The organism is Flavobacterium microcysteis (assembly GCF_006385255.1).
GTDB classification, from domain to species: domain Bacteria; phylum Bacteroidota; class Bacteroidia; order Flavobacteriales; family Flavobacteriaceae; genus Flavobacterium; species Flavobacterium microcysteis.
The window spans coordinates 115343-230685 of the sequence record NZ_VFJE01000052.1 but is presented as its reverse complement, the minus strand read 5'-3'; the positions used below and the strand labels follow the sequence as shown (position 1 = coordinate 230685).

The window sequence follows — 115343 nt, the reverse complement described above, 5'->3', positions numbered from 1 at the left end:
ATGATGTGGTTTCTCAGGATTTTATTTCAGATTCTCGTACATCAATCGTAGATGCTAAAGCGGGTATCGGTTTAAACTCGACTTTCTTTAAGCTTGTTTCCTGGTATGATAACGAATACGGATATTCAAGCAAACTAATTGATTTATCTGTACATATCGCAAAATTGTAATTAATAATTGAATGGTCCCGTCATTACCTGTGACGGGACTTTTTTATTTTCCAGAAATAATCAATACATATTTCCAAACCATTTTTTCCTTACTTTAGTTTTTTAAAATCTTTCCTGGCTAAATTCCAAGATAGGTTTGTTATAAAACAAAGAGGATCAAGAAGCTGTTTTTTTACGGCTTCGGCAGTAATTATGAAACAAACTAACAAACCATAAATGAAATTATTAGTAGATAGTGGGTCAACAAAAGCAGATTGGATTGCATTAGATGATAATGGCAATAAGTTGTTTACCACGCAATCTTTGGGGCTAAATCCTGAAGTCTTAGATAAAAACGGAGTTATTCAGCGTCTGGAAGACCGTTTCGATATCTATCATAACCGTAAGGAAGTAACGCATCTTTTTTTCTATGGAGCCGGATGCGGTACAGACCGTATGAAAAATTCACTTTCTGAAACGTTCAGGGAGTTTTTCCCTAATGCAGAAGTATCTGTTAAGGAAGATACCTATGCGGCGGCTTATGCAACAAACCCAACAAATGAAAAGGCAATCATATCTATTTTAGGAACCGGTTCCAACTGCAGCTATTTTGACGGAGTAGAATTACATCAAAAAATACAATCACTAGGTTATATTGCCATGGATGATTGCAGTGGTAACCGTTTTGGGAGGGATTTAATCCGTGCTTATTATTTTAATAAGATGCCTAAACATTTGGCTTCTCTTTTTGAAAAGGAATATGACCTGGATCCTGATACAATCAAAAACCATTTATACAAGCAGGCCAATCCAAATGCATACCTGGCAACGTTTGCTAAATTCCTTATCCAACATAAGGATGACGAATTTATTCAAAAGCTAGTGTTCGAAGCCATGCAGGTTTTTGTTGATAATTACATCACTCAATTTGAAGATTGTAGAGAAGTACCAGTTCATTTTGTAGGTTCGATCGCTTTTTATCTGAAAGACGAATTAAAGCAAGTACTTGATAAAAACGGACTGAAACTGGGCAATGTTTTAAGAAGACCGATTGACGGACTGATAGAATACCACATGGTTAACTAAATAATACAAACAAAAAAGCCGACTTAAATGAGTCGGCTTTTTTGTTGTTATAAAAAATGGAAGTAATCTTTATAATCCACAAATCAGTGGCAAAAATTATTTCATAGCAATCATAGAAATTTCAACATTCACGCCTTTAGGCAATCCAGCTACTTGAACTGTTTCTCTTGCCGGAGCAGTTTTTTCATTAAAATAACTTCCGTATACGGTATTTATTCTTGCGAAATTGCCCATGTCCATAATAAAAATGGATGTTTTTATTACATTTTCAAAAGTCATTCCGGCTTCTTCCAAAACAGCTTTCATATTTTCCATTACTTGTTTGGTTTCGGTTTCAATATCATCTAAAACCAATTCGCCAGTTTGTGGATTGATAGCAATCTGTCCTGAAGTGAACAGCGTATTGCCAAATGCAACCGCCTGATTATACGGTCCTATTGGAGCCGGAGCTTTTTCTGTAAATATTATTTTTTTCATACTGAATTTGATTAACGTAGTCTTCTGTCTGGTTGTTTTCTCTTATCCCACTTAATATCACTCAATACTGAAGATTTGATTCCGATAAAGAATCCCCAGGAAGTGTAATCTCCAATAGGAATCCAGTTAAAATCCATTCTCCAGCTTAACAAGTCTCTTTCAAAACGAAATTGAGTAAAGGTAACACCCTTTTGAACAAAATCATAACCGGTTGATACACCTACTTTCCATCGGGGTGTCAAATCGACATTTCCGGAAACCATCAGGGAATTGTTGGTTATTTCATTCTGTCGGGAGGAATTATTGTAGGTCACGGAATAGGCTAGGTTCAAGTTCCAAGGAAGCAGGGCATGATAGAATTTTGTCTTTTTTTCTGCTTTTTCCGTATCGTCGTCATTAAATTGGCTTTGCCTGTTGTCTCCTAAATCTCTTGCAGTTCCAAATAGGTCATCTTCACGACCTCCGTTTCGTAATCCTTGATTTTTCAAAGCGTCAGATCGGTCATTTTCGTTCGTTCCGTCAGAACTAGAGAATGAATAGTTAACGGTAATATTGGCACTTGACAGACGAAGTAGGCTTCCTCCGTTGTCAATATTGAACTTGTCTATTCTTCTATTAGCGTTGTCCAATGCGTAAGGATCAAGAGTAGCAGCGAAGTTAATGTTCATTTTTTCCTTAAAAAGAGCAGTACCTCCACTCACCCGCAAAGGAGCTAATTTAAGGGAATCAGCAGTCATGTCATATGAAGTCGAAAAGTTCAGGTTATTTAACAGCATGATTTTTTTAGCCTCCGTTTTGGTACTGTCTTTATCTGTTACTTTTGCTTCAAATGTGTTGCTTAAGTTGAATCCGATATTGTTAGAAATATTTTTTCCAGGCACTCCATAAAACCCTCCTTCAAAGCGGGTATATTCTTTTAGCATAGTGCCGCTTCCGTCCGGATCGTAGGTGTCATAATATTTAGCAAAGCTTGGAGTATAACCATATGAAATTGAGGGTCTCATGACGTGGCGTATAGCTTGTATTTTTTTATCTTCTCCAAAATTAAACGTACCATAAACGGTTGTACCTATACTGGTAGAGAAACTATAAGTTCTGAATGCATCAAACCCTCGAATATCTAGGTTGTCAACTTTTTGGGTTACCGGATTGTATCGTTTTTGAATCGTTTTCATATACCAGACCTCATTATAGTTTCCGCCGGCAGTCACACTAAAATGCTTGAAGATTTTAAAGTTTGTGCTGAGAGGAATTGTATGCTGGAAACCTACACGCGCATCTCTGAACATCTGAGGCTTGAAAAATAAAGAATCTTTGGTAGTGATCTGGTTTTGAGCGTTCAGATTATACTGGAAGTTGATGTTTTTTATAAACCCTTTTTTGGTTTCATCTTGAGAAGCAAAAGGGAAAATTCGATCTACGCTACCTTGAAATGTTGGCAGGGTCATGTTAATGGTTTCAGTCTGCGTGTTTTGGGAATGCGTAGCCGTGATGGACATATTCACCTGCGGAACCGAATTAAAAGTTTTGGAATACGAAACAGATGAACTTAACGTATTATTTAATGCAGAACCTACGTTAGCTTGGTTCATAGATCGTTGGTAATATTTACTACTACCTAAGTTTACTGAAGCAGAAAATCTGGAATCAGGACTAGCTTTAGGATCTTGTGTATGTGTCCATTGGATATTATACTGAGTGGTTTTGGTATAATCGGGAAAACCACGTTCGCTTTGGATCTGATTTTCAAAACGAACATTCACATTGCCTCGAAATTTGTATCGTTTTATATAACTTGATTCAAAACGCATGGCATAACTTCCGTTGGTATAATAATCACCCAAAATAGCGAGATCATAATTGTCAGAAAGAGCGAGATAAAGACCTCCGTTTTGTAATGCAAAACCCTGTCTGTTTGTATTGTTAGGCGAGGGAAGGATTAAACCTGAGGTTCCTTTATTTGACATAGGGAAAAAAGCAAAAGGAATCCCTAAAGGAGTAGGGACATCAGCAATAACCATGTTGGTGAGCCCTACAACAACCTTTTTTCCAGGTACAAGCTTTAATTTACGAGCCAGAAAGTAATATTCCGGATCATCAATGTTTTTTGAAGTAGTTATTCTTGCATTCTTAATGAAATAAACAGAATCATTTTCTTTTTTTGTAATCTCTCCCTTAATATTTAACTCTCCTTGAGTAGATCGGGAGTTCCATACCAAAGCTTTTTTAGTAACCGTATTAAAACGGATAGAATCGGGTTCGATAACGTTGTCTCCTTGCTTAAAAACAGGTCGTTGGGTGTAATTTCCAAGCGAGTCCTTAATTCTTCCGGCATAAACTTCGTTCTTATCGTAATCCATAACAATAATTCCTGCTGTAAGCTCAAAATCTTGATAATACAGCTCTGCTTTGTTGTAAAGAGTAAGCTGCTTTTTCTTCTGATCCATTTTTTCATAGTCAACAGCCTTACGTTTTATTCTGCTTTCCAGAAATGTTTTTTTAGGTTTAAGGCTATCCTGAGCAGTAGAATCAACAGGTTTTACGAGGCCTTTCAAACTTATTGAGGCAGAATCTTTTTTTGTATTTGGCTCTTTTTCAGCAGCTATTGAGGTGGATTTGGTTTTTCCTTCTTGAGAATAAGTTTCCGCAGTTCCTAATGTTAGGAAAATTGCTGATAAAACGATATGAAATAAGTTTGTGCGCAAAGGTTTAAATACTATTTTTGTAAAAATATGGCTTAATTTTTGACGTGCCAAACTTACATATATTTTTCCATCAAAAATAAGGAAATATCAAAATTATAGCCATAGCAATTTTATTAAAATTAACTTTAGCAACATATGTACATCCATAAGAAATTTAAATATTCGTTCGCCATATTAGCCTGTATTGTATCTTTTGCTGCTTTTGGACAATCAGGGGATAAATTTAAAGTTGTTCTTGATGCCGGACACGGTTCAAAAGATTTTGGAGCTGTAAAGAATAGTTTTGTTGAGAAAAACATTGCACTTGCGGTAGCTTTAAAAGTTGGAAGATTGGTAGACAAGCAGCCTAATGTGGATGTTGTATACACAAGAAGTACGGATGTATTCATTGAACTCGTTGAACGTGCCAACATTGCCAACAGGGCTAATGCTGATTTGTTTGTTTCTATTCACTGTAACTCCAATCCAAATTCTGAAGCTTTCGGAACAGAGACTTATGTAATGGGTCTTACTAAGGTAAAATCGAACCTTGAAGTAGCAAAGAATGAAAACCAGGTAATTACGCTTGAAGCAGATTATAAGGTAAAATATGCGGGCTACGATCCAAAATCGCCAGAGTCTTTGATAGGTATTACATTAATACAGGAAGAACATCTGGACCAGAGTATTGCTGTAGCAAGTAAAATCCAGGATAATTTCACGCAACAATTAAACCGTAAGAGTAGAGGAGTGAAGCAGGCACCATTTATGGTATTGCACAAAACGTCTATGCCTAGCGTTTTGATTGAAATGGGATTTTTGTCTAATAAAACAGAAGGAAACTATCTTAATTCTGAAGAAGGCCAAAACGAAATTGCAAAAGCCATAGCCGATGCCATTATGAGTTATAAGAAAGAATACTACGGAGGTACATCAATAGAAAACAAGATTGATAAAGATGCACTAAAAGTAGAAATGCCGAGAGAAGCTGTTTCGACTGCAAAGAAAGACAGTGCTAAAGCTCCGGTTACTAAAGCTCCTGAACCTAAGAAGCCAGAAGTAAAAACTGCTGAGACAAAAGCTGAAACGAAAAATGAAACGAAAACAGATTCAAAAGGAGTAGTGTTTAAAGTACAGATTTCAGCAAGCGGAACTAAACTGGACCTTGTTCCAAGCAATTTTAAAGGTTTGAATACTATTTCGATGATTTCTGAAGGGAATCTTTATAAATATATGTATGGTGAAACCAGCGATTATGAAAAAGCCAAAGAACTGGTACAAGAAGCCAAATCAAAAGGATTTACTACTTCCTACCTCATAGCCTTTAAAAATGGCAAAAAAATCAGTATCCAAGAAGCATTAAAATAGCTTGTTGGAGAAGCGTTTGAAATTATTTAATTAAATTTGTTTAAAAACACCGAAGCTTTGAAAATATCAAGAGAAGTCAAAACCGCTATTTTAGTAATTTCCTCTATATTATTGTTTATTTGGGGATATAGTTTTTTAAAAGGAAGAGATCTTTTTAACGATTATAAAACATTTTATGCCGTATATGACGAAGTAGAAGGACTGGCTCCTTCAGCACCCATAACTATAAACGGTCTTGCTGTTGGTAAAGTGAATAGCATTACCTTAAATGGAAACGGAAAATTATTAGTGGAACTTCAGGTAAAAACCGATTTCCCTATATCCAAATCAAGTGTTGCTAAAATTTACGAACCAAGCTTTATTGGAGGTAAAAGCATTGCTATTATTCCAAATTTCAAAGATCCGGTAGAAGCTGAGAATGGGCAGGTTCTATTAACAGATATAAAACCGGGTATGCTTTCATCTTTAGGCGATAAACTTTCGCCTTTACAACAAAAAGTTGAAAAGACAGTAGTTTCAGCAGACAGCTTATTAGTAAATATCAATAATATTTTTGATAAAAAAACACAAGAGAACCTAAAGGCTTCGATTGCTGAATTGGCGGCAACGATGAAAGAATTTAGTCAGGCTGCTAAAGGAGTTAATTCATTAATTGCAGACAATAAGTCGAAAATTGATAACACCTTCGCAAATCTGGACCATACATCTACAAATTTCTCAAAGCTTTCTGATTCGATAGCACAGGCTAATTTAGGACAGGCGGTGAAGAAATTGGAAAAATCGCTTGCTAATGTAGACAACATCATCAACGATGTACAGGCTGGAAAAGGTTCTTTAGGAAAACTGCTTAAAGACGAAGGTATGTACAGAAATTTGGAAGGTGCATCACTTGAGTTAAAGCAATTGCTTGCTGACCTGAAAAACAATCCGAAGCGTTATGTACACTTCTCTGTTTTCGGAAAAAAAGGAACACCCTATGTAGAGCCTAAAACCGAAACAAAAAAGGTAAAAGATACTATTAAAAACTAGGAAAGCGGATGAGCTATATCGATAATATATTATTTGCGGTTTTACTGGCTGTTGGTTTTGGATATTTTATATCAAACGTTAAAAAACTCATCCGTAACATCAAGCTTGGGCAAGATGTGGATCGTTCTGACAATAAGAAAGAACGATGGGCGAATATGGCCCGGATAGCTTTAGGCCAATCCAAAATGGTCAGACGACCAATTGCTGGAATACTTCACATAATAGTCTATGTTGGATTTGTTATCATCAATATAGAGCTTTTAGAAATTATCATTGATGGTCTTTTCGGTACGCATAGAGTTTTTGCTTTTATGGGTACGGCTTACAATATATTAATCGGATCTTTTGAGATATTAGCCTTTTTGGTTCTCGTTGCCGTAATTACTTTTTTGGTAAGAAGAAACATTATCAAGCTAAAGCGATTTATCCACAGTGATTTGAAAGGCTGGCCAAAAAGTGATGCCAATTATATCCTTTATTTTGAAATTGTCATGATGTCTCTTTTCTTGCTGATGAATGCTTCTGATCTTGCATTACAGCATAGAGGAGCACCTCATTTTATCGAGGCAGGATCATTTCCAATAAGCCAGTTTATAACTCCGATGTTTAGTGGTGTAGGCACAGACACGCTTATTATTTTAGAAAGAGTTTTCTGGTGGATGCATATTATAGGGATTTTAACCTTCATGAACTATCTTTATTATTCGAAACACTTACACATCCTTTTGGCTTTCCCAAATACTTATTTTGCAGACCTGAATCCTCTTGGGAAATTCAATAACCTGGAATCAGTAACCAAAGAAGTCAAGTTAATGATGGACCCAAATGCTGATCCGTTTGCCGCTCCGCCGGCTGATGCTGACGCAGCTCCGGCAAAATTTGGAGCAAGTGATGTTCAGGATTTAAACTGGGTACAGTTGCTAAACGCATATACTTGTACAGAGTGTGGGCGTTGTACCTCTTCTTGTCCGGCGAACCTGACAGGGAAAAAACTATCGCCTAGAAAAATCATGATGGATACACGTGATAGGGCAGAAGAAGTAGGAAGAAACATTGATGCCAATAAAGGTGTTTTTGTACCAGACAATAAAACATTGCTTAACGATTATATTACTGCCGAAGAACTTTGGGCATGTACAAGCTGTAATGCTTGCGTTGAAGAATGTCCGGTAAATATCAGTCCGCTTTCTATTATTATGGATATGAGACGCTACCTTGTAATGGAACAAAGTGCGGCTCCAATGTCATTGAATGCTATGATGACCAATGTTGAAAACAATGGAGCTCCATGGCAGTACAGCCAACAGGATAGGCTGAACTGGAAAAATGAAAATTAGTAAAAGTCAGTTGTTTAAATAGATTCCATCAACTAATTAGTTTGCAATGAAGACAGAAGATATCGATAAAAATCTAGTATCAGCTACCCAAAACGGAGAGCAGATCAGTCCGATATTGCCAGAAGGAATTAAAAATTACCTTATTGATATCGACGGAACTATATGTGATGATATTCCGAACGAACAGCCAGAAAGAATGCTGACTGCAGCGGTATATCCAGATGCGCTTGCAACGTTGAATCGATGGTATGATGAAGGACATGTGATTTTCTTTTTCACATCAAGAACAGAAGCCCATCGTGAAATCACGGAACAATGGTTAAAAATGCACGGATTCAAATACCATGGAATGGTTATGGGGAAACCGAGAGGCGGTAATTACCACTGGATTGATAACCATTTGGTAAAAGCAACCCGCTACAGAGGAAAATTTACAGACCTTGTAGAGAAAGAAGTGACCATACAGGTTTTTGATGACGGAAAACACGAATAAAAAAGGGTAATTAATAGATACCCGAAAAGAAACTATACAAAATATGTCAGAAGTTTTATCAGTGCCAACAATGGCCGAAATGTTAGCTCAAGGAAAACAGCCGGAAGTACTCTTTTGGGTAGGTTGTGCCGGAAGTTTTGATGATAGGGCAAAAAAAATAACCAAAGCCTTTGTTAGGATATTAAACAGGGCTGACGTTTCGTTTGCAGTACTTGGTACAGAAGAAAGTTGTACAGGAGATCCTGCTAAAAGAGCTGGAAACGAATTTTTGTTCCAGATGCAGGCCATGATGAATATTGAAGTGCTGAATGCCTACGAAGCAAAAAAGATAGTAACTGCTTGTCCGCATTGTTTCAATACATTAAAAAATGAATACCCTGAGTTAGGAGGAACTTATGAGGTTGTGCATCATACACAATTTCTAAAATCTCTTTTAGACGAAGGAAGGCTGACTATTGAAGGCGGCCAGTTCAAAGGAAAAAGAATTACATTCCATGACCCTTGTTATCTTGGAAGAGCCAATAAAATTTATGAAGCTCCTAGAGAACTGATCCAAAAACTTGATGTTGAACTTGTCGAAATGAAACGTTCAAAAGCAAATGGATTATGCTGTGGTGCTGGTGGTGCTCAAATGTTTAAAGATGCAGAACCAGGAAACAAAGAAGTAAATATTGAGCGTACGGATGATGCTCTTGAAACTGCTCCTCAGATTATTGCTGCTGGTTGTCCGTTTTGTAACACCATGCTTACAGATGGTGTAAAACACAAAGAAAAAGAGGCAGAAATAAAAGTAATGGATGTTGCAGAATTGATAGCGAATGCTAAAGATTTGTAAGAAGCCGTAATCTAAAGAAACAACTTTCCCCCATGAAAAAATTACTATTTGTATTTGTACTGTCATTATTTTGCTTAAATGCTAAAAGCCAGGATATTCTTGATGTATTAACAAAAGAAGTCTGCTCCTGTGTTAATGAAAAAAAGGAAGCACTAAAAAGTTCAGCAGCAGAACAAATGCAGATGCAATTAGGATTGTGTATTGTTTCAAGCTATTCAAACCATGAAAAAGAAGTAACTGCCAAATATGGCGATATTATGGAAACTGAAGGAGCTATGGAAAAATTAGGTAGTGATGTAGGAATGAAAATGGTGGGTATTTGTCCAGATTTATTGATGATGTTTGCTGATATGGATGCTGCCGAAGCAGAAGCGGAAGAAAGTCCAGTTCTTACGATGGAAGGAAAGATAGTAGAAATAAAATCAGAACAGTTCCTTACTGTTATTGTCAAAGATAATTCAGGTAGAAATCACACTCTTTTGCTATTGACATTCTTTGAAGACTCGAATCTCTTGATAGAGAATAAACTCAAGAAAAACGACAAAGTTTCCGTTCAATATTGGGAACAAGAATTTTATGATCCAAAAGCCAAGGATTTCAGATATTATAAAGGAATCCAAGGCATAAAAAAAATATAATAATTATGTATATTCCTTTTGAAAATATGCCAGATGAATCAAAAATCTGGATATACCAATCCAATAGAAAATTCTCAGATGATGAAATGGCTGAAATCGAATCAGACCTTAAAGCATTTGTTGAAAATTGGGCAGCCCATGGGACAGGTCTTGAAGCATCTTATTTGTTACAATATAATAGATTTATCATTTTAGCTGTAAACCAGGAAGTACAATCGGCAACAGGTTGTTCTATAGATAGTTCAGTACAATTTATACAACAACTAGAGCAAAAATACGATGTAGATTTGCTAGATAAGATGAATGTTACCTTCAAACTTGGGGAACATATTGCCCACAAACCATTGGTCGAATTTAAGAAAATGGCCAAAGAAAAAGCCGTTTCGGCAAACACAATCGTTTTCAATAATCTCGTTAACACTATAGGAGAATGGCATGAATATTGGGAAGTTCCAGCAAAAGAAAGCTGGCATAGCCGTTTTTTCTAAAACCAAATTTTTTTTGAATGAGATATTTTGTTGTAGCGCTACTGTTCATCAGTCAGATTGCCTTTTCGCAGCTTCGTGAACCTAAATTAACTTTAGATAGAACCAAAGAAACAATCTGGGTTGACAGCATCTATAATAAAATGACGATGCAGGAAAGAATAGGGCAGCTTTTTATGGTTGCGGCCTATTCGAATAAAGATAGCGTTCACTTTAATGCTATTGATAAACTTATCAGAGACCAATATATTGGAGGAGTAATTTTCTTTCAGGGCGGACCAGTACGTCAGGCTAGGCTAACCAATCGTTTCCAATCTAAATCTAAAGTTCCGCTTTTTGTGGGTATTGACGCAGAATGGGGATTGGCTATGCGTTTGGATTCAGTCATCCGTTATCCTTGGAACATGACACTTGGAGCCATCCAGGACATGAAATTGATTGAAAAAGTTGGTGAAAAATACGGACAGCAGAGCAGAAGAATGGGCATACAGTTCAATTTTGCTCCTGTTTTAGATATCAATACCAATCCTAAAAACCCAATTATTGGCAATCGTTCGTTTGGTGAAGATAAAATTAACGTAACCGAAAGAGCGCTCGCCTTGATGAAAGGTATTCAAAATCAAGGTGTTTTCGCAACCGGAAAACATTTCCCGGGACATGGTGATACAGAAACCGATTCGCACCATACGCTGCCAATGTTGAATTTTACAAGACAGCGAATTAACGATATTGAATTTTATCCTTACAAAAAATTGTTCCGTGAAGGTCTTGCCAGCGTTATGGTGGCCCACTTGAACGTTCCAAGCCTAGAGCCAAGAGAAAACTATCCTACATCGCTTTCTTATAATGTAGTGACAAATATCTTGCAGAACGAGCTTCATTTTAAAGGACTTATTTTTACGGATGCGCTGAATATGAAAGGTGCGACTAATTTTAAACAGCCGGGCGATATTGATTTGGAAGCTTTTAAAGCGGGGAACGATATCTTGCTTTTTGCTGAAAATGTTCCTTTGGCTTTAGAGAAAATTTGCGTTGCCATTCAGGATACTGTCATTTCCGAAAAAAGACTGGAACAATCTGTAAAGAAAATATTGAGATATAAATACCTGGCCGGACTGAATAATTACAAACCGGTAGATATTCCGTATTTGTATGATGATTTGAATAATTCTGATGCACAAGCTTTACAATATCAATTGTATGAAAATGCGGTAACGGTTTTAAAAAATGAAAACGAAATCTTGCCGATCAAAGATGTCGCTAATGAAAAGATAGCCTATGTAAAGCTAGGTGATGATACCAATACTTCTTTTTTGAATACATTACGACAGTATACAGAGGTCACAGAAGTTCCTAATGATAGTATACATCTGATGGTTGAAGATTTAAAAAAATACACTACTGTAATCATTGGATATCATAAAGCCGACGGAGCCTGGAAAAAGCATGATTTTACGGTAGATGAATTGGTCAAAATTCAAGAAATAGCCAAAAACAACAAGGTAATCCTTGATATTTTTACAAAACCATATTCTCTGATTCCGATAAATTCTTTCAGTGATATTGAAGGATTGGTGGTTTCGTATCAGAATAGCGATGTAGCGCAAAACGTTTCGGGTCAGCTTATTTTTGGAGCAATCGAATCTAAAGGAAAGCTTCCGGTTTCAATCGGAACGGCCTTTAAGGTAAATGACGGGCTAAAGACAAAAAAACTCAACCGTCTTGGATTTACGGCTGCAGAAAATGTTGGGATGAGTTCTAAAACACTGGCAAGAATTGATCTTATTGCAAATAATGCTATCGAAAGACAAATGACGCCTGGAATACAGGTGCTTGTTGCAAGAAAAGGAAAAGTTGTATACCAGAAATCTTACGGTTATCACGATTATAAAAATGAAATTAAGGTCAAGAACTCGGATATATATGATGTAGCTTCTCTGACAAAAATAGTTTCTACTTTGCCTGATGTAATGCAGCTTTACGACCAGAAAAAATTTACTCTTGATACCAAACTTGGGACTATGCTTCCGGTTTTTGAAAATACAGACAAAAAGAACATCTCGTTTAAAGAATTGCTATCGCATTATGCCCGACTTCAGGCATGGATTCCTTTTTATCAGGCTACGCTAAATGCAGATAAAAAGCCTAGCGATAAATATTATAAAAACACATTGACTCCGGAATTTTCGATGCAGGTAGCAGAGAATTTATTCCTGAGAAATGATTATGAGGATACTATCATCAAGAAAATAGCGGAAAGCAAGCTGTTACCAAAAAAGGAATACAAATACAGCGACTTTACCTTTATAATCTTGAAAGAATATCTTGAAAAAGAAACAGGAAAAAAACTAGATGTTTTATCTGAAGAGAATTTTTATAAGAAACTTGGAGCGAATAGCACGACTTACAATCCGTTGAGAAAATTTGACATGAGTGTCATTCCACCAACAGAAGAAGATAAATATTTCAGATACCAAACCATTCAGGGGTATGTACATGATATGGCAGCAGCTATGCAGGACGGAGTAGGAGGTCACGCTGGAGTTTTTTCGAATACAATAGATTTGGCTAAAATTATGCAGATGTATCTTCAAAAAGGAAACTATGGCGGAGTGCAGTTTTTTAGCCCTGCTACTTTTGATGCTTTTAATACTTGCTATTTTTGTAAAGAAGGAAATAGAAGAGCTTTAGGTTTTGACAAGCCACAATTGCCAGGAACATCAGGTCCAACATGTGGCTGTACTTCAAAATCGAGTTTTGGGCATACCGGATTTACCGGAACAATGGCTTGGGCTGATCCGGAAGAAGAACTTATTTATATCTTCCTTTCTAACAGAACCTACCCGGATTCAAATGCGCCAAATACCTTATCGAAAGAGAATGTCCGTGAGAATATCCAGAAAGTAATTTACGATGCAATAGAAAAGTAGGAGTTTAACCAAACCAAAGAATATCATGCAGTCAACAGCAAAAAATCCGCAAGAATATTTAGACAGCCTTCCTGAAGAAAGAAAAGAAGCTGTCAATAAATTAAGGAATGTTATTCTGGAAAAACTTCCAAAAGGCTTTGAAGAGAACATAAACTATGGAATGCTTTGCTACTGCGTACCCTTTTCATTATACCCAGACGGATATCATTGTAATCCTGAAATCCCTTTGCCATTTCTAAGTCTGGCATCACAGAAAAATTTTATAGCCTTATATCATATGGGAATTTATGCTGACCCAAAATTGCTAGATTGGTTTGTAAACGAATATCCAAAACATTCTAAACTAAAGCTTGATATGGGAAAAAGCTGTATTCGCTTTAAAAAAATGGATCAGATTCCCTATGAATTAATAGCAGAACTGCTTGGCAAAATCTCACCTGAAAAATGGATTGAGATGTACGAAACAGAGTTTAGGAAGCAAAACACAAAATAATAAAAAGCCAATCTTATTTTAAAGATTGGCTTTTTTTATTAAAACTAAAACTAACCTCGCTTTTAAAATAATATTCTTCCTATTATTTTATCGGCTCGATCTACATTACTTTAATGAGATACAAAAGGTTCAGTGAGGTTGCGTGTCATTTTACCAAAAAGATACATTTAACTTATTTTTTATGATAAATCTAAGTTGGATTTTTATGAAAACTATCTGGTTATTCTAAAGACTGTACAAGCGTTAATTTTAATGAAAATTCAGTTTTGCCTTACTTTTTTGAGTATTTTCGTTACTCATTTTAGGAGTAATTATGAAAATTGCAATTGTTTGTTACCCAACCTTTGGAGGTAGCGGCGTAGTCGCCACAGAATTAGGTCTTGAACTAGCCAGAAGAGGACACGAAATACATTTCATCACCTATAGCCAGCCTGTGAGATTGGCACTTTTGAATCCAAATATCCACTATCACGAAGTCAACGTTCCGGAATATCCGTTATTTCATTTCCAACCGTATGAATTGGCTCTTTCCAGTAAGCTGGTTGATATGGTCAAGCTGCACAAAATTGAACTGCTTCATGTTCATTATGCTATTCCACATGCTTATGCAGGATATATGGCAAAGCAGATGTTGAAACACGAAGGCATTAAAATTCCAATGGTGACAACACTTCACGGCACCGATATTACATTAGTGGGAAGCCATCCTTTTTACAAGCCTGCCGTAACATTCAGTATTAATAAATCGGATATAGTCACCTCGGTTTCACAAAGTCTGAAGGATGAAACCTATAAGCTTTTTGATATTAAAAAAGACATAGAAGTAATTCCAAATTTTATAGAGATTAACAAGCCAAGACTGGATGAGAATGCACCATGTCAAAGAGCTTTGATGGCTTCTAAAGAAGAACGGATCATAACCCATATCAGTAACTTCAGGGCTATCAAAAGAATTCCTGATGTTGTAAAAGTCTTTAATAAGATTCAAAAAGAAATACCGGCTAAGCTGATGATGGTGGGTGAAGGACCGGAAAAAGAAAAAGCAGAAATTCTGTGTGAAGAACTTGGAATCAGCGATAAGGTGATTTTCTTTGGTAACAGTAATGACATCGATAAAATATTATGTTATACAGACTTATTTCTGCTTCCGTCAGAAACAGAAAGTTTTGGTCTGGCAGCTTTAGAAGCCATGGCTTGTGGAGTTCCTGTAATTTCAAGTAATTCTGGCGGACTACCTGAAGTTAATTTTAGTGGGATTTCGGGATACTTAAGCGATGTAGGCGATGTTGACGATATGGCAAAAAATGCATTATCAATTTTGGCAGATGATGAAGAATTGAGTAAATTTAAACAAAATGCCCTGAATGTGGCAAAACAGTTTGATATCCTAAACATCATGCCTTTGTATGAAGCCATTTATGAAAAGGCATTAAAAAACAAGTAATTATGAAAAAACTAATCTTGATGCCGTTTGTTTTTATGCTGTTTTGTTGCAGCAGTACGAAAAAAGCAGCCGATCAAAAACCTGCAGACGTGAAAAAACAACAACAAACTGCCTTGTATCAGATTTTAAGTGAATCTGCTTATCAAGGAAAAGAGACAAAGTCGTATGAAGTTATAAAAGACAAAGCCTCTTTAGAAAAATTATATGAGGCAATAAATGACACTCAAGTACCTAAAATTGATTTTTCCAAAGAAAAAGTAGTCGCATTATTTATGGGACAAAGAAATACGGGTGGTCATGCGATTAAAGTCAAAAACGTAACAGAAAAAGGAGGGAAGATTTATGTTGATGTTGAGGAAACCAGTCCTGGTTCTGGCGATATAGTAACTATGGCTTTGACAAATCCTTTTACCATAGTCAAAATCAATTCAACCAAAGAAATCCTATTCCAATAAAAAAAACATCCCGAATATTCGGGATGTTTCTTTTATAGCTATATCTGTTTTTAGAAAGTATAACGGATACCTAATGCGATGTCTGGTCCAAAACTATCGTCTCTAAAATCATCATGGTTGAAATACAACTCAGGTCTGAAGTCTAAAGACAGCATCAAAGGAATATCAAATTTATATTCGATACCTATATCACCGGCAACAAAGAAAAATGTACCGCTGTCATCGGCTCCTCTGTAGTCATAGCTCCAAGTACCAAGACCACCACCAACACCGGCGTACCAGTTAAAGCCACCTTCAATGTTCCATACCCATTGGTATAAACCAGTCAATTTGATTGCGTCAACGTGGTTGCTGTCTCTCCAACCCAAATCTACTTCCAGACGGTTGTTACTCGACAGACCTCTTTGATAGGAAATCTCACCACCAAAACCATCATTGTCACCAAGACGTAATCCCAACGCATTTTTTGAGATTTCTTGGGCTTGCATACTAAATGCCATCCCTGCCAGCATAAAAGCCGATAAAAACAATTTTTTCATAAAAATTTAATTTAGAGTTTTATACAAGGTAGCAATAATATTGCCAAAAAATGTTAAATTCAGAATAATATAACACAAAAAAGAGTACAATTTATATAAATTGTTGATAATCAAATAAAAAATAGGCTCTATTTTTCGCTTCTATTTCGAGAGAAAGAAGCTTGTCATCAATTTTTCACTCAATTTTGTTTCCATTTCGAGGTAATCTTCTTCAATAATTTCCTCATTTTCGGAATGGCGGTATAATTTCCAACGCTTTTTATTGTATTCTAAAGCGGTCAGGTTTTCAACCCAATCGCCTGAATTAAGATATACAGTCTTTCCTTTTTTATTTGTCTGGTTTAATATCTTAGGTTCGTGAATATGGCCACAAACAACATAACTGTATTTGTTTTCAATAGCAAGATCAATGGCTGCCGTTTCAAAATCCGATATGAATTTGATAGCAGATTTAACGCCCGACTTTATTTTTTTTGAGAAGGAATAAGGCTCTTTGCCCATTTTTGTTAAGCACCAATTGATAAAACGATTCAGCAATATCAGATAATCATAGCCAATACCGCCAAGTTTGGCAATCCATTTTGCATGATGAACAGAAGAATCAAAAACATCACCATGAAAAAACCAGGCCTTTTCGCCATCTAAATCTAAAACAAGCTTATCGATGATAGAAAAATTACCAACTTTTGAATCGCTGAATTTACGTAGCATCTCGTCATGATTTCCTGTAATGTAATAAACCTGAGTGCCTTTTGAAGTGAAGTCTAAAATTTTCCGAATGACTTTTAAATGGGATTTTGGGAAGTACGATTTTCGGAACTGCCAGATATCGATAATGTCTCCGTTTAAGATTAAAATTTTAGGTTTAATGGAGCAAAGATAATTGTGAAGCTCTTTAGCGTGGCAACCAAAGGTTCCCAGATGAACATCTGAGATTACTACTAAATCAACAACTCTTTTTTTCAATTTATTGTGCTTTAAAAGTTTAACAAATAAATAAAAGATACCGGACATAATACTTATGATAATGTTAACATATGGTGATGATATAATTAAGTCCAAATCTTGCGCATAATCCCTACATTTGCTTTAAAATGAAATAAAATGGCAGGAAATAGTATTGGAAATTTGTTTAAGCTTACAACATTTGGAGAGTCACATGGTGAAGCTTTGGGTGGAATAATTGACGGTTGTCCACCGGGAATTGCTTTGGATTTTGAGGCGATTAGCTTTGAAATGTCACGAAGAAAACCGGGTCAGTCGGCTATAGTAACACAGCGAAAGGAAGAAGATGAAGTGCAATTTTTGTCTGGAATTTTTGAAGGAAAGACGACAGGTACGCCTATAGGGTTTATTATACCCAATACCAATCAGAAATCGGATGACTATTCTCATATTAAAGACAGTTACAGGCCCAGCCATGCCGATTATGTATATGAGCAAAAATATGGAATCAGAGATTATAGAGGTGGAGGCAGAAGTTCAGCAAGGGAAACAGCTAGTAGAGTAGCGGCAGGAGCCATTGCAAAACAGGTTATTTCAACAATAAAAATCAATGCATTTGTTTCTTCTGTAGGTGATATCTTTATTGATAAGCCTTATCAAGCATTGGATTTTTCTAAAACAGAAAGCAATCCGGTACGTTGTCCTGATGAAGCTACGGCAAAAAAGATGGAAGATTATATCAAAGAAATACGAAAACAAGGCGATACGGTTGGCGGAACCATAACCTGTGTAATTCAAAATGTTCCGATTGGTTTGGGTGAGCCGGTTTTTGATAAACTTCATGCAGAATTAGGTAAAGCCATGCTGTCGATAAATGCAGTAAAAGGTTTTGAATACGGTAGTGGTTTTTGCGGTGCAAAAATGAAAGGAAGCGAACATAACGACCTGTACAACCCGGATGGTACTACAAAATCTAATCTTTCTGGTGGTATACAAGGCGGAATTAGCAATGGAATGGATATTTATTTCAGAGTTGCCTTTAAGCCTGTGGCTACTATAATGCAAAAACAAGAAACTTTGGATGTAGAAGGCAATATTGTAGAAATGCAGGGAAGAGGAAGACATGATCCTTGTGTTGTTCCAAGAGCTGTGCCTATAGTAGAAGCGATGGCGGCGCTGGTTTTAGCAGATTATTATTTATTATTTAAAAAAATATAACTTTAATAATTTTTGACATACAATTTTAACAATAAAAATTCTATTCTTTTAATTTTTTATAGTTATTTTCGTTAGAAAATCATTTAAATTAAAAAACATGAAGAAAATTTTACTTTTTGTGGGCTTAATTATAAGTTCATTTAATGCAAATGCTCAATTAACTTGTGCGACTGCAACGCCTATTACGACGAATGGTACTCTTACTGTTAGTTCAATTACCGGAACTTATGGTACGGGGTGTTGGGCTCCTGGAACTGCTCCAAAATCAAATTGGTATTCTTATACTGCTACTGCTAATGGAGAAGTAACTATATCTTCGGATTTGGCAGCGAATGTTGGACCAACTTATAGCGACGATACAAGACTTTCTATTTTTACAGGTACTTGTGCTGCTTTAGTGTGTTATGATGGTAATGATGATGTTAGTGGTACTAACTTTTTATCAGCTTTAACTTTCCCTGTACAATCTGGTACAACCTATTATATTGCTTGGGATAATAGATGGTCTGCGAAAGGATTTCAATTTACTTTCGCTTTTAATGCTGTGCCATGTGTGAGACCTTCACTACTTACTATTAATGATGCTACAAACGTAACCACGAATAGTGCTAGTTTGAGCTGGACTGCTGCATTAGGAAATCCATCAAGTTATGATGTTGATTATGGAGCAGTTGGTCATACAGCTGGTAGTGGTACTATTGTTAATACTACAACAACTTCAGTTAACCTACAGTCTTTGCCAGTTTCAGCAGATTTATCATTTTTCTTAAGAAGTAATTGTGGTGGAACTCAAAGTGCATGGGTAGGGCCTTTTAATTTATATTTGGCCAAAACTATGCCTTATTCGAATAATTTTGACGATACTGCAGATCCAACTGACGGTTTTGATTTAGGAGGATGGAGTTTGAGTACTAGTGCAGCTAATGCTGCATATGCAAATACAGCACCTGGTTTTGCTTTTAGTAATACAAGTACTACGGCTGCTGCAAATTCATTTATGTTTTTCAGACCTTTATCTTTATCAGCTAACGAACAAGTTACAATAAATTTCCAAACAAGATTTTTAGGTGCTGCAACTGATATAGCATCATTGAATGTTACAGTTGGTAATACTCCATTGGCAGCTTCACAAACAACCGTTATCCAGTCATTTCCTTCAATTCCGGGAGGTGTTACTACATATACTGCAAGGACAGCAACCTGGACGGCTCCATCAGCGGGGGTTTACTATTTTGCATTGAATAATGTTTCTGCAATAGCTGCTGGTTCATTTAGTTTAATTGTGGATACTATAGTTACTACCTCTGTTTTAAGTACAGATGAATTCTCAGCTTCTAAATTATCGGTATATCCAAACCCATCAAATGGTATGGTAAACATTTCTAGCGATTCAAATGCTTTATTAAATAGCCTTACTATTACAGATTTGAATGGACGTACAGTTAAAACTGCTAAATTGAATGGTGATTCTTCTGCTCAAGTTAGCATTTCTGAATTGTCTGCTGGAGTTTATATGATGAACATCAACTCTGACCAAGGATCAGTAACCAAAAAGATTATAAAAAACTAAAATTTAGTTAACTTTTTATTAAAGCCATTAATTTTAACTTAATGGCTTTTTTTATTTGTGGACAAAAACCTACATTTGCCGCAACTAAAAACTTTTATTATGAAAAAACAATTACTTTTTGCAGGACTTTTATTTGGTTCTGTTCTTACTGCAAATGCACAGTTATTGCAATCTGAAAATTTTAACTCTTTGACTGTTGGGAATGTTGGAACTGATTTGACAGGTGTAACACCAGGTCAAGGAGGATTACTTACTTTTAGTAATGAGGGAGGAACAAATGGTGCAGTTTCAAATTATCAAATTGTTGCTGATGATGCTGCTCATGGAAATGTACTTCAAATTATTGGGTCAAATGCAGCAACTGGTAACCGATTTGTTTGGAAAAACGGATTGGATGCATCTTGGACTGCAAGAACTGCTGGCAACAATGTTATTGAATTAGAATTTTCTTTCTTTACTGGTGCAGCAACTACTAGTAAATCAGTATTAAGACCAATGATTATTACTGCTGCAGGACTACCTATTGGAGGATTTAACTTTAACATGGGTACTAAAAGACTTGATGGTTTTGCTTATGGTGATTTTAACAATACAGGAACTCCAGGTAACTATACAATCAGTTTAGTTGACGGAGGTTTAACTGTAGCAGCTAACACATGGGTTAAAGTAGGCTTTGCTTACGATACAACAACAGGTGTATTTACATGGTTAAGTGATGATCTTCAAATTGGAGGAACTATTGATGGTGAGCCTGGATATGTACCAGCTGAATTTGATGTAGTCCTTATTGCTGGAACATCAAATACTGTAGCTTCAACTGTTAGATTTGATGGTTTTACAGTAAAAGCTACTCCTCAAGAAAATTTATTGTCTACAGGTAATATTCAAGTAAACAAATTCTCTGTTTATCCTAACCCATCTAATGGTTTAGTTACTATTTCTAACGATTTGAATTCTGCTTTGACTTCAGTAAGTTTTGCTGATTTGAACGGACGTACTGTTAAAACTGTAGAATTGAACGGAGATGCTTCTGCTCAAGTTAACATTTCTGAATTAGCAGCTGGTGTTTACATGATGAATATCAGTTCTGATAGAGGAACAATAACTAAAAAGATTGTTAAGAACTAATCATCTATTTTAGATAAAATAGAAAGCCAAACTTTTAAGTTTGGCTTTTTTTATTATAAGAATTTTGCTTTTAATTCGGGAGTAGGAATCATACAGGCATCTTTTTTCCCATACCATTTGTATCGGTTACGGGCAATATAATCGTATACAGTATTGGTTAAAAAATTAGGAAGTATAGAAAACCAACTGATAGCTGTATATATGCCTCCCAATTCTTTGGCTATTTTTAAAGCAGCCTGAGCTTTGTAGTAATAAGCCTTGCCTGGTTCATACAAGAGAATTGAATCTATCTTCGTGGTATCAATACCAATATGGTTTATTATCTCCAGACCAATTTCTGATTGCAATGCTACAAACCGAAAAATATCTTTTTTATCATGCTTGATGATAAATTGTATAGAAGAATCGCAAAGATTGCAGACTCCGTCAAATAAAATTATTTTTTTATCTTGGGGTAAATTAATCATATCTATTATTATTTTTTTGCTTCTACCAGCTCTAAAGTTTCCAATTCCACTTTTGAAGTAAAGATGCCATAATTAACCGTGACTTTGTTTTTTTCAATCTTGTCAATTGTTCCTACGGCTTTTCCATCGATTAGCCTAACACGATCACCAAGTTTTAAAACAGGCTTCGGTTTATTTGCTTCTTGCTTAATAGCTTTGATTTTCTTTTCTTTTTTCTCTTCCCGGATTTCTTCAACTTTGGCCGTAACTTCCTTGATTACTTCTTTCTGGACAATTTCTTTGGCTTTCTTTTCTTTGGCGGTTAATTTTTTTCGCTTTGAATTTTCAATTTCGATCATTTTTAGGAATTCACCAATAAGATCTTTTTTATTCTTGTTATTGAAATATTTTTCAGAAATGTCATCCAACTTTTGTCCCATATAAATCAAACGCTGATTCGCATCATATAATTCCTGATAACGCTCTAGTTTGTCTTGAATTTTGGAATTGATAGATTCCATTTTTTTACTTTCTTCCCGGGCTTTGCTTTCTTCTTCTTTTAAATTCTGTGAAGTCTTTTCCAGCTTTGAACGCTCTTTTTGTAATGTTGCAATGGTTTTATCAAAACGTACTTTTCCTCCTTCTATTTTTTTCTTGGCACGATTAATCAGTCCGAAAGGAATACCGTTCTTTTGAGCGACTTCAAAAGTAAAAGAACTTCCTGCTTGTCCCAAGACTAGTTTGTACATAGGTTCTAATGACTTTTCGTCAAATAGCATGTTTGCATTAGAGGCATAAGGCAGTTCGTTTGCCAACATTTTCAAGTTGGAGTAGTGTGTGGTAATGATTCCAAATGCTTCCCTATGGTAAAACTCTTCCAGAAAGGTTTCGGCCAAAGCACCTCCCAATTCAGGATCAGTACCCGTACCAAATTCATCAATAAGAAACAGCGTTTTGGCATTGCACTTTTTGAGAAAATAGTTCATGTTTTTTAAACGGTAACTATAGGTACTCAGGTGGTTTTCAATAGACTGATTGTCTCCAATGTCTGTCAGGATACGATCAAATAAGAAGGTTTCACTTCGTTCGTGCACAGGAATGAGCATCCCGCTTTGTAACATCAATTGTAGCAATCCTACTGTTTTAAGAGAAATTGTTTTTCCTCCTGCATTTGGTCCAGAAATCACAATAATCCTGCTTTCATTGGTCAGTTCAATAGTCTGAGGGAAAGTAGGCTCATTTTTTTTCTTATTGTTGAGATAAAGAATAGGATGGTAGGCTTCCCTGAAATACATTCTTTTTTCTTCAGTGATAGCAGGCAAGATACCGTTAATTTTATTGGCATATTTTGCTTTTCCGGCAATCACATCAATATCACTCAGGAACTCCTGATATGTTTTCAGCAGTTCCAAAAACGGGCGTATATCGTTTGTTAACTGCTTTAAAATTCGTGTAATTTCTTCCTTTTCTTCATATTCCAGATTACTCAGTTCTCTTGAAAAACGTAAAGTAGCTTCTGGTTCAATATAGGTAATACTTCCTGTTTTTGAATTTCCTAAAATCGTTCCTTTTACTTTGCGTCTGTACATGGCCAGAACTGCCAGTACACGGCGGTTTTCTACAATACTTTCCTTGATATCGTCCAGATAGCCAAGTCCGTTGTATTGGCTCAATGCCATGCCGAAGCTCTGGTTGATTTTGCCACGAACCATATTCATATTTCTGCGGATATCGACAAGGACAGGAGAAGCATTGTCTTTTATTTCGCCGTATTTGTCTACGATTTCATCTATTTTCTGGGCGATGTATTTGGTGTATTCTACTGTAGTGGACTTTTCACTTAATTTCGGATAATAGTCATTAAACTTTTTAAGGAAAAGCAATAACACATTTACCGTGTCTGAAATAGCAGCAATCTTTCTAAAGCTGCCTACTTCAAGAAAACTGTCCTCTATAGCAAGAAATTTTATTTCATTGCTAATAGTTTCGAATCCATGATTTGGAATCGCATTGTTATTAGTGAAAGAAGAAACATATTCAGATGTCTGCAGCAAAGCATCCATCAGTTCCTTTTTATGTTTGAAAGGCGTAATCTGAAGTGCTTTTTCCTTTCCGATTTCTGTGTTACAGATTTCTGAAATGGCTTGCAGTACGGTATTAAATTCTAAATCTTGTAATGTCTTATCTGTAATACTGGTCATTTTATTTTAAAGCGATTTTTATATACAAAAATACAAAAAACTAAGCTGCTGAGTTTGTCAAGTTTTTTGCTTAAATGAATTATTTTTTTAGTTTGTTTTCGATTAAACTTTCCGAAATTTGTATTTGGAAAAGGTACTGAGGCATAGAGGTGCTAAGGTGCTAGGTAAAAAGGAACTAAGGAACTAAGGCGCTAAGGTAAAAAGGTACTAAGGTAAAAAGTAGGAAGCTAGAAGCTTTCTCGTATAAACAAATTATTTTTATCGCAAACTACCAACTAAACACTATCCACTAAACACTATCCACTAAACACTATCCACTAAACACTATCCACTAAAAACTATCAACTATCTCACATGCAAGTAAAAATACATCCTTCTTGGAAAGCCGTTTTGTCAGAAGAATTTGAAAAGCCTTATTTTAATCATCTGATTGATTTTGTAAAATCAGAATACACTCACTATACATGTTATCCAAAAGGAAGCCAGATTTTTTCTGCTTTTGATCATTGCCATTTTAACGATGTAAAGGTTGTCATTATCGGACAGGATCCTTATCACGGGCCAAATCAGGCAAACGGATTGTGTTTTTCTGTTAATGACGGAATTCCTTTTCCTCCTTCCTTGAATAATATTTTTAGAGAAATCGAAACCGACCTAAGTAAACCTCTACCCAAAACCGGAAATTTGGAACGTTGGGCAGACCAAGGTGTTTTACTTTTAAATGCTACGCTAACCGTTCGAAAAGGAGAGGCGGGAAGTCACCAGAAAAAAGGCTGGGAGACTTTTACAGATGCCGTTATCCAAAAAGTTTCAAGCGAGAGGGAGCAAGTAGTTTTTTTGCTTTGGGGTGGTTTTGCACAAAACAAAAGAGCACTGATTGATACCTCCAAGCATTTGATTCTTACATCAGGTCATCCTTCGCCATTAAGTGCTAATAGAGGACTTTGGTTTGGAAATAAGCATTTTAGCAAAACAAACGAATACCTTAAATCTTTAGGCAGACAAGAGATAGATTGGTAATATTCTTTCTATTGTACTGTAAAATTGTAATATCCTGCCGTCAGATTGTTTGCTGTTGTCTGTATCGTAAGAAAAGTATTTTTGGAGTTGCTGTTGTTCGATGATAATTCGAGTTGCGATACTTCTGCAAGTCCAAAAATAAGTCTGTATTCGCCAGCTTCAGATAACGGTATTCCAGCTCTGAATTTGTAATTTTGAGAAATTGGCTCATAAATGCTTTCGGCAATCACAAAGAAATCTGAAACTGCGTCGCCTTGATCTTTGATTACGGTTCTAATGTCAATTGGTGTCCAAATAGCTCCGGTCTTTTTTTCCAATCCGTAAGCAAAACTAAACGAAGCTCCTCCGGTTGTCTTGAAAATATCTAACGGAGTTGTCTGGTTTGGTTCGGGCTGGTATCTTGAAAAATTGGTATTTACCCAAAGGACATCGCCTATAGCATAACTGTTTTGGTGTTCAATTGTTATCAGGTTCGGAATAGAAGTATTCTTCGAATTGTATAATTCATCATCATCACCGCAGGCTGTAAAAGCTGCTATTCCGATTATTGCTAAAAATAATATCTTTATCGTTTTCATAGTAATTTTATTAGAATCTATAGCCAAAATTTAATCCCACACGAGGAACGACCTCCGGGCTTTTGTCAGTATTGAAAAGATTTTTTCCCATTCCTAGGAACAATTCAATGCCAAATTTTTCCTGAATATATAGTTTATATCCTAAAGCACCGCCAATAGCTACATCAGTATAATTGTCTTTGAAAGTGCCGTAATAGCCATTTCCGGATTCGTCAACAAAACGCTGCAATTCTCTGTATTTCCCACCGTTTGCAGAAACAAATACTTCTGCAAAATAGAAGCTTTTTTGGCTATGAGATAAGGAATAGCGCACAAAAGGATTGACTTCGTATTTTGGAAGCGTACGGTCATAACCTTTGTCAAAATCTTCTTTAGCATCTTTGCTATCCTGAATACTACCACTAATACCTACGGAAAAATTCTCGTTTAGGAAACGTTCATAGCTGACATGGACTTTTGAAAATGCTATAACGGAAAGTACATCGAATTTTACTTCATTTTGTTTTCTTGCAAAGATATTGGCACTTTCCTGTGCATTTGAGAACTGGAAAGCAAGCAGTGCTGCGAAAAGCCATTTTTTCATAGTTGTCTTTTTGTAAACTGATGTAAATATAGAAAAAAGATTGGCAGATAATAGAGAATAGTTGATAGAGGATAGTGGGTAGTTGATAGTGGGTAGTAGATAGTGGGTTGTTGATAGATTATAGTTGGTGGGCAAATTAGATAAACAGATGTCATAAATCATAAATCACAAATCCAAAATCAGATGATAGAGAATAGACAGACATCTAAAATCAAAAATCTGAAATCAAAAATCAAAGAATGCTAATTCAATGTTAGGGCACCGAGGATTTCTTCAGACATGAAAGGACCACCTGGGTAAGTAGCGGTATAATCCAGGTTGAGCCAGATCTGGCCGCGTTCGTCAATGTGGTAATGGAGTTCTTTGCCTTTACTTTCTTGCTTGAATAATACTTCCTTGATAAGGTAGTTGATAGCCTCAAGATCGGCTTTTTTATTTCCGATAAGTACTTCTGGATAAATATGCCCTCCGGTATGGATAAGCCTTGGTGTTCCTCCAACAGCTCGTACGCAGGCAGCCATAAGGATGGCATGATCATCACAATCACCAGAAAAATGGATTAGTGATTCGGTAGCTCGGGCAATGTATTCCTTTCCTTTTGGATCGCTTACATAGTTCCAGCGACGCTGTATTTCCTTAAATACTGCAAAACTTTGTATTTGTCGGCGGTATTCGCTGTATCCTTTGACATTCCTAAAATATTTGGTTGTAGCAAGCAGGGCAAAATTCCGAACTTTTGGATTGTCATATTCAATGGCATTTAGGATTTTTGACTTGTTAGGGAATGGTAAAAGCTTTGAAATGATGATGTCCTGTGGATTAGGGTCTTCAGACATACTGTAGACCATCGAGCGATAATCTTCGAAAACGCTATTAAAGCCATAATTGCCAAAAAGGCTACCATAAATCAATGCAATCAGATACAAGGCGATGCAAAGAATGATGATGGTTTTCATTAGCCTCAATGTCAATTGGATAAGAACAACTACAAGTATAAAAAGAAGAATCCTGTCGATATGGAAATACCAATTAGGGTCAATGATATTCTGGTGGATAATGATAAATACAGGAATAGCAATCAGTATGTTCAGTACGAAAATAATGATGTTATCCCAAGGTTTTTTGACCTGGAGTTTCTCTTTGATTTTTTTGAAGTCTATGTTACCTTGTTTCTCCATATCAACCCAAAGGCCGGCTCAATCGTATTAGATTTGCACTATATCTGCAAAAGTACCTTTTTTATCAATAATAGAAAGTTCTAACAGTTGATTTTGAACATTGTTTAACGTTTTGTTATCCAGTGATTTTTGCGACCATTCTGTTAAAGAAAGCCATTCCTGAATGTCCTCAATTTTTTGATTGTAACGGGACGATAGTGTTTTGTCAATACTAGGAATTTCCTTGAATTCCTCGGTTGTTTGATTGATGATGTCCAGTATGGTTTTGATAATTTCCGGCTGTGTTTCCAGAATTTCATTTCGCACAGCAATTACAAAACAGGGCCAAGGAGTAGGGCAGTCACCAATTCTTCTAAATATTCCTTTATCGACTAAAGGTTTGGTCATAAAACGTTCCCACATAAAATAGTCTGCCGTTCCGGCTGTTAAGGCTTCAACTGCGCCCTCTATGGTATTTATGATTTCAAACTGTAAATTTTCTGTTTTCCAACCCTGATTGTGTGCGTTGACATAAGCCATAAGCTGGGAACCAGAACCAATTCTGCTGATGGCTGCTTTAGTTCCTTGCAGGTCGGAAAGTGTTTTGTATTTTGAAGCAGCGCCAACATGAATCCCCCAAATAAGCGGCGACTGCACGTAAACTTGCACAATTTTACTTGGATTTCCGGAAACAATATCTTTAATGATGCCTTCGGTCAAGATTACAGCTATATCTGTCTCGCCATTGCGAAGCATTTGGCATAGCTTGCCTGTTCCTTCCGGAACATCTGTCCATTGCAGGTCAATGTTCTGTGCTTCAAATTCTTCATTTTCTATGCAAAGATGCCAAGGCAGGTTAAAATGTTCTGGCACTCCGGCTATTTTTATCGTTTTCATGATGAATAACGGTTTTGTATTTGTTTGATATGATGCTCTAAATGGGCAACATAATCGCTCATTAAGAATCTAAGGTTAATTATGGATTTGTCATTCAGCTCAATTTCATAATGCAAAGCTTCACTGTTGACCGATTTAAAAATTCTCAGTATTTGCTTGTTCAGCGAAAACCAGAGTTGGATTAATTCCTTACTGCCAGTTGACTGATACTGGTTTATAGCTACTAAATCTTCCTGGTTGTATGTTCTATATTGGTAAGGTTTTGGAGCATAATGTATTTCCGTAAACCGTACCAGATTGTGAATTGCTGAGTCAATCAAATGGCCTAGTATTTCTTTTTTAGACCATTTGTTGTCTGGTTTGAAATCTAAAACCTCTTCATTTGTTGTATTAAAATAATCGAGATTTTCGACCAGTAGCTCTTCAAATTTAAGAATCACTTCTTGCAGCATCAGGAATTATTTTGCCAATTTATCTAATGTATATGCAATTAATTCGTCTACAGCTTTGTATGGGTCTTCACTAAAAGTACCACTTGCACGGTTAGCGATAATAGCATTTAGCGATAAAGCATTGTGTCCAAGCAATGCAGACAGTCCGTAAATAGCAGCCGTTTCCATTTCAAGGTTGGTAATTCTGTTGTCGTTAAAATTGAAATTGTCCATTTTTGCATTTAATTCCGGGTCCTGGATTTCAAGACGCAAAACACGGCCTTGTGGTCCGTAAAAACCGCCTGCCGTTGCTGTGATTCCTTTAAAGATTTTGTCACTTTCGATCAGTTTTTCCAGTTTTTCACTGCAACGTACTACATAAGGTTTTCCTTTTCTGATATCCCAATTTGTATGATGAAGGAATGCTTCGCCCAAAGCTTCGTCAATAATCGGATCAATTTTATAAGAACGGAGCATGTTGTCTAATCCCAATCCGAATTTAGACATAACAAAGCTGTCCACCGGAATATCTTTCTGTAAAGAACCCGATGTTCCAATTCGTATGATGTTTAGGGAAGTCAATTCTTCTTTTGGTTGGCGTGTTTCCAAATTGATGTTGACAAGCGCATCCAGTTCGTTAACTACAATATCAATGTTGTCTGGGCCAATTCCTGTTGACATTACCGTAATTCTTTTTCCTTTAAAGATTCCGGTTTGTGTTTTAAATTCTCTTTTTTGAGTTGAAAATTCAATAGAGTCAAAAAACTGAGTGATTTTTTCAACTCTATTCTGGTCGCCTACGAATAGGATATCGTTTGCAATATGTTCTGGTTTTAAATTCAGGTGATAGACGCTGCCATCAGGGTTTAATATTAATTCTGAAGATTGTATCATTTTTTTGAGTTTCTAAGTTTTTATAAAGGCTAAGCCTCTTGGTGAAAAAGCCAGTTATTAAATTATTTTATTTGTGAGAGTGGGGTTATCCGCCAACACGTTTTACCTTAAAGCCTTTTTCTTTAAGGATTGTCATTATCTTGTCACGATAGTCACCTTGTATGATAATTGAATCGTCTTTAAAGGTGCCACCTACGCTTAATTTTGTTTTTAGTTCTTTAGCCAGAATCTTGAAATCGTCATCAGATCCGGTATAGCCTTCTATAATGGTGGTTGGTTTTCCTTTTCGTTTCTCGAACTTACAAATCATTGGTTCGGTTTGGACCCAGAGTTCTTTTGGTTCGGTTTGAGTTTCTTCGATTTCTTCAGACGGTTCGTGGTCTGGGAAAAGCTTTTTTAATTGGTCATGTAAATCCATAACTGTTTAATTGGATTTTTATTAAGCGCAGTGTCGTTTACTGCTTCTTATATTCTACAAAATCAAAAAGACATCAAGCATAACTCAATGTCTTTCTAATAAAGTATAAATGTAAAACTTATTTTTTGATTAATCCCAAATCAACTAAACGTTCGTGCAGGAATTCTCCAGCTGAAATGTCTTCGTATAATTTTGGATTTTCTTCATCGATACAGTTTTCAAGGCAGTCCAGACGCATGTCGCTTACCGGGTGCATGAAGAATGGAATGGAATAACGAGAAGTTCCCCACAATTCTCTTGGTGGGTTTACCACTTGGTGAATAGTAGATTTAAGTTTGTTATTGGTATGTCTTGAAAGCATATCGCCTACATTGATTACCAATTCGTCTGGTTCCGCAATAGCATCAATCCAGTCACCATTATGGTTCTGTACCTGAAGTCCACGGCCTTGAGCTCCCATCAATAAGGTAATGAGGTTGATATCGCCATGTGCTGCAGCACGGATAGCGTTTTCCGGCTCTTGTGTAATTGGCGGATAGTGGATAGGACGTAATATGGAGTTTCCTTCTTCGGCATATTTGTCGAAATAGAATTCATCCAAACCTAAATGCAATGCCAATGCTCTCAATACATAAATTCCTGTTTTTTCGAGCATTTGGTAGGCATCTTTTCCTACTATATTAAAACGAGGTAATTCTTTTACCTCAACGTTGTCAGGATATTCTTTAGCCCATCTTGAGTCATTGTCTACATACTGGCCAAAATGCCAAAATTCTTTCAAATCTCCCTCTTTTTTGCCTTTAGCGTGTTCTTTTCCAAAGGAAACATAACCACGCTGTCCACCAATACCAGGAATTTCATAACTGCTTTTGGTTTCTAATGGTAAAGAGAAGAAGTTTCTGATTTCGCCATACAGCTCATCTACCAGTTTGTCATCTAAAAAATGACCTTTTAATGCTACGAAGCCTATGTCTTCGAAAGCTTTTCCGATTTCATTTACAAATTTTTGTTTACGTTTCGGGTCGTCCGAAAGGAAATCACGCAAGTCAACACTAGGAATATTTTGCATACTCTTTAAAAATATATGTTAATAACTTTGCTAGGCGTCAAGCCTTGTTATCACAAATGTATAGATTATTTTGAGAATTTAATTTCAAAAGTTATTAACAATAGAAAATTCTGTAACATTAAGAGTTTATGCTGTTATTTTTTTATACTTTTGGGCGAGCTAAAAAATTGCGCAAACCTTTTCGTAACTATTATGAATTTCGACAGAAAAAACCTAACCAACGAACAATTATTAGATTTATATAAAAGAATTTTAAAGCCCCGATTGATTGAAGAGAAGATGCTGATTCTTATCCGTCAAGGAAAAGTTTCCAAATGGTTTTCCGGAATCGGGCAGGAGGCAATAGCCTGCGGTGTTACTGCTGTTTTGGATAAGGATGAATATATCCTTCCGATGCACAGAAACCTTGGCGTTTTTACAGGAAGAGATATTCCGCTTTACCGATTATTTTCACAATGGCAGGGAAAGGCTAACGGATTTACTAAAGGTCGTGACCGTTCGTTCCACTTCGGAACCCAGGAATATAAAATTATAGGAATGATTTCGCATTTGGGTCCTCAGATGGGAATTGCAGATGGAATCGCCTTGGCCAACAAGCTAAAAAAGAACGGAAAAGTTACGGCTGTGTTTACCGGTGAAGGTGCAACCAGTGAAGGAGATTTCCACGAAGCCTTGAATATTGCTTCGGTTTGGGAATTGCCAGTGATGTTTGTGATTGAAAATAACGGTTATGGACTTTCCACACCTACCAATGAGCAATACCGTTGTGAGAATCTTGCCGATAGAGGTATAGGTTACGGAATGGAGGCACATATTATTGACGGGAACAATATATTGGAAGTTTTTACCAAGCTATCAGAATTAAAAGCTTCGATGATAGAAAACCCAAGACCGGTTTTGTTGGAGTTTAAGACCTTCAGAATGCGTGGCCACGAAGAGGCTAGTGGTACCAAATATGTTCCTCAGGACTTAATGGACTTGTGGGCTATCAAAGATCCGGTAGATAATTACAGAAAATATCTTTCGGAATTGGGAGTGCTTACGCAGGAACAAGATGATGAAATTCGTTCTGAAATCAAAAAAGAAATCGACGAAAACTGGGCTATGGTACAAGCCGAACCTGAACTCGTAGCTACTTATGAAGAAGAATTAAATGATGTTTATAAACCTTATGAATTTGAGGAAGTTACTCCTTCAGATAAAAAGATAAATATTCGTCTTATTGATGCCATTTCTAATAGTTTGAAAGAGTCAATGGAGCGTCATGAGAACCTGGTTATCATGGGACAGGATATTGCAGAATATGGAGGTGCATTTAAGATTACTGATGGTTTTGTAGCACAGTTTGGAAAAGAAAGAATTATCAATACACCTATATGCGAAAGTGCCGTGGTTTCAGCCGGAATGGGACTTTCAATCAACGGACATAAAGCTATTGTAGAAATGCAGTTTGCAGATTTCGTTTCGACAGGTTTTAATCCAATTGTGAACCTTTTGGCTAAATCGCATTACCGTTGGCTGGAAAATGCAGATGTAGTTGTAAGAATGCCTTGTGGTGGTGGGACACAGGCAGGACCTTTCCACTCACAGACTAATGAGGCATGGTTTACAAAAACACCAGGTTTGAAAGTGGTGTATCCGGCTTTCCCATATGATGCTAAAGGACTTTTGAATACTTCTATTAACGATCCGAACCCGGTATTGTTTTTTGAACATAAATTACTGTACAGAAGCATCTACCAGGATGTTCCAAAAGATTACTACACACTTCCACTAGGAAAAGCTTCTTTGTTGAAAGAAGGTAAAGATGTAACAATTATTGCTTTTGGAGCTGCTGTACATTGGGCGTTAGAAACTTTGGCTAAGAACCCGGAAATTTCTGCGGATCTATTAGATTTAAGAACATTGCAGCCGTTAGATACTGAAGCGATTTATGCTTCTGTAAAAAAGACAGGAAAAGCAATTATTCTTCAGGAAGATACGATGTTTGGTGGTGTAGCCAGTGATATTTCTGCCATGATTATGGAAGAGTGTTTTGAATATCTTGACGGGCCGGTAAAACGCGTATCGAGCTTAGATTCGCCAATTCCATTTACAAAAGCACTGGAAGATCAATTCCTGGCGAAAGGACGATTTGAGGAAGCTTTAAAAGAGTTGATGGCTTACTAAATTATAAAATAATACAAAAAAGGTGTAGAGAAATCTACACCTTTTTTATTTATGATTACATAAGTAATACAACTTAATTTGATATAGAAACTAACTGATAACAGCATTTTTCATTACCATTGATTCCATCCAATTTTATGAAAGTTGCTGCCTGACCATTCGACAACGTTAGCGTACTTCTTCCGTTCAAAACAAAATTTTTACCTGTCATTTCATTAACCGTGCTCATTTCATTAAATGTCACACTTCCTTGATCTGCTCTGATAAAAATGGTTTCTCCAGCTATTATAGTTGAATTAATTCTGTTTATTATATTATTAGTACTTCCTACTGGAACTTTGACAAAAACTAATTTTTTTCCCGAAGTCACAATACCTGTAGTTGATCCTGTTGCTACAAGAATGTTTTCAATAGAAACATTTTGGACAATTCCAATTGTCTCGCTCAAGCGAATATCTTGAAATGAATTGTTTTTAGCATTTATTACGTTATTGTTGCCAATACCAGTAATAAACCTTTCGTTGTGTGCTGATGGATTGTCCTTTTCAGAAACGGTTACATAATTGTTTTCTACGGTCACAGATGAATCTAATACAGATATACAACGGCCAGTTCCAGGAGGCACAAAAGATATAGGCCTTGAGCCTTGTCCGGCAGCATTGGCAAATCGACAGTTGCTAATATTTATTCCGGAGCTATTGGTAATATCAATACTTATATCGATATCTTCAAACCAACAGGTGTCAAAAGTAATATTTTGAACGTTTTTTATCTTATAGCCATATCTCACATGTCCCCCGGTAGCACAATTTATGAATGAGAACTCACATGGATTTACATAATCCGTTTTGCTTTCTATCAAAACATTTACTCCATCCAGGCCAGGATCAGTATCATTATAAACATAAGGCGCTTCAAAAATACAATTGATGAACGTACTCGTATTTAATTGTCCGGTTATTTTAAGACAGTTATAATCGACGTGTTTTCGGGTTATCCATACGTTTTCAAAATTTATGTATTGATTGGGTAAGAAGTAATCTGTGATTGATCCAGGAGGAATAGTTTCGCCACCTTCTAGATGAATACCATGTCCTTTGCAATTATTCATTCTTATATTTTTGAAACTACAAGTCCAAGCCCCACCTTCTTTGGGATCTTTAATTCCTTTAAGGTGTATTCCGCCGGTACCTACCACATCTTTTAAATCAAATACGAAATTCTCCATTTCCGTATTTACAATCGGTCCTACGGCCAGTTTAAATATATAATCATAATGGGGAGCTGTTTCAAGTACTACAAACATACTTCCCTTACCGCCCAGCAATTTTATGCCGGATTTGAGCTCTATAGGCTTATCAATAAAATAAGTCCCGTTTGGAAAAAGCAGAGTCATTTCTCCTGATCTTTTGTTATACCAAAAATTCTCGTTGACATAATTGATTGCCGCCTGTATTTTATCTGAATTGGAAAAACCAACTGGTGTGTTGGCAGGATATTCATCCTTAATAACCCCAAAGAATAAGATATTCAGATGCCCTGAATATTGTCTGAACCATCTGCCGTTTGCAGGTGACGTCGCAACACTGGATTTAATAATCGTACCATCATTTGGTGTTTGTACCGTGTCTTGAGGAGCACTGCCTTTACCACTTGTTTTATAAATAAAAATGCCCTCACCTCCATCGCCTTCATTATAATAACCTTTAACATATACTACGGTGTTATCATAAATGTTACCAGGTTGAAAAATGTCATGGATTTTCAAATCCTTAATAGTGTTCAAAGTTTCAATCATAGTTTTTTAAGTTTTAAGATAATTTAAGAAGTTTATTTTTAAGCAAATTATTATTTCGGCAGACGGTTTTTAATCATCTGTATTTGTCCCATATGATTGGCTTGGTGTTCCATAACATGAAACCAGGCAAAATAATTATTCATGGATTTTTCTTTGGTTACGGCATTAAACCATTTATCGTCTTTAGTCTTTAGCAGACGTAGAGTTTCATTACGTACCTCATCCCAAATTTTTAGGTAGTATTCGATGGGTTGGCCTACCAAGGCTTTTCTGGCAGGATCTCCTAGTTCAAGAGCTAAATCCCATTTTGCTTTTTCTTCTTCGTTGAATTCTCTGTTTTCAAAAGTAAAGACCTGATAGAATTTTTCTGTTGTAGCCAAATGATAAATCATGGCACCAATTCTATTGGCGTCTTCAACCAAAAGATAATCGGTCTGTTCCTTGGTCAGATCCTTAATGCTCATGGTAATACGGTTTTTTAAATTTTCAAGCATAAATACTGTCGTCCCGATTTCTTGGGAATAGCCTTTTTCAGGCTTGACAATATACTGCGCCTGCATAGCAGATCCTATGAGTAGGATAACGGCAATGTACTTAAGTAAGATTCTGTTTTTCATAGCTTTATCAATTTGATTTAATTTTAAAGATAAAACAATTTATAAAAAAACAGCTGTTAAAATTATGTTATAAGAAATGTTTAAGTTTATTATTTCAGCTTTATCCCAACACCAATTCCCACATTCCATTTTCCATCAGCAGTTGCTGTTTTTGCATTGTAGTATAGGGGAATCTGGAAAGCTAATTTCTTATAGCTGTAAGTAAGTCCCATTCCTAGAGTTGGCATTACAAAAGAGTTTTTTACTTCCGATTTGTCTTCCTTAAATCGCAAGGAGGGAAGCATACCTAGCAATAGTTTCGATTTTCCGGATGTAAGGCTAACGTTTGGTCCGGTAAAATTTAAAAAACCTCCTTTGTCAACATAGCCTGCTACAGCAGTTCCTTCAAAAAAGGCAAACGAAATTTTAGATTCTTTAGTTGCAGTGGTAGTTTCAATCGTTTGTGCTATGGAGGCAGTAGTGATAAAGGAGGTAAGGAGAAAGAGTCCGATAGTAGTTTTTTTCATATATTATTTTTCAAGTGGCAAATGTAAATGCCTTGATAGTAGTATATATGATGATGAAAGAAACGAGCAAGAATTTGTAATAACAGGCAGAAAAATTGAATTGAACAGCAAGCTGTATATAAAAAAGCCCGTCTATAATTCTGTAGACGGGCTTGTAGGGTTTATTCTTTTTTGAATTCGATTTCTCTGCCAGATTGCTTTAATATCATTCCTTTGGTTTCGGGTTTGAAAGTCAGTTGTATACCAGCCTTGTCAAAAGTGAAAATGTTATTGTCTATGGCTTCTAAAGGAAGAGGAGATTGGCCCGTGGCTTGTGCACTTATCGTGTTTTCTTGTCTCGTGATGGTTATCTTGAAGGGCATGCCTTCTGCAGCATAGGTTCCAGTAAGAGCTTCTAATTCTTCAGGTTTAATATTGATAGCCTTAAACTCAGGAATTTCATAAGCTTGACCCAAAGCAGCCTTTACGACGATATCGGTTATTAGGTCGAGTTTATAATTGGTAGCATTTGAGGTAATTGCATAACTTATCTTGTCGTTTTCAAAATTAGTGAACATGGATTTATAGCCGTCAATTGCGCCGTCATGTCCAATGCCTGGATGATTTTCGAACGAATAATCAAATAGGCCTAAACCATAATTATTCTTTAAGGTTTTCATTTTTGAAATACTTTCCTTGCTAATGATTTTTCCGTTGAATAAGGCATCGCTAAATTTGACCAAATCGGCCGGATTACTTTGAATTGCACCTGCTCCCATAGGAACTGAAGCATGCGTATTGGCATGAGGATTCCAGCCATTGGAAAAAGTATAGGATACAGCTTCATGATTTGTAACGCTTTGTGAATGCCCGAAATAGGTATTCTTTAATTGCAGCGGTTTGATGATGTTGGCCGTAAGGATTTCAGAATATTTTTTCTTATAGATATGTTCCAGTATATAGGAAAGCAATACATAATTTGAATTGCTGTAAGCCGATTTTGTATTGGGTTCAAAATCGGTTCCTGTTTTGGTAATAATTTCCACTATTTCTTTTTCAGATTTAGGCTGTGCATGCCAGCTAAGGTAATCTGCATTGTCTGTAAGACTTCCGATACCGCTACTGTGATTCAATAAATTTTCAACGGTTATTTTTTTAGCATTAGGCAGCTCTGGAAAGAATTTGTCTATTGTGGTATTCAGGTTTACTTTTTTTTGCTCAACAGCCTTGAGTACCAAAACAGCAGTAAATGTCTTGGATATAGAACCTATGCTGTAAATAGTATTGTTGTCTGCTTTGATTTTATTTTCAATATTTTGGAAGCCTACAGTTTTGGTATAAATTATCTCGTTGTTTTTTGAAATGGCAACACTTCCCATAAACTTATTATGGTTTTCTAAGGTTTCCAGATAATGATCTAGTTTTTTGCTATCAAAAGATTGGGAGAAAGTTGTAGTAGCGATGCACAATGAGAGACAACTGGCAATTAGTTTAAATTTCATGTTTATTTATTTTTTAATCGTTTAGAAAGTTTTAGAAGAAATGTTATAATGACAAAAAGAATAAAAGCGGATACAGTCATTACTGGGATAAACCAATTGCCTAATTGTTCGTATTGCTGATAATTGATAGAAGAACTGCTTATTTTTCCTAATACGAAAATATCATTGTTGCGATAGAAGAAGCCAACGTTTTCCGGATCGAAGATTTTTGCGAAAATCAAAAACACGAATGAAAATAAGGATAAGTATAAAAGCAAGAATATGATGTAGGATATTCCATTCGTAATATTCAATAATAACGCTTTTATTATTTTTAACGGATTAAAAGTTCTGGTAGCTTCTTCCAGTTTTTTTTCTGCGACTAATTCTTTTAAGAAAATTTCAGGGCGGCCCAGTTTGTCAAAAATATCAAGCAGACTTTCTACTTCATTGCTCTTTGACAGCGAAAAAGCTTCATAAATATGGCTGTTTATTTCCAGCAAAGTTTCGTGTTGGTTTTCTTTACTAAGATCTTTTACGGCATGCTTTACTCTGCCAATGTAATCTTTATATAATCTTTTTGCGTTAGTATCGGTAAATGTAATTTCTTGAAATTTCATGGCTAAATAGAATTGATGGTTTGGTTTAAATTATCCCAATAGGCTTTCATCTGCGCTATTGTAGATTTGCCTTCTTTTGTAATCTTGTAGTATTTTCTGGGAATGCCCGATTGCTGTTCCACCCAATTATGTTCCACCAGATTTTCATTCTTTAGCCTGATCAGCAAAGGGTATAAAGTTCCTTCGGCAATGTCAATGTCTGTAATCCTTTTAATTTCACTAATCAGGTCATATCCGTAATATTCTTTATCCTTATTCAGAATATTTAGCACAATAAAAGAAAGCGTTCCTTTCTTCAATTGCGATATCCATTTGTTTTTATATTCTACGTTCATGAGGCAAATATAACAAAATACATAGTATAACAATGTATGTATTTGTTTTTTATTTCGTGTTCAAAAAAGAAATCGAAACTATTTGATGCCACGGGGCAATTGGGGAACAGTGTGAAAAAAATCTACACTTTTTGGTTGTTTACGAAATGTTAAAACTCCCTGATAATAGGGGGTTCTTGAAATGGCATAGCGCTTGCTTACCGTGATGTTGTGAGTTCTTTCTTATAATTTTCTACGGTTTTCCACACAGGATAATCTTACAAATAAGAAGGGAATCTTACACCACCACCATTACTAAACTCAATTTTACGACAATGAAAAGTGAAACAATTACTTCTAAAGAATTTTATTCTTCTCAAAAAGATACCTGTGAAGATGAACAAAGCTTGACAAGTTTTATCTTTCAGGTGAATAGCCTGATACTCGAAAAAATGCTGTTTTTTCGATCTCCAAAAAAGGCAAACCTAATGATATTGTCAGGTACTTTCCTGCTAATGATTATAGGTGCTTACTTAGCTTATGAGTTTCAGCCAGAGTTTTATCAGTTTAATGTTGATAGATTAAATTCGGCTATAGGTTTTCCATTCCTGATACTTGCAAGTGCTTTACTGCTATTTAAAGCCGGTTTTATGCTATATAGTATTTACCTGTATTTTCGATACAAACCAGTAAAATCGGTTTCAGATGAATTATTGCCTACCTGTACGGTAATTGTACCGGCTTATAATGAAGGTAAGCTAGTTTGGGATACTTTGCTCAGTATAGCTGAAAGTGATTATCCACAGGAGAAATTACAGCTATTGGCCATTGACGATGGAAGCCAGGATGATACCTGGTATTGGATGCAGCAAGCAAAAAAACGTTTAGGCGATCGTTTATCGATTTACCAACAGCCAAAAAACCAAGGAAAACGTCACGCACTTTACCGTGGGTTTAATATGGGAACAGGAGAGATATTTGTTACTATAGACAGTGATTCTATCGTAAAAACCGATACTTTGAGAAACCTTGTGAGTCCTTTTGTAACAGATGAAAGTTGCGGAGCTGTTGCAGGAAATGTAAGAGTATTGAATAATGAAAAAGCAATACTTCCTAAAATGCTGAATGTAAGTTTTGTGATGAGTTTTGAATTTATCCGTTCTGCAGAGAGCAAAGTTGGTACGGTATTGTGTACTCCAGGAGCATTAGCTGCATACCGTAGACAAGCTGTATTTGCATGCTTGCCGGAATGGATCAACCAGACTTTTATGGGACAGGCATCCGATATAGGAGAAGACAGAGCCATGACAAATATGATTCTTAAACAAGGCTATCATGTGCTGTTTCAAAGAAATGCTTATGTGCTTACGAATGTTCCTGAAAAATACAATGGATTATCCAAAATGTTTATCCGTTGGGGCAGAAGCAATGTGAGAGAAAACCTGATGATGTCGAAATTTGTTTTCAAAAATTTCAGGAAAGAATCTAAAGTAGGTGCTAGACTGATGTTTTTGAATCAGTTTCTGACTCTTGCCATGGCCTATCCATTCTTATTATTTATGCTGTATTTTATATTAATACATCCGGTACTGTTTTTCAGTTCTACGCTTTTAGGAATATTAATATTTTCAAGTTTCCCGGTATTCTTTTATGCAAAGCGTCATAATTTTTCAGAATCGTTATGGGCGTATTCGTATAGTATCTTATATACTTTCGGTTTATTCTGGATTACGCCGTATGCTATTGTTACTGCGGGAAAAAGAGGATGGCTTACGCGATAATTACTCTAAAAATAAAATAGTAACAGCTGCTTGAAAAAGCGGCTGTTTTTTTTTAATAATATAATCTAAAATCGAGCAACTTACATGCTGCATAATATTTTTCATGCAATAGCTCGACAATTTCAATAACATTGTCTTCATCCTGACAAAAGCTAAAGAAGGCATTGTCCAATGGATTACTGTTTGCTTTACTTGAGCGTACTCCATAACCCGAAACGGCTCTGGCTCTGGTGACATCTAAAAAATATTGGGCTTCTTCTCCATCAAGATCTAAAGACTTTGTATTGGCAAAATGTAAAATCTTTCCTTTCATTTTTCCCTCAAAAAGTTCTGCAATCTCTTCAAGGCTATAATAATAGTTATTTAAGCATATCGTATTTCTTTCTCCAGGCACGACCAGATAGATAATTTCATAATTTTTGAAATTATGATCTTCATACAGCAAAGCATTAAGACTTTCTTCTAATCCTTCTATCGTATCACAGGTTTTGTATATACTGTCAATACCGGTTTGAAGTGCCAGTTTTTCCAAGCTTCTAAAAGTTTCGGTCGTTTCTTCTGTATCAATATCGGGAACTGCTTCGAGACAGAAGATAAATTTGTCATTATCCATAAAGTAGACGTCATAAAAAACAAAGGTAGCTTTTTATTTGAAGTGCATTATTGAGGCTTTTTATCTGTTGTTTATCTTTTAGTTATAATAAATAAGCCATTAGATATTTTCAACTATTACATCCTTTGTCCTTTTCAAATCCCTCTTATAATAAATATCTAAAAGGATGAATAGAGAAATTACCAGGTTACCCAATATATAGAATGTTAAGGGTTGGTCCAATGAAAATATTTTTAGAAAAAGACAAACAAGCCAGACAATAAAAATATAAGCATTAAAGATGCCGGTAAAAATGTAAAAGAAATTGGTTCTTACTTTGTTTTTTCGCTCTTTTTTGAAATATAAAATTCTCAGGAGAATCAAACTCACACCAAGTATAAGGCAAGAGAAAATACTATATACATAGAATAGGAACAGCCCTAGTAAATCTTTGTCTGAAAAATAATCAAAAAAGCCATATAATGTCCATATGTTTATTAGGATAAAAGACAGGGTAGTGAACTTATAATGCTGCTTATCTTTAACGTTTTCCATATACTATAATTTTGTTTGATAACTTCTTCTATATCGATATAAGGAATAACTTCATGGAAGAAGGTAAATTTTATTATCCGTTAATAGATATAGGAAAAAACAAAAGTAGCTTTTTTATTTAAAGCGTATTATTCAATATTTTTCTGCATAAAAATGTCAACCAAATACTATATAATCATCCCTGTCCATGGGAACTATTTTTCATTCACAATCTAATAGAATTGAATATCTTTACAATACAACCAGAAAAAAAGTAGCTGATAAAACTTCAACATACAATAGCAAGTATAGACAGAGATTCCGATACAAACGCAAAACAATATTATTCTTTCCAATACAAATCAATAATGAAAAGTTACTATCCAATAATTTTATTATTCATTCCGTATTATATGATGTCTCAGGATAGAGCTATACGAGCCGTCGATTCTTGTAAAACTATATCAGACAATAAGGTTCTTGTGTTTAACAAAGAAAACTCGGATTTTAGTTTAAAATTTAATGATGAAACAAGCTATATTACAATCTTTTTTGGGAAAGATGATAATGACGTTCAATTTAAACGAATAAGATTATCTGAATTAAATCCTGCTGATTTAAAAGATAAAGAATATGCTCTGGCACATAATTTTATTTATGATATAGTTTATAAAGGCTACTCTATTCACCGTACTTCCCTAGGATGTGATAGTGAAATTTCTGATGAGCTTGAGTATTATATAGACATAATGAAAGATTTAAAAAAGGGCAAATTGATTAGTCCGATAACTGCTATTGAAATTGCAAAAAAAAATGGTTTTGATAGGGTTCTTTCATGCGAGCTGGAAGACGATCCAAGATGGAAGGGCCCCGGTTTTTATGAAGAAAATGAAAAAAAATGGAAAGTAACCTGGACCTTAAAAACAAAAAGCAAATTAGATGTTGGTCTGGATGTAATTAAACTAAATGCAAAAAATGGAAAGGTTCTAGATAAGTATATAGAATTTCCTATTGATTAAAGACAATTCAAAAGGCATTAAATCTTTCTTCTCATAAACATTTTCTTATCTTTAAGCCTTAATTTATTCCCTATATGAAAAAAACATTCCTTTCGTTACTTGTTTTGGCTTCGCTTTATTCTTGTAATAAGACTGTCAAGACTGACGCAGTTTCAGAAGAGTTTTCGGATATTCATTTTGAAAACTATAAAGAACATTTTGTTGATGAATTATGGAAACTCAATCCAGGTTGGGCTTCAAGTCAAGGTTACCACAAATACGATAGCGTTTTGGTGATTCCTGATGATGCTTATGAGCAAAAACAGTTGCAGTTTTCCTCTGTCCAGCTCGATTCCTTAAAAAAATATTCTTTAGAAAATCTGTCGGATAATAACAAGACGGATTATCAGATGATTAAAAACCTTCTGGAATCTATTACTTTTAATATCAAGGAAGTAAAATCAGACGAATGGGATCCTTCTGGTTATAATGTGAGTAGTTCTTTTGCAGAAATGCTAAATGGGAATTATGACTCGCTTGAAGTACGCTTAAAAAATATCAGCCTGAAAATGGATAATATTCCGGCTTATTATGAAGCGGCCAAAAAGAATATCAAAAACCCTACAGTTGAACATACACAACTGGCAATTGCACAGAATTTAGGCGGTATTTCTGTTTTTGAAACCGATCTTATGGCAGCTGTAGAAAAAAGTAAATTAAGCAAAGAAGAAAAAGAAGCTATTCTTGGCAAGGCAAAAACATCTGTAAAAGCGATTCAGGACTATGCGGCCTGGTTGCAAAAATTAGATAATAAAACGCCTCGCTCTTTCCGACTTGGAAAAGAACTATATGCTAAGAAATTTGACTTTGATATTCAGTCGGGCTACAATGCCGAGCAGATTTATCAGAAAGCAATAAGCCAAAAAAAAGAATTGCATGACAAGATGTTTGTGTTGGCCGACAAACTTTGGAGCAAATATTTAGGCAATGCGCCTAAACCAGCCGATAAGTTGACACTAATCAAGCAGGTAATCGACAAAATTTCATTACAGCATACAACACCTGACAAATTCCAGTCTGAAATTGAAAAACAGATTCCGGAATTGACAGCCTATGTCAAAGCAAAAGACCTTATTTATATTGATCCATCAAAACCGTTGGTTGTGCGAAAAGAACCAGATTATATGGCGGGTGTAGCCGGAGCTTCAATTTCAGCACCGGGTCCTTATGACAAAAACGGCAATACTTATTATAACGTAGGAAGCCTTTCTGGATGGTCTGCAGCCGATGCGGAAAGCTATCTGAGAGAATACAATAATTATATTTTGCAGATATTAAACATCCACGAAGCCATTCCGGGACATTATACCCAATTGGTTTACAGCAACCAATCGCCAAGTATTATCAAGGCTATTTTAGGAAATGGCGCAATGATCGAAGGTTGGGCTGTGTACACAGAAAGAATGATGTTGGAAAGCGGCTATAAGAATTCTGATGAAATGTGGCTGATGTATTATAAATGGAATCTGAGAACAATCTGTAATACTATTTTGGACAATAGCGTACACACCCGAAATATGTCAAAAGAAGAAGGTATTAACCTATTGACCAAAGAAGCATTCCAGCAGGATGCAGAAGCAGAAGGGAAGTGGAAACGCGTAACATTATCACAAGTACAACTTTGTTCTTATTTTACAGGCTATACAGAAATCTATGATTTTAGAGAGCAGTTGAAAAAACAGCAAGGTAAGAGTTTTAACCTGAAACATTTTCATGAAAAATTCTTAAGTTATGGTAGCGCTCCTGTCAAATACATCAAGGAATTGATGCAGAATGAAAAAATGTAATTAAAAGCATTATAAAAGAAAAAGGACAGCTATTATTGCTGTCCTTTTTTTATTATTCAAAACTCACGCCTTGTTTTTTAAATCCTTCATAAAGCATAATTCTGGCTTCACTCACAGCTGCTTCAGTTCTGTGAATATTACACCAAAACTGAATTTTTAGCTGGTATTTCGTATCAGAAATAAAGCTGTAGAAAAGCTGAGGCTCTTTTTCAGAATAAATCGTTGGAATCTTGCTGATACAGCTAACAATAGTTTCCTTAATCTGCTCCTGTGAAATCTCTCCTTGTAGCGTAAAGTTTAGGTCAACCAGTTTGGAATTGTTGGTATACGTCCAGTTTACGATATTTTGTGACAGTATATTCCCATTTGGGACAATAACTTCGGCACCATTTGAAGTATCGATTTTAGTAGTTCTTAAACCGATGGTTTTTACTCTTCCGGATTGGGAACCAACATCAATTACATCGCCAATCTGAATCGGCTTGTCAAAAATCAGGATAACACCCGAAACAAAATTGTTTACAATATTCTGTAATCCTAAACCGACTCCAACACCTAACGCTCCTAAAACAATAGTAATTTTATCCAAAGGAATTCCGGCGGCAGAAATAGCCAGCAAATACCCTAAAATAAGCAAGAGAAGTCGGGTGATCAATAATTTGGAATGCTGTTTTTTGTTGATGCTTTCTTCATCTTCATCATCAATTTCTCCAAAGAAGTAAGCCACATATTTTTGGATGATATGGGCAATCCATACGATTAAAAGGAACAATAAAATATTACCAACGGTAAATGAGAAGTTACCGATTTTATTTTTTGTGGTTAGTAAAGCATTAATCGAATCATAAAATACGCTCGAAAGATTCAGATTGGATGCAATGACAATTACCCACAAATAAATAATAAGAAGCATGAACGGCTTTTTAAGGTTTTTTTCAAGATTTCTAAAATCAAAAATCTTCGAAATGCCTCTGCGAATTCGTATCGTATAAATTTGTAACGTAATTATTTCCAGTATAATTTTTAGGAATACAGAAAGAGCAATAACCTGTGTCAGTGCTATAACGGCAGCGAGGCTTAAGGTATGTGCTAAGGAAACACGCCCAAATACGTTAAAGATTACAGCTAGCACATTCAAAACAAGGAATAAGGTTTTTGCATATTTCAAAAGACCTTTGATATACATTTCTTCCTGTATTGTTTTCAGATAAGCAAGACCAAATCGGATACTCGCCAGGTTGACTAAAATAAAGATACAGCGTTGGAATTGACTCACTTCTACAAAAAGATCCATAAAACTGAATAAGACAAAAATGGCGACCAGAAGCAGCCAATTTCGGAAAGCTTTTGGCGTCCATCTTTTTCTGAACAATATAGTTAGCGCAACGAGAAGTATCAGGTGCGTAAATTCAATAAAAAGGGCAGGAGCATACAGATTTATAGCAATAACAATATTAAGAATCAGTACAATAACCGGCAATATGGCGCCTTGATTCAGATAGCGGAATTGGAAAATTTCTAAAGATTCTATCTGATGGGCTTTTCTTAAATATTTCAGGTTAAAACTGATCCACCAGAATAACAGTCCGCCAAGCAACAGCAGCAGGAAAGTACTGCCAAAGCTGTATCCGAAATAATAAGCCGACGCTTTTTGTTCTGCATTAAATTTTTCCTGGAAATAAGCCTGTATTTGTTGCTCGCTTTTAGTACTGCTGTCCCACAAATGCGGGTGCTCGTTTCCTAAAAGTGAAACTCCCGACTTATTGAGGCGTTCGTTGACAAGAATAAGGTCTTTAGAAACCAGCATCCTTTTTTCAACGATTACTTTTTTCCAGTTATTAAGTGAGTCGATATTGGCTTTTAAAAGACTGTCTGTTGTAATCCATTTTGTTTTTAATTCTTTTAGCTGAGGACGAAATTCTTTGATGAGAAGACTGTCTTTGATAAGTTTTCTAAAAACAGTGTCGTTTATGATTGCTTTGTTGCCTTTTCGGATTTTGACAATCCTTTCATCGTTTTCGTTTAGCTTTTTCCAGTAGATTTCAAATTTTTGCTGCAACTCCAGTAAAACTTTACGGTACATCTGCTGATTGCGGACATTGCCGTTGTTTTTTGCACCAAGATTGGCATCGATGAGTTTTAAGGCATCTTTTGTCTGTTGCATTTCACCAAGAAGGAAGAGTACTCCAGCATCGAGTGCACCTTTGCCTTTGGCATTGTCAAGCATTTCTCCGGCTCTTTCGATAGACACCAGATAATCACTCGCTGCCAACTCATCATCAGCAAAGACTGAAGATTTGCCTTTGTTTTCTACTGCAGGTTTTTCAGTTGCTTTTTTTTCTTTTTCCTGTGCTGTAGCAGTTATTCCTAGCATAAGGAATAAAGCGAGCAGGAGTTGTAGCGTAGGGCTATGTGGAAAGGACCTAAAAAAAGTTTTCTTTTTCATTCTAAAAGGGAACTAGTGATTGATTTTGATTGATGTGAGTGATTTGGCTTATTCTAATATTTCACGGATTTGTTCCTCTAGATCGGCAAGATTTTCAAATTTTTTAAATTCGAGCTCTTTCCCTAATTCTTCGAGTTCTGCTGTGATTTCTAACAACAATTCCAAAGCATCCGATTCGTTGCCTTGTTTGTTTTCGTCAAAATCAGTGCCTGTCAAAAGCCCTTCATTATACATTCCAACGCACCATTCTTCAATGAAATCGGATAGCTTTATTTCGGCAGGACTATATGATTTCCATTTGTCTTTGGCGCAGGCAGCAGCTCCATTTTGGTCAGACCAGAAGCACATTACCGGCATGGGTTTACCGTTTTCATTCTCATAATTGGTAGAGTCGAGTGTAGCAAAACCAACGTTATTTTCAAGTCCAAATACCTTTTCTGTTTGGCAGATTTTTTTGATAAAATTTTCATGGCGCTGTTGCAGCTGCAATATATCCTGAATCATAGTGTGATATTTAATAAGCGTAAATGTAGCAATTTTGCAGGGTTCTAAAACTTGTTATCTCCATCTAAAAGATTTCCAATACCGCCTAAAATGCTTCCTTCGTCTCTACTTTTTCCGCCGCCTTGAGGCGCTGCAGCCCAAACTCTTCCAGCTAATCTGCTGAAAGGAAGTGATTGAATATAGACAATTCCAGGTCCGGTTAAGGTTGCGTAGAAAAGTCCTTCGCCTCCAAAAATAGTATTCTTGATTCCGCCAACAAATTGAATGTCATAGTCTACATTTTGGGTAAATCCAACAATACAGCCGGTATCTACTTTAAGTATTTCGCCGGCCGCCAATTCCTTTCGAGCCAATGTTCCTCCTGCATGAACGAAAGCCATTCCGTCGCCTTCCAGTTTTTGCATGATAAAACCTTCACCGCCAAACAATCCACGTCCCAATTTTCGAGAAAATTCAATACCAAGAGTAACTCCTTTTGCAGCACAGAGGAAAGCATCTTTCTGGCAGATAAAACGCCCGCCATATTCTGTCAGGTCAATAGGTACAATTTTACCCGGATAGGGCGAAGCAAAGCTTATTTTGCGCTTTCCGTGATATTGGTTCAGAAATACGGTCATAAAAAGGCTTTCTCCAGTAAGAAGTCTTTTCCCGGCAGAAAACAGCTTGCCCATAACGCCTTGGGTTTGATTAGAACCGTCGCCAAAAATAGTATCCATGGCAATGCCGTTATCCATCATCATAAAGCTTCCTGCTTCTGCGACTACTGCTTCTTGTGGATCCAGTTCGATTTCCACATATTGCATTTCTTCGCCATAAATCTGATAGTCAATTTCGTGTGATGTCATTTTATATAGTTTTTTGATTTGATAGTTATTGGTAGAATTTGTCGTAAAAATGTTACAATTGATTCGCCGATAATTAAAGGTATAAAAAAAGGAGCAAAATCAATTGGCTCCTTTTTTAAACTATAAGATTATTTAATGCTGATAGCAAAACCGCCGCCTGGTGCGATTGCTTGTTTCAGCTTTGTTTTTGAAGTTACCTTAACGGTTCGTATCGTGTAACTTTGAGGATTTTTGTCATAACTAGCATCTTTTCCATCAGCATAAATAGTAGCCGTATAGGTTTTTCCTTTTGGAAGATAATCAAAAGTAACCTCAGCAGTTCTAGGATTTTCATCTGAAATACCGCCTACAAACCACTCATTTTTGCCTTTTGCCTTACGGGCAATTGTAATATAATCACCTGGTTCAGCTTCTAATACGTAAGTATCATCCCAATCTACCGCTACATCTTTGATGAATTGGAAAGCATCAAGGAACTTGTTATAGGTTTCCGGAAGATCGGCAGCCATCTGCAACGGACTGTATAAGGTTACATATAAAGCCAATTGTTTTGTTAGTGTTGTATGTACAAAAGAATTATTCTCAGGATTATAAGCACTGATTTTAGTTTGGAAAATTCCCGGAGTATAATCCATCGGGCCGCCCATTAATCGTGTAAATGGCAGGATAGTAGTATGGTCAGCATTGTTTCCTCCAAATGATTCATATTCAGTTCCTCTTGCAGATTCATTACCAATTAGGTTTGGATACGTTCTGCTTAATCCTGTTGGGCGTACTGCTTCGTGTGCATTGACCATAATTTTATATTCGGCAGCTTTCTTGATAGCATACAGATAATGGTCAATTATCGTTTGGCTGTAATGGAATTCACCTCTCGGTATGATATCGCCAACATAACCACTTTTGACAGAGTTATAATCATTATCAACCATAAACTGATAGGCTTTGTCCATATGACGCTCATAATTTGTCACAGAACCTGATGTTTCGTGGTGCATCATCATCTTAACACCTTTAGATGCTGCATAACGATGAAGTTCTTTTACATCAAAATCTGGATAAGGCGTTACAAAATCAAAAACATAATCTTTGGATTTGCCAAACCAGTCTTCCCAACCTTCGTTCCAGCCTTCTACAAGCACGGCATCAAAGCCATGTTTGGAAGCAAAATCAATATATTCTTTTACATGAGCTGTGTTTGCAGCGTGTTTTCCATTAGGTTTGGTTTTGGAATAATCGGTTACGCCTAACTGTACGCTTTCTAAATCGGTGTATGCCCATGAGCTTTTTCCAGTAATCATTTCCCACCAAACACCTACATATTTCACAGGCTTGATCCAGGAAACATCTTTGTATTGTGTTGGTTCGTTCAGGTTCAGGATTAGCTTAGAAGCCAAAATGTCGGTGGCTTTGTCGCTTACAACAATAGTTCTCCATGGTGACTGTGTTGGAGCCTGTAGATAACCTTTGTCGCCAATAGCATCCGGAGTCAACCATGATTCTAATATCATATTGCTGTCATCAAGATTCAATGACATGCAGGAATAATTAACCAAAGAAGCTTCATGAATATTGATATACAATCCATCTTTGCTTTTCATCATCAATGGCGTCTGCAATCCGGTAGGAGAGAAGGTTGTTTGTGAAGCATTTGGAGTAACAGCTGCTTTCATCTTTCCCCTCACTTCGGAAAGATTTGAAGTTACCGTACTATATTCCTGAGTGTCATAGTCACCAGGAAGCCAAAAAGCTTTGTGATCTCCAGCCAATGCAAATTGGGTTTTCTCTTCTTTGATCACAAAATGGTTAAAGTTTTTCTGTTCCGGAAATTCATATCGGAATCCGAGCCCGTCATTAAACAAACGAAAACGGATTTTAATATACCTACCGTTTGCAGCTTTTTGGCTTAATGTAACCAAAAGCTCATTATAGTGATTGCGAATGTTTTTTTGTTCTCCGAGTACCGGACTCCAGGTTTCGTCAAAAGTATTCTTTTCGGTTTTGTCAATCTGGAAGCCATCCAGAAACGAAGTGCCGTTTTTTAGTTCAAGGCCTAGTTTGCTGGTTTTGATAACCGCTTTTTTCTTGTAAGTAAGTTCGTAAGTAGGTTCTCCTTTAGAAGAAAGTCCAAATTTTAATTCAAGATTTTGGTCGGGAGACGTAATCTGTTGGGCGTTTATGACAGCATATGCCATAATGAAAAAGGCAGACAATAGTCTTTTCATAAGATTTTCGTTTATTAATAATAGTAAATTCTCAAGTCTCTAAAAACGTTCTTCAAAACTTCCTCACTAAGTATATGATAAACTGAGAGCCTATAGGGATAGTATGTTCTTGCCAAAAATACTATAATTTCAAATAAATTAGACCTTAATAGTGCTGAGTAGCTTATTTTTATCAATCTTGTCTTAAAAGCCGTGAAAAAATAAGCAAAAAGCATTTTTCTAAAATTGTTTTAACAAATACTTAGTGAAGAACTCAAAATAAATCTATAATTTTGAACTTACTTTTTCTGTAGATTAATGAGAAAATTCTATTTTATGCTATTAGTGATGCTTGGGATCTTTATGATGCCCGAATCTGCATTGGCCTGTAGCAAGACTTCTCAGAAAAAAAACTGCACTAAAGAAATCACTTCCCATAAAAAACATAAGGATACTTGTTGCGATAATAAAGACAACTCCCATAATTGTAAAGGAAAGTGTAAACACGCTTCATGTATATGTCCGGTTTCGTGTGTGAGTTCTGCTGCTATCTTTATGCATGCAGAATTTAATAATGACCCTTTTGTTCCGGCAGAAAAAAGATTGGAATTTTACCATACAGAAGCAGGCTTTGCTTCCGGTTTTCATTCCATCTGGCAACCTCCTAAGATAGGCTAAGATTATTTTGTGACAGCCATAAGTCTGTCTAATTGAGAATATTTAGTTTATAGTATATCTAAAAAAACATTTACCATGAAATCATTATCTAAAATAATGGCAACACTTGCCATGCTATTTATATTTACTGCCTGCGAGGCACAAATCAAAAACGAGAAAAAAGAAAACGTAAAAATCTACGGCAATTGCGATATGTGCAAAAGCACTATTGAAAAAGCAGGAAATATCAAGAAGATAGCCAAAGTCGAATGGAATAAAGACACTAAAATGGCTTCTATTGCCTACGATCAGAAAGCGACTAATCTGGACGAAATTTTAAAACGCATTGCTCTTGCTGGATATGACAGCGATACATTCCGTGCACCGGATGATGCTTATGCCAAACTACCGGAATGCTGCCAATATGATCGTGCCGTAAAAACGACTGCCAAAACAGAAATGGCACATACCGGACACTCAGGTCATACTGCAGCTGCAACAAGACAACAAGAGCAAAACCAACTTAAAGCCGTTTTTGACAATTATTTTGACGTAAAAGATGCCTTGGTAAAAACCGAGGGAAAGCTAGCGTCTGATAAAGCAAAAGGTTTAGTGAAAGCTATTAATGCTGTGAAAATGAATGAGCTGAAAATGGAGGAGCATAATGTCTGGATGAAAGTATTGAACGAACTGAAGGAAGATGCGGAACATGTTTCAGAAACTACCGATGCAGAACACCAAAGAGATCACTTTATAACCTTATCAAAAAGTATTTACGAATTACTTAAAGTTTCAAAATACGAAGTTCCTGTCTATTATCAATTCTGTCCTATGGCGAATGATGGCAAAGGAGCAAATTGGCTGAGTAAGGAAAATGCAGTTAAGAATCCTTATTATGGTTCGCAGATGCTGACTTGTGGAAAGACAGTTGAAACGATAAAGTAAAAAGGGACATAATGGATATAAAGAATTATAATCCTGCCAAATTTCTGCTGCTGTTAGTTATGCTGACAGCTGGCAGTGTGCAGGCACAAAAAGTAGTGCGTTACGACCTATATGTAAAAGACACACTTGTAAACTACGCCGGTAAAGAAAAGAGAGCTATAGCTGTAAACGGGCAGATTCCAATGCCAACTCTTACATTTACTGAAGGCGATATAGCTGAAATTGTAGTACATAATCAGTTAAAAGAAAGTACTTCGCTCCATTGGCATGGCGTGTTTTTGCCAAACAAGGAAGACGGAGTACCTTTTCTGACGCAAGAGCCAATTGCGCCTGGTGCTGTATATACGTATCGCTTTCCGATAATACAGAATGGTACGCACTGGTATCATTCCCATTCGGGTTTGCAGGAACAGATTGGAATGTATGGCAATTTTGTAATGAAGAAACGTGAAGATGATAAAACATTTCGAAAAGGCATCGATGACCTTCCAACCGTTCCGATTGTTTTAAGTGAATGGACGAATCTCAATCCGGATAATGTAGACAGAATGCTTCATAATGCGAACGATTGGGCCGCTATAAAAAAAGGAGCGACACAATCTTATGTTGAAGCCATACGTGAAGGTCATTTCAAAACCAAAATCAAAAACGAATGGAAGCGTATGCTTGCCATGGATGTGAGCGATGTTTACTATGATAAGATATTAATCAACGGCGCCAATTCTACTGATTTAAAAAGCGTTGATGGAAAACAGCTAAAAGCCGGTGATAAAGTAAGGCTGCGTATTTCAAACGGTGGTGCGTCGTCCTATTTTTGGCTTCGTTATGCCGGAGGCAAGATAACGGTAGTGGCCAGTGATGGTAACGATGTAGAGCCTGTAGAAGTTGATAGGTTGATAATCGCCGTATCAGAAACGTATGATGTGGTTGTTACTATACCGGAGGAAGGACTTTCGTATGAGTTTTTAGCAACCACAGAAGACAGGACGCAGTCTGCAAGTTATTTTATTGGGAATGGTGTCAAACAGCTTATTTCTCCACTTCCCCGATTAAAGTATTTTGAAGGAATGAAGATGATGAACGATATGATGAAAATGGATGGTAACCTGGATGATATGGGAATGAGTATGAGCCTAAATCAAATGGATATGAATGTGGTCATGTACCCAGAAATTACAGGCGATGCCAAACAAAAGGATACGAAGCAAAAAACAGATCATAGTCAGCATGGAATGAATATGGGAGAAGATCCGAATCGTTATAATGCAAATGCTTTAGGCGATATAGTGACTCTAAATTACGCCATGTTGAAATCGCCTCACAATACAGTTCTTCCAAAAGAAGCTCCGGTAAAGGAGTTGAAATTTACACTAACTGGGAATATGAACCGATACGTTTGGAGTATGGACAATAAAGTTCTTTCGGAAACCGACAAGATTCCTGTAAAGAAAGGAGAAGTATTGCGTATCACGATCTACAATAATTCGATGATGCGCCATCCAATGCACTTGCATGGTTTTGATTTCAGGATAATTAATGGTAAAGGAGAAAACGCACCACTCAAGAATGTAATGGATGTGATGCCAATGGAAACCAATACTATTGAATTCCTGGCAAATGAAGAAGGCGATTGGTTTTTTCATTGTCATATTTTATACCATATGATGGCCGGAATGAATCGTGTTTTTGCCGTTGGTGACTATGATAATCCTTTACTTCCGAATAAAGAAAAAGCCTATAAAATGTTACAGGAAGAAAGCAATATGCCGCATTTTATGGCGCAAAATGATTTTGCAACCAATGGTAATGATGGAGAGGCCATGTTTCAGAATGCAAGATGGTCACTAGGAACAGAATGGCGATTAGGTTACAATGACATGCATGGTTATGAAGTAGAAACTCATTTGGGACGATATATTGGAAAAATGCAATGGTTAATGCCTTTTATTGGTTTTGACTGGCGTTATAGAAGGATGGGAGAGGATGAACATGAAAAGAACATATTCGGGCAAAAAAATAAAAAGGACAGTCGAAGTGCTGTGAGTTTAGGATTTATGTATACGTTGCCAATGCTGGTTAACTTCCAGGCCGAGGTATATCATGATGGTATTGCTCGTTTGCAATTAATGCGAGAAGACATTCCAATTTCAAAAAGATTACGTGCCGGTTTTATGGCTAATACGGATTTGGAATATATGGTAGACCTGAGATATGTGCTAAATAAAAATATGGGTATCCGTACGCATTATGATAGCGATATGGGTTTTGGTGTAGGTTTTGTGCTTAATTACTAATAAGCGCTAAAATAAAAGGCCTCCAATTTTGGAGGCCTTTTATTTTTTATATTCTTCTTATTTTTTCTTAAGTACGAATGCTTCTTCAATTTTCTTGCGGTCTTTTTCGCTGAGTTTTGATGTTTTTTTCAGCTTATCAGTAAATTCTGCTACTTCTTCAACTGTAGCCGGACAGCCTAGGTTTTCACCTTTAGCGTTAAATGAATCTGCAAGCAAATTGCCATTGGCATCATAAATCTGCCAAAAAGGAATACCGCTGTTATCCGCTTTGTATTTCTTTAGGATATCATCAGCACCCGGGTTTTCAAGGTTTTTATTGGCTTTGCTTTCCTGTACGACTAAAAATGTCGTCACATAATTTTTATCAAAAAAAGGCTTGACCGATTCCGTTTCCATATTGCTTTCCATCTTCTTACACCATTTGCACCAAGAAGCATGATACATTACGAAAACATTTTTCTTTTCTTTTTTTGCTTGGGTAAAAGCTTTTTCCAGGATTTTATCAGCGCTTTCTTGTGCCGATGTTTGGGTTATGGCACCAATAAAAAGCAGGCAGAGTAAAAGTGATCTTAATTTCATTGCTTTAAAAGTTATTTTTGAGAGTTAGTGAAATAATTTATAACAATAAATGTATATAACAAACTTAACAATTCGCTTTTATATTTCCTTGCATTATCAACAATAAATAAATTGAATGAATTAGCTGAACAAAAAGTTAAAAACCGTGCGAGCAAGTTAGGGATGCCTAACTTTGTATTTTATACAACCTAAAACAAACATACCGAAATGGAACAATTACAAGGAAGAAAAGCATTGATAACAGGAGGAAGCCGTGGTTTAGGAAAAGCTACAGCATTGGCTTTAGCGGCTGAAGGTGTTGACATTGCTATTACGGGAAGAAACGAACAAACTTTGCTGGAAACTATAGCAGAATTGCAGGCTTATGGCGTAAAAGCAATCTATTCTGTTTTTGATGTAGCCGATCTTGAAGCTGCAAAAAAGGGAATTGCTTACATCCACGAAGCGTTTGGAGTAATCGATATACTTATCAACAACGCAGGAACTGCTTCTTTTGGAAGTTTTTTAGAGATGGAACCATCAAGATGGCAGGAAATCCTGAACGTAAATGTTATGGGAATCTATAATGTGACACACGAGGTGCTTCCTGGAATGATTGCTAGAAATACGGGTGATATTATTAATGTTTCTTCTACTGCCGGACTTCGCGGTAATGCCAATACAACGGCCTATACGGCATCAAAATTTGCTGTAGCCGGGTTTTCGGAAGCATTGATGATGGAAGTGAGAAAGCACAATATCAGGGTTTCAGCTTTGATGCCTAGTACGATAGCTTCAGAAATGTCACTTTCTTTGAATATCACAGATGGCAATCCAGAAAAAGTATTGCAACCGGAAGATTTTGCGGAATTGGTTGTTGCCCAGTTAAAATTGAATAGAAGAGCGTTGCTTAAATCGGCATCGCTTTGGTCTACAAATCCTTAAAAAAATAAAATCCCCTCAATTGAGGGGATTTGTTATTTCTAAAGATAGCCTAACAGCCAATAGATTATAAAAAATAGAATGATGGTTCCGAGGCATCCGCCTCCAAGCTTCTTGGCTCCCCATCCTGCTAGCAGTGTTTTAAAGAATCCGTTCATAGCTTTTGGTTTAAGGTTTGCTTAAAGTTAGCTATTTCTTTTCGGGTTTGCTTCTATTTTAAGACAGAATTATTAATATTTACCGCTAAGCAATTCACCTCCAATCGGCACTTTTGTGTCCAATCCTAGTTTTTTCATCATTTCATAAGTGGTGCAGATGGCAGCTGATGTAACTGGAATTCCTATTTCTTTCTCAAGCAGGTCTACAGCTTCCAGGGATGGCATTTGTACGCAGGCAGAAGCAACGAAAACATCAACATCTTTTAGGTTTAGCCGTTTGTAAATCTCCAAAAGATTCATCGGATCTTGTGCCGCTACTTCCAGATTGTCTGGTATTTCCAAAGCTACAAAATCAACGACTTCAAATCCCTGATGCTCGATATAATCCACAACCAACTGTGTCAACGGTTTCATATAAGGCGTAATGACAGCTACTTTTTTTGCTCCCAAAACTTTCAGTCCGTTGATTAATGCGCCGGCACTAGTCACGATTGGAGTAGGGAAACCATTGTTGACAGTTTCTTCATGTAGATTTGTTTCCGAAACGCAGTGATAGCCGCGTCCCATACTCATAATAGCGACAAGACAAGCATAGCCCATCACATCTACTTGAGCATCTGAAAGTTCCTGGGCACATTTCAGGCTCATGGCATCCATAGCTTCTAATTCTTCTTTGGTTACCTTTTTCATCCGCATTCTGCTGGAATGGAAGGTAAATCTTTCCGGTGCGATAGTTTCTCTGGAACGGAACAAAGCCGGTATCTCAGTTTCCATAGTTGTGTTGGAAGAAGGAACTATCTGGCCTATTTTATATTTTTTCATAGTAGTATGTATGATGTCTAAAGTTGTAAAGTATTAAGTCTAAAATCGTAAAATCAAAAAATCTAAAATCAGAAATCCAAAATCTAATCGATTTTCTTAATCGTATTAACTAACGTTCCAATTCCTTCAACGGTAGCTTCAACGACATCGCCGTCCCACATCCATTCTTGTGGATTTCTTCCTGCACCAACGCCTGCTGGTGTTCCTGTAGCGATAATATCGCCAGCTTCAAGCGTGAATACTGTACTTAAGTCATTAATCAGATCTGGAATTCTGAAAAGCATATATTTTGTATTTGAATTTTGCTTTTCAATACCATTGACAGTCAGTGATAAATTAAGATTATGCGGGTCTTCGATTTCGTCTTTGGTAACCAGAATTGGTCCCATTGGAGCAAAAGTATCTTGTCCTTTAGAAACAATCCATTGTCCTGCACGGCGGCAATCTCTAGCACTGATATCATTGATAACCGTATAGCCAAAAACATAATCCATCGCATTTTCTTTGGCAATGTATTTTCCTTTTTTACTGATGATTACTGCTAATTCAACTTCCCAATCCAGTTGTTGTGTCAGTTTTGTATTGTGAAGGATAGCTTCGTTTGTACCAATAACAGCTGTTGGTGGTTTAGAGAAGATAACCGGTTGTTGAGGCAAATCTTTTGATGTATCTAATGTTCTGGCCGATTCTGCTACGTGCTCCGTGTAATTTAGCCCGATACCGATAATGTTTTTTCTAGGTTTTGTAATCGGTGCCAAAAGCTTTACTTCGTTTAAAGGAAGCGAAGCTGAAGCGATGGCATTTTCAGAAGAGGTCTTTACTATTTCAGCAATTCTGCTGACTTCTTCCAGTCCAAGATCAATAAGTTCCAGCATGGTTTTTGGAAATTCTTCATTGTGCTTGTGCGAAAACGCTTCAAGGTCAAGAACGGTATCATTGTTGAAAATTCCAAGCTTTGGTTCTGAGTTTTTATGCGTGAAAGTAACTAATTTCATTTTATTGTATTGCTATGGTTTTTATGGTTGTATTTTCTTTTCTCTTTTATACCTTTTAATTTTCTACTACCTGAAATCCACCGTTTTCTTCGTAGGCTCTTTCTTGGTATAATCCTAAAGATTCAATAACAGGAAGGTCATTAAAAGAGAATAGGCAGGCGTCTTCAGTTTCTGAAAGATTCACGTGTTCGTGTACGGCCCAGGAAGGAACGCAAAAAATATCTCTTTCTTTCCAGTCATAACGTTTTCCGTTAATTACAGAATAACCTTTACCTTTCGCACATTGATAGACAAATGAACCTGTGTGTTGGTGTGCTTTTGTATGCTCGCCAGCTCTTAGCAACTGCATGGATGCTCCCATAGTCTGCATGACATGGCCACCGGTTACCGGATTGGAATAATGCATCAATATGCCATCATAAGGAGAGCCATAGTTTACTTGAGCAGCTTCTAATAGTGAAGGGTAAACATTCTTCCAGGAATATTTGAATAGAGGAGAATAAGGTTTATCCCAAATTTTATCAGCAGGCAATAATCCTGATCCTCCATAAGTTAATGGTGAGAAATTAACCGGATACTTTAAATCCTGTTTTCCATCATAAACGGCATAATCGTTAGCTTCTAAAGCATTTACCAAAGGAATATCCAGACCGTCCTGCCAGATACAGGTTTTTCCGTCTGCTGCAACGCCATGCTCATGCCAGGTGCTGTTTGGGGTAATAACAAAATCATTGACTTCAAACGTAATCTTATTACCATCGACTACTGTATAACCGCCTTGTCCTTCCATGATGAAACGAAGTGCAGATGCTTTATGACGATGGGCTGATGTGCTTTCTCCCGGACGGGTAACCTGTATGCCGGTATACAACCAGCCTACGGCAGCGCTTACATCTTTTCGTTTGTCGTTTACCAGATAAACCACGCGACGTCCTGCTTGTTCAGGAGTTACTAATTCGGATGATTTGAGTACCAATTCTCTTAGGTTCTCATATTTCCAAAGCATAGGAACGGAAGAAGTACGTGGCTCCCAAGGTTCAATATCATTTGCTACGGTCCATAAGGCGCCGGCTCCAAGTGTTTCTAGTTCTTTATAGTAGGCCTCAAGTTCGGGAGTATCTTTAACTCGAGCTCTTCCAATTACGTCGTCGTTGAATTTTGATTCCATATTTGTTTGTTTTTTTCTTCTTTTTCTTTCCTATACCCTGGCAGGGTTCAAAACCCTGCCAGGGTATAGGAAAGAAAAGTTTTTATTCTATTATCAAATCATCAATATCAAAAAAATCCTGATTTTGATTATGATACGCTATAAAATTATCTAAATTATAAAAGACATCAATAACTTCTTTTCTTTTTATTTTGGTTGGCTTCTCAGAAATAATACTTCCGTACGAAGACCATGGATAATCGTTTATATTTTCGCAAAAACCATGATGTACAGGGTTATTGTGAATGTAATAGACCAGTTTCTGAAAATAATCGTCTGATGTTATCAATTTTCTGTGAAACGGTTTTTCAAACAAGCTTCCCGTTCTTTTGAAACGTTTGTTTATAGCTTGCGTATAAGCATTGAACAGATGTGAAAACTGTTTTGGAGTACTTATTACGCTTGGCTTTTCAACTGTCGAATATTTTAGTTTACTGCTGTCAATCTCATTTTGTGGCTTTACGTATATCAATAAATGGAAATGGTTTTTTAGTAGACACCAAGTATAGGTTTCGACCACCGGTTCCATGTATTTTTCATAAAGTCTTAAAAAATGATAATAGCAATCGGTATCGTAAAACAAATCGATACCATTATTTCCACGATTAAAAACGTGATAGAACCTTTCTGGTTCTAATAGCTGTATTTTCATGTTGTATGGCGTTTATTTTTTATTTTCGTCTTACCCTGCCAGGGTTTTAAACCCTGGCAGGGTTATATTTTATTTTTTAGAAAACTCTTCATGGTTATCTATAAAGGTAATCTTTCTTGTTGGTGCAACATTTACTCTAAGGTCAAAAATATCGAAACGGTTGTAATGACCTAATATGTCGTGCATCTGTTTTGGCTGGATGCATTTTGATAGGTCAATATCAGCATAAACAATTCCTTCTTCATCAATTAATGGTTCTCCAACTACAGCGCCGTTAGGACCTATTATTCCAGAGAAAGCAGAGTTTTTCCTTGTTAGTAATTCCTGAACATTTGGCACATCTTCTTTCAAAGCATCCATAATTTCTTGAGAAATTGTAGAACAGGAAACAATCGTAAACAGTTTTCCTTCAAAAGAGTGGGCAGCAGCGCGTATTTTTATTGCTTCAGCCATATTATAATCGGGTGGTGCTACCGGTAGGGAAATATAATTAGCGACATGGATTAATTCTCCTTGCGAAAGCAAGGTAAATCGAGCCAAAGTATTTGTGTTTTCTCCACAGGCTAATGTCCCAATTGGACCTATTTCAGTAGGATATACTTTTAAGGAAGAACCGTCGCCGCTTGTCCATGTAAGTTTTTCAGCCCAGGTAGGCACCAATTTCCGGTGTCTTCCAATAAGTACTCCGTTATTATCTATAATCAGGTTTGTATTATAAATTTCTCCGTAGCTATTTCCTCTTTCGTTGATTCCTATAACAACATGCACATTGTGTTCTTTGGCAGCCTGACACAGTTGTTGTACTTCAGGGCCATCTGTTGTTATGGAACATTTGTATAAAACTTCATACCATTTACTGCCCTGTACGGGTGTCATAATCCAGTTCCAATACGGATAGCCCGCAATAAAAACTTCCGGAAAAGCAACAAGAGAGGCTCCGTTTCTCGCAGCTTCTTTGATGAATGCTACAGCTTTATCTGTCGTGGCTTGTGCATTTAGGAATACAGGAGCGGTTTGTACTGCAGCAGCTTTAAATTTTGGAAATTCCATTTTATTGATGAATTTATGATTTATGATTTTTGGCTCTTGTTTGTCTAAATTCTTTGATTTTAGATTTATGATTTTTGTTTATCTAAGATGTCTATTCCCTATCAACTATTCCTTAAATAAAAAGGGTGTTATTTTCTGTTTCATATCTTCACTAAAAGGCTCGGATTTGATACTTTCCCGATTTTTGCTGATAGCTACATTCACAAGCGTAACTTCGCCTTCAAGACAGGTTTTCCCTTGCTCGTCTTCGAAACGGAAACCGCAAACCATTGAAGCGCTCCCCAGATTTGTTACCCATAGATGTTTGGTTAGGATTTCTCCTAATCGGGCAGCTTTCTTAAACTGTACTTTTAAATCGACCGTCGGGATACCGTTAGTTTCATGAATGGTGACAAACGGACGCTCCAAGGCTTCTTCAAACCAATCTTCCACTAAAGCGTTTAGCATTTCAAGAAAACGAGGATAAAAAACAATTCCGGCGTAATCAACGTGTTGGAAACGTATTTTTTCTTCTTTAATAAAGTGATTGCTCATATTTTTTATGGCTTTATAATATTTAAAAACTTGCAGCAGTAGCTTTTCTCCAAAAAGAAATGAAGTTTTCTGGAACAGTATTTTCATTCAGCAGACTACCGTTTTCAAGTTCTGGATAGGTTTCAGCAAAGGTTTGGATTTTGGTTCTGTCAACTCTCATACTAACCACATGTCGGTCAACTTCATCCGGATGGCAGATTCCGGCAGAAGCCATAAGTTCCATAGCACTTTTGACTGTTTCATGTTGAAAACGAGCCACTCGGACACTCTTTTCTTCCGGTACCAATCCTTTAACCAATCTAGGATCTTGTGTAGCGACTCCAGTAGGACAAGTATTAGCATGACATTCCAAAGCCTGAATACAACCTAAAGCGAACATCATTCCTCTGGCTGAATTACAAAGATCAGCACCAGTAGCTAATGTCTTAATGATATCAAAACCTGTAATGATCTTGCCACTGCAGATAATTTTGATCTGGTCTTTGACGCCAAAGCCAACAAGGCAATCGTATACAAAGGCCAACGCATCTCTTAATGGCATACCCACGTGATCAGAGTATTCCTGTGGAGCTGCACCAGTACCACCTTCGCCACCGTCGACAGTAATAAAATCAAAATACGTTTTTGTTTCTACCATGGCTTTGCAAATGGAAATAAATTCTGATTTGTTTCCAATACAGATTTTCATACCTATAGGCTTACCGCCAGAGCCTTTTCGCAATAGCTTGATAAAATCCATCAATTCCAATGGAGTTGAAAAAGCAGAGTGGGTAGGCGGGGAAAGAATATCTTTTCCTTTACTTACCAAACGTATAGCTGCAATTTCATCGGTTACTTTTTCTTTTGGTAATATTCCTCCATGTCCCGGTTTAGCACCTTGTGAGAATTTAATCTCAATCATTTTTACATTATCAAGAACAGCTCTTTTTGCATATTGTTCATAAGAGAAATTACCATTTTCGTCACGACAGCTAAAATAACCTGTACCAATATTCCAAACTACATCGCCGCCTTCTAAATGGTAAGGCGAAAGGCCACCTTCACCTGTATTATGATAAAATCCACCTTGTTTAGCACCTGAATTAAGTGCCTGTATCGCATTACGGCTTAGGGAACCAAAACTCATGGCACTGATATTATATAAGCTGGCATCGTATGGCTTTTCACATTGGGAAGATCCAATTTTAATTTTTGGATTGCTATCGACCTTTGAGAACGGAATAGCTTTGATACTATGGTTAATCCATTGGTAGCCTATTTCGTAAATGTCTAATTGGGTACCAAACGGGTTAGAATCGGTCTCTTTTTTGCTTCGTTGGTAAACGAGGCTTCTCTCCAAACGGTTGAAAGGCTTTCCGTCAAGATCTTTCTCAATAAAGTACTGGCGTACGCCTGGACCTAGAGATTCCAAAAGGTAACGCATTCTTCCAACAAGAGGGAAGTTTCGTCGGATTGTTTTCTTGGACTGGAACATATCATACAATCCCATGATTATCAAAGGGATGAATATTAGCAATAGGAAGCTGGATTTCCAGTTGATATAGCTCATTATACCGATAATGGCCAATACCGTGATGCTTAATACTACAAATACTTTTCTCATTAGTTTGCTTGTTTTTTAAAAGAAATTATCAAGGATAATATTAGTGAATTTTACTCAATTTCCCTTGCCAAAAGCCTTTAATTTATATCGCTGTATTTTTCCTGTTTCCGTCTTTGGAAGCTGTTCCATAAAACGAATTTCTCTTGGATATTTATAAGGTGCTGCATTTTCTTTAAACCAGTCCTGTAAGGTCTTTATATATTCATCACAAGCTTTGGATTTATCAGCCAGAACTATATAAGCGCATACCAACATACCTCGATTTTCATCGGGAAGTCCTACTACAGCACATTCTGATATATCATTGTGTTTGAGTAATACGCTTTCAACTTCTATGGCTGCAATGTTGTAACCGGAAGAAATAATCATATCGTCACCACGGGCTACAAACCAATAATAACCGTCTTCATCCTTACGGAAGATGTCACCGGTAAGATTCCATCCATCTTGTACATATTCTTTTTGCTTGTCGGTTCGATTCAGGTATTTGCAACCGGTAATCCCTCTTACGGCTAACCTGCCAGGTTCATTAGCTCCTAATTCGTTGCCTTTACGGTCTACAATTCGGGCTTCATAACCTCGTATTGGCAGGCCTGTAGCACCTTTTTTCATGTTTTCTTCGTTAGAAGATATGAAAATGTGTAGCATTTCTGTTGCTCCAATACCGTCTATGATTTTTAAACCAGTGGCTTCATACCAGTCTTCCCAGACTTTTTCAGGTAAGGTTTCACCAGCAGAAACGCATTTACGCAGTGACGAAATATCATAATCCGCTACTTTGGTAGTTAATACTCTCCAGGCTGTTGGAGCAGTGAATACGATTGAAACTTTATGGTTTTGAATGGCTTCCAGTAATAGTTCAGGACTCGGTTTTTCAATAAGGAATGTTGATGCTCCGAAGTAAAACGGAAAGAGGACAAGTCCACCCAAACCAAAAGTAAAACCTAATGGTGGACTGCCAGTAAAAATATCTTCAGGAACGGGCTGTAAGGAATATTTAGGAAAAGCTTCGCAAATAAGAAGTATATCTTTGTGATAATGCGAGGTCATTTTTGGATTTCCGGTAGTACCCGATGTAAAACCAATAAGGGAAACCGAATCTGCTTTTGTTGGGAAGTTCTGGAATTCCTTAGGTTTGTTGTGCATTAGCGTTTCAAGCTTTGATACGCCTTGTTCTGTGCCGTCAAACGTAATAACTTGCTTAAGAAAAGGTGATTTTACAGAAGCTAATGCTTCTTCCAGACGATAATCGCAAAAAGCATGTGATATTTCAGCACTGTCAATCATGACTTCAAGTTCTTTTTCGCGCAGTAAAGGCATAGTTGCTACTACAATACCGCCTGCCTTGAGCACGGCAAACCAGCAAGCCACAAACATTGGATTGTTAGCAGCACGTATCAGTACACGATTGCCAGAAACCAAGTCTAAATCTTCAACTAATACATGGGCAATTTGATTGGCCTTTTCATATAAATCCTGATAGGTCCAGTTTTTTTCAAAAGTACGCATGGCAATATGATGCCCACGCCCTTCCTTAATATGAGAATCCAATAGTTTTTCTACGCAGTTAAGATCCTCTGGAAGCTGAAAATCCGGATGGTCATATATATACTCCGGTTGTAGCTTTTGAGAAGGCAGGTGCTTTAGTGCGAAATTATCTTGGTACATTTTAATTACGAATTTTAAATTACGAATTAGGAATTCGTAGTGTTGTTTTTGTTGGGTTGTGTGTTATTTCGTATTGTTTTTTGTATGGATCCAATTATTTTTAATAACTCTTCTGCATCTTTAAGCAGGCTTTCGTGTTGTATGGCAGTTAGGTAACCTGTATCTTTTAAAAGTCTAATCCAATAATGGGATTCTCGAGCTTCTTTATAAGCTATTGAAAGCTTAGCGAAGAAATCTTTTTGAGATTGACCTCCTAAGGCTTCTTCAATATTGGCTCCAATTGAGGTACCACACCTTAGGAGTTGTTTGCTTACTACATATTCTTTCTTTTCTTGACCTAAAAATTGATAGGTCTTAACAATCCTGACGGCAAAGGCATAACTTTTAGTTTGTATGATGTTTTCAGTTTTCATGGCGGATACTATTTAGGTTTATAATTATAAATTACGAATTAGGAATTAGGAGTGAGTGAAAATTTGAAATTCGTAATTCCTAATTCTTAATTTTGTGATTTTCTGGCTTTAACGCTTTCTTCATTCCTTCTGCGGCTTTTCTTTCGCTTAATTTATAAGGATAAAGATGTGAAATTCCAGCTTCATAGGCATTCGGAATGTCTTGTGCAGGATACTGTTCATAAGCTTGAGCATTCCTTACAAAGCCTGGGTCAAGTAATAACGGCCTGCCCAAAGCTACCAAATCAGCTCTTCTGTTGAGTATGATTGTATTAATCTGGTCGATATCTTGTATGGCTCCGGTGGTAATGACCGGTACTCCTATAGAATTTCGTATAGCATCCGAAAACGGAGTCTGGTACATTCTTCCGTAAGCAGGTTTCTGATAATTTACAGTATATCCTGAGGATACGTCGATACAATCGGCTCCGGCCTGTTGGAATGCTTTTGCTATTTCTAATACATCTTCTTGAGTAATACCGTTTTCTGCCCAGTCGCTTGCTGAAATCCTTACAGAAATAGGACGGTCTGTATCAAAACTTTCTCGTACGGCACGGAATACTTCCAGAGGAAATTTGAGTCTGTTAGTCACACTTCCTCCGTATTCATCTTTACGGTTATTAGTTAGAGGTGATAAGAATGACGCTAGTAAATAACCATGATTAGCCTGAAGTTCAATCATGTCGAATCCGGCCTGTTCTGCATTTTTCGCTGCATGGCGAAACTGCGTGATAACATTTTCCATGTCTTGCCTATCCATTTCTTTTGGAGCCGGCATTTTATCGTTATAAGATATTGGAGAAGGAGCAAGGAGTTTCCATGGAGATTCAATCGATACATCATGACCTTCCCAAGGGCGTTTTACAGCACCTCTTCTGCCCGAATGCCCAAGTTGTATTCCTATTTTACCTTTACTGTTTTGATGAACAAAATCAGTTATTTTTTTCCAGTTATCTATTTGTTTTTGAGAACTTATAAGTGGGCAACCTAAAGTAATTTTTCCTTCTTCACTTACTGCAACAGATTCCGTAAGTATAAGTCCTACACCGCCTATGGCACGGCTTCCATAATGTACCAGATGCCAGTCGGAGACTAATCCGCCTTGGGCTGCATATTGTTCCATTGGTGCCATCACAATCCTATTTTGCACGTGCATTTGGCGAAGTTGATAAGGTGTGAAGGCAGGAGGTGTCTTACTTTCTGAATTATTTATCGACTTATTAAAATCTTTAAGGACAGCATCTGTAAAAGAGGCATCCCTAATAGCAAGATTTTCTAAGGTAACCTTTTTAGAACGTGTCATAACACCAAAGGCAAACGGCAGAAAATCCTGCTGAATATGCCTGTCCATGTCTTCAAACCATTCCAAAGATACTTTGGCTGCGTGCTGTATCATTTCTACCCGTTTACGACGGCTTTGTTCGTAAGCGTGAAAAGCCTGTCGAATGTCGTTTGGATGAGCGGTAATAGCATCGGCCAGTGCAATAGCACATTCCATGGCGAGTTTGGTTCCCGAACCTATGGAGTAGTGGGCTGTAGCTTTTGCATCACCCAGAAGTACGACATTATCTTTATGCCAGGCAGTATTTGTGATAACCGGAAAATTTCTCCAGTGTGATCGGTTCGAAATCAGTCCATGTCCGTCTAATTCTTCTTTAAAAAACTCAGATAGCTTTTGTATAGTGCCTGTTTCATCTTCAGTTACAAAACCTGCTTTTTCCCATGTTTCTGGTGAAGTTTCAAATATCCAGGTACTTTTTCCTTCTTCGTATTGGTACGTATGGGCGACAATAGGGCCATAAGGTGTATTTCTGAAAAAATAAGTAAAAGCATCTAATGGACGGGTAGAGCCCATCCATACGAACTTGTTTTTTTGCAATACAGAAGTTGTCCCGAAATCAGTAGTTTGTTTATCTCGAAACAGACTATTGATACCATCGCTGGCTACAATTACATCAGAATCTTTGAATTGTGTAAGGTTATCTACTGCGTGCTCAAAATGCAAAACAACACCTTCTTCCTGGCATCTTTGCTGAAGGAGTTGCAGTAATGTTTTTCGGGAACAGCCGCAGAACCCGTTTCCTGTGATGCGAACTTTTTGACCGTCGCGTGCAATATCGAGGTCATCCCAATAGGCAAAACGGCTTCGGATCAGTTCATAAGATTTTGGATCCCTTGAAAGAAATTCGCTCAATGTCTCGTCTGAAAAGACCACACCAAATCCAAAAGCATCATCAGCTTTGTTACGTTCATAAACGTCAATCTGGAACTCTGGATTGGCCTTTTTGGCAAGTATAGAAAAATAGAGTCCTCCGGGACCACCGCCAATTACGGATATTTTCATTTTGTATATTTTTTAAACCACAACCCTGGCAGGGTTCAAAACCCTGCCAGGGTAGGCTTCGTTTTATTATTGTCTTTTTATTACAAATATTTCTCCTAATTTGGAATAGTTTGATCCGGCAAGTCTTGCAACGGGTTTGTATGCTTCCATATTGATTTTATGGTCATCAAGCAGTACTTTTTCATCAAAATGAAACATCACGACTCTGCCAATAACAACAGTAGCTCCACCATATTTATGTCCTTCAAGAGAATAATGATGAACTAGTTCGCATTCAAAAGAGATAGGACTTTCCTTAACCCTTGGCGGACTTACTTTGACGCAAGGAACGGGAGTAAGGCCGGCAAGTTCAAACTCATCTATATCAGCATGTACTGTTTGCGCTGTAGTATTCATGGCTTCAACAATATCTTCAGTGACCAGGTTTACAACAAATTGTCCGGTAGCTAATGTATTGGCAAGAGTATCTTTTTTCTGCTGATTAGAGTGAGCAGTTGCAAACATAACATGGGGTGGATCATCACCTACAACATTAAAAAATGAGAATGGGGCAAGGTTATGAATTCCGTTTTCACTAATGGTGGATATCCATCCTATAGGCCTTGGAATAACAGCTCCGCTGATGAGTTTGTAGATGGCTTTTTGATCGAGTTCGTCAGGATTGAATTCCATTTTATTTGTGTTTGTACAAATTAAAGGAAATTTTTAGAATTATTTTTTAGGGTATGTATTTTTAAGAGGGTAAAATTAGGAATAGTGTAAAAATGAAGATGTTGGATTTATAAAAAATAAATTTAAGGTTTCTTTAGTCCTTGTTAAACACTTACAGGTAAAGTCATCTGAAAAATATTCTTTTTTTTTCTTTTACAAGAATAAATAAAAAGCTAAAAAAAAGCCGTCTCAATTATTGAGACGGCTTTTTTTTATTGTATTCCAAACATCATTACTAACTTATCGTCTTTATAAAAGTTAAGGGTCTGTTCAGCAACATCAAAACGTAATGTTGCCTCAGAAAGATGGTTTCGCATTTTTGTTTCAGTACTGGCAGCATCCTTATCTATGCAAGCCATTTTTGTACCAGCTAAAGGGGAGAAAGTAATTTGATCAGCAGTAGCAGTATAAGAACCAAAGAAGTTATTGCAACCGCTATTTCCGGATACTTTTTTGTTTTTTATGTCAAATTGCAAACTTGCTTTACCATAGTCCTTACCTACGTGATCCATTTGTATCAATTTCCATTTTTTACCGTCAATAAATGTCCACAGTTCATTTTCTGTAGGAATGGCAAAGGTTAAGATTACTTTTTTTGTTTTTGGATCTTTAAAATGAACAGTATTCTTTTCTGCATGAATTTCGAAATTTTTCTTTTCAATTGTAGTTTTAAACTCTTGTTCTAATTGCATGCTTTCTGGGTCGCAGGCCATCAGCGTACCCATCAATAGGTTTATTTGAATCTGGTTACCGTTCAATTGGTAGCCAGCGTTAAAACGATTACAGCCGCTTTTTCCATAAATGCTATTTTTGGTATTGTCTATAGTCAAATAGATCTTACCGTTGCTACTATTTTTGCCGTTCATTTGAGATAAAACCATTTTTTTATTCAAATAACTGGCATCTATTGTCTTGACTTGTTTTTTGGAAACTAATTTTTTTAAACGGTAGGTGTAGGCTGAAGCATCAGCAGGTATATTGCCTTCTCTTTTGGTTTTGACTACTTTTAATTTGTATTCATATCCAGGTTGGTAATTAAAACCTTCTATAGTACTGTAAAAGTTGCTCCATTGTTTAGCATTGCCTTCTTTTACTTGCATACAATCCATTGGAGCTACACCTACACATGGAACAGTGTTCTCTTTTACTTTCATGGTAATGGTTTTTTGTGCGAAGGTCAAAGTACTTGCACCTAAAAATAATAGTATAAACTGTAGTTTCATTTTTTTACTTTTTATTAGATTATTAATTTGTTATTGTCTGCAGGCATAAATCGAGCCAATGTTTTGATATAGGTAAGTAATCTGAGTTAATATTGTACTAAAAATAACGTATATAAGCTAGAGCAAACAAAAAGAAAGCTATAAAGATATTGCCCTCAGTTAGTTAAAGAAAAAGCAGTTTTCGCAGTTATTAGAATTATACAAAAAAATAATGAATGTTGTCCGGGCGTTAGTGGGAGTGTTATTTTTGCCTGATCAACATATAGCGCCTTAAAAAGCTTTTTAGTGTTTATGCCCGTTTGGGTACATAGATTTTAAGCTAGAAATAGAATCACCACAACGATGTCTCGTTTTTAGCATTAAAATCATTCATGTAGCAAATGTAACAAATAAATTTTATTTTTAGAAAAAGTTAAAATATAAAATTCAATTAATGTTAAAAATAATAGATTAATTGATTATATTAATAATTAAACTGCATATTCTTTCTCATTCTTAACTCTTTCTAACTATAAAAAAAGCAGCTTTTTTATAAGCCTACTTCAATAATCATTATTTTTACTCATCTAAAAGCCTTAAAAATGCCTGCTGCGGAATTGCAAAAATTTATCGTCGTACTATTATATGGCAGCTTGGTTCTGCAGTCGTTTATTGTGTTAGTCAATCCGATGAACGTAAACAAAAGAGCCAACCTGTTTTTTGGGCTATTTTTATTTCTTTGGTCAAGCTTCTGGCTTTTTGATGTTACAGCTTTGTGTGGTTTGCAAGTTGGAACTGTTTTGACTGAGGTTGTTTCTTTTCTACAAATATTTACGCCTCTATTTCTATATTTTAGCGTAGTTTTTTTTATCAATCCAAATTACGTTTTCAAAAAGGCCGACTTGGCTTGCCTGATTTTACCGGTCATCTATATTGCCTTGATGTTTGATCCGCCGCATGGTATAGTCTATAGTATGATTCCTATTTCACATAATCTGCCTTACATTGCTATTGTCTATTTTAAAATACGGCGTCACCAAAAGAGAATAGAAACGATTTCTTCTAATACAGAAAACATCAGTCTGCAATGGCTAATTAAAGTAACTTCTTTATTGTTTGTGACCATTATTATTACGGAAGCGTATGAACTGTATAATATCTTTATTGAAAAACGGCACGAACATATGGTAATGGACTTGTTGTTTTTGGTAATTGTATACTTAACATCTTATTATTCGCTACGACAGAAAGAAATTTATCCGTTAGATGAAGCTCAACGGAAAGAGCTCTTGGAAATAGAAACAAAGGATGCAGAGTCTGAAGGAAAGAAAAAATTACTTTCTGACACTGAATTAGAAAGCCTGAAGCAAAAACTGACATTTTTGATGGAAACGGAAAAACCTTATCTGGACGGTGAACTTAACCTAATCAAACTTGCAGGACTAATGGATATGAGTGCACACCAACTATCATATCTAATTAATCAGGGATTTGATGAAAATTTCTTTCAGTTTGTAAATGGGTATAGGGTAAGGCAGGCTCAAAAGCTACTGTCGGAAAAGAAGAGCCGATTTTCCTTGCTGGGTATTGCTTATGAATCAGGATTTAATTCCAAGACTTCTTTTAATACTATCTTTAAAAAGATGACACAACAAACGCCTTCTGAATTTAGAAAAGGCCTGAAGTAGTTTTTAGTTGATAGTTGATAGTTGATAGTCTATAGTTGATAGTCTATAGTCTATAGTTGAAAAGTCTTAAAGCTTTCTAATGAACTTATCGTATTATTTATTACCTTAAAATCTTTTCCATTGCTTTTCCTTTGGCCAATTCATCTACTAGCTTGTCCATGTAGCGAATCTGTTGCATAAGCTTGTCCTCAATATCTTCAATACGATAACCGCAGATGACTCCTGTGATTTTAGAAACATTGGGATTGATTTGAGGCGCTTCAGCAAAAAATGTTTCCAAATCTGTTTTCTGGTCAATTACTTGCTGCAAGCTTTTTTTGTCATATCCAGTCAGCCAAAAAATAACGGTATCCAATTCTTCTTTGGTACGTCCTTTTTTTTCTACTTTATGGATGTAGTGCGGATAAACACTAGCAAAAGACATCTTAAATACTCGGACATTATTCATTATTGAGGCTATTTGTTAGTTAGTTGCAAATTACAAAATACAGACAATATAAAAAAACCGACTTATTTATGAGGCGTTAATTTAGTATCTTGCATAAAAAGAAGTGACGCAGCAAATGGTAAAAAAATACGCCATATTCTTTATTATTTTTTATACGTTTTTCTGTCAGGCACAGATAGCAGATACGCTTCCTGTTCAAAAGCCTCAGAAGAGTATAGAAAAATATGACGACTATATTAAGCTGCGACTTGGACTTAGCAACAGCTTTAATTCCTTCCGTATTAAAGATAAAACAAGTCGGTTGGATTTTACTTTGTCTCCAAATCAGAGGCTACGATCAACACTAACGCTGATTTATAAATTCATTGAAGTAGATTTGGGATATACTCCTGAATTTCTCCGTTTTAATAAGGATGATGCTATCAAAGGCCATACGAAGTTTTATAATTTAGGAACAAGACTCTACTTTGGCCAATGGATGCAAGAACTACAATATGCCAAAACTAAAGGCTTTTATATAGATAAAAATGATGTTGGATTGGAAAATAACATTCTGTTTCCTCATTTTCAGGTGCAAAAAATAGGAGGGAGTACTTCATATGTCTTTAATCCGGATTTTTCATTCCGGGCCATTTTCCTGCAAAGTGAATGGCAGCAAAAAAGTGCCGGCAGTTTTGTGCCTAGCATTAGTTATTATTTTACGCAGATTAAAAACAACAATCCAAGCAAAGACCATGTTTTTGATATCGCTATAGGACCGGGATATTATTACAATTGGATCATACACAATAAATTTCTTATATCGGCTGGAACATATAGTGGTTTGGGATTCAACAGTACGAAAACCATTTACAGTGATGGTACTCCACATGAAATTTCAGAAAGTTTATCTTTTCAGGCGCAATTCCGGCTAACAGCAGGCTATAACTCAGAACGCTTTTTTGCCGGAGCAGCCACAAGTCTGAACTCATTTTCCTATAGTTCCGAAAGCCTAATTCATGTAGAAGATCAGCAGCAATTCCTGGAATTTTATATAGGATATCGTTTTAAGGCTCCAAAACGTATTAGCAGTTTATTTGAGAAGAAATAAACAGATTTCGCAATCTAAATGACTGCTTATTGTGTAAATTGTTAAAAAATCTTTATGTTAACTTTTTAAAATATGTTTTTTTATGATTTTTTAAGATATATTTACACTGCGCAAATATACCCCCCATGAAAAAGTTATATTATGCCTTCCTGGTGTTCTGCTTATGGCAGGGCATGTATGGTCAAGGGCTTTATATACCCGATGCTAATTTTAAAGCAAAATTGCTGGCAGCTGATGCCAGTAATGAGATTGCCAAAAACAGGCAAGGGGAATATATTCGTATTGATAGTAATAGGAATGGTGAGATTGAAGTTACTGAAGCTATGGTTGTCAATTATCTGAATGTGTCTTCTGCTGCTATTTCAGACCTTAGAGGTATTGAATATTTTGATGCAATTACTACTTTAATCTGTAATAATAATCAGTTAGTTTCTATTCCAACATCAGATTTGCCCTTGTTAACTTTTTTACAATGTGCAGATAATAAAATTGTTTCGTTAGATCTGACTCCATGTCCAAAACTGTATAGCCTTTCCTGTGCCAATAATAGATTGGAGAATTTGGTATTGAATAATCCAAGTCTAAACTTTATTGACTGCCAGCATAATAATCTGGTTTCATTAAACGTGAACAATTCTCTTAATTTGGAATATCTTTATTGTTCTTATAATTCGATTGCTACTCTAGCGCTTTCAGAATGCTTGCGTCTCCGCGATTTGGAATGTTCCTTTAACCAGTTAACCGTTCTTGATCTAACCAGGCAGACTAGACTTCGTGATCTGCAATGCAATAATAACCAATTGGGATTACTACAATTGGCTGGAAATTTTATCAAAAAACTATATTGTAATAACAATCAACTGAGACAACTAAATCTGTCAACTCAGATAGCTTTAGAAGAACTCAATTGTTCTAATAATATACTAACATCTTTGAATCTTACAGGGTTAAATAGGCTGAAACGAGTATTAATGCAGAATAATCAAGTAGCTTCGCTTAATGACCTGGTTGACTATCCGGAATTGGTAAGCATGATTGCAGACAATAACAAGCTATCATCGTTAACGGTTTCTTGTCCGTCTATAGCAGAGTTAAGTATTGCATACAATCAGCTGGAAAGTCTCAGGATTTATGGTTGCCGAGAGCTCAGTATCAGAGGCCTTAACTTTAGGAACAATCCTTTGACTTTGTTAGATGTGCGTGGTTTTGAAAGACTCACATCTTTATCATGTAATAATTATGGGCTAACAAGTGCCTTAACAGTAATAGCTGATGAAGGACTGCAATCGCTTAGCTTTAATGGCAACAGATTGCAATCTTTGGATATTTCCCAATGCCCGGGTGTCGAAATACTGAGTTTTGAATCAAATCCGTTGCTAACTTCACTTTTTGTGAAAAACGGTAAAGACAATACAGTCTCCTTAGAACAATCCTTGGTAAACACACCGTATCTCCGTTATATTTGTGCCGATGAAGATGAAATTAATACAATAAAAACACAGCTTGCTGTAAGGTCTGGATTTGAATGTGAAGTCAATTCATACTGTTCTTTTACGCCAGGCGGTCGTTTTAACATCGTGAAAAGTAATACTACTTTTGATTTTAATAGAAATGGTTGTGATTCAGAGGATATTGCCGCTTCTTTTGCCGGTTATAAAGTAATCCAAGGAGAAACAGAAACAATATACTTTTCAGATAAAAGCGGGCAATATAACCTGCCTTTGCTGGACGGAAATACTACCATTATTCCATTATTGGCTAATCCTAATTATTTTGAGGTTTCGCCTCCCAGCGTTACTTATACTTCTTCTGAGCAACAAGAACCTTTTGAACAGCTTTTTTGTCTGAAACACAAAGGAGAATATGCTGATTTGGAAATTTCCATATTGCCTTTGGGAGATGCCGTGCCCGGGTATACTAGTAACTATGCTATTTCGTATAGAAATAAAGGAACCAACATACAGTCTGGTACTATTGAGTTACAGTTTAATACCGCAGTATATCCAGAATCGTTTTCACTTTCAGAAGCATCACAAGATCCGGAACGTTTATCATGGTCATTTTCAAACTTAAAACCTTTTGAATCACGTACTATTCCTTTGCGTTTTAGATTGAATTCTCCTGCTGACAGTCCGGCACTCAATAGCGGTGATATTCTTAATTATAAGGCTACTATAACTTCTTCTACTTCATTAGATACTGCGCCGGAAGACAACTTGGCTATATTGCGTCAGACCGTTGTCAATTCTTTTGATCCAAACGATAAAACCTGCCTGCAAGGACTTTCAGTTTCTACTTCCTACATAGGGCAATACATACATTATATTATCCGATTTGAGAATACTGGTAATTTTGTTGCAAAAAATATCGTGGTAAAAGATCTTATCGATGTGGATCGTTTTGATATGACAAGTCTTTCGCCTATAGAAAGCAGCCATACTTTTATTACCAAAGTAGACGATAACAATACGATTGAATTTGTTTTTAAAGACATCGACCTTCCTTTTTATGATCATATTAATGATGGGTATATTGCTTTTAAAATCAAAACGAAGTCATCATTGGCAGCGGGAGACAGTTTTAGCAACGGTGCCAGTATTTATTTTGATTTTAACCTTCCGGTCATGACGGAAAGAGTAGTAACCACAATTGATTCACTTGGTGACAAAGATCATGAGTTTTCAAGCCGTTTTACAATTTCTCCAAATCCGGCAAAAGACATCTTAACCATTACCAATAAAGATGAATTGCAAATGAAATCTGTTGCCATATATAACATGATGGGGCAGCCTGTAATGATGATTTCTAACAATAGCGACAGCTCCAATGCATTTGATATATCAGATTTGGCTTCAGGAAACTACATTGTCAAAATTTATTCAGATGAAGGAATTGCAACCCGCAAGTTTATAAAATACTAGACAAAATAAAATAAGGGTAAAATTGTATATTTGTAGAGAATGGCATAGTCTTTCGCTATATATAGTACAAAATAATGAAAAAGTACCCAGTGTTTCTTCTCGCTGCATTATTAGCAGTTGCTTCTTGTAAAACAACCCATACTGTTGCCATAAACCCATCAGGCATTGAAGTTCAAGGCCATCGTGGAGATAGAGGTCATTTTCCAGAAAACAGTCTTGAAGCTTTTCGTAGTGCCGTAGACAAAGGTGCCGATGTGATTGAATTGGATGTGGTTATTTCCGGAGATCAAAAAGTAGTGGTTTCACATGAGCCTTTTATGTCGTCTGAATACGTATCGTTTCCAAATGGCCAGCCCGTTACCCGTGAAAAGGAAAAATCATATAACTTATATCATATGACATACGACAGCATTCGGAAGTTTGATATTGGTTCAAAAGGAAATGCACATTTTCCTGAGCAGCAAAAATTCAAGGCTTATAAGCCGTTATTTACAGAATTGATTGACGATATCGAAGCATATACTGCTAAACACAGACCCAACAAACCAATACGTTATAATATAGAAATTAAGTCAGGAGCAGAACAATATGGCAAATCTCAGCCACAACCAGATGTATTTGTTACGATGGTTATGGAAATCGTAAAAAAGAAAGGAATTCAGAATAGAAGCAATATCCAATCTTTTGATCCAACAATACTAAATGTATTACATAAAAAATATCCGGATATAACAATTGCTTTTTTAGCAGGAGATAGCGGACTTGCGAAAAATTTAGCGAAGCTAGACTTTAAGCCTCAAATTTACAGCCCACATTACGGACAAGTCAATCAAGCTTTGATAGATTCAATTCGAAAAATGAACCTGCGTCTAATTCCATGGACCGTAAATGACGAAAAAGATATCGACAAAATGATCGAATTGAAAGTAGATGGTATCATTACTGATTATCCTGAAAGAGTATTAAAAAAACTTTAAATAAATACATTCAAATGTTTAATTATTAAGTATTTATGTTTTATAGTAAATGGTAAACTCTCGTTTTGATTAACTATTTGAAACTTCACACGAGAATATATTTTTGCATTTAATCCTTTGCGGCTCTGTGTCTTTGAGTGAAAACAATCACTTATAAAGACACAATACAGAACATTATTTTTGGCTAATTTTTGATTCAATAAAGAAAAGCGTTTATTTTTATAGCTAAATTAGAGGCTCATAAACTACCAAGATGTATAAAATACTATCGCTCGATGGAGGCGGAAGCTGGTCCTTATTGCAATTGCTTACCTTAAAAGACAGATATCCCGATAAGACAGGCCATGCAATTCTCAAAGAATTTGATATGGTCATTGCTAATTCTGGCGGCAGCATTATCTTAGCGGCTTTGGTAGAGGATTGGCCTTTAGACAAAGCCATTGCGCTATTCAAGGAACAAAAAATCAGAGAAAAAATTTTTAGCAAGAACTCATTTTGGGAACGTTTTTTTCCGGTTGATTATATCAAGAGCATAGGACCTAAATACAGTTCCAAAAGAAAAGGAAAAGCTTTTCAGAAGTTGTTTGTAGAATCGGCTAAAAGACAAATGAACGAGCTTCCTGATTTCATTGGAAAACCGGACTTAAAACTGATTGTATGTACCTATGATGCCTTGAATAACAGGGCAAAATTCTTCCGGTCGTATGGCAGCGGACCATATTATGATTCAGTAAAGCTCACACAAGCCATTCATGGATCTTCAAACGCTCCGATACAATATTTTGATTTTCCTGCCCGTTTTAAAGCTAAGAATTCAGGAGTGTTTTTTGAATTATGGGATGGAGCCTTGGGAGGATTTAACAATCCAATTGCTGCCGGAGTCATTGAAGCCATAAAATCCGGAGTACCAAAAGATTCCATCACTTTAGTTTCTTTGGGAACTTCTAATAAATCAATGTCAAATGATGATAAAAAGAAGTTTTACGATATCAAACAGATAACTATAGAACAACGTTTTAAAAAATATAAGTTCTGGTTATGGAAGCCGCAATTGCAGTTTTTTAAAATGGCAATTGTAAATCAGGCAAAAACCATATTATATGAACCGCCAGATTGGTCGAACTATGTGGCGTTGATGTTTCTATTTGGTGAAGAATATAAAAATGGTCTGGATCCGACTCAATTGAAACGGTTTGTAAGGCTTTCGCCTATGATTCATACGGATAAAAATACGCTTCCGGAAGTTGAAGAACTGCTGAATACGCTATATCGTATGGATATGAACCTGACTAAAGACGAAGAAATTCAAAAATTGGAAGAATGTTATGCTAACTGGAAAGAAGGAAAAATACCCAACCAACCTATAGAATATTCCATTACCAGAGATAATGAGTTACTGCCTAGCTTTGGACACGTAAAATATAATGACGGCATAAGCGATTGGAAATCGTAAACATAATGCATAACAACCTAAAAGCCCTAATTATCCATGATGTATATTGACCGATTAATTGTAATTTTCTTATTAGGAGGTTTTGCCTTATTAACCATGCTGGTGCTTTTCAATCCGTTAAAGGTCAATAAGAAAGCAAATATATGGTTGGGATTGTTTTTATTTTTATGGGGTACTTTTTGGGTTGATGAAGCTTTGGATATTCTTGGAATACAAACCGTTAGCCGGTCATTTTCATTCGTTTTGAGTTTCCTGCAATTTTTTACTCCGCTCACATTTTATTATAGTGTTGTTTATTTTACAAATCCAACATTCTCATTTTCTCTTAAAGAAGCAAAACATCTGCCGTTAGCATTCTTGTTTTTAGTTTTATTGTCGTTGTCGTTCTTTTATGACAAGGTTGATAAAAATAGCCTTACTACATGGCTTACAGTAATTATGCTTATACAGAGTTTATTTTATGCACTTTATTCCTGTGAGATGATCAACCGTCATCAGAAAAAAATTCAGCAGTTTTCTTCAGATACTTATCCGATAAGTCTAAATTGGCTTAAATATATTGCTTACACAATACTGGGTTCCGGAATTATAATCACGATATATAATATCATATTTACTGCAGAAAGGCCAAGTACCTATATGAATTTCGCTTTCCTGATAGCGATTTATTTTATTGCCTATTATTCGTTAAAACAAGAAGAAGTTTATCCTACAGAACCTCAACAAGCAGAAAGTGTTTTTTCGCTAGACGAAGAAAATAAAACCAGTGAACCTCAAAAATTCAGATTGCTTAGTGAAGAAGAAACAGAACTTATAAAGCAAAAATTATTGGTAATTATGGAATCTGAAGCTCCATATCTTGACGGGGATTTAAATTTGATAAAATTGGCAAAACTGATGGGAGTGACCCCACACCAGCTTTCCTATGTTATCAACACAGGATTTAATGAAAATTTCTTTCAGTTTATCAATAAGTATAGAATTGAAAAAGCAAAACAATTGTTGGGTGATAGTAAAAACAATAACCTCTCTATTTTAGGAATTGCTTTTGAGTCGGGATTTAATTCCAAGACATCTTTTAATATCACTTTTAAAAAATTTACTGATCTTACACCTTCAGAATTTAAAAAAAAGAGTTCCAATTTATAAAATGGAACTTTTCGTTTTTTAAGTGCTTATTTTAGAGTGATTTACAAGATGTAAGTTCTATGTAAAAAAGGAGTTCGCTTCTATAAATCCAAACATTTTAGCAGTAGCCAGAGTATACTTTTGACAAAAAAAGATAATCATGCTACTAAAGAATAATGAAACAACTGCACATGGTAATGAAACAGAATATGCTGTCGTTACCGGAGCCAGCCAGGGTTTGGGAAGGGCTTTTGCTTATGAACTGGCTAAAAATAATATTCCACTTATTTTGATGAGTCTCCCGGGACAAGAACTTTCCGAACTGTCATCCGAAATTTCAGAACAATATGGCGTACCCGTTTTTTGTTATGAAACGGACCTGTCTGTCAAAGAAAACGTACTGGATTTTGCTGCTTGGGTTAATGCAAACTTTTCTGTGTTTATGCTAATCAATAATGCCGGAACTGGCGGTAGCAGGAGATTTGATGAAGCCTCGGCTGAATATATCAGCAAAATTATACAGGTAAATGTAATGGCCACTTCACTATTAACGCATCAATTGCTTCCAAATTTGAAAAAAGTAGAGAAGGCTTATATACTGAATGTATCGAGTATGGCGGCATTTTGCCCTATTGGCTACAAAACGGTCTATCCTGCTTCTAAAGCCTTCGTGCATTCTTTTTCCAGAGGATTATGCGAAGAACTAAAAAGCACCAATGTCTTTGTCAGCGTTGTGAATCCGGGTGCGATGAAAACAAGTCCTGAGATTACCCGACGAATTGAAAAACAAGGCTTCTTAGGAAAACTGACGCTTCTTAATCCGGATGCTGTGGCAAAATACTGTATCCAGCAACTCCTAAAACGAGATACGGTAATCATGGTCAATAGAATAAGCTGGCTCATGCTTATTATTCTTCCAATCTGGATAAAATTACCGCTATTGACACGGTCGATAAAAAGAGAATTAAGTGTAGAAGTATGAAAACAGTTTTTGTTACGGGTGCCAATGGTTTGTTAGGAACAAACTTAGTACATGAAATGCTTTCTCATGGTTGGCTGGTTAAGGCATTAGTCCGAAATCCGGATAACTATAAAGGAGAACAGCATCCGTATTTGGAATTGATAAAAGGAAATTTGTTTGATGACTTAACTCCTTACATGAAAGGGTGTGGTGTGGTTATCCACATCGCGGCTGAAACCAGGCAGGATTTATTACACTATTCCGATTATCAAAAAACAAATTGTGAGGCTACGGTAAGTTTGTTTCAGTCTGCGCTTGAATCAGGGTCAGTCAAGAAATTTGTTTTTGTAAGTTCAGCAAATACAGTAGGGCATAGTGACTTCTTCGAATTGGGTTCTGAAGATAAAGCCGTACGTTTTCCGTTTAACGAATCGTATTATGCCAAAAGCAAACTGGAGGCAGAGAATTTCCTTTTACAGAACAAAGAAAATATGGACATAATTATTGTAAACCCAACCTTTATGCTTGGCGCTTATGATACGAAACCCAGTTCCGGTAAAATAATCTTGATGGGATGGAAGAAGCACATCCTGTTTTATCCGCCGGGAGGTAAAAACTTTGTTGATGTCAAAGATGTTTCAAGAGGAATTATTGCCTGTATTGAAAAAGGAAAAAACGGAGAAAAGTACCTGTTAGCCAATAACAATTTGACCTATAAAGCTTTTTTTGAATTGCTTAGCGAATATTCTAATCAACAGCCAATTATGATACCGCTACCTAAATGGCTACTTCATATGCTTGGATATGGAGGTAACTGCGCAAGATTCTTCGGATTGCAAACAAGTATGAGCCTGACTAATATGCGTATTCTGTGTCAGGATAATTTCTTTACCAATAAGAAATCGGTGAAAGAACTGGGAATCCAATATCGACCTATTGATAATGCTGTGCAGGATGCTGTGTCTTATTTTAAGTCGGAGAATGTTTTAAAATAAGTATTTTAAAAAGGGATATCAGTAAGGTTACGTGTTTACATTTCTCTTTTTTTGCTTAGCTTTTTTCTTTCAATCTTTTCGGTATATTTGTAAAAATAGGTAATAAAAGTTTTTACCTATATTGTTGCAATGACACCAAAATGGCCTGGATATATTTTTTAATTGTGTTATTCTTATTTTTCCTCTGGAGTAAACATTCTGGGAAAAAAATTAATACATGGAGAGAAAATAGCAAAATGGAATTTGTAGAAGAAGTTCGTAATAATTGGAAGGAAATAAAAATCAAATCTATTGACTGTGTTATTATAAATTTTGACACAAAAGTAGATCGGAATTCATCAGGCTATTTATTGTCAAATGAAGATGAAAATGAAAATTTTTTGGAATGGATATCTAAAGATTCACAAAGAGAGGATTTAGTTGATTTACATAGAACTAAGATATTATGTAAATACAGAGAGGGTGAAAAAATCACAAAAGAATTTTCAACTACTGTTGATATGGATAAAACTGTAGTGGAATTTAAATTAAGATTGCGAGACTATATAAGCGTATATGTACCTAATGATTCTGATGAAGAAAATTATTTTATTGATTTAGAGTTTTTGAATGAAGAGATTGATTTTACAAAATTTAAGTAAAAGGGTATATAAATTTGACAAAACAGCTGCTTTTAAGCTTTATTCTTTGCTTACTATTTCTGTTTTTCTAATCTATTATTGGTTAACTTTTTTTATAATTTTTTCTATTCTTAAGTAATCTTCCATATTGGGATAGGAGAGCGTTTTAATAAAAAAACTATCATCACAAATTTCGAATTCTAATTCCTTTTCATCTTTAAAAAAGTTTAGAAGTTTAATTATGTAGCGAATGTTATTTGATTTTCTTATTGTAAAACTCTCGTAATTATCAAGTTTAATTTCATCGTCATTTCTGAATAGATCAATTAAGGTTTCAAAACTTGTTTTTTCTCTAAAATAATAATGACCCGATAGTTGTTCATCTTTTATCCAAAACATAATTTGTGATTCGTGATAACCCAACTCATGTCTACTTGTGTTTATTTCAACTGCGGGAAAAAACACGAAACAATTTCCTTTATCATTTAAAAAGGAACTTGAATACGACCAATCATCATATTTAGATAAGATTTCCGTTTTTTCAAGCAGTTCCAATTGCTTATTTGTTAGCTTTTTATATGTAAATCCATTTTTTTTGATATAGTTTTTAAGTTCTTCAGCTTCTTTTTCGGGGCCATGGTAAAATTGTTCTATCTCATCAGAATCTTTTATTCTATCTAAATTATTATGTGGAATCCAATGCCCGGACTCAGCCTGTTCTAAAGTTATTTTTGTTCCTGTTTCAGGATCATAAATAAATTCATCTGCTAAACTTTCTTTTAACCTCTTTATTTCTTCAGTTTCGCTTTTACTTTCAAAAGTCATTATTTTCCAGAAGAAAAATACAATAACGATTCCAACAATTATAACTACTGTATCACTCATGTTGATTAAATGTTTGCCGGCGTCCTCAGCATATTATCGTGCTGACACCATCTTACTTATTTGATTATTCCAATTTCAGAATAAATATAAAAGGAATGGTTTTACCGTGGTTAAATATTTATAATTTTAACAAATATGCATTATGGGCAGACAATACTTAATAGTTTTTCTCTTAGCAAACAATTATTAAAAAATTTACTTTTTTAATTACACGTGCATACTTAGAAAAAACTTTTCACTTCTAAATATCATTTGATTCAAATCGTTTTCGCAATATGTTTTTATTTAAAAAAAACTCATATTCAATGGTTTATAAATAATATTGCTACACGTGTATATATGCGTTTATCGTTTTTATTTTTTGTCCGTCCTGTTTTTTTTCTTTGTAAGGTAACAGTCATTCATATATTATTTCGCCTATAAAACGATATTGGAACTTAAAGCTGTTGCTACCTGCTAGAAAATTGAGTGTACAACTGCAGAAATGTTCCAAATTATGGATAAGCCAATAAACTTAAGGTCTTTTGGGCAACTACTATTTAAATTCCTGTCCCCCAGTTTTTATTTTTTAGTACACCACTTATCTATACTTACCCCATCAGCCTTATCATCTTGTTTGTTTGAGAATGTTCTTTCATAATTTGAAAGCAAACCATCTTATTTATAATTGTTGTTTAGGGCATCATCAGTATAGAATTAACAAATCGAACAAACTTAACCTTAAAATAAATCAGAGATGAACAACAAATTTCTAACCTTATTATTTGTTATGGGAGCTTGTGGCGCTTATGGACAGGTTGGGATTGGAACAGAAATGCCTAATGGTTCTACCCAGTTGGAGGTCGTTGCTAATAACAAAGGTATTTTAACCTCGCAAGTACCTCTTACGAGTGCAACAGCTCTTACTTCCAATGTTACATCCGATTATTACGTGCATTATAATCAGTTACAGGAAAACAATAGAAATCTCGAACAATCGCAGAAAGTATCACAACGGGCTATCATGATATTGATCTTCTTTTTAGTAACCTGTGGTATTCTGCTATTGCTATTACTTCGTGCTTATAATAAAATCAGAAATGATTATAAAAAGAAGGCAGCATTATATGAGGTCATTGAAAATAAAAACATTTCCTTATCCAAAGCTGATGCAGTTAAATCAAACCTGGTTTCTATACTGGCGCATGATTTCCGTTCACCTCTTATTTCAACGCTTTATATGATGCGTTTGCTGGAACGAAATACGGAACTACTTACTCAATCCGAAAAAGAATCTTTTTATATGGCCATAAGCAACGATATTTCAGTAACGTTGGAAAATTTTGATGCTACTCTGCAATGGATCAAACGCCAGCTTGGAGAATTCAAAATCAATATGGAAACCGTAAATATCCGTTCGCTACTTGACGAAGCTATTAGCGGCTACAATGTGCAGCTCAATGAAAAAGGTATTACGGTTATTAATAATATACCCAATGGAATTTTAGCTACATCTGATAGGGAAATGCTGCAATTCGTAAACAGAAACCTATTGTCGAATGCATTAAAATTTTCTCCAAAAGGGAAAACTATTGCTATAGATGCCTTCAAAACCGGGAACGAAATTATAATTTCTGTAAAAGATGAAGGACCAGGACTATCAGATAATCAAATTAAAAAACTGTTTTCTATAAGCAATAAGGCGGGTTCAACACATCAAGGCGCAGGTATCGCACTTTCGTTTAGTAAAGATTTTATAGTAAAACTTGGTGGACGGATTTGGGCTGAAAACCGCAATACAGGCGGTACTATTTTCAGTTATGGTGTTCCATCCGGATCAATTGATAGGGAAAGAACGCCTTCAAAGATTGTGGCTTAATCACTAGCAATAAGAACAACAATAAGTCTAAACAACTTTATCTACTTCCTGTTCGTAAATTATATTGATGTCGTTTTTTAAATGATCGATGAAATAGGAGGGAGATATGCCTGTTTCTTTTTTAAATATAGTTGTAAATACTTCTCTTGAGGAAAAACCGCATAACTCTGCAAGATAACTTATTTTATACTCCCTGTGTTTGGGTTCTTCATAAAGCAATTCTACAATATAGTTTATCCTTAAGCCATTGATGTAGTTGTTAAATGATTTTCCTTTATATTTTTTTATAACTTCAGAAAGATATCGTGTGTTGGTATTCAAGTGATTAGCTAACCAAGTAAGGCTAACTTCCTTTTTAATGACATTTTTAGATCTTTCAAACTTCTCCAGTTTTAAGAGTAGGGCATCAGCAGTTTCCTCTGTAATAGTAAATGGCTTATCTGATGAAGTCTTACTATAATTTTCTTCTTCAATAAGGGCTTCCGGCCTTTTTTCAGCCTTTAGTTTTTCAATTAGGTTTTCATAGTTTTTGTGTAAAATCCTGTTCTTTCTTTTCCAGAATAGAATTACAGCTAAAGCTATAACCACAATAATGCCTCCGGCAATTATTGCTATCGTAGTAGTATGTTTCTTTTTCTCCTGCGAAACGATTTGATTTACAGGCGCATCAATGCTTGTTTTTTCAGCTTCGCTAATACTATCAATCAGTTTTTCATGTAATGCTGTATATTTTGAAAGAAGTGTCTTATCACCTTTTTCTAAATAAGCTGCCGACAATAGTTCATAAGCGTCCACCCTATCATAAGGCGAATTTACTTTTCTTTCTAATTCTAGGACATTAGTCGCATATTCTATTGTTTTATCAGGATCACCATTATTATTATAAAAGTTGCTTAAATAAACCAATAATAACATTTTGCTTTGGAGGGGAATCTTATACTTTTCGTTTTTGTGTATTTCTAGGGCATCCAGAAAATACTTTTCTGCAAGATCCATTCTTGGCCCGTCAGGATAAAACATATATAGCCGTCCAAGACTTCCGTTTGCGTTAGCAATGATATCATATTTAGCATCTAATGTAACATCGGGGTTATTGTCCTGTATTTTTTTCGCTTCTTCTAAACTTTTTTCATAATAATATAAAATGCTATCCTGAGATTTGTTTGTCCGCTGAAAATAGAGGGTCATGTTTTCATAAACGAAAGCTGTTCTGTGATGACGAAGGTTTTTTTCAGGTATTTTTTTTGCATACTTTAAAGAAGTTTGAAATTCTTTATAGCTTTTTTCGCTTATTCCCAATCGCCCATGCGAGAAAGCTCTAAGCCTATACAGATCTGAAAGTAATGTGTAATTTTCAGCCTCTAATGCCAGCGGCTCTATTTTGTAACCAATCTCAATTACTTTATCATAATCACCTCTGCCTACATGAAAAAAGCTTAATGCCACTTCACTCGCTACAATTCCTTCTTTGTATCCGATACGTTTAGAAGCTTCTTTTGCCTCAGACAAGAGCTTAAAGCCTTTTACGGTATCACTAGTGAATTTTAAATAGTGTTTGCCATCCTGTAATAATTTGTCTATATCCTTTTTATTTGATTGGGCGCTGAGTGTAGTAATAAACAAGCAGAGAAGGAGTAAAGCTGAAAATATTCTTTTCATAATTTTTTAATTAGGCTACTACAAATTTAATTGTTTTGTAGTATACGCCTTACCCCGAGGGCTATTTTTATCATTTATTCAAAAGGAACCCATTTAAAACCTTAGTTTTATAATTTATAATTTAATTGTTTTAAAATCAGTGATTTATTTGTTGTTTTTAGTGTGATATATTCCGAAATGATTACATACATGCATTTACTTGCGTAGTTTTTTGGCTTAAAATTGCATCAGATTTCATGCATTATTTTTTAATCACAAATTACTATGGTTTTAGAAAGCATTTCAGGTTTTTATTCCAAATTAATAGAAGTTGGAACTGAAAAGTATTCACACAAAATGGAAGTGGAACACATTAAGCTATGGAATAAAAGTTTTCTTTCGCTTTCACTTTTATTTTTTGCTATTGCTGTATCTGATTTTATTTATATAGCATCATTAATCTCATATTGCTTCTTTTTGCTGTCAATTCTTTTCTTTTATGTCGTATACACCGATTTAAAATTTAATGCCCTTGCACAAACTTTTGCCTATCTATTATTAGTTTTTATCTTCTTTTATATATCTTCTCATACAGGGTTAGCATCAGGAATTCATCTCTATTACATTCCCCTGATTCTGTCTTTGCCTTATTTTTTAAAAGTCAGTAGAAATAAAAAGGCAATCGCATTAATATGCTTTTTTCTTTTTTTTATAGTGTTTTTAGATGTTAAAACAAATTCTTTTGAACATCCGAAGAAGGACATGATTTTTCTAGAATCATTACTAGGGTCAATTGGACTTGTCTTTTGGTTTATCTATTTTATAATAAGGAAACAGGCTATATCGATTAAATTCTATAAAAAGAAGGTTGAAATGTGGGTGAGGGAAGCAGAGATTGATATGGATAAATTAAAGGAAGTTATTGACATGGCTGTACAGAACAATAGTCATTTTTTTCCAAAATTTAAAAAACTGTACCCTTATTTTTGCGAAAGATTGGTTGAGATACAACCTAATGTAGTGGCAAGCGAACAGGAGTTTTGCGCCTATATAAAATTAGGTTTCACAACAAAGGAAATAGCTAAGTTTACCAATTCCAGTATTAGAAGCATAGAAGGTAAAAAATATAGAATTAGAAGAAAGTATAATATTGGAGAAAAGGTTGATATTTATATATGGGCTGCTAATTTATAAAGAGTTGGGTATTTTAAATATGCATAGTATAGTAAAAATTAATTTTAGAAACGTAATTGAAATTTTTTCTTTTTATTCTAATATTTCAATCTTTATCCTATACTCATCCATGTTTTTAATGTACTGAAAATCAATATCCATAATCACATTTCCCTGATAAGTATATTCTTCGTATTTGATTTCATCATCTTGAAAACTTTGATTATCATAAGAGAAGGCTTTTTTTACATTACTTTTTAAATTTCTGAATGTATTTTCTGCTATAGATGAATCTTTAAAGAAAATTTCAGCTACAAAACTAATTTTTTCCCCTCTTTGTAAAAAGTAAAAATCCTCATTTCGATTTGATATGAAATTACAAGAGTATTTAGCTCCATATACACGAAGATTTTTCTTTTTTGATGCCATACTAACTCCGATACCTTTTTTTAAAAAAATAAATTTTCCCCTTCTATTTTTAATAAATTTTAAAATATCCATAAGATCATCTATTGAATCTTCATTCCATTTGCTAAAGTCAGCGGAAAAACGTTGAATATTCTCAATTTCAAGTAAACCTAATCCATTATGAGGAAAACTGCTGTATAATGAGAGTTCATCTCCAGGGATATTTAAGCTAGGCATGTATTTGTCGTCCGCAAACCAAGTGAGTCTTCCACTAATATTGAGTGTATCTTTTGGATTAATCCAATTTTCAAACTGTTTTCCACTAACAGGCTGTATAGCTATTATATTTTTAGGATCATCTCTAAGAACAAACTCAACTAGATATTTTCCAGAAAAAATTACTGGCGTATCATTGGAATTGTATATTGAAAATGAAACGTCTACAATTGGATTTTCACTGCTTTCGTCCCATTCAAATTTCCTATTATATATCATTAAATTGGAAACATATTTATTATTAGCATTTATAATATGGTAGGTTTCTTTACGAGCCCAGAGCAATATATTACTTTTATAAATGTCTTTATCTGAGATATTATAGCCCATTGCAGTGGATACACTTGTGAAAATTTCACGTTGCTGTTCTACATGTTCTTTAGGTAGGGCGCTGTACAATTCAGGGTCCGCTAAAATTCTTTGTGTATAATCAATCATTCCAGCAATTTTCCCATTTCGAAAAGCAGTCATTCGTTGAATATTTGTTGGATGACTGGTAATTACAACATTTGCACTATCCATGAGAAGAATTTGCTGATATGCATCGTTCATAATTTCTATAGACCCCTTGTTATATTGTTCGAAATTAAAATTATTGTCAGCCTCATATCTTTTCTTGATGTCATAATGGGTTACCAATGAAAATAAGGTGCCAGCAATTACATCTGCAAAGCATTCGAAATAAATTTGAAGCTCACCTTTTGGCGCTTCAAAAACTATTTTGTCAAACATGGAGTGTTGTAATACATGCCCAATTTCATGTCCTAAGACGAAACGTGCAAAAATCTGCTTAAATAATTCACCTTTATCTTTAGTATAGGGTTCAATCTGATTTAAATTTATCACAAGATTGTCTTTGGAAAGATGTGACTGTTCAGAAACTGAGTATAATAATGGTGGAATTTTAATTTTAAAGTCTTTGGTGACATAAAGGAAATTTTCATATTCTCGATCAAATATACCCTTAAGTGTCAAATTTTGATTTTGCGCTAGAGAGGCAAAACTGAAAAGAAAAAGTATTATACTATATGTATAATTTTTATTTTGCATTTGACTTGATTTTATAAGTGGAGAGCAAAACTGTTTTAATGAAGGAAGTCGTAATTATAATATAAAGGCTAATGAAGCCGTAGTTTTGTATTGCAAGATCTTTTTGATACCACCTATTTACGGGGCTACAATCGGCACCTTTTAAAAAATTCTCATAATTATTTTCTTTTTGCCAGCCTTTCCAATCAATTTTAAATTCGGGTCTAACCTCTGCGTAAGAAATGATTACTCTGTTATTATAGCATGATATGCTATATTTATAATACATAATTTCGTAAGCTATGAGTGCAAGTATAAATATTGATCCAGGAATTAATATTTTTTTTGCAGGTATATTTTCAGTTGATACATTTCTTTGAAAATAGATTACTAAGACACCGGTAATGAAGATAACGACATTTCGCCAATTTATTCCCTCATTTTCATCACTACTAATAACAGGAGGTCTTGCGATGAATGAAGTGATTGTTGTAATAATGACCAGCCCTAAACCAAAAATAGTATTAATATGTTTTTGCATAATTTATTATTTTTTAAAGTAAATTTCTAGTAAGGGTGATGGTTTTACCATGTCATAATAAGTATTGTCAGAAAAATAAATTTCATTTGTACTAACATCTTTTAACCAAAATGTAATTAGTCCAGGCATCACTACTTCAATTGTATATGGGTTAGCAAATGTATTGGATATAAAACCATCTTTTTTCACTAGATCTTTAACTGACCGGCCTGTATAGGAACACCAATGGAGGCGGTAATTACCCGATAAATTATGATTAGTACTCATGAGAGCTTTGATCTTAATTCTCTGTGTCTTACCGAAGACAAAATTTGGTGATAAGTGGTCAGAAATCTTATTAGCTGAAAATTTAAGCTGCAGATCTTTATTTGTAATACGGCTTATGTCTAAAAGACTTTGACTATCAGCTTCCGATAAATTGTTATTTATCGTTGTGAAATAATTTGCAATCAGCTTGAGTTGCACAGTATCTTTTAAAGTTTTGCTTACATTGATAAGAGTTTCTAATTTACTCTGTAAACTGTCAATACTTGTGTTATTATTAATTGATTTATTATTATAAAAATCTTGCAGTCCTCTAAGTTGCTCGAGTGCTTCCTTTCTGTACTTTGTAGTTTGGTCTTTTGTTTGAGCATTGATTTCGATTACTGGTATTAAAACCAAATAAACAATGATAAATATTTTTTTTGTCATATTCCTACTGAATTAGTTTCATGAAAATATTTGATAAGATTGTAGATGAATTATAACATTTAAGAATGTGTTTTCAAAAAGATTGGCTTTTTCATAGGTTTTAAATTTTTACTAAGCTAGGAAAAATATTTTTACTTTAATATAACTTATTGAAAACTATACTCTTGATTTGTAACAGCATATTTTTTACAGGAGTTTTTTTCAGACGGAAAAAGCGACTATACTTTATTTAAGCTCAAAAGAATAAGAAAATACCGTGTCTATTTGGTACAAGAGAGCCAAAATTACCCAAATACGGATATTTTTGTCTTTAAGTACCTTTATTGGTTGACCATTCTGTTAAACAGAAACGACTGTGTTAAGGTATGGCTAAAATCGGTTAAGGTCTAGTGTAAAATGGCTAACTTTAATATGCAGTTGGCGTTAAGCCCAACAAAAATGCTGTATAACTGAATAACTTCAAACCTTAAAATTTACATTATGAAAAAGGCAAGCATTCTAATTTGCACGATTTGTATCGCCTTATTAGGCACAAAAAGCCAGGCACAGGAATTTTATGTCCGAGGTGGCTTAGGCTTCGTTACGGAATCCGGAAAAACAGAATTTAACAATGCCGACCCGAATGGGCTGACACGGATCCAACAATCTACAGACATTACTGTAAATCCCGATGGAAGTATGCGGGTAAAATCTCTAAATGGAACTTTAGGTGGCGGATTTAAAGGAAATATTACAGCTGGATATATGTTTAATAATTACATAGGAGCTGAAGTTGGTTTCAATTACTTTTCGGGATATGACAAAACCATAGGAAAACTAACCAGCCCGCAGATACAGTCTGAAGAAGTAGCCTATCTGAGAGGATTGGACATCATTCCTGCTATTTATATCACTCCAGGTTTAAGCAAATTGAATCCTTATGCAAGAATTGGAGCGATTATACCAACAGCTGGAAAGCTTTTTATTGAAACAACAGCCAATCAAACCAACGGTGGCGGTCAAGGAACCGACATTCATGTTGATGCTAAATCAGAAGTAGAATCAAAATTCAGTATTGGTTTTGTTGGTGCATTAGGTGTTACGTATCCGGTAGCGCCAAAACTGCAAATTTTTGGAGAAGTAGAATTTAAAAATTTGAGTATCAAGAGCAAATCAGCAGAAATAACAGAATATAGAACTACGGCTGTTACTAATGGAAATGCTGTATTAGTTCCAGGCCAGCAATTAGCGGATCTTCCTGTTAATGAGAAAAAATTTGTTTTTTCTGACACATTTACGCAAGGAGCGCCAGATCCGAACTCTCCTAGAAGAATACCAACGCAGTATGTAAATGCCAGCGGTATAGGAGTGAATGTAGGTATACGTTATAGTTTTGGAAAATGAAAAAGCTAGCCGCATATTGTATCTTTCTGCTCTTTGCAGGAATACAAACAGGACAGGCCCAATCTGTTACAGGGAAATGGAAAACCTTTGATGATGAAACCGGTGATGCCAAGTCTATTGTCGAAATCTATGAGAAAAACGGCAAGATTTACGGCAAGATTATAGAAATCCTTGAAAAGGGAAAAGAAGACAAAACCTGTGATAAATGCAAAGGCAGTAAAAAAGACAAACCTGTAAAAGGAATGGTTATTATTGAAGGACTCTCTAAAGATGGAGACACATGGGAGGACGGTACTATTTTAGACCCTAGAAATGGGAATGAATACAAATGTCGTATCAATCTCGAAAATAGTGATAAACTCAAAGTACGTGGTTATTTAGGTATTTCTTTATTAGGAAGGACACAATATTGGACCCGCATTTAAAAACAAAAAGCTCCCAATCCGGGAGCTTTTTTATGCGTTCTTTTTCCTTTTTCTTTTTCTCAAAATAGGAGAGGAAGGATATTTTCTTTTTGGTGTCAGGTTGTTAAAAATCAAAGCTACAATTAAAAGAATAAGTGCACCACTCAATACCGGAAAGATAACATATCCATATCCCAGTTCTTTTATCTGTGGTCCGCCGGTAACAGCAATTAAAGCCGTAGCTCCACCTGGTGGATGTAAGGTTTTTGTTATCTGCATCAATACGATAGATAAGGATACGGCTAAAGGTGCGGCAATCCATAAAACATCAGGAACCAGCTTTTGGGCCGTAACACCCACAAGGGCAGAAACAACATGTCCGCCAATCAAATTGCGGGGTTGCGCCAAAGGACTATGAATTACGCCATATACCAACACACAAGAAGCTCCAAAGGAACCTATCAGAAATATAAAATCATTTTCGTTGAACGATCCATATTGTAAATAGGCGATAAGTCCCATTCCGACAAATGATCCGATAAATGCCCAAAAATGTTCCCTAAAATCAACCAGCGTTTCTTTATAAAGGACATATCTGGTTTTGCGATAGGTTCGTTTGATTTTTTTTATAGGCATTAGGCGGTTGTTTTGGCAGTGTAGGTATATACCGTATAAGGGCAAAGCTTTTGGGCTACGTATTTAGAAACTAAAGAAACAACCAATATAGGCCAGAATAAAACATAACTACCTACGAGTCCACAGACTAAAAACAAGGCGGTAAAAGGTGCGCTAATACTAGCACTAAGCATGGCAGCCATTCCTATAACCATAAAATTGAGCGGAATTACTCCTGCATCAAAAAAACGGTTGGATAAAAAAGCTAACAAAAGACCAAGAAGTGCTCCAATAAAAATACTAGGAGCAAAAACACCACCATCGCCTCCCGAAGAAAGCGTAACTGAAGTAAGGATTGGTTTTAAAAGTATACAGGCTGCTAAAGTTAAAAGCACAGAAATAGCAGGAGTTGTACCGGAAGTTGCTATGTTTTCTTTTACAGCATGATAGCCGTCCCCAAACAATTGAGGAAAAAGAAACAACCCGATTCCAACAATCAATGCTCCAAATACAACTCTATAATACGGCGTCTTTATTTTTAAAAACCAAGATTTGATTTGCAATACGCATTTTGTAAGATAAACGGAATTCATACCTGCAAGTATCCCTAATAAAATGAAATAAGGAATAGCATGGTAATGCCAAGTGGAAAGGCCAATGGCAAAAAGAGGCTTTTCATCCATAAAAAACAAAAAGACTCCTGCTACACCAGTAGCGATGATTGTTGCAAATAAGAACGATTTGGATGCTTTTTTTGAAATGACTTCATAAGCAAACAATAGACCGGCTATTGGACTGGCAAATAAGGCAGCAACGCCAGCTGAAACTCCGGCACAAATCAGCTCTGTCTTATATTTTTTCAAAAAACTTTCTTTAGAATGCGCTATTGAACCTACTGCCGCAGAAGCCACCACGGTAGAAACTTCAATTCCTGTAGAACCTCCAAAAACCACTGTAATCAGTCCGTTGATAAAATGTGATGGGATTTTATAAGCAGGAAGGCTTTTGCCGGGTTTGGTACTTTCAAAGACTTCTTTGATTCCTTTGTTTTCCTTATTCTTAAAAAGATATAGCCTTAAAAAATAAATTACTGAAAGTCCTAAAAACGGAAGTATTAAAAGCAGGAAATTATACTTTTCAGCCCTACCGAAAAATACTCCTTCATAATGTTCAGTTATATGTTTTAGCGAAATGGCCAGAAGTGAGGCCAAAAAACCAACCAACACTGCTGCAAGAGCAAGCTTAAGCCACATTAGCCCAAGCAGTTTTTTACGAGTTTGCATCTTATTTTCAGGATTTATGCAAAGATAGCTCATCTATAGGTTTTCTACCTTATAATTTAACGTTTTAAATAGGGCTCCGGTTCATAAAATCTGAGAAAAATAATGCTTACAAGTGCCCATTTACGGCAATGTTTAGTATATTTACGGTCATTCAATCCATCTATAATTTAATACGATTATGAGTTATTATCAAGTCAAGAATCTGGAACAATACTTTAAGCATTATAACAAATCCATACGCGAACCGAGGAAATTTTGGGACAAAATTGCTGATGAGAATTTTACTTGGTACCAGAAGTGGGACAAGGTTGTAGAATTTGACATGCAGGAGGCTGACGTTAAGTGGTTCTTAAATGCTAAAGTCAATATTACTAAAAACTGTATTGACAGGCACTTGGCAAAAAGAGGAAATAAAACGGCTATTATTTTTGAGCCGAACGATCCGAAAGAAGAAGCCCAACACATTACTTATAATGAGCTATACGATAGGGTAGCAAAAATGGCCAATGTTCTTAGAGAACAAGGAATAAAAAAAGGGGATAGGGTTTGTATTTACCTTCCTATGATTCCGGAATTGGCAGTTTCTGTCTTGGCTTGTGCCCGAATAGGAGCCGTTCACTCTGTTATTTTTGCTGGATTTTCTGCTTCGGCAGTAACCACAAGAGTCAATGATTCGCAGTGTAAAATGGTGATCACATCCGATGGAGCCTACAGAGGAAACAAATCAATCGACCTTAAAGGTATTATTGATGAGGCTTTGGAAAAATGTCCTACGGTAGAAAAAGTTCTTGTTGCCAAAAGAACCAATGCGGAAATCAATATGAAAACAGGCCGCGATTTATGGTTGCAGCCTTTATTGGAAGCAGCGGTTCCTAATAATGTAGCTGAAATTATGGATGCGGAAGATCCGTTGTTTATTCTTTATACTTCGGGTTCTACAGGAAAACCAAAAGGGATGTTACACACTACTGCGGGTTATATGGTTTTTGCAGCCTATACGTTCAAAAACATATTCAATTACGAAGAAAACGATATTTACTGGTGTACTGCTGATATTGGTTGGATTACCGGGCACTCTTATATTTTATACGGTCCGCTATTGAATGGTGCGACAACCGTAATTTTTGAAGGTGTTCCGTCTTATCCTGATTTCGGAAGATTCTGGGAAGTAATCGACAAACATAAAGTAACTCAGTTTTATACGGCTCCAACTGCCATTCGTTCTTTAGCTAAAGAAAATAGCGAATGGGTTGAGAAACACGACCTCTCAACCTTAAAAGTAATTGGTTCTGTAGGAGAACCGATTAACGAAGAAGCATGGCACTGGTATAATAACCATGTGGGTAAAAAAAGATGCCCAATTGTAGATACCTGGTGGCAGACAGAAACCGGAGGAATTATGATTTCACCACTGCCTTTTATAACACCAACAAAACCTACCTATGCTACATTTCCTTTACCGGGAATCCAGGCGGTTTTAATGGACGAAAAACGTAATGAAATTGAAGACAACCAGATTGTAGGAAGTCTTTGTATCAAATTCCCTTGGCCTGGAATGGCACGAACCATTTGGGGCGACCACCAACGATTTAAAGAAACCTATTTTACAGCCTTTCCGGGTAAATACTTTACAGGAGACGGTGCATTACGTGATGAAGTAGGCTATTACAGAATTACAGGCCGTGTTGATGATGTGGTCATTGTTTCTGGTCACAACTTAGGAACGGCTCCTATTGAAGATGCGATCAACGAACATCCGGCAGTAGCTGAATCAGCCATTGTTGGTTTCCCTCATGACATTAAAGGAAATGCCCTTTACGGATTTATTATCTTGAAAGAATATGGTGAATCCAGAGACAGAGCCAATTTGGCAAACGAAATCAACCAGCACATTTCTGGCCATATTGGACCAATTGCAAAACTGGACAAAATTCAGTTTGTTTCCGGACTGCCAAAAACACGTTCCGGTAAAATTATGAGAAGAATTCTGAGAAAAATTGCAGAAGGTGATTTCTCAAATTTCGGAGATACGACAACGTTACTTAACCCTGAAATTGTAGAGGAAATCAAGAACGGTAGAATCTAAATTTATTTAAATTGAATTATATAAAAACAGCTTCAAGACAAGTGCTTGAAGCTGTTTCTTTTTTAGTTTTTGAGATCCAATGTTCTTACATCTCCATTAGGTGTTATGATATGGTATAATTTCTTGGTTTCTTCTTTTGGTTTCTTCTTTGTTTTGTACGTTATAGTAAACTCCATCACATATTGGATGCCCACCACCGGAGAGTCAGGATTCATAATCTTGTCAAAAGAATCGATATCAATACCCTCATAATAAAAAGTCTTGTCTTTTCGCTGTTCTTTTCGAATCATTACTTTGTTAGTATTGTAGTACTCGTTATAGTAACTGATATCTGAACTCTCAGCAGCAGTATAGTTTTTATATTGTTTTCCTGGTTGTATACTATAGAAATTTACAGACAATTGTGGAAATTCTTCAAAATCCCTTTTTCCCAATTTGTCATAAACCTTGCTTCTGGATTTTAAAACTTCATTGGCTTCTGAAAGCATTTCATCATAGATTTTTTCGGTATCGGTTTTTTTGTAATCCACTTTGATGATGTTATAGATTTCATATTCCGATGCCATATCAATTAACCTATCAAACAGGCTGGCATCTTTTAGTTTGATAATGATATTCTTTTTTATTTCAAATCCCTTTTCCACTTGACTGATATTGATTTGGCTTGATGTAGTAGACGATTTATAATCGTAAATCTTAGTTTGAGAAATAAAATCTACAAACATTTCTTCTTCCTTGATTCCCATTTTTTTTAAAGCACTTTTAAAACCATCCAGACGTTTGTTGATTTTGGCATTGCAATCTTTTACAGACAGCGCTTCATCATTAAGACCTAAAGTAACCATATAAGAATCGGGTTTTACATTGTTTAGGATAGCAATGCGATAGGTAATGCCATCATCATTATAACTGACTTTCTCGGCATTTTGAAATCCACCTGTATTTTTATAGTTATACGGATTCTGGTTAGTATACACCTGATTAGCGCCATGCTGTGCATAAGTCATTCCAAAAAATAAAATACCTGCAATTGTGATTTTTAATTTCATCTTGATTTCTGTTTTAGATTAATGATGCAAGATTAGGTTGCTATTCAAAATTGGGTACAGTAAAACCACTTTCCTTTGGCTGTAACCTTTTTACAGTAGTTTTACAGCAGATTTACACTAGATTTTTATACCTTTCCAGCTACTTTTGAATTCATTTTATTGATGACTGAATTAGACTTTTTCCAACTTTTGAAACAAGAAGTGCTTTTGGCCTACCAGAAGCAGTATCCTTATTTTAAAGGAAACTGGAAAAGTTTTTCTTCTCAAGACATTCAGAATCTAATCGAATTGGTTGAAGAAAAAACCAGGCAGAGTATTAGCGAAAAATGGATTTACACGCATCTTAAAGCCGAAATCAATTCCAAGCTGCCAAGAAAAGACATGCTTGACATTTTAAGCCAATTTTCAGGGTTTTCCGGTTGGGATGAATTTGTCTTTACCAATAAGGAAATAACTGTAGGGAAGAAAGAAAGCCAATCAAAAAAAAGAAAAAAGTATTTTATTGGCGTTGGCCTTTTAGTTGTTTTAATTGTTACGATTGTGTTTTTAGCTTATCCAGAAAAAAAACCGATACAGAAATTGCAGCTGAAAAATGAATTTACGAACGAAACCATACAAGCAAAAGAAGTAAAAGCCTATACAATTGAAGACAATAAAAAAGTGGAGATTCCTATCCGAAATTCTGAAATAGAAGTCGCGGTAAAAGACGAAAACACAAAGATTGTCATCCAAAGTCCTTATTATAAAAAACAGGAAGTAAAAGTAAATAAGGCTTCAGATAAGACTGAAATTTTATTACAGCCGGATGATTATGCGATGATGCTTAAAGCTTTTATGAAATCCGACATTAAAGATTGGGAAACTAGAAAAATACAGCTTAATAAAATTTTATCGGATAATCTGGAAGTTATTGTCATGCTAAAAAACGATTTGGGAGCCGAATATTTCAACAAAAATGAATTTTCTGAAAAACTGGTTATTCCTACCGAATCCGTTAAGAGAATGCAGATTCTGGAGATTAAAAATGACAATGAAGGAAAAATTGAATTTATTAGAATCAAACAATAATGAAGTATTTTACATTCATACTATTCCTTTTTTATAACTGTGCTTTTGCACAGCAAGCCAACAATGCCGCTATAGAGAACAGTATAAAAGCTAACTTTTCTATAAAGGTTTTAGAGGCTTATGAAGAAAATTCCTTTTCAAAAGTGGAAGATTTTTATGAGCTTTTGGAAATGTATTCGGATAAAAATGCTTCAAATACACTTCAAAAACAACTTGAAGAAAGGATTGATGCCTTGTATAAAGAAAACATTTTAGTTTCCGATTTTTTTACTTCTGACAAGATATCAGTAAACAAATTGCTTGATAAAATAGCTTCTAAAGGATTGAAATTTGAAGTAAAGAATATCCAGAAAGTAAAAACATTTGGCAATTATTGGACAACATCTTATATACTGACCATTCAAAGAGAGGCAGAAACCCTGCAAAAAAACATATCTCAAAGAATTTATTTCTACCCGGAAGAAAAAACGTTTGGAAACAAAAAGAAAGAAGTCTGGAGTCTTTTTTTAGGTGAGATAGAATAATGAACTAATAAGAAATTAGTTTCCTGAAATTACTTTCTGCCTATGCAGGTTTCCCCATTTTTCCATTGCAATTAATACTTCTCCCAAGGTTTCGCTATACTCTGTCAGTGCATATTGTACCGTGATGGGTTTCGTATTACAAACCTCTCTGCTTACAAGTCCATTCATTTCCAGTTCTTGAAGTTCCTTTGACAGAATGCGGGGCGAAATTCCTGCTTCTCTTGACAATTCATTAAATCCTCTTTTTCCATTTCTTAAAATAGAAAGAAGGACCAACTTCCATTTCCCACCTACAACATCTAATGTGTCTCGGATGGCTAGTTTGGCCTTAGAGCATCTGTCTTCTGTATGCATTTCCATTATACTATTCTTTTTGTAACTACTATTCTTTTTGTAACAGATAACAAATGTATAGTATTTCTTTTAAAATTTGTACCAACAATTAAAAATAGAAATAAGATGAAATTATTAAGATTAATAACCAGCTTCAAAGGCAATGAATCCTTGAGTTTCCAATTGGGAAATGCGATTGTGGAAAAAATCAAAACACAACACCCGGAAATTGATAGTACTACACGAAATCTAACAAAAAATGAAATGCCGCATTTGAATGAGCTTCATTTCAATTCATTCATGACACCCACGCAAGACCTTACGGCAGAACTGAAGGATGCAGTATCTTATTCAGATGAAGCCTTAAAAGAATTGTTACCTGCTGATATAGTGGTTATAGATGTACCTATGTACAATCTGAGTATTCCTTCATCGCTTAAAGCGTGGATAGACCATATTGTAAGGGCGGGTATCACTTTTCGTTATTCAGAAGAAGGAATAGAAGGATTGCTGAAAGATAAAAAGGTGTTCCTGGCAATAGCAAGTGGAGGAATTTTTTCAGAAGGACCATTGAAAGAATTTGATCTCACTGAAAAATATTTGCGAAATGTATTAGGTTTTATCGGCATTACAGACATAACCGTTTTTAGGGTTGAAGGTACAGCCATGCCACAGTTTAAAGATGAAGCTTTACCAAAAGCACTTGAGTCCGTAGCTGCATATAGTTTATAAACACAAGGTGATTTAAGGCAGAAGCTACCGCAATTTAGCATAGCGAAGCTGTCGGTTTTCCAAAGGAAAATGGTTATATTTACATGAGACAAATAAAGACCAAAAATGAAGAAAATAGGATTTTTATCGTTTGGACATTGGGCGAATCATCCCGCATATAAAACCCGTACGGCAAGCGATACTTTGCTTCAATCTATAGACTTGGCTGTTGCAGCCGAAGAGATTGGTGTAGATGGTGCTTATTTTCGGGTACATCATTTTGCAGCTCAGTTAGCATCTCCATTTCCATTACTTTCGGCTATTGGTGCCAAAACAAGTAAGATAGAAATCGGAACAGGCGTAATTGATATGCGTTATGAGAATCCGATGTATATGGTAGAAGATGCCAGTGCTGCCGATCTGATTTCGGAAGGACGATTGCAATTAGGAATAAGCAGAGGTTCACCAGAACAGGTAATCGAAGGATGGCGCTATTTTGGATACGAACCAACCGCAGGAGAAAACGATGCCGATATGGGACGCCGTAAAGCCATGGAATTTTTACAAAGACTGGATGGTGTTGGTTTTGCCCAACCAAATCCAAATCCGATGTTTCCGAATCCACCGGGTTTATTACGTTTGGAACCGTACTCCAAAGGATTACGCGAACGTATTTGGTGGGGAGCTGCTTCTAATGCTACTGCTGTTTGGGCCGCTGAAAATGCCATGCACCTTCAAAGTTCTACTTTAAAATTTGATGAAAGTGGCAAACCTTTCCATGTGCAACAAGCCGAACAGATTCGATTGTATAAGGAAGCATGGAGAAAAGCAGGGCATCCGGGCGAACCAAGAGTATCTGTAAGTCGTTCTATTTTTGCATTGGTAAACGATCAAGACCGTCTTTATTTCGGACAGGAAGCCAATAGGGTAGACCAGATTGGAATGATTGAACCTGGCAGAAATGCCATTTTCGGACGAAGCTATGCTGCGGAACCAGATAAACTTATAAAAGAATTGGCTGAAGATGAAGCGATACAGGAAGCGGATACGCTACTTTTAACGATACCTAATACTTTAGGAGTAGATTACAATGTTCATGTATTGTCATCGATTCTGGAGCATGTGGCGCCGGGACTGGGATGGCGTTAGGTTTTACCGATTATGAACTTTGCGACTCTGCGTCTTTGCGTGAAAATAATTGCTCGCAAAGACGCAGAGCCGCAAAGTATTAAAAATAGAATAACAACTTAGTACAAAATAAAATCTCAGCCTAAAAGCTGAGATTTTTGTTTTTGTATAAACTTCTGAAATCGTTGTAATTATTCTAATCAGTGGCAAGCAAAAAAAAAACACCAACTTTCGCCGGTGTTTTAAAAGTAATTGTCTCAAACGAATCTACTTAATAATCATGGTATATTCTCAATTACTTTTTTTTAGGTACAATTAAAAATTATTTATTATTGATTACAGAAAAAACATTCTTCTTGAAATTTCGGTACTGATAAAAATGTACTTCAATCTTTTCTTTGAACTCATTATGAGAATTCAGGAAAAAGGTTTCACATTGAAGATCTTCACATTCTTTCAATACTTCTAATTTTCGGTCATAATTAATTAATTCTTCTTGAATTTCAGAATTCTGAACCTTGAAATCCTTCATCTTTTCCAAGATATTTGAATACGATTTGTCATTTTTAGCTCCCAATAAATTGGAAAATAAAATGATTTCTTCTTCAATGATAGCCACTTCATCTTTCCAACGATCAACATCCCTGTTGATGAAAAACTTTTGCAAGTCGTCCTGGTCCTGATGTATTTTGATTACCTCTTTTTTCATGGTCATTATTTTTGCAAAGCGTCTGGTTGTTCTACATTCAGGATTTTTATTGCATTCATTCCTGATGGGAATTGCCACATGATTTCATCAGAAACCGCATAGCCAAATAAAGCTAGTCCCATAGGAGCCAGAATTGACAATTTGTTTTTTGAAATATCGCTTTTTTCCGGCGTAACAATCTGGAAGCTTTTCGGATCACCAAAAGGCATCTGTACTGTTACGATAGAATTAAACCTTACAATTTCTTCCGGCATGCTTTCTTTTGCTATAATCGTTGCCGATTTAAGCTCATTAGCCAGCTTTTCGATAGAAGCCTTGTAGGTTTTGTCTACATTATGACCTGCATTAGAGATAATCTGTCGCAGCATTTCATATTCTCTTTTCTCGATGATTATTTCTTTCATGATTCACTACAATTAATTAAGGGAAAATACCACGTTGTATATAAGCAGTCTCAATTCTGGAAATAGCCAGAATGTATGCAGCTGTTCTCCAGTCTAACTGCTTTTCGTTTACGATATTTTGCACTTTTTTGTAGTTTTCAGTAAGCTTCTTTTCAATTTTAGCCATTACTTCATCCAATGGCCAAAGCTCACCATTACGGTTTTGCAACCATTCGAAGTAGCTACCAATAACACCACCTGAGTTACATAGAATATCTGGAATAATAGTTACTCCTCTTTCCAAAAGAATTCTTTCTCCTTCATTGTCTGTTGGTCCGTTAGCACCTTCAGCAACAACTTTAGCTTTAATGTCATAAGCATTTGCAGCAGTAATTTGGTTACCCAAAGCTGCAGGAATGATGAAATCACAATCTAAAGCGAAGAAATCTTTAGGCTCCATTTCTTTAGCACCGGCAAATCCCTGGATAGATCCTTTTCTTGGTTTTGAGTGCTCGAAAAGATCATTAACAGAAATTCCATTCTCATTGATGATTGTAGCGTGTGCATCTTGTACAGCTAATAATTTAGCTCCATCTTTTTCCATGAAGTAAGAAACCCAGTAACCTACGTTTCCAAATCCTTGAACGATGTATTTTTTTCCTGCCAAAGTCTCATTCTTGTTTTCAAAGAAAAGTTTCAATGTCAGGTAAACACCAAATCCAGTAGCACGGTCACGACCTTCTAATCCACCAGAACCAACAGGTTTTCCTGTTACTACGTGTTTGTTATTTGATCTTTCAGCTGGAGATTTTGTTGACATATAGGTGTCAGCAATCCAAGCCATTGTTTGTTCGTTTGTATTAACGTCCGGAGCAGGAATATCCAACTCTGGTCCGATATTATCACCCAAAGCGAAAGTAAATCTTCTAGTGATTCGCTCTAATTCTGAAAGCGAATAATCTCTTGGGTTAATTTGGATACCACCTTTAGCACCACCGTAAGGCAATCCAGCTAATGATGTTTTCCATGTCATCCACATTGCCAAAGCTTTGGCATCATCTCCATCCATAGTAGGGTGGAATCTTAAACCTCCTTTGTATGGTCCAAGAGCATTGTTATGCTGAACTCTGTAGCCAGTAAATACTTCTACTTGTCCGTTATCCATTTTCACAGGGAAGTGAACAAGGATTTCATTATTCGTAATTGATAAAATCTTCCTGATATCAGGATTCAAATTCATAACGTCTGCAGTTTTATTAAACTGTTCCATTACGTTTTCATACATGCTTTTTTTAGCAGGTTCTTTTGCAGTAATCATAATTCTATTGATAGTGTTCGCAGTATATTTTTTTGTTCTCTTGCCAAGCGCAATAATTGCTTTTCTCGCAATTAATGCATAATCCTATTTTTATCTGTTGTTGCAGTACTTCCAATGTGCATGATTTGATGCCGTTAAAAATATTTTCAGTACAAGTAATAATCGGATTTTGGGCTTTAGAAGATTTCTTAATGGAAACCTCCTGTAAATTTTGTGACATAATAACTTTATTCAATTATGGTGACGTGCCATAAAACAAACTGTGTGCCATAGTGTGATACATTTTTAATAATATTTGATAATCAGTTAATTACTCTTTAATTAATTTTATAACCTAAATAAATGCTGGAGAGAAAAGTACCAATCGGGTAAAAACTCCCCGGACTTTAAAGTAGCTTTTGTCTTAATGTTTTTCTATCTATCTGCAGAATTTCTGCTGCTTTTGTCTTGTTATCGCCCACTGCATGTAACACTTTTAGGATATGGTCTTTTTCTATATCTTTTAAAGGCTTTAGAACTTCTCCCTCAGTAGGTTGTTGGTATTTCAGATAATCAGGAATGTCAACTATATCGATTGCGAGATCGCACATAATAATCATTCTCTGTATAATGTTTTCCAATTCTCTTACATTTCCCGGCCATGAATGTCTCACAAGGATTTCAACGGCCTTGTCAGAAATCGTACAATTCGGTTTTCCGTATTCGATACCGTATTTCTTCATAAAGGTAGCGATTAAAGGATAGATGTCGTTTTTTCTTTCTCTTAAAGGTTTAGTTTCGATACCTACTACATTGAGTCGGTAGTATAAATCTTCGCGAAAACTTCCTTTTTGTACCATTTCATATAAATCGTTATTGGTGGCAGAAATGACCCTAACATCAATTTTCTGGGCTTTCTGTGAACCAATCATAGTCACTTCTTTTTCCTGCAAAACCCGTAGCAATCTGGTTTGAACTGCCAATGGAGCCGTACCAATTTCATCTAAAAAGATAGTTCCACCATTTGCAGCCTGGAATAGACCCATTTTGGTTTCATTAGCGCCTGTAAAAGCTCCTTTTTCATAACCGAATAGTTCTGATTCCATTAAGTTTTCAGGGATTCCCCCGCAATTCACAGCCACAAAAGGACTTGATGCAAAAGAACCTTTAAAATGGATAGCTCTTGCAATCAGTTCTTTTCCGGTACCGCTTTCACCTTGAATCAAAACGGTAGCTTTATTATTTTTTACACGTTGAATAACGTCTATTAAATTCTCAAATTGCTCAGAATTGCCCACGATTCCGGCATAATTGGTAATCTTTTTATCTGAATCGAGAAGGGCAGGAGCACTTTTTTTCTTAGTGCCTATTTTCCCTTCAAACGAATTTTGTACTGCTTTTTTTAACTCCTCGCTTGTAAATGGTTTTACCAAATAATCTAAAGCTCCAGATTTTACAGCATTTACAGCCGTATCAACCGAAGGAAAACCAGTAATAACGAGTTTAGGAATTTCCGGAAAATGTTCTTCAGCAAATTTGATTAGCTCAATTCCATTTAAGCCTGGCATCTGTAAATCGGTAATCAATAAATCAATGGCTACGACTTTAAGAATGTCAATAGCTTCCATTACTGAAGATGCCTTATAGGTATGGAAATTCTGCGCCTTTAAATTACGTTGCAGCAATTCAAGCATATCATAATTGTCATCAACAATCAATATGTTTTCTTTCTTTAGCATTTTACGAATTTAAAGGGAGTCTTACTTGAAAAATTGTACCTTTTGGATGGTTATCCAGCGCAATGATGTCACCTCTATGGCTTTTTACAATACCATGAACAACACTCAGACCTAAGCCGGAGCCTTCACCAATAGGTTTTGTGGTAAAAAAAGGTTCAAATATACGGGACTTGATTTCTTCAGGTATACCGCTTCCTTCATCGGCAATCTCAATATAAAAATTGCTTGCGTCGTCAGTAACTTTTACGGTAATACTGCTGTTTTCAGATGCTACATAAATGGAGTTGATCAGGATATTGAATAAAACCTGTGTCAATTGGATATTGTCAATCTGTGCTTTTAATTCCGGATTGTCAAAAATCAGTTCATAAGAAACCTGTGCCTTTTTAAAATTAGGACCAAGCAATGATAAAGCTTCGACTACAATTGGTTTAATCGAAACGATTTCCATGTTTTGTGGCATTTCGCAAGAGAAGAACATCAATTTCTTGACAATCTCTCTGGAATAAATTGCGGCATTGATAATTTTTGAAACGTCTTGAGTAACCTGTCGGTCGATGTTCTGCTCATTTATCAATTCAGCAAAGCCAAGTATATTTCCTAATGGAGTATTGAGTTCGTGGGCAATTCCGGCGGTTATTTCACCAAGAATAGACAGTCTGTCAATACGCTCAACACTTCTTTGCAGCTGTTTTTCCCTTTCACGAACGTGATTTTTTTCAATATAATTGCCGATTTCCAAGGCAACTTTATCTAATAATTGTTGTTCTTCTTCCTCTAAGAAAAAAGCATCGCTGTCTGACGGGTAATGTACCTTGACAAAACCAGCTTCTTTTTCAAAGATAAAAATAGGACTGGTTTGAAAAATGGTGTCTTTCGGAAGTGTAGAAGTTGCAAAATAAAAATCGTTGTATTTTAATTCTACAATGCTGTCATTACTGAATCGCCATGCGATTTTCACTATCTCGCAGATTTCTTTTAATACAGATTCTGAACAAGTTGCATTAGTGCTTGTAGTTTTTGAAATATCATAGAGGCAGCTCAATTCCTTGATCCGTTCTTTCAGTTTTTCTTCTGTTGATATTTCAAGCATTATTGCCTAATTTATAAATAGTGGACCGCAAAGTTACTTATTAAATAGAATTGCAAAAAAATATTTGCTTCTTTTTAAGAAAAGTGAAAAAATTTTGCGGATATGGCTATAAACCTAAGCGTTGTTTAAGCCTTTGAAATAGGAGAGAAATAATAAAAGCATCGCCAGAAGCAGTATGTCTTTCGCTTTTAGATATCTTAAAGGAAGCACTTAACTCATCGAGGCTATATTGCTTTTCTTCAGGTATTTGCTTCCATTTTTTAAACATGACTTCAATGTCTAAAGCCTCGTTTTTAAGCTTGCCACAATGTTGTCTTTCCAAAGCGGAATTAATCATGGCAATGTCAAAATGAATTCTGTGTCCAACTAAGATAGCATTGCCTAAATAGTTAATAAAAGCTTCGATAGCTTCGCTTTCTGAGTGTTTTTCATCTGGAATTCCTTTTAGCACCCCCGTTTTTAGTGCTACTTCGGGAGTAAACTTCTCTTGAAAGATAAGTGCTTCAAAACTGTCTTTGACAACAATGGTATTGTTCTCAATAGCAACCGCACCTATAGATAAGAGGACGTCTTTTTCAGGATCCAGACCTGTGGTTTCGGTACTAAATGCCACAAATCGTCTGGACTTGTTTTCAAATTTCCCTAGATAGTCTTTCCAAAATTGTGGGTAATCTTTATTTATTTTTAGCCAATCCAGCATGATTTATGAAAAATAGGTGAGCTTAAATCTGCTCTTGATTAATTCTTGGATTTCTTTTATAGGAATAAAGCAATTTTTAAGCTTTACCTTATCGGTTTTTGAAAGTTCTTCCAGGTTTATAAATTGTCCGGAATTGTCGTTCTTCAAGCCTTCTACTGTCCTAAATTCAGATAACGTCAGGAAAGCTTCTGCACAATTAAGAAACAATTCTGAATGTCTTGGATCGACAATAGCTAATTGTTTAAAGCGCATATAAGTATTATTGATTCCTTTGATGTTCTGGTGCAATACCAATAAACGCCCGGCATCAATAAGCGGAGTCAGGGCTCTTGTCTTAATATCAAATAAATCTTTATTTTCACCTTCTTCCTCAACCAGGAATTGACGGAAGAATCCTAATGGTGGCGGTTTCTTCAAAGCATCGTTTCCTAAATAATCAAAAAACAATTTGTTCCCTTTTACATTTTTGAAAATGATTTCTGTAATGGCTTCTTCAATAGAAGTTTCGCCAAAAGCAATCTCATAATCAAAGAATATAGTGTTTATGGCTTCGCTACTTTCGCCTGGAGTATTAATCCAATTATTATACTGTTTAATCCAGTCTGTCAATGATTTACACCATATCATATTGCTGGAGACAAAACCATCCGGGCTTAAGAAATAACCCACTTTTTCAAGTGTAGAAGTTGTTCTTCGGGCCAGACGAAGGAAATAATCTTTTACATCGCGGTATTTGTCCTGAGACACATCTTCAAAAACCAAAAAGCTATCCTGATCGGTCAACAATAACTGTTCTTTTCTGCCTTGGCTTCCAATACTCAACCACGCAAATCGGGCAGGAGGAGAGCCCATTTCAAGAATAGCCAGATCAATCGCACGTCGTATAATGGCCGTGTTAATCTCTCCGGAGATATTCATGATATGAGAAAGCGGAATGTCTTTTGTAACCGAAGTTTCTATCAGTTCCGATAATTTTTCACGGATACGTTTTAAATCTTTAGCCGACTGTGCGCGTTTGACTTCTTTAATCAACACGCCAGGGTTATTGGCTTGCGCAACTACAAGATCATTCTCAGAAATAATTCCCCTAACAGGAGATTTATCGGAACCATCTTCCGTTACGCACAGATAATCTACATTATACTTAAGCATATAGACCTGTGCTTCCGCAAGAGAAAGATCTTCTGGTACGGTAACTACAGGTGAAGTCATTATTTTAGCAGCCGTAGTTGTTATTTCGAAATGCCCGGTAGCAATTTTAGATCTCAGGTCTTTATCTGTAACAATTCCTATTGGGAAATCATCTTTTGTAATGATAACGCTTCCAATCAGTTTGTCAGTCATCATTTGGGCAATATCTCTTACAATTGCTTCGGGTGAAGCTGTAATCGGTTCTTTAGAATACTGAATTGACTGGAAATATTGGATATCAGCCTGTTGTTCCTTATAAATAATATTTTCAGAAATCAGTTTTCCGCGATGTTCCTTATCGTATGGATTTCTGGTATTGGATGCAAAACTCTCTAGCAAAAAGTTCATCACATCCGGGTTAGAAAGCACATAAGGCTGGAAAATATGAATCGGAATTGCATACACAATACTTTCCTCACGAGCTTTTGCAGTCATGAGATAATTGTTTTTCGCAAAGAAGGGACGAAGGCCTAAAATATCGCCTTCATCACATTTATCAATTATAGTTTCTTCGGCATCAGAAGTTACGGATAATCCTATAGCTCCGGAAGCAACTATATAAAAGCTATCATGACAAGCCTCGCCAATCTGGAAAAGTATCTTACCTTTTTCCAGATAAAGCACTTTGACTTCTGAAGCAATATGCGATAATTCCTGATAATTTAAGCTGTTGAAAGGCGGATAGTTCTTGAGAAAATCAACAATCCTCTCCGCAATCGGGTTTTTCATAAAATCTTGTTAGCTAGATAATAAGTAAAAATAAACTTTATTCTTGTTCTTTGCAAAAGAAGTTTTAAAAATACTTTGCGGCTATTTTGCCTGAATTTGTGAAAGGGTAATCAGTACAATAGAACTTAAAGCCAGGACAATTCCGATATAGTTTTTTAAAGATACTTTTTCTTTAAAAGCGATAATCCCGACCAAACTGCCTAAAACAATTACACCCAAATTCATGGCTGCAAAAACGGTAGAAGGATTCTCTGAAAAAGCTTTGTGCGCTTTTAGATAGAATAAGATATTTCCAAAGTTCAATATCCCTAAAAATGCTCCGATGGCAATATTTACTAATCGTACTGGATTTTTCTTTATAAAAATAGAATAGATACAAAAACACAACGCCAAAGCAAGGGCGCCACAGAATACTATAAATAGGGAAGTAGTGTAGGGAATGGTTTTTTGTAGGGCTATCTGTTTAAATAAAACATCTATAATTCCGAAACCTAACAACACCAATACAGGGAAAATCCATTTGTTTTCCTGAGTTCCAGATTGATTTTTTTTGGATAGCGTAAGGAAAATAGCGGGAAAACCTACAATCAGTCCAGCTAATTTTAAGTTGGTAAAGTCTTCCTTAAAAATAAAGTAAGCCGCTAGGATAGGTATAAATAAGGATAATCGCTGGGCAATATCAGTCTTGACAATTCCGATATGTTTGATGGAAGAAGCCAATAATAAAAATACGGATGGCAATAAAATAGCAAGTCCGATGTATATTTTCCAAGGTGAATTGCTATCTACAACAGATATATCAGGCTGGAAAGTACCATAACATAGTAATAAGGCCAAAATATAATTTACAGCAATGACCTGGACAATATCAAAAGAATATCTTTTTGAAAATTTCAGAAGTGCTCCAACAGAAACACTACAAATTATGCTTAAGACGATATAGAACATTTTAAAATCTTTTAACTACAAAAGTAACGGAAAATCGCGTTCGTTTTTAGTGTTAAAATTCTTAAAAGAATTATAAATAAAAAACCAGAGCAACTGCACTTGATTATCTTTACTAGCCAAATTATAACAAATTAACAATCAACACAAAACACCATGGAACTACAAAAGAAAATCGGAATATTTCTGATGACATTAGTAATGACTACTTTCGCAAATGCCCAAGATAAAAAGGCAAGCCCGGCAGAAACTGTTACTGGAAAAATTAATGGAGCAACGATTACAATCAACTACGGAAGTCCTTCTGTTAAAGGAAGAGCTATTTGGGGTGAACTTGTTCCTTACGGAGAAGTTTGGCGTGCCGGTGCTAATGAAGCAACCACTTTTGAAACGGATAAGGAAATTACAATTGAAGGTAAAAAATTACCTGCAGGGAAATATGCTTTCTTCGTAATCCCTGAAAAAGATGCAGCAACCATTATATTCAATAAAGAATGGAAGCAATGGGGTGCTTATAAAATGGATGCTAAACAAGAGCAATTAAGAGTAAAAGTAACACCTAAAAAATCAGCTTCATTAACTGAAAAGCTGGTTTATAAAATAAACAAGGACAATGTCACCCTAAGTTGGGAAAACTGGGACATTCCTGTGAAAATTAAATAGATTTCTTCAATACTTAATTTAGATGAAGCACTGTTCGAAAGGACAGTGTTTTTTATTTGGTAGCTATTGTAAACGACTAATTATTTTTTTAAATTTATAGTGTAACAACAATCATAACCATGGCATTTATAGACTATTACAGTGTTTTAGAAGTTGACAAAAAAGCTACTACCGATGATATTAAAAAAGCCTATCGGAAATTGGCACGAAAATACCATCCGGATTTAAACCCTGATGATGCGGAAGCCAACAAAAAATTCCAGCAAATCAATGAAGCCAATGAAGTCTTAAGCGATCCTGAGAAAAGGAAAAAATACGATGCCTATGGTGAAAACTGGCAGCATGCTGAAGAATATGAAAAGGCAAGACAGTCTCAGTCCCAATCACAATATTCCGGTAGTTCGTATTCCAATTTTGGCGATGATGCCTCATTTGGAAATGCTGATTTCTCTGATTTTTTTGAATCTATGTTTGGTGGTAGACGAGGAAACAGCAGACAAAGCAGTTTCAAGGGGCAAGATTACAATGCGGAATTACACTTGAAACTTCAGGATATTGCCAAAACCCACAAACAGACGATTACCGTAAACGGAAAAAATCTAAGGATTACGGTTCCAGCTGGTATAGCTGATGGCCAAGTCATAAAACTAAAAGGACATGGTGGTCCAGGAGCGAATAATGGGCCTGCGGGTGATTTGTATATCACTTTCCGAATTGAAGAAGATGCTGAATACAAACGACTCAACAACGATATCTACAAAACGGTCAGTCTGGATTTATTTACAGCAGTTTTAGGCGGAGAAATCACAGTTGACACCTTAGATGGAAAAGTAAAGCTAAAAGTACCGCCAGAAACCCAAAACGGGACGAAAGTAAGACTTAAGAATAAAGGAATGGCGGTTTATAAAAAAGAAGGCTCGTTTGGCGACCTTATTATAACGTACGATATAAAAATCCCAACCAACTTATCCGATAAGCAAAAAGAAGCTTTTAGGGAATTATCCAAACTTTAAAAAATTAGGACATGAAAATCGAGAGAATCATCATAGCAGACTATTGCAGCCATTATAAAATTGAAAGCACGTTCATAGACATTCTGGACGAAATGGGAATCATTCCGTTTGAAAGCAAGAATAACGAGAAATTTATGGACTCTGAAAAATTAGAAGATTTGGATCGCTGCCGGCAATTGTATTATGAACTGCACATTAATCCGGAAGGAATTGATGCAATTTTAAATCTGTTACAAAAACAAAAAAAACTCCAGCAAGAAATCCAGGATCTAAAAAACCGACTACGATTGCATGAATAATTTATTTACGTTTTTTAAAATATTTAGGAACGTAAAATAATAAGAAGATAACAAGCAGTATAAATAAATATTCCATTGATATGATTTTGTATGCAAATATAGTGGTGATAAAGGAGAATAAGACTTATTATATTGGTTTAGTTTAAAAATAATTTATTTTACATAATGTAGATTATAGTTCAAATAAAATACAACTTTAAAACAAAATCATTAATCGGAAAAGATGTAGTTTCTGCAAAACATTCTATAAATTATAGTTCAAATAAAATACAGCTTTTCCTTTTTATTAAATATACACTCGTGATTAGTGAGTCAAATATAAAAAAAAAATAAACAATCAATAAAATTATTTCAAATCGCCTTTTATATATCTACCGTTTACAATTTTATAAACGTTAGCAAATTTTTGGTCAAATTGATTTTTAATTTCATTTGATTCAAAGTTTATTGCAACACAAATATTTTTTTCATCTGTATCGTCAACTCTTAAATTGAGCGTTGACTCAATTTTTAACATGTCTTTTTTCAAATTCTTAGCTTCTGCTAATGAATCAACTCTATAAAAATATTCCATAGTTATTGGCTTTTAATTTGGTCAAAGATAATAAATTTTAACTAAATTTTAAGAAATACCTGCTTTTTAGGCTCAACAAACATGTTTTCAAGTATTTAGCCTTATAAAAGTGTCCGACATTCGGACTGTAGGTAGACGTAGTTACTTGCCCGTCTACCAATTTTTAAATACCTCTCTCCTAGCAAATTTTAACATTTCATTAAGAGGCTTAAATTTTGCTGTTTATGCGCAAAATTCAAGTGCTTACGCATGCCTATGGATTTTGTTTTTGCATCTGATGTTTTCCCTTAGCAAATACAAAGGTTCATAAATCAATTTTTAAATCCAATTAACGAAACCGCCTTAAAAGAATTTTATAAGCGCAGGCAAAGCTTTGCCCGCTTCTTAAAATTCAGATTTAAACGGTTTGTTATTGTCTTTAAAATACGCTGCGCATTGATTTCTGATTTAAAGAGTATTGCTAAAGGATAAAACCTCAGACGGCAAAAGAAACATTTGTTTTTGGGTTCGGGTTGGAGGTTGTGGCTTTGGCTCTTTACTGAAAGTTTAACGTGAAAATTTAAAGACATGAAAAATCTAATGAAAATCAAAGTGAAAGGATTTATCGATATGACAAGTTCTAAAGGTCTGCAAATCAATATGAATGAAATCATAGGATTTGCAAAAAAAGAAAGCACAGAGGACCGTATAATAAAGCGGATAAACAAAAATTTCATAATCAGATACAAGCATTTCGACCACCCGCAAACATTTCTTATCGGCGCAGGACAATATCACAAGCTTGTGGGAACAGAAACCGCAAATAAGCACTTTAAAACGGTCTTAGATATGAAAACAGACAAACGCACCTTTAAGATAAGAAAGTCTCTTATAATCGATTTTTTACAAAAATAACTTTAACAGATATGGTACAAAATATAGAAATCAGGACACCAGATTTAAGCGCATTCAAAAGAATTGCTTACAGCTACGAAATCAGCTACACTCTACAACAATGTAGCTTTAATAAATGGCATTCAGGAATAATAAAAGGAGAGCAAATAAAAATGCTAAAATTCGCTCAAGCCTGCGGAGACTTAAACATACCAGTAACATTTTATTAAGAAAAAAAATGACAAACGCTGGACTAGAAAAAAGCATGTCGCTGTTCGACAAAAACGAACGCAACATTTACGGAGCAATACAAATGACAATAGAAAACCCTTTTGCATTGCTTACATGGAGGAAAAACGATAAAGGGGAACTCTGTATAATAGAGTTCCTTAAAAACGGAAAAGGTTACCGTATTTACGAAATGAAAACGGAAAACGTAGAGCAAAGAGAAATTTTCAAACCAAGACAACAAGAACTAGATTTTTAAGATTATGAACATAGATTTAAGAAACATCGATTTTGAGGACGAACTAAAAAGCATAATGCGCAAAGAAGATTTTGCAACAGCCTCAAAATGTATAAGAAGCGTTGTTTTAGAACATGAAAGATTTAAAAAGAGAATAAACGATTTGGAACAAATGCTAACAAAAGAACGCAAAGAAAACATAACATTATTGGAAGAAAAAAAGAAAATAAAAGATTCTCTTAAGATTCTCAGAGAACTTTTAACGTGAAAAAAATTTCTGCAGGAAACGGAACCGGAAAAGCCGCGACATTTTTTCACGGAAAAATTCAGCTGCAGCTGATTCCAGGATAACTTAAAATAACGTGATTATGCAAATAGTAATAAGAAACAAAAAGGATATTGAAGAAATTCAAGCCATAAAAGAAATAGAAAATATAAAATGCAATAGCAAGCTTATAAACAAGCTTCTGGAAGCATATAGAGAACAAATAAGGCTTCAAAACCTATTAGCAAAGACCAAACACGTATAAACAAAAAAAGCGCCCTATAAAGGCGCTTTTTGCTTTACTTGATTGTACCGCCTTGTAAGGAAACTTCAAATCGAACCATATAGCCAATAAATGAAATATCAGTCTGCTCACCTAAGCTGCTGAAAAACATATTTTGTTTGGCAACATAAGGAATGAAATTTTCAAAGTACATAATATCATTTGAACCCGGGTCTGCCAGATACAAATCGCCGTAATAAAAAACACGGTCATCCTGCGGAATTTCAGCAACACCCGCATGATTAAAATGATAAGGAATTATTTCATATTGACGGTTAGGAAAATAACGCTGGCAATACTCTTCTAAAAAAAGCCTATCGTTTGTCTTTTGTTTGCACATAAAGTTTTGGTTAAGGTTATTGTTTACCGCCTGCCCTACCCTTTATCAAATCAGTAATTTTCACGATTGTATAAATAATAGAAAGAACAGCGATTATAAGATTCAAAATAACGTTGATATTGTCAACGTAAGCCCACCAGCTTGCAAGAGCCAAGCCGTAAATTTTTAAGTTATCCGCCATACTATTTCAAGATTAAAAAAGCAAGACCAGCAGCAGCCAAAGTAATCGCATCATTTGCGATATTCTTTGCAGTAACGTTTACAGAATTAAGAACGCCAAAATCCAAAAGGAAAAGCTTTGATTCGTCAGTACGCCTGCCAACAATTCCCGCAGGCTTATTCCACATAAGCATAGCAGCAGGAACAGCATCATACTTTTTTTGATTAAGCACTTTCAAAACAGTACTTTCAGCAAAAGCACCATCGCCAATATTATACATAAAAGAAATAAGAGAATCTACCATATTTTGGTTAACATCTACCTTAACTAGCTTTGCAAGTCTATTTTCAAAATAACGCAAATCCTGAGCTAAAAGATTTTGTGCCTGTTCTTTTGTTATTTTCATACCAACCTTAGCCGTTTTAGTATGACCATAACCAATAGTAAGCACTCCTTTTACTTGCGATGCAGAAGTAATTTTTTTATTTGGTTGCTTATCATCATAAGCTTCAAGCCTTAAAGACTCATGGCTTGTTAACTGTAATATTCCGTTTGAAGATATTTTCATTTTTGTTAAGGTTTTGTGCCACAAAGCTGAAAAAAGAATTTTCATTTTTCTTTTCTGCAATAGGCTGTTTTTTAAATAATTGAAACACGGCATATAAAGTAACAAAAGGAATAGCCGTAAGAACTATGGCAGTTAAAAACGGCAGGGCTATAATTACCAAAAAGACTAATGCGTATTTCATACGAAATACTTTTCAGGGTCGACCTTTTTACCTTTAACTGTTAAGGTAAGATGCAAATTCGGACCCGTAGACTGTCCAGTATTGCCGCTTAACGCAACAATCTGCCCTACCTTGATATTCTGCCCCCTTACGACCTTATAAGACGAAAGATGTGCATAGCCGGTACGCACGCCGTCAGCGTGTTCAAGCACAAGCTGCTTGCCACCCTGCGCATTTTCATAAATGTTTATGACCTTACCATCGGCAGGCGCAAGAACTTGAGTATAAAGCGGGACGGCTATATCAATGCCATTATGAAAAGATTTTTCATTTGTTATCGGATGTTGGCGGTCTCCAAATTTTGAAGTAATCCGCCCTTTTACTGGGTATTTCATTTTCCTTTTTAGAAATGTAAAAAAGAAAAACAAAACAACCCCTACAATAAGGATAGTCTTGTTTTTCATGGTTAAAAATCACGTTAATTAGTGTTTATCCTGGATT

113 protein-coding genes (1 of these 113 cut by a window edge) are annotated in these 115343 nt (G+C 35.7%); 51 read left to right on the top strand and 62 right to left on the bottom strand.

Annotated features, from left to right (window positions below; translation table 11 throughout):
• Positions 1-170: the 3' portion of a type I glyceraldehyde-3-phosphate dehydrogenase gene (gene gap, locus FJA49_RS06635; protein ID WP_140000120.1), read on the top strand. It extends 832 nt beyond the left edge of the window; only the last 170 of its 1002 coding nucleotides appear in the window; its start codon lies off the left edge, out of view; the stop codon is at positions 168-170.
• A gap of 216 nt (positions 171-386) precedes the next feature.
• Positions 387-1235, top strand: a complete 849-nt coding sequence (locus FJA49_RS06630) for an N-acetylglucosamine kinase (RefSeq protein ID WP_140000118.1) — start codon at positions 387-389, stop codon at positions 1233-1235.
• A 96-nt stretch (positions 1236-1331) separates the two neighbouring features.
• On the opposite strand, the gene FJA49_RS06625 is transcribed toward FJA49_RS06630, so the two are convergent.
• Positions 1332-1712, bottom strand: a complete 381-nt coding sequence (locus FJA49_RS06625; RefSeq protein ID WP_140000116.1) for a RidA family protein — start codon at positions 1710-1712, stop codon at positions 1332-1334.
• Positions 1713-1723: 11 nt separating this feature from the next.
• A complete protein-coding gene (locus FJA49_RS06620; RefSeq protein ID WP_140000114.1) occupies positions 1724-4468 on the bottom strand; it encodes a putative LPS assembly protein LptD in 2745 nt (914 codons plus the stop codon).
• 84 nt (positions 4469-4552) lie between these two features.
• On the opposite strand from FJA49_RS06620, the gene FJA49_RS06615 reads away from it, so the two are divergent.
• The 11 genes from FJA49_RS06615 to FJA49_RS06565 all read left to right on the top strand — a co-directional run bounded on the left by FJA49_RS06615 (position 4553) and on the right by FJA49_RS06565 (position 15903).
• The gene (locus FJA49_RS06615) at positions 4553-5764 is read left to right on the top strand and encodes an N-acetylmuramoyl-L-alanine amidase family protein (protein WP_140000112.1); all 1212 of its coding nucleotides are present in this window, start codon (positions 4553-4555) and stop codon (positions 5762-5764) included.
• Between the two features lie 57 nt (positions 5765-5821).
• A complete protein-coding gene (locus FJA49_RS06610; RefSeq protein WP_140000110.1) occupies positions 5822-6793 on the top strand; it encodes an MlaD family protein in 972 nt (323 codons plus the stop codon).
• Positions 6794-6801: 8 nt separating this feature from the next.
• Entirely contained in the window at positions 6802-8130 is a 1329-nt protein-coding gene (locus FJA49_RS06605; protein WP_140000108.1) for a (Fe-S)-binding protein, read from the top strand.
• Between the two features lie 46 nt (positions 8131-8176).
• Positions 8177-8623 (top strand): LNS2 domain-containing protein, encoded by a 447-nt coding sequence (locus FJA49_RS06600; RefSeq protein WP_140000106.1) that lies wholly within the window; start codon positions 8177-8179, stop codon positions 8621-8623.
• 43 nt (positions 8624-8666) lie between these two features.
• The gene (locus FJA49_RS06595) at positions 8667-9458 is read left to right on the top strand and encodes a (Fe-S)-binding protein (RefSeq protein ID WP_140000104.1); all 792 of its coding nucleotides are present in this window, start codon (positions 8667-8669) and stop codon (positions 9456-9458) included.
• A gap of 32 nt (positions 9459-9490) precedes the next feature.
• Entirely contained in the window at positions 9491-10096 is a 606-nt protein-coding gene (locus tag FJA49_RS06590; RefSeq protein ID WP_140000102.1) for a hypothetical protein, read from the top strand.
• Between the two features lie 5 nt (positions 10097-10101).
• On the top strand, positions 10102-10584 hold the full coding sequence (locus FJA49_RS06585) for an ABC transporter ATPase (RefSeq protein ID WP_140000100.1): 483 nt from the start codon (positions 10102-10104) through the stop codon (positions 10582-10584).
• Between the two features lie 17 nt (positions 10585-10601).
• Positions 10602-13511 (top strand): glycoside hydrolase family 3 N-terminal domain-containing protein, encoded by a 2910-nt coding sequence (locus FJA49_RS06580; protein WP_140000098.1) that lies wholly within the window; start codon positions 10602-10604, stop codon positions 13509-13511.
• Between the two features lie 25 nt (positions 13512-13536).
• Positions 13537-14004 (top strand): DUF1801 domain-containing protein, encoded by a 468-nt coding sequence (locus FJA49_RS06575; RefSeq protein WP_140000096.1) that lies wholly within the window; start codon positions 13537-13539, stop codon positions 14002-14004.
• 313 nt (positions 14005-14317) lie between these two features.
• Positions 14318-15448 (top strand): N-acetyl-alpha-D-glucosaminyl L-malate synthase BshA, encoded by a 1131-nt coding sequence (bshA, locus tag FJA49_RS06570; RefSeq protein WP_140000093.1) that lies wholly within the window; start codon positions 14318-14320, stop codon positions 15446-15448.
• A 2-nt stretch (positions 15449-15450) separates the two neighbouring features.
• Complete coding sequence (locus FJA49_RS06565; protein ID WP_140000091.1) at positions 15451-15903, top strand: protease complex subunit PrcB family protein; 453 nt, start codon at positions 15451-15453, stop codon at positions 15901-15903.
• Between the two features lie 50 nt (positions 15904-15953).
• Here FJA49_RS06565 and FJA49_RS06560 read toward each other — a convergent pair whose 3' ends face one another.
• Positions 15954-16442, bottom strand: a complete 489-nt coding sequence (locus FJA49_RS06560; protein WP_140000090.1) for a porin family protein — start codon at positions 16440-16442, stop codon at positions 15954-15956.
• Between the two features lie 141 nt (positions 16443-16583).
• Positions 16584-17408: a UDP-2,3-diacylglucosamine diphosphatase gene (locus FJA49_RS06555; RefSeq protein WP_140000087.1), complete on the bottom strand. Its 825-nt coding sequence runs from the start codon at positions 17406-17408 to the stop codon at positions 16584-16586.
• Between the two features lie 138 nt (positions 17409-17546).
• On the opposite strand from FJA49_RS06555, the gene aroC reads away from it, so the two are divergent.
• The 3 genes from aroC (at position 17547) to FJA49_RS06540 (ending at position 21303) form a co-directional block, all read left to right on the top strand.
• Complete coding sequence (gene aroC / locus FJA49_RS06550; RefSeq protein WP_140000086.1) at positions 17547-18605, top strand: chorismate synthase; 1059 nt, start codon at positions 17547-17549, stop codon at positions 18603-18605.
• Between the two features lie 97 nt (positions 18606-18702).
• A complete protein-coding gene (locus FJA49_RS06545; protein WP_140000083.1) occupies positions 18703-20175 on the top strand; it encodes a T9SS type A sorting domain-containing protein in 1473 nt (490 codons plus the stop codon).
• Between the two features lie 99 nt (positions 20176-20274).
• Complete coding sequence (locus tag FJA49_RS06540; protein WP_140000081.1) at positions 20275-21303, top strand: T9SS type A sorting domain-containing protein; 1029 nt, start codon at positions 20275-20277, stop codon at positions 21301-21303.
• A 53-nt stretch (positions 21304-21356) separates the two neighbouring features.
• On the opposite strand, the gene FJA49_RS06535 is transcribed toward FJA49_RS06540, so the two are convergent.
• Together FJA49_RS06535 and FJA49_RS06530 are read right to left on the bottom strand one after the other, a co-directional pair.
• Complete coding sequence (locus FJA49_RS06535) at positions 21357-21770, bottom strand: thiol-disulfide oxidoreductase DCC family protein (protein WP_140000079.1); 414 nt, start codon at positions 21768-21770, stop codon at positions 21357-21359.
• An 8-nt stretch (positions 21771-21778) separates the two neighbouring features.
• Entirely contained in the window at positions 21779-23950 is a 2172-nt protein-coding gene (locus FJA49_RS06530; protein WP_140000078.1) for an endonuclease MutS2, read from the bottom strand.
• Positions 23951-24304: 354 nt separating this feature from the next.
• Between FJA49_RS06530 and FJA49_RS06525 the strand changes: the two genes are divergently transcribed.
• Positions 24305-24970: a uracil-DNA glycosylase gene (locus FJA49_RS06525; protein WP_140000076.1), complete on the top strand. Its 666-nt coding sequence runs from the start codon at positions 24305-24307 to the stop codon at positions 24968-24970.
• Positions 24971-24978: 8 nt separating this feature from the next.
• Here the strand turns inward: FJA49_RS06525 and FJA49_RS06520 are convergent, their stop codons facing one another.
• The 8 genes from FJA49_RS06520 to FJA49_RS06485 all read right to left on the bottom strand — a co-directional run bounded on the left by FJA49_RS06520 (position 24979) and on the right by FJA49_RS06485 (position 30997).
• Positions 24979-25548 carry a hypothetical protein gene (locus FJA49_RS06520; RefSeq protein ID WP_140000074.1) on the bottom strand — a complete coding sequence of 190 codons (570 nt, stop codon included), beginning with the start codon at positions 25546-25548 and terminating at the stop codon, positions 24979-24981.
• Between the two features lie 10 nt (positions 25549-25558).
• A complete protein-coding gene (locus FJA49_RS06515) occupies positions 25559-26131 on the bottom strand; it encodes a DUF3575 domain-containing protein (RefSeq protein ID WP_158629456.1) in 573 nt (190 codons plus the stop codon).
• 242 nt (positions 26132-26373) lie between these two features.
• Complete coding sequence (locus tag FJA49_RS06510) at positions 26374-27309, bottom strand: transglutaminase (protein ID WP_140000069.1); 936 nt, start codon at positions 27307-27309, stop codon at positions 26374-26376.
• Between the two features lie 27 nt (positions 27310-27336).
• Positions 27337-28185, bottom strand: coding sequence for a substrate-binding domain-containing protein (locus FJA49_RS06505; RefSeq protein WP_140000067.1), 849 nt, complete (start codon positions 28183-28185; stop codon positions 27337-27339).
• Positions 28182-28637, bottom strand: a complete 456-nt coding sequence (locus FJA49_RS06500; RefSeq protein WP_233590080.1) for a DinB family protein — start codon at positions 28635-28637, stop codon at positions 28182-28184. The genes FJA49_RS06505 and FJA49_RS06500 overlap by 4 nt, the downstream gene beginning before the upstream one ends.
• Positions 28638-28643: 6 nt before the next feature.
• Positions 28644-29510, bottom strand: a complete 867-nt coding sequence (locus FJA49_RS06495; protein ID WP_140000065.1) for a nucleoside phosphorylase — start codon at positions 29508-29510, stop codon at positions 28644-28646.
• Between the two features lie 85 nt (positions 29511-29595).
• The gene (locus tag FJA49_RS06490) at positions 29596-29928 is read right to left on the bottom strand and encodes a translation initiation factor (protein ID WP_140000063.1); all 333 of its coding nucleotides are present in this window, start codon (positions 29926-29928) and stop codon (positions 29596-29598) included.
• 118 nt (positions 29929-30046) lie between these two features.
• Positions 30047-30997: an isopenicillin N synthase family dioxygenase gene (locus FJA49_RS06485; RefSeq protein ID WP_140000060.1), complete on the bottom strand. Its 951-nt coding sequence runs from the start codon at positions 30995-30997 to the stop codon at positions 30047-30049.
• A gap of 192 nt (positions 30998-31189) precedes the next feature.
• Between FJA49_RS06485 and FJA49_RS06480 the strand changes: the two genes are divergently transcribed.
• Complete coding sequence (locus FJA49_RS06480; RefSeq protein ID WP_140000059.1) at positions 31190-33166, top strand: alpha-ketoacid dehydrogenase subunit alpha/beta; 1977 nt, start codon at positions 31190-31192, stop codon at positions 33164-33166.
• A gap of 73 nt (positions 33167-33239) precedes the next feature.
• Here FJA49_RS06480 and FJA49_RS06475 read toward each other — a convergent pair whose 3' ends face one another.
• From FJA49_RS06475 to FJA49_RS06450, 6 genes are all read right to left on the bottom strand, one after another.
• Positions 33240-34964 carry a hypothetical protein gene (locus FJA49_RS06475; protein ID WP_140000057.1) on the bottom strand — a complete coding sequence of 575 codons (1725 nt, stop codon included), beginning with the start codon at positions 34962-34964 and terminating at the stop codon, positions 33240-33242.
• Between the two features lie 50 nt (positions 34965-35014).
• Positions 35015-35581: a mycothiol transferase gene (locus FJA49_RS06470; protein WP_140000055.1), complete on the bottom strand. Its 567-nt coding sequence runs from the start codon at positions 35579-35581 to the stop codon at positions 35015-35017.
• Positions 35582-35670: 89 nt separating this feature from the next.
• Positions 35671-36087: a hypothetical protein gene (locus FJA49_RS06465; RefSeq protein ID WP_140000053.1), complete on the bottom strand. Its 417-nt coding sequence runs from the start codon at positions 36085-36087 to the stop codon at positions 35671-35673.
• A 161-nt stretch (positions 36088-36248) separates the two neighbouring features.
• Positions 36249-37568 carry a serine hydrolase domain-containing protein gene (locus FJA49_RS06460; protein WP_140000051.1) on the bottom strand — a complete coding sequence of 440 codons (1320 nt, stop codon included), beginning with the start codon at positions 37566-37568 and terminating at the stop codon, positions 36249-36251.
• Positions 37569-37570: 2 nt separating this feature from the next.
• Positions 37571-38167 carry a hypothetical protein gene (locus tag FJA49_RS06455; protein WP_140000049.1) on the bottom strand — a complete coding sequence of 199 codons (597 nt, stop codon included), beginning with the start codon at positions 38165-38167 and terminating at the stop codon, positions 37571-37573.
• Positions 38168-38169: 2 nt separating this feature from the next.
• Positions 38170-38502 carry a PadR family transcriptional regulator gene (locus FJA49_RS06450; RefSeq protein WP_140000048.1) on the bottom strand — a complete coding sequence of 111 codons (333 nt, stop codon included), beginning with the start codon at positions 38500-38502 and terminating at the stop codon, positions 38170-38172.
• A gap of 431 nt (positions 38503-38933) precedes the next feature.
• On the opposite strand from FJA49_RS06450, the gene FJA49_RS06445 reads away from it, so the two are divergent.
• Positions 38934-40262, top strand: a complete 1329-nt coding sequence (locus FJA49_RS06445; RefSeq protein WP_394344081.1) for a glycosyltransferase — start codon at positions 38934-38936, stop codon at positions 40260-40262.
• Between the two features lie 52 nt (positions 40263-40314).
• Here FJA49_RS06445 and FJA49_RS06440 read toward each other — a convergent pair whose 3' ends face one another.
• A complete protein-coding gene (locus FJA49_RS06440) occupies positions 40315-40875 on the bottom strand; it encodes a DUF6642 family protein (RefSeq protein ID WP_140000034.1) in 561 nt (186 codons plus the stop codon).
• Positions 40876-41756: 881 nt separating this feature from the next.
• Here FJA49_RS06440 and FJA49_RS06435 point away from each other — a divergent pair.
• Positions 41757-42407, top strand: coding sequence for a hypothetical protein (locus tag FJA49_RS06435; protein WP_140000033.1), 651 nt, complete (start codon positions 41757-41759; stop codon positions 42405-42407).
• Positions 42408-42481: 74 nt separating this feature from the next.
• Entirely contained in the window at positions 42482-44233 is a 1752-nt protein-coding gene (locus FJA49_RS06430; RefSeq protein ID WP_140000031.1) for a DUF885 domain-containing protein, read from the top strand.
• Between the two features lie 52 nt (positions 44234-44285).
• On the opposite strand, the gene FJA49_RS06425 is transcribed toward FJA49_RS06430, so the two are convergent.
• The 4 genes from FJA49_RS06425 to FJA49_RS06410 form a co-directional block, all read right to left on the bottom strand.
• A complete protein-coding gene (locus FJA49_RS06425; protein WP_140000027.1) occupies positions 44286-46679 on the bottom strand; it encodes a mechanosensitive ion channel family protein in 2394 nt (797 codons plus the stop codon).
• Between the two features lie 48 nt (positions 46680-46727).
• Complete coding sequence (locus FJA49_RS06420; protein ID WP_140000025.1) at positions 46728-47183, bottom strand: DUF2750 domain-containing protein; 456 nt, start codon at positions 47181-47183, stop codon at positions 46728-46730.
• A gap of 44 nt (positions 47184-47227) precedes the next feature.
• Complete coding sequence (locus FJA49_RS06415) at positions 47228-48028, bottom strand: TIGR00266 family protein (RefSeq protein ID WP_140000023.1); 801 nt, start codon at positions 48026-48028, stop codon at positions 47228-47230.
• Positions 48029-48156: 128 nt separating this feature from the next.
• Positions 48157-50253 (bottom strand): glycoside hydrolase family 97 protein, encoded by a 2097-nt coding sequence (locus FJA49_RS06410; protein ID WP_140000022.1) that lies wholly within the window; start codon positions 50251-50253, stop codon positions 48157-48159.
• Positions 50254-50568: 315 nt separating this feature from the next.
• Between FJA49_RS06410 and FJA49_RS06405 the strand changes: the two genes are divergently transcribed.
• The 3 genes from FJA49_RS06405 to FJA49_RS06395 all read left to right on the top strand — a co-directional run bounded on the left by FJA49_RS06405 (position 50569) and on the right by FJA49_RS06395 (position 54128).
• Positions 50569-50910 carry a hypothetical protein gene (locus FJA49_RS06405; protein ID WP_140000020.1) on the top strand — a complete coding sequence of 114 codons (342 nt, stop codon included), beginning with the start codon at positions 50569-50571 and terminating at the stop codon, positions 50908-50910.
• A 75-nt stretch (positions 50911-50985) separates the two neighbouring features.
• Positions 50986-51834 (top strand): DUF3347 domain-containing protein, encoded by an 849-nt coding sequence (locus FJA49_RS06400; RefSeq protein WP_140000018.1) that lies wholly within the window; start codon positions 50986-50988, stop codon positions 51832-51834.
• Positions 51835-51893: 59 nt separating this feature from the next.
• A complete protein-coding gene (locus FJA49_RS06395; protein ID WP_394344080.1) occupies positions 51894-54128 on the top strand; it encodes a multicopper oxidase family protein in 2235 nt (744 codons plus the stop codon).
• A 57-nt stretch (positions 54129-54185) separates the two neighbouring features.
• Here FJA49_RS06395 and FJA49_RS06390 read toward each other — a convergent pair whose 3' ends face one another.
• Positions 54186-54707, bottom strand: a complete 522-nt coding sequence (locus tag FJA49_RS06390; RefSeq protein ID WP_140000014.1) for a thioredoxin family protein — start codon at positions 54705-54707, stop codon at positions 54186-54188.
• 207 nt (positions 54708-54914) lie between these two features.
• Between FJA49_RS06390 and FJA49_RS06385 the strand changes: the two genes are divergently transcribed.
• Positions 54915-55631 carry a 3-ketoacyl-ACP reductase gene (locus FJA49_RS06385; RefSeq protein ID WP_140000012.1) on the top strand — a complete coding sequence of 239 codons (717 nt, stop codon included), beginning with the start codon at positions 54915-54917 and terminating at the stop codon, positions 55629-55631.
• 227 nt (positions 55632-55858) lie between these two features.
• Here the strand turns inward: FJA49_RS06385 and FJA49_RS06380 are convergent, their stop codons facing one another.
• The 12 genes from FJA49_RS06380 to FJA49_RS06325 form a co-directional block, all read right to left on the bottom strand.
• Positions 55859-56608, bottom strand: coding sequence for a maleate cis-trans isomerase family protein (locus FJA49_RS06380; RefSeq protein ID WP_317131699.1), 750 nt, complete (start codon positions 56606-56608; stop codon positions 55859-55861).
• Positions 56609-56691: 83 nt separating this feature from the next.
• Positions 56692-57603, bottom strand: coding sequence for a fumarylacetoacetate hydrolase family protein (locus tag FJA49_RS06375; RefSeq protein WP_140000010.1), 912 nt, complete (start codon positions 57601-57603; stop codon positions 56692-56694).
• Between the two features lie 55 nt (positions 57604-57658).
• Positions 57659-58771, bottom strand: coding sequence for a cupin domain-containing protein (locus FJA49_RS06370; protein WP_140000007.1), 1113 nt, complete (start codon positions 58769-58771; stop codon positions 57659-57661).
• An 82-nt stretch (positions 58772-58853) separates the two neighbouring features.
• The gene (locus tag FJA49_RS06365) at positions 58854-59462 is read right to left on the bottom strand and encodes a hypothetical protein (RefSeq protein ID WP_140000005.1); all 609 of its coding nucleotides are present in this window, start codon (positions 59460-59462) and stop codon (positions 58854-58856) included.
• Positions 59463-59531: 69 nt separating this feature from the next.
• On the bottom strand, positions 59532-60512 hold the full coding sequence (locus FJA49_RS06360) for a carbon-nitrogen hydrolase family protein (protein WP_140000003.1): 981 nt from the start codon (positions 60510-60512) through the stop codon (positions 59532-59534).
• Positions 60513-60617: 105 nt separating this feature from the next.
• Positions 60618-61046 (bottom strand): acyl-CoA thioesterase, encoded by a 429-nt coding sequence (locus FJA49_RS06355; protein WP_158629455.1) that lies wholly within the window; start codon positions 61044-61046, stop codon positions 60618-60620.
• A 22-nt stretch (positions 61047-61068) separates the two neighbouring features.
• Complete coding sequence (locus FJA49_RS06350) at positions 61069-62649, bottom strand: FMN-binding glutamate synthase family protein (RefSeq protein WP_139999999.1); 1581 nt, start codon at positions 62647-62649, stop codon at positions 61069-61071.
• Positions 62650-62703: 54 nt separating this feature from the next.
• Positions 62704-64317: an AMP-binding protein gene (locus FJA49_RS06345; protein ID WP_139999997.1), complete on the bottom strand. Its 1614-nt coding sequence runs from the start codon at positions 64315-64317 to the stop codon at positions 62704-62706.
• A 26-nt stretch (positions 64318-64343) separates the two neighbouring features.
• Entirely contained in the window at positions 64344-64730 is a 387-nt protein-coding gene (locus FJA49_RS06340) for a four helix bundle protein (RefSeq protein WP_139999995.1), read from the bottom strand.
• A 79-nt stretch (positions 64731-64809) separates the two neighbouring features.
• The gene (locus tag FJA49_RS06335) at positions 64810-67113 is read right to left on the bottom strand and encodes an oxidoreductase (protein WP_139999993.1); all 2304 of its coding nucleotides are present in this window, start codon (positions 67111-67113) and stop codon (positions 64810-64812) included.
• A 66-nt stretch (positions 67114-67179) separates the two neighbouring features.
• Positions 67180-67785, bottom strand: a complete 606-nt coding sequence (locus tag FJA49_RS06330; protein WP_139999991.1) for a flavin reductase family protein — start codon at positions 67783-67785, stop codon at positions 67180-67182.
• Positions 67786-68036: 251 nt separating this feature from the next.
• The gene (locus tag FJA49_RS06325; protein ID WP_139999989.1) at positions 68037-69047 is read right to left on the bottom strand and encodes an META domain-containing protein; all 1011 of its coding nucleotides are present in this window, start codon (positions 69045-69047) and stop codon (positions 68037-68039) included.
• A 581-nt stretch (positions 69048-69628) separates the two neighbouring features.
• Here FJA49_RS06325 and FJA49_RS06320 point away from each other — a divergent pair.
• Complete coding sequence (locus FJA49_RS06320; protein ID WP_139999987.1) at positions 69629-70714, top strand: helix-turn-helix domain-containing protein; 1086 nt, start codon at positions 69629-69631, stop codon at positions 70712-70714.
• A 100-nt stretch (positions 70715-70814) separates the two neighbouring features.
• On the opposite strand, the gene FJA49_RS06315 is transcribed toward FJA49_RS06320, so the two are convergent.
• On the bottom strand, positions 70815-71162 hold the full coding sequence (locus FJA49_RS06315; protein WP_139999985.1) for a DUF2200 domain-containing protein: 348 nt from the start codon (positions 71160-71162) through the stop codon (positions 70815-70817).
• 115 nt (positions 71163-71277) lie between these two features.
• Here FJA49_RS06315 and FJA49_RS06310 point away from each other — a divergent pair, with 115 nt between their 5' ends.
• The 8 genes from FJA49_RS06310 (at position 71278) to FJA49_RS06275 (ending at position 81328) form a co-directional block, all read left to right on the top strand.
• Positions 71278-72252, top strand: a complete 975-nt coding sequence (locus FJA49_RS06310) for a DUF4421 family protein (protein ID WP_139999983.1) — start codon at positions 71278-71280, stop codon at positions 72250-72252.
• A gap of 125 nt (positions 72253-72377) precedes the next feature.
• A complete protein-coding gene (locus tag FJA49_RS06305; protein WP_139999981.1) occupies positions 72378-75173 on the top strand; it encodes a DUF7619 domain-containing protein in 2796 nt (931 codons plus the stop codon).
• 74 nt (positions 75174-75247) lie between these two features.
• Complete coding sequence (locus tag FJA49_RS06300; protein WP_139999978.1) at positions 75248-76150, top strand: glycerophosphodiester phosphodiesterase family protein; 903 nt, start codon at positions 75248-75250, stop codon at positions 76148-76150.
• A gap of 253 nt (positions 76151-76403) precedes the next feature.
• Positions 76404-77603, top strand: a complete 1200-nt coding sequence (locus tag FJA49_RS06295) for a patatin-like phospholipase family protein (RefSeq protein WP_139999975.1) — start codon at positions 76404-76406, stop codon at positions 77601-77603.
• 36 nt (positions 77604-77639) lie between these two features.
• Positions 77640-78752 carry a helix-turn-helix domain-containing protein gene (locus tag FJA49_RS06290; protein WP_139999974.1) on the top strand — a complete coding sequence of 371 codons (1113 nt, stop codon included), beginning with the start codon at positions 77640-77642 and terminating at the stop codon, positions 78750-78752.
• A 139-nt stretch (positions 78753-78891) separates the two neighbouring features.
• Positions 78892-79713: an SDR family NAD(P)-dependent oxidoreductase gene (locus FJA49_RS06285; protein ID WP_139999973.1), complete on the top strand. Its 822-nt coding sequence runs from the start codon at positions 78892-78894 to the stop codon at positions 79711-79713.
• Positions 79710-80687, top strand: a complete 978-nt coding sequence (locus FJA49_RS06280; protein ID WP_139999972.1) for an NAD-dependent epimerase/dehydratase family protein — start codon at positions 79710-79712, stop codon at positions 80685-80687. Before FJA49_RS06285 ends, FJA49_RS06280 begins: the two co-directional genes overlap by 4 nt.
• Positions 80688-80923: 236 nt before the next feature.
• Positions 80924-81328, top strand: a complete 405-nt coding sequence (locus FJA49_RS06275; protein WP_139999971.1) for a hypothetical protein — start codon at positions 80924-80926, stop codon at positions 81326-81328.
• Between the two features lie 75 nt (positions 81329-81403).
• On the opposite strand, the gene FJA49_RS06270 is transcribed toward FJA49_RS06275, so the two are convergent.
• On the bottom strand, positions 81404-82192 hold the full coding sequence (locus FJA49_RS06270; RefSeq protein ID WP_139999970.1) for a hypothetical protein: 789 nt from the start codon (positions 82190-82192) through the stop codon (positions 81404-81406).
• Positions 82193-82928: 736 nt separating this feature from the next.
• Here FJA49_RS06270 and FJA49_RS06265 point away from each other — a divergent pair.
• Positions 82929-84050: a sensor histidine kinase gene (locus FJA49_RS06265; protein WP_139999969.1), complete on the top strand. Its 1122-nt coding sequence runs from the start codon at positions 82929-82931 to the stop codon at positions 84048-84050.
• Between the two features lie 27 nt (positions 84051-84077).
• Here the strand turns inward: FJA49_RS06265 and FJA49_RS06260 are convergent, their stop codons facing one another.
• Entirely contained in the window at positions 84078-85709 is a 1632-nt protein-coding gene (locus tag FJA49_RS06260) for a helix-turn-helix domain-containing protein (protein WP_139999968.1), read from the bottom strand.
• Between the two features lie 264 nt (positions 85710-85973).
• On the opposite strand from FJA49_RS06260, the gene FJA49_RS06255 reads away from it, so the two are divergent.
• Positions 85974-86882 carry a helix-turn-helix transcriptional regulator gene (locus tag FJA49_RS06255; RefSeq protein ID WP_139999967.1) on the top strand — a complete coding sequence of 303 codons (909 nt, stop codon included), beginning with the start codon at positions 85974-85976 and terminating at the stop codon, positions 86880-86882.
• 72 nt (positions 86883-86954) lie between these two features.
• On the opposite strand, the gene FJA49_RS06250 is transcribed toward FJA49_RS06255, so the two are convergent.
• Genes FJA49_RS06250 through FJA49_RS06240 form a run of 3 tightly spaced genes read right to left on the bottom strand, consistent with a single transcriptional unit; the run spans position 86955 to position 89808 of the window.
• Positions 86955-88595 carry an ImmA/IrrE family metallo-endopeptidase gene (locus FJA49_RS06250; RefSeq protein WP_139999966.1) on the bottom strand — a complete coding sequence of 547 codons (1641 nt, stop codon included), beginning with the start codon at positions 88593-88595 and terminating at the stop codon, positions 86955-86957.
• Complete coding sequence (locus FJA49_RS06245) at positions 88585-89115, bottom strand: hypothetical protein (protein WP_139999965.1); 531 nt, start codon at positions 89113-89115, stop codon at positions 88585-88587. The genes FJA49_RS06250 and FJA49_RS06245 overlap by 11 nt, the downstream gene beginning before the upstream one ends.
• A gap of 6 nt (positions 89116-89121) precedes the next feature.
• On the bottom strand, positions 89122-89808 hold the full coding sequence (locus tag FJA49_RS06240) for a hypothetical protein (protein ID WP_139999964.1): 687 nt from the start codon (positions 89806-89808) through the stop codon (positions 89122-89124).
• A 480-nt stretch (positions 89809-90288) separates the two neighbouring features.
• Here FJA49_RS06240 and FJA49_RS06235 point away from each other — a divergent pair, with 480 nt between their 5' ends.
• Together FJA49_RS06235 and FJA49_RS06230 are read left to right on the top strand one after the other, a co-directional pair.
• A complete protein-coding gene (locus FJA49_RS06235; RefSeq protein ID WP_139999962.1) occupies positions 90289-91191 on the top strand; it encodes an outer membrane beta-barrel protein in 903 nt (300 codons plus the stop codon).
• Positions 91188-91616: a DUF2147 domain-containing protein gene (locus FJA49_RS06230; RefSeq protein ID WP_139999960.1), complete on the top strand. Its 429-nt coding sequence runs from the start codon at positions 91188-91190 to the stop codon at positions 91614-91616. Before FJA49_RS06235 ends, FJA49_RS06230 begins: the two co-directional genes overlap by 4 nt.
• 30 nt (positions 91617-91646) lie before the next feature.
• Here the strand turns inward: FJA49_RS06230 and FJA49_RS06225 are convergent, their stop codons facing one another.
• Together FJA49_RS06225 and FJA49_RS06220 are read right to left on the bottom strand one after the other, a co-directional pair.
• On the bottom strand, positions 91647-92231 hold the full coding sequence (locus FJA49_RS06225; protein WP_139999958.1) for an HPP family protein: 585 nt from the start codon (positions 92229-92231) through the stop codon (positions 91647-91649).
• A complete protein-coding gene (locus tag FJA49_RS06220; RefSeq protein ID WP_233590079.1) occupies positions 92231-93526 on the bottom strand; it encodes a chloride channel protein in 1296 nt (431 codons plus the stop codon). The genes FJA49_RS06225 and FJA49_RS06220 overlap by 1 nt, the downstream gene beginning before the upstream one ends.
• Positions 93527-93671: 145 nt before the next feature.
• On the opposite strand from FJA49_RS06220, the gene acs reads away from it, so the two are divergent.
• Positions 93672-95579, top strand: a complete 1908-nt coding sequence (gene acs, locus FJA49_RS06215) for an acetate--CoA ligase (protein ID WP_139999956.1) — start codon at positions 93672-93674, stop codon at positions 95577-95579.
• Between the two features lie 62 nt (positions 95580-95641).
• On the opposite strand, the gene FJA49_RS06210 is transcribed toward acs, so the two are convergent.
• Positions 95642-96628: an SIMPL domain-containing protein gene (locus FJA49_RS06210; RefSeq protein ID WP_139999954.1), complete on the bottom strand. Its 987-nt coding sequence runs from the start codon at positions 96626-96628 to the stop codon at positions 95642-95644.
• A 162-nt stretch (positions 96629-96790) separates the two neighbouring features.
• Between FJA49_RS06210 and FJA49_RS06205 the strand changes: the two genes are divergently transcribed.
• Positions 96791-97696, top strand: a complete 906-nt coding sequence (locus FJA49_RS06205; RefSeq protein WP_139999952.1) for a 6TM ABC transporter family protein — start codon at positions 96791-96793, stop codon at positions 97694-97696.
• Positions 97696-98220, top strand: coding sequence for a hypothetical protein (locus FJA49_RS06200; protein ID WP_139999950.1), 525 nt, complete (start codon positions 97696-97698; stop codon positions 98218-98220). The genes FJA49_RS06205 and FJA49_RS06200 overlap by 1 nt, the downstream gene beginning before the upstream one ends.
• Before the next feature lie 15 nt (positions 98221-98235).
• On the opposite strand, the gene FJA49_RS06195 is transcribed toward FJA49_RS06200, so the two are convergent.
• Positions 98236-98580: a winged helix-turn-helix transcriptional regulator gene (locus tag FJA49_RS06195; protein WP_139999948.1), complete on the bottom strand. Its 345-nt coding sequence runs from the start codon at positions 98578-98580 to the stop codon at positions 98236-98238.
• A 99-nt stretch (positions 98581-98679) separates the two neighbouring features.
• On the opposite strand from FJA49_RS06195, the gene FJA49_RS06190 reads away from it, so the two are divergent.
• Positions 98680-99285, top strand: a complete 606-nt coding sequence (locus FJA49_RS06190; RefSeq protein WP_139999946.1) for an FMN-dependent NADH-azoreductase — start codon at positions 98680-98682, stop codon at positions 99283-99285.
• Between the two features lie 105 nt (positions 99286-99390).
• Positions 99391-100413: an LLM class flavin-dependent oxidoreductase gene (locus tag FJA49_RS06185; protein WP_139999944.1), complete on the top strand. Its 1023-nt coding sequence runs from the start codon at positions 99391-99393 to the stop codon at positions 100411-100413.
• A gap of 301 nt (positions 100414-100714) precedes the next feature.
• Here FJA49_RS06185 and FJA49_RS06180 read toward each other — a convergent pair whose 3' ends face one another.
• The 8 genes from FJA49_RS06180 to FJA49_RS06145 form a co-directional block, all read right to left on the bottom strand.
• Positions 100715-101101: a hypothetical protein gene (locus FJA49_RS06180; protein WP_139999942.1), complete on the bottom strand. Its 387-nt coding sequence runs from the start codon at positions 101099-101101 to the stop codon at positions 100715-100717.
• Positions 101102-101106: 5 nt separating this feature from the next.
• Positions 101107-101505 carry a GreA/GreB family elongation factor gene (locus FJA49_RS06175; protein WP_139999940.1) on the bottom strand — a complete coding sequence of 133 codons (399 nt, stop codon included), beginning with the start codon at positions 101503-101505 and terminating at the stop codon, positions 101107-101109.
• A gap of 16 nt (positions 101506-101521) precedes the next feature.
• A complete protein-coding gene (locus FJA49_RS06170) occupies positions 101522-102802 on the bottom strand; it encodes a Glu/Leu/Phe/Val family dehydrogenase (RefSeq protein WP_139999938.1) in 1281 nt (426 codons plus the stop codon).
• 386 nt (positions 102803-103188) lie between these two features.
• Positions 103189-104520 carry a sigma-54-dependent transcriptional regulator gene (locus tag FJA49_RS06165; RefSeq protein ID WP_139999936.1) on the bottom strand — a complete coding sequence of 444 codons (1332 nt, stop codon included), beginning with the start codon at positions 104518-104520 and terminating at the stop codon, positions 103189-103191.
• A gap of 1 nt (position 104521) precedes the next feature.
• Complete coding sequence (locus FJA49_RS06160) at positions 104522-105613, bottom strand: sensor histidine kinase (protein ID WP_139999934.1); 1092 nt, start codon at positions 105611-105613, stop codon at positions 104522-104524.
• Between the two features lie 106 nt (positions 105614-105719).
• The gene (locus FJA49_RS06155) at positions 105720-106313 is read right to left on the bottom strand and encodes a 3'-5' exonuclease (protein ID WP_139999932.1); all 594 of its coding nucleotides are present in this window, start codon (positions 106311-106313) and stop codon (positions 105720-105722) included.
• Positions 106314-106316: 3 nt separating this feature from the next.
• On the bottom strand, positions 106317-108233 hold the full coding sequence (locus tag FJA49_RS06150; RefSeq protein WP_139999930.1) for a DUF294 nucleotidyltransferase-like domain-containing protein: 1917 nt from the start codon (positions 108231-108233) through the stop codon (positions 106317-106319).
• Between the two features lie 81 nt (positions 108234-108314).
• A complete protein-coding gene (locus FJA49_RS06145; RefSeq protein WP_139999928.1) occupies positions 108315-109181 on the bottom strand; it encodes a DMT family transporter in 867 nt (288 codons plus the stop codon).
• A gap of 153 nt (positions 109182-109334) precedes the next feature.
• Between FJA49_RS06145 and FJA49_RS06140 the strand changes: the two genes are divergently transcribed.
• The 3 genes from FJA49_RS06140 (at position 109335) to FJA49_RS06130 (ending at position 111153) form a co-directional block, all read left to right on the top strand.
• Entirely contained in the window at positions 109335-109841 is a 507-nt protein-coding gene (locus FJA49_RS06140) for a DUF2911 domain-containing protein (protein ID WP_139999926.1), read from the top strand.
• A 119-nt stretch (positions 109842-109960) separates the two neighbouring features.
• Positions 109961-110854 carry a DnaJ C-terminal domain-containing protein gene (locus FJA49_RS06135; RefSeq protein WP_139999924.1) on the top strand — a complete coding sequence of 298 codons (894 nt, stop codon included), beginning with the start codon at positions 109961-109963 and terminating at the stop codon, positions 110852-110854.
• 11 nt (positions 110855-110865) lie between these two features.
• Positions 110866-111153: a chaperone modulator CbpM gene (locus FJA49_RS06130; RefSeq protein WP_139999922.1), complete on the top strand. Its 288-nt coding sequence runs from the start codon at positions 110866-110868 to the stop codon at positions 111151-111153.
• A gap of 346 nt (positions 111154-111499) precedes the next feature.
• Here the strand turns inward: FJA49_RS06130 and FJA49_RS06125 are convergent, their stop codons facing one another.
• A complete protein-coding gene (locus FJA49_RS06125) occupies positions 111500-111727 on the bottom strand; it encodes a hypothetical protein (protein ID WP_139999920.1) in 228 nt (75 codons plus the stop codon).
• Between the two features lie 567 nt (positions 111728-112294).
• Here FJA49_RS06125 and FJA49_RS06120 point away from each other — a divergent pair.
• The 5 genes from FJA49_RS06120 to FJA49_RS18415 all read left to right on the top strand — a co-directional run bounded on the left by FJA49_RS06120 (position 112295) and on the right by FJA49_RS18415 (position 113596).
• Positions 112295-112621: a hypothetical protein gene (locus FJA49_RS06120; RefSeq protein WP_139999918.1), complete on the top strand. Its 327-nt coding sequence runs from the start codon at positions 112295-112297 to the stop codon at positions 112619-112621.
• Between the two features lie 11 nt (positions 112622-112632).
• Positions 112633-112830, top strand: a complete 198-nt coding sequence (locus FJA49_RS06115) for a hypothetical protein (RefSeq protein WP_139999916.1) — start codon at positions 112633-112635, stop codon at positions 112828-112830.
• 8 nt (positions 112831-112838) lie between these two features.
• The gene (locus tag FJA49_RS06110; protein ID WP_139999914.1) at positions 112839-113087 is read left to right on the top strand and encodes a hypothetical protein; all 249 of its coding nucleotides are present in this window, start codon (positions 112839-112841) and stop codon (positions 113085-113087) included.
• A 4-nt stretch (positions 113088-113091) separates the two neighbouring features.
• Positions 113092-113334 carry a hypothetical protein gene (locus FJA49_RS06105; RefSeq protein ID WP_139999912.1) on the top strand — a complete coding sequence of 81 codons (243 nt, stop codon included), beginning with the start codon at positions 113092-113094 and terminating at the stop codon, positions 113332-113334.
• Between the two features lie 100 nt (positions 113335-113434).
• Positions 113435-113596: a hypothetical protein gene (locus FJA49_RS18415; protein WP_158629454.1), complete on the top strand. Its 162-nt coding sequence runs from the start codon at positions 113435-113437 to the stop codon at positions 113594-113596.
• Between the two features lie 34 nt (positions 113597-113630).
• Here the strand turns inward: FJA49_RS18415 and FJA49_RS06100 are convergent, their stop codons facing one another.
• From FJA49_RS06100 to FJA49_RS06090, 5 genes are read right to left on the bottom strand one after another with little or no spacing between them, the layout of a single operon-like run.
• On the bottom strand, positions 113631-113954 hold the full coding sequence (locus FJA49_RS06100; RefSeq protein WP_139999910.1) for a hypothetical protein: 324 nt from the start codon (positions 113952-113954) through the stop codon (positions 113631-113633).
• A 16-nt stretch (positions 113955-113970) separates the two neighbouring features.
• Positions 113971-114135 (bottom strand): hypothetical protein, encoded by a 165-nt coding sequence (locus FJA49_RS18410; protein ID WP_158629453.1) that lies wholly within the window; start codon positions 114133-114135, stop codon positions 113971-113973.
• Between the two features lies 1 nt (position 114136).
• Positions 114137-114682 (bottom strand): lysozyme, encoded by a 546-nt coding sequence (locus FJA49_RS06095; protein WP_158629452.1) that lies wholly within the window; start codon positions 114680-114682, stop codon positions 114137-114139.
• Positions 114639-114863, bottom strand: a complete 225-nt coding sequence (locus FJA49_RS18405) for a hypothetical protein (RefSeq protein ID WP_158629451.1) — start codon at positions 114861-114863, stop codon at positions 114639-114641. Before FJA49_RS18405 ends, FJA49_RS06095 begins: the two co-directional genes overlap by 44 nt.
• Positions 114860-115306, bottom strand: a complete 447-nt coding sequence (locus tag FJA49_RS06090; protein ID WP_139999906.1) for a M23 family metallopeptidase — start codon at positions 115304-115306, stop codon at positions 114860-114862. Before FJA49_RS06090 ends, FJA49_RS18405 begins: the two co-directional genes overlap by 4 nt.
• Positions 115307-115343 lie beyond the last annotated feature (37 nt).

Bases quoted from the DNA above. Each gene is read 5' to 3' on its own strand.
- FJA49_RS06105 (WP_139999912.1), top strand. From the start codon at position 113,092: ATGAACATAGATTTAAGAAACATCGATTTTGAGGACGAACTAAAAAGC.
- FJA49_RS06240 (WP_139999964.1), bottom strand. From the start codon at position 89,808: ATGACAAAAAAAATATTTATCATTGTTTATTTGGTTTTAATACCAGTA.
- FJA49_RS06145 (WP_139999928.1), bottom strand. From the start codon at position 109,181: ATGTTCTATATCGTCTTAAGCATAATTTGTAGTGTTTCTGTTGGAGCA.
- bshA (WP_140000093.1), top strand. From the start codon at position 14,318: ATGAAAATTGCAATTGTTTGTTACCCAACCTTTGGAGGTAGCGGCGTA.
- FJA49_RS06585 (WP_140000100.1), top strand. From the start codon at position 10,102: ATGTATATTCCTTTTGAAAATATGCCAGATGAATCAAAAATCTGGATA.
- FJA49_RS06605 (WP_140000108.1), top strand. From the start codon at position 6,802: ATGAGCTATATCGATAATATATTATTTGCGGTTTTACTGGCTGTTGGT.
- FJA49_RS06115 (WP_139999916.1), top strand. From the start codon at position 112,633: ATGGTACAAAATATAGAAATCAGGACACCAGATTTAAGCGCATTCAAA.
- FJA49_RS06220 (WP_233590079.1), bottom strand. From the start codon at position 93,526: ATGAGCTATCTTTGCATAAATCCTGAAAATAAGATGCAAACTCGTAAA.
- FJA49_RS06410 (WP_140000022.1), bottom strand. From the start codon at position 50,253: ATGAAAAGACTATTGTCTGCCTTTTTCATTATGGCATATGCTGTCATA.
- FJA49_RS06110 (WP_139999914.1), top strand. From the start codon at position 112,839: ATGACAAACGCTGGACTAGAAAAAAGCATGTCGCTGTTCGACAAAAAC.
- FJA49_RS06320 (WP_139999987.1), top strand. From the start codon at position 69,629: ATGCCTGCTGCGGAATTGCAAAAATTTATCGTCGTACTATTATATGGC.
- FJA49_RS06515 (WP_158629456.1), bottom strand. From the start codon at position 26,131: ATGAAAAAATGGCTTTTCGCAGCACTGCTTGCTTTCCAGTTCTCAAAT.
- FJA49_RS06315 (WP_139999985.1), bottom strand. From the start codon at position 71,162: ATGAATAATGTCCGAGTATTTAAGATGTCTTTTGCTAGTGTTTATCCG.
- FJA49_RS06130 (WP_139999922.1), top strand. From the start codon at position 110,866: ATGAAAATCGAGAGAATCATCATAGCAGACTATTGCAGCCATTATAAA.
- FJA49_RS06415 (WP_140000023.1), bottom strand. From the start codon at position 48,028: ATGACATCACACGAAATTGACTATCAGATTTATGGCGAAGAAATGCAA.
- FJA49_RS06480 (WP_140000059.1), top strand. From the start codon at position 31,190: ATGAATTTCGACAGAAAAAACCTAACCAACGAACAATTATTAGATTTA.
- FJA49_RS06540 (WP_140000081.1), top strand. From the start codon at position 20,275: ATGAAAAAACAATTACTTTTTGCAGGACTTTTATTTGGTTCTGTTCTT.
- FJA49_RS06370 (WP_140000007.1), bottom strand. From the start codon at position 58,771: ATGGAATCAAAATTCAACGACGACGTAATTGGAAGAGCTCGAGTTAAA.
- FJA49_RS06545 (WP_140000083.1), top strand. From the start codon at position 18,703: ATGAAGAAAATTTTACTTTTTGTGGGCTTAATTATAAGTTCATTTAAT.
- FJA49_RS06185 (WP_139999944.1), top strand. From the start codon at position 99,391: ATGAAGAAAATAGGATTTTTATCGTTTGGACATTGGGCGAATCATCCC.
- FJA49_RS06160 (WP_139999934.1), bottom strand. From the start codon at position 105,613: ATGCTTGAAATATCAACAGAAGAAAAACTGAAAGAACGGATCAAGGAA.
- FJA49_RS06440 (WP_140000034.1), bottom strand. From the start codon at position 40,875: ATGGATAATGACAAATTTATCTTCTGTCTCGAAGCAGTTCCCGATATT.
- FJA49_RS06305 (WP_139999981.1), top strand. From the start codon at position 72,378: ATGAAAAAGTTATATTATGCCTTCCTGGTGTTCTGCTTATGGCAGGGC.
- FJA49_RS06535 (WP_140000079.1), bottom strand. From the start codon at position 21,770: ATGATTAATTTACCCCAAGATAAAAAAATAATTTTATTTGACGGAGTC.
- FJA49_RS06490 (WP_140000063.1), bottom strand. From the start codon at position 29,928: ATGGATTTACATGACCAATTAAAAAAGCTTTTCCCAGACCACGAACCG.
- FJA49_RS06360 (WP_140000003.1), bottom strand. From the start codon at position 60,512: ATGGAATTTCCAAAATTTAAAGCTGCTGCAGTACAAACCGCTCCTGTA.
- FJA49_RS06325 (WP_139999989.1), bottom strand. From the start codon at position 69,047: ATGAAACTACAGTTTATACTATTATTTTTAGGTGCAAGTACTTTGACC.
- FJA49_RS06485 (WP_140000060.1), bottom strand. From the start codon at position 30,997: ATGCAAAATATTCCTAGTGTTGACTTGCGTGATTTCCTTTCGGACGAC.
- FJA49_RS06375 (WP_140000010.1), bottom strand. From the start codon at position 57,603: ATGAAATTAGTTACTTTCACGCATAAAAACTCAGAACCAAAGCTTGGA.
- FJA49_RS06275 (WP_139999971.1), top strand. From the start codon at position 80,924: ATGGAATTTGTAGAAGAAGTTCGTAATAATTGGAAGGAAATAAAAATC.
- FJA49_RS06390 (WP_140000014.1), bottom strand. From the start codon at position 54,707: ATGAAATTAAGATCACTTTTACTCTGCCTGCTTTTTATTGGTGCCATA.
- FJA49_RS06190 (WP_139999946.1), top strand. From the start codon at position 98,680: ATGAAATTATTAAGATTAATAACCAGCTTCAAAGGCAATGAATCCTTG.
- FJA49_RS06590 (WP_140000102.1), top strand. From the start codon at position 9,491: ATGAAAAAATTACTATTTGTATTTGTACTGTCATTATTTTGCTTAAAT.
- FJA49_RS06165 (WP_139999936.1), bottom strand. From the start codon at position 104,520: ATGCTAAAGAAAGAAAACATATTGATTGTTGATGACAATTATGATATG.
- FJA49_RS06625 (WP_140000116.1), bottom strand. From the start codon at position 1,712: ATGAAAAAAATAATATTTACAGAAAAAGCTCCGGCTCCAATAGGACCG.
- FJA49_RS06425 (WP_140000027.1), bottom strand. From the start codon at position 46,679: ATGAAAAAGAAAACTTTTTTTAGGTCCTTTCCACATAGCCCTACGCTA.
- FJA49_RS06140 (WP_139999926.1), top strand. From the start codon at position 109,335: ATGGAACTACAAAAGAAAATCGGAATATTTCTGATGACATTAGTAATG.
- FJA49_RS06560 (WP_140000090.1), bottom strand. From the start codon at position 16,442: ATGAAAAAATTGTTTTTATCGGCTTTTATGCTGGCAGGGATGGCATTT.
- FJA49_RS06350 (WP_139999999.1), bottom strand. From the start codon at position 62,649: ATGAGAAAAGTATTTGTAGTATTAAGCATCACGGTATTGGCCATTATC.
- FJA49_RS06265 (WP_139999969.1), top strand. From the start codon at position 82,929: ATGAACAACAAATTTCTAACCTTATTATTTGTTATGGGAGCTTGTGGC.
- FJA49_RS18405 (WP_158629451.1), bottom strand. From the start codon at position 114,863: ATGAAATACGCATTAGTCTTTTTGGTAATTATAGCCCTGCCGTTTTTA.
- FJA49_RS06235 (WP_139999962.1), top strand. From the start codon at position 90,289: ATGAAAAAGGCAAGCATTCTAATTTGCACGATTTGTATCGCCTTATTA.
- FJA49_RS06395 (WP_394344080.1), top strand. From the start codon at position 51,894: ATGCTGACAGCTGGCAGTGTGCAGGCACAAAAAGTAGTGCGTTACGAC.
- FJA49_RS06225 (WP_139999958.1), bottom strand. From the start codon at position 92,231: ATGCCTATAAAAAAAATCAAACGAACCTATCGCAAAACCAGATATGTC.
- FJA49_RS06335 (WP_139999993.1), bottom strand. From the start codon at position 67,113: ATGAAAATATCCGTAATTGGCGGTGGTCCCGGAGGACTCTATTTTTCT.
- FJA49_RS06600 (WP_140000106.1), top strand. From the start codon at position 8,177: ATGAAGACAGAAGATATCGATAAAAATCTAGTATCAGCTACCCAAAAC.
- FJA49_RS06175 (WP_139999940.1), bottom strand. From the start codon at position 101,505: ATGAAAGAAATAATCATCGAGAAAAGAGAATATGAAATGCTGCGACAG.
- FJA49_RS18415 (WP_158629454.1), top strand. From the start codon at position 113,435: ATGCAAATAGTAATAAGAAACAAAAAGGATATTGAAGAAATTCAAGCC.
- FJA49_RS06495 (WP_140000065.1), bottom strand. From the start codon at position 29,510: ATGATACAATCTTCAGAATTAATATTAAACCCTGATGGCAGCGTCTAT.
- FJA49_RS06280 (WP_139999972.1), top strand. From the start codon at position 79,710: ATGAAAACAGTTTTTGTTACGGGTGCCAATGGTTTGTTAGGAACAAAC.
- FJA49_RS06435 (WP_140000033.1), top strand. From the start codon at position 41,757: ATGAAAAGTTACTATCCAATAATTTTATTATTCATTCCGTATTATATG.
- FJA49_RS06210 (WP_139999954.1), bottom strand. From the start codon at position 96,628: ATGAAATTAAAAATCACAATTGCAGGTATTTTATTTTTTGGAATGACT.
- FJA49_RS06285 (WP_139999973.1), top strand. From the start codon at position 78,892: ATGCTACTAAAGAATAATGAAACAACTGCACATGGTAATGAAACAGAA.
- FJA49_RS06355 (WP_158629455.1), bottom strand. From the start codon at position 61,046: ATGAGCAATCACTTTATTAAAGAAGAAAAAATACGTTTCCAACACGTT.
- FJA49_RS06150 (WP_139999930.1), bottom strand. From the start codon at position 108,233: ATGAAAAACCCGATTGCGGAGAGGATTGTTGATTTTCTCAAGAACTAT.
- FJA49_RS06500 (WP_233590080.1), bottom strand. From the start codon at position 28,637: ATGCTGCAAGAAGTGATTCTTAAATTTGAAGAGCTACTGGTCGAAAAT.
- FJA49_RS06245 (WP_139999965.1), bottom strand. From the start codon at position 89,115: ATGCAAAAACATATTAATACTATTTTTGGTTTAGGGCTGGTCATTATT.
- FJA49_RS06290 (WP_139999974.1), top strand. From the start codon at position 77,640: ATGATGTATATTGACCGATTAATTGTAATTTTCTTATTAGGAGGTTTT.
- FJA49_RS06400 (WP_140000018.1), top strand. From the start codon at position 50,986: ATGAAATCATTATCTAAAATAATGGCAACACTTGCCATGCTATTTATA.
- FJA49_RS06630 (WP_140000118.1), top strand. From the start codon at position 387: ATGAAATTATTAGTAGATAGTGGGTCAACAAAAGCAGATTGGATTGCA.
- FJA49_RS06195 (WP_139999948.1), bottom strand. From the start codon at position 98,580: ATGGAAATGCATACAGAAGACAGATGCTCTAAGGCCAAACTAGCCATC.
- FJA49_RS06450 (WP_140000048.1), bottom strand. From the start codon at position 38,502: ATGAACGTAGAATATAAAAACAAATGGATATCGCAATTGAAGAAAGGA.
- FJA49_RS06340 (WP_139999995.1), bottom strand. From the start codon at position 64,730: ATGAAAACTGAAAACATCATACAAACTAAAAGTTATGCCTTTGCCGTC.
- FJA49_RS06460 (WP_140000051.1), bottom strand. From the start codon at position 37,568: ATGAAATTTAAACTAATTGCCAGTTGTCTCTCATTGTGCATCGCTACT.
- FJA49_RS06205 (WP_139999952.1), top strand. From the start codon at position 96,791: ATGACTGAATTAGACTTTTTCCAACTTTTGAAACAAGAAGTGCTTTTG.
- FJA49_RS06445 (WP_394344081.1), top strand. From the start codon at position 38,934: ATGCTGTTTTTTCGATCTCCAAAAAAGGCAAACCTAATGATATTGTCA.
- FJA49_RS06125 (WP_139999920.1), bottom strand. From the start codon at position 111,727: ATGGAATATTTTTATAGAGTTGATTCATTAGCAGAAGCTAAGAATTTG.
- FJA49_RS06200 (WP_139999950.1), top strand. From the start codon at position 97,696: ATGAAGTATTTTACATTCATACTATTCCTTTTTTATAACTGTGCTTTT.
- FJA49_RS06565 (WP_140000091.1), top strand. From the start codon at position 15,451: ATGAAAAAACTAATCTTGATGCCGTTTGTTTTTATGCTGTTTTGTTGC.
- FJA49_RS06270 (WP_139999970.1), bottom strand. From the start codon at position 82,192: ATGAGTGATACAGTAGTTATAATTGTTGGAATCGTTATTGTATTTTTC.
- FJA49_RS06580 (WP_140000098.1), top strand. From the start codon at position 10,602: ATGAGATATTTTGTTGTAGCGCTACTGTTCATCAGTCAGATTGCCTTT.
- FJA49_RS06345 (WP_139999997.1), bottom strand. From the start codon at position 64,317: ATGTACCAAGATAATTTCGCACTAAAGCACCTGCCTTCTCAAAAGCTA.
- FJA49_RS06230 (WP_139999960.1), top strand. From the start codon at position 91,188: ATGAAAAAGCTAGCCGCATATTGTATCTTTCTGCTCTTTGCAGGAATA.
- FJA49_RS06475 (WP_140000057.1), bottom strand. From the start codon at position 34,964: ATGATTGAAACTTTGAACACTATTAAGGATTTGAAAATCCATGACATT.
- FJA49_RS06170 (WP_139999938.1), bottom strand. From the start codon at position 102,802: ATGATTACTGCAAAAGAACCTGCTAAAAAAAGCATGTATGAAAACGTA.
- FJA49_RS06405 (WP_140000020.1), top strand. From the start codon at position 50,569: ATGCTATTAGTGATGCTTGGGATCTTTATGATGCCCGAATCTGCATTG.
- FJA49_RS06615 (WP_140000112.1), top strand. From the start codon at position 4,553: ATGTACATCCATAAGAAATTTAAATATTCGTTCGCCATATTAGCCTGT.
- FJA49_RS06155 (WP_139999932.1), bottom strand. From the start codon at position 106,313: ATGCTGGATTGGCTAAAAATAAATAAAGATTACCCACAATTTTGGAAA.
- aroC (WP_140000086.1), top strand. From the start codon at position 17,547: ATGGCAGGAAATAGTATTGGAAATTTGTTTAAGCTTACAACATTTGGA.
- FJA49_RS06505 (WP_140000067.1), bottom strand. From the start codon at position 28,185: ATGAAAACGATAAAAATAGCCGGAGTGCCAGAACATTTTAACCTGCCT.
- FJA49_RS06250 (WP_139999966.1), bottom strand. From the start codon at position 88,595: ATGCAAAATAAAAATTATACATATAGTATAATACTTTTTCTTTTCAGT.
- FJA49_RS06420 (WP_140000025.1), bottom strand. From the start codon at position 47,183: ATGATTCAGGATATATTGCAGCTGCAACAGCGCCATGAAAATTTTATC.
- FJA49_RS06595 (WP_140000104.1), top strand. From the start codon at position 8,667: ATGTCAGAAGTTTTATCAGTGCCAACAATGGCCGAAATGTTAGCTCAA.
- FJA49_RS06530 (WP_140000078.1), bottom strand. From the start codon at position 23,950: ATGACCAGTATTACAGATAAGACATTACAAGATTTAGAATTTAATACC.
- acs (WP_139999956.1), top strand. From the start codon at position 93,672: ATGAGTTATTATCAAGTCAAGAATCTGGAACAATACTTTAAGCATTAT.
- FJA49_RS06520 (WP_140000074.1), bottom strand. From the start codon at position 25,548: ATGAAAACGATAAAGATATTATTTTTAGCAATAATCGGAATAGCAGCT.
- FJA49_RS06380 (WP_317131699.1), bottom strand. From the start codon at position 56,608: ATGAAAAAATATAAAATAGGCCAGATAGTTCCTTCTTCCAACACAACT.
- FJA49_RS06100 (WP_139999910.1), bottom strand. From the start codon at position 113,954: ATGTGCAAACAAAAGACAAACGATAGGCTTTTTTTAGAAGAGTATTGC.
- FJA49_RS06330 (WP_139999991.1), bottom strand. From the start codon at position 67,785: ATGGAATTCAATCCTGACGAACTCGATCAAAAAGCCATCTACAAACTC.
- FJA49_RS06295 (WP_139999975.1), top strand. From the start codon at position 76,404: ATGTATAAAATACTATCGCTCGATGGAGGCGGAAGCTGGTCCTTATTG.
- FJA49_RS06300 (WP_139999978.1), top strand. From the start codon at position 75,248: ATGAAAAAGTACCCAGTGTTTCTTCTCGCTGCATTATTAGCAGTTGCT.
- FJA49_RS06310 (WP_139999983.1), top strand. From the start codon at position 71,278: ATGGTAAAAAAATACGCCATATTCTTTATTATTTTTTATACGTTTTTC.
- FJA49_RS06525 (WP_140000076.1), top strand. From the start codon at position 24,305: ATGCAAGTAAAAATACATCCTTCTTGGAAAGCCGTTTTGTCAGAAGAA.
- FJA49_RS06120 (WP_139999918.1), top strand. From the start codon at position 112,295: ATGAAAAATCTAATGAAAATCAAAGTGAAAGGATTTATCGATATGACA.
- FJA49_RS06385 (WP_140000012.1), top strand. From the start codon at position 54,915: ATGGAACAATTACAAGGAAGAAAAGCATTGATAACAGGAGGAAGCCGT.
- FJA49_RS06430 (WP_140000031.1), top strand. From the start codon at position 42,482: ATGAAAAAAACATTCCTTTCGTTACTTGTTTTGGCTTCGCTTTATTCT.
- FJA49_RS06510 (WP_140000069.1), bottom strand. From the start codon at position 27,309: ATGGAGAAACAAGGTAACATAGACTTCAAAAAAATCAAAGAGAAACTC.
- FJA49_RS06095 (WP_158629452.1), bottom strand. From the start codon at position 114,682: ATGAAAATATCTTCAAACGGAATATTACAGTTAACAAGCCATGAGTCT.
- FJA49_RS06470 (WP_140000055.1), bottom strand. From the start codon at position 35,581: ATGAAAAACAGAATCTTACTTAAGTACATTGCCGTTATCCTACTCATA.
- FJA49_RS06255 (WP_139999967.1), top strand. From the start codon at position 85,974: ATGGTTTTAGAAAGCATTTCAGGTTTTTATTCCAAATTAATAGAAGTT.
- FJA49_RS06135 (WP_139999924.1), top strand. From the start codon at position 109,961: ATGGCATTTATAGACTATTACAGTGTTTTAGAAGTTGACAAAAAAGCT.
- FJA49_RS06465 (WP_140000053.1), bottom strand. From the start codon at position 36,087: ATGAAAAAAACTACTATCGGACTCTTTCTCCTTACCTCCTTTATCACT.
- FJA49_RS06260 (WP_139999968.1), bottom strand. From the start codon at position 85,709: ATGAAAAGAATATTTTCAGCTTTACTCCTTCTCTGCTTGTTTATTACT.
- FJA49_RS06575 (WP_140000096.1), top strand. From the start codon at position 13,537: ATGCAGTCAACAGCAAAAAATCCGCAAGAATATTTAGACAGCCTTCCT.
- FJA49_RS06090 (WP_139999906.1), bottom strand. From the start codon at position 115,306: ATGAAAAACAAGACTATCCTTATTGTAGGGGTTGTTTTGTTTTTCTTT.
- FJA49_RS06455 (WP_140000049.1), bottom strand. From the start codon at position 38,167: ATGAAATTTCAAGAAATTACATTTACCGATACTAACGCAAAAAGATTA.
- FJA49_RS18410 (WP_158629453.1), bottom strand. From the start codon at position 114,135: ATGGCGGATAACTTAAAAATTTACGGCTTGGCTCTTGCAAGCTGGTGG.
- FJA49_RS06180 (WP_139999942.1), bottom strand. From the start codon at position 101,101: ATGAAAAAAGAGGTAATCAAAATACATCAGGACCAGGACGACTTGCAA.
- FJA49_RS06365 (WP_140000005.1), bottom strand. From the start codon at position 59,462: ATGAAAATACAGCTATTAGAACCAGAAAGGTTCTATCACGTTTTTAAT.